The sequence below is a fragment of the Pseudobutyrivibrio sp. C4 genome, assembly GCF_900111635.1.
In the GTDB taxonomy this organism is placed as follows: Bacteria; Bacillota; Clostridia; order Lachnospirales; family Lachnospiraceae; genus Pseudobutyrivibrio; species Pseudobutyrivibrio ruminis.
Map to the genome: position 1 here is coordinate 346,030 of NZ_FOHF01000002.1, position 115,343 is coordinate 461,372.

Genomic DNA, 115,343 nt, shown 5'->3' on the forward strand with positions numbered 1-115,343 from the left:
TTTAGAGCATCTAATGTGGCGGGAGAGGAGCTTGCTGCCTTGTTTGCTATGTACATAGCAGCTCGTCTGGGATTGAAACAAATCCACATTTATCAGGATAACAATCTTCCAGCTAAATATTTCTCCGGAGCTTTCAAGAAAATCCATAAGATGGATGATTATATGCTTCAGATATTTATAAATGCCAGTCTTCAATACTTGAAGCAGGGCATGGAAATCAACTTCCTTTATGTGCCATCAGAGCATGCAGCCTATAAAGATAAGTCTAAGGCAACTAAAGGAAAAGCCGTATATGAATCTCAGAATATACCAAAAGTATCCTTAGAAATGGCAGAATTCCTAAATGGAGTTTCTGATAGATTGGCGGATTACAAGAATTAATGGTATTTATATAATACTTTTAAAGTTGGGTATTGATATTTATTCTTATATGGTATATTATAATTTCATCAAACAGATTTGAAGGACGATTTCAAATCTAAAATAAAAGAAAAGAGGGAAAATGATATGTTTTGTAGTTCATGCGGTACACAGTTAGAAGAGGGTACACTATTTTGTCCAAATTGCGGTAATCCTGTAGCACAGGCAAATGATACAGCTCAGGCACAGGCTAACAGCGCAGCACAGGCTAGTGCGCCAGTTAATCCAGCGCCACAGTTTGATGGTTCAACACAGTATTACACACCACAGCCAGTTCTTGGTTTGAAATGGGCAAACTTCCTTGGATATTTTGCTTTGTGGGCAGGCGCACTTGGTAACTTAGTTGTAGGTATTCAGTATATTACTGGTTTGATTTATGGCGGAGATGCAGATTTAATATATGATTACTTTTCAGGTTTACAAATTATAGATATAATATACGGAATTTGTGTGATAGCGACAGTTGCGTTAAGCGTAATGACAGCGTTATCTATTATCAAGCGCAAGAAGCAGGCTGGTATGCTTGTTTGTCTTAATTACATAGTACAAGCTGCTGTAGTATTTGTTCATACAATTGCAGAAGCAATTATTATCCACTCATTTGGCGGAGTATCTACAGCGATTACTGCCATTATTGTTTCTATCGTTATGATTTTTGTAAACCGTGTATACTTCAACAACAGACGCGATGTTTTTGTCAACTAAATAAAAGTCAAAAAATTGACATCACATAGTAAAGATTTAAAAGTCTCCAAAATGTTTTGTTTGATATCATTTGATTATCGAAAACGTTTTGGGGGCTTTATTTTTATGTAAAAGGAGCCGTGTTATTAAAGGAGGGTAATTACAATGAACAACATGCCAAATGTAAAAATTGGTGTAGTAGCAGTTTCTCGTGACTGCTTCCCAGAAAGCTTATCAGTAAACAGAAGAAAGGCACTTATTGAAGCTTATACAAAGAAGTACGGTGCAGAGCACATCTATGAGTGCCCAGTTTGTATAGTAGAGAGCGAAATCCACATGGTACAGGCTCTCGAGGATATTAAGAAAGCAGGATGTAACGCACTTTGCGTATATCTTGGAAACTTCGGTCCAGAAATTTCAGAGACACTTCTTGCTAAGCACTTCGATGGACCTAAGATGTTCTGTGCAGCAGCTGAAGAGTCAGGCAACAGCCTTCTTGATGGTAGAGGCGATGCTTACTGCGGTATGCTCAACGCTAGCTACAACTTACAGCTTCGTAACATCAAGGCTTATATCCCAGAGTATCCAGTAGGTGATGCTGAGGATTGCGCTGATATGATTCATGAGTTCGAGCCAATCGCCCGCGCTGTAATCGCACTTTCAGATCTTAAGATTATCAGCTTTGGACCACGTCCACTTAACTTCCTTGCTTGTAATGCACCAATCAAGCAGCTTTACAACCTTGGTGTTGAAATCGAGGAGAACTCAGAGCTTGATCTTTTCGAAGCATTCAATAAGCATGAAGGTGACAGCCGTATTCCAGAGGTTGTTGCAGATATGGAAAAAGAACTTGGCGCTGGAAACAAGAAGCCAGAGGTTCTTGCAAAGCTTGCTCAGTACGAGCTTACACTTAAGGATTGGGTAAGAGATCACAAGGGATATCGTAAATACGTAGCAATCGCTGGCAAGTGCTGGCCTGCATTCCAGACACAGTTTGGTTTCGTTCCTTGCTATGTAAACTCAAGATTAACAGGCGAAGGCATTCCTGTATCTTGCGAGGTTGATATCTATGGATGTCTTTCAGAGTTCATCGGTACAGTTGTTTCAGAAGACATTGTTACACTTCTTGATATCAACAACTCAGTACCAAAGGATATGTACAACGAGGAAATCAAGGGTAAGACAAACTACACACTTCAGGATACATTCATGGGATTCCACTGCGGAAATACATGCTCTAAGAAGCTTGCATTCTGCGAGATGAAGAACCAGAAGATTATGGCTCGTACACTTCCTGTAGAAGTTACAAACGGAACACTTGAAGGTGATATCGCTCCAGGTGAAATCACATTCTACAGACTTCAGTCTACAGCAGACAACATCCTTCGTGCTTACATCGCACAGGGCGAGGTTCTTGATGTACGTACTAAGTCATTCGGTTCAATCGGTGTATTTGCTATTCCAGAAATGGGACGCTTCTATCGTCACTGGTTAATCGAAAAGGGATTCCCACATCACGGAGCAGTTGCATTCGGTCACTATGGAAAGGCTCTCTACGAAGTATTCAAGTATATCGGAGTAGAGGTAGATGAAATCGGATACAACCAGCCTGCAGGTGTACGTTACCCAACAGAGAATCCATGGAGATAATATTATGTATTATATAGGAGTAGACCTTGGTACATCGGCAGTTAAGCTTTTGCTTATGGCTGCCGATGGCACCATAGAAAAAATAGTTTCAAAGGAATATGACCTTAGCTTCCCACATCCAGGTTGGTCTGAGCAGAAGCCTGAGGATTGGTGGGCTCAGTCTATGGCTGGCTTGAAGGAACTTACAGCAGAGGTTGATAAATCCTTAGTAGCTGGTATTTCTTTTGGTGGTCAGATGCATGGCCTTGTAACACTTGATGCAGATGACAATGTTATTCGTCCTGCAATTCTTTGGAATGATGGACGTACAGGAAAAGAGACGGAATATCTTAACAATGTGATTGGAAAGGATAAGCTTTCTGATTACACAGCAAATATTGCTTTTGCTGGATTTACAGCTCCAAAGATTCTTTGGATGCAGGAAAATGAGCCAGACCTTTGGGCTAAGGTAGCAAAGATTATGCTTCCAAAGGATTACTTGGCATACAAGCTTTCTGGAAGCTTCTGCACAGATTATTCTGATGCTAGTGGTATGCTTTTACTCGATGTTAAGAACAGATGCTGGAGCAAGGAAATGATGGATATCTGCCATGTTTCTGAGTCTCAGCTTCCTAAGCTTTACGAGAGCTATGAAGTAGTTGGCACTATCAAGCCAGATGTTGCAGCAGAGCTTGGCTTTACAAATGATGTAAAGATTATCGCAGGTGCTGGTGACAACGCTGCTGCTGCTGTTGGTACAGGTACAGTTGGAGAGGGCAAGTGTAATCTTTCAATTGGTACTTCTGGAACAATCTTTATCTCAAGCAAGAACTTTACAGTAGACCCTGCCAATGCACTTCACTCATTTGATCATGCAGATGGTGGATATCATCTTATGGGTTGCATGCTTTCAGCAGCATCTTGCAATAAGTGGTGGATGGATGAAATCCTCAAGACAAAGGATTATCCAGCAGAGCAGGCTGGTATCAAGAATCTTGGTGAGAATCGTGTATTCTATCTTCCATACCTTATGGGAGAGCGTAGCCCTCACAACAATCCGGATGCACGTGCTATGTTCATCGGCATGTCTATGGATACAACACGTGAGGATATGACACAGGCTGTTCTTGAAGGAGTAGCATTTGGTCTTCGTGATTCGCTTGAGGTTGCACGCAGTCAGGGTATTGTTATTGAGCGAAGCAAGATTTGTGGCGGCGGTGCAAAGTCTCCATTATGGCAGCAGATTATTGCATCAGTTATGAATCTGAAGCTTGATATTTTGGAGAATGAGGAAGGCCCAGGACTTGGTGGCGCAATCCTTGCAGCAGTAGGATGTGGTGAGTACGCTTCAGTTGAAGAGGCTTGTGATAAGCTTGTAAAGGTAAAGACAACAGTAGAGCCTGATCCAGAATTAATTCGTAAATACGAAGAGAGATATCAGGAATTCAAGAAGCTTTATCCTACAGTAAAGAGTTTATTCTAATAAATAAGGCGCTAGCTTTGGAGCTGGCGCCTTATTTATTTATATTGACATATAACAAAAAAGAGCATCGCTTTTGCGATGCTCTTAGCAGTTCCTAGCGGAATCGAACCGCTGTTTTCGCCGTGAGAGGGCGACGTCTTAACCGCTTGACCAAGGAACCATATGTCCTAACGACAAGACATATAATACTATGGCCCAGCCCCTAAGTCAAGAGAAAACCCACAATTTTTTTGAATTCAGAATTATTCGAAAATTAAGACAATATAGAACAATATTTTGATTATGTTGTGCTCAACAAATGTAAGAAAAATGCATAAAAAAATGATCAAAACATTGCCTTGTTTGTGCAAAACTATTAAAATATTATCTATAAAACGTGTGTTGTTTGTTTACTGAAGGAGATAAAAGAAGAAAGTTAGGGGGGATAATATGGCTCAGACAAGTATGCTAGCTATGATTCTAGCAGGTGGTCGTGGTAGCCGTCTGCATGAGTTAACAAACAAAGTTGCTAAACCAGCCGTTGCTTATGGTGGAAAATATCGTATTATCGATTTCCCACTCAGTAACTGTGCTAATAGTGGAATAGATATCGTAGGTGTTTTGACACAGTACGAATCGGTTTTGCTAAACAGTTATGTTGCGGCAGGTGGAAGATGGGGATTGGACACAAAGGATAGTGGTGTCTTCGTCCTTACACCTAGAGAGAAGGCAGACTGTGGCCTTGATGTATATCGAGGTACTGCAGATGCTATTTCTCAGAATATCGATTTTATCGACGCTTATGATCCTGAGTACATTTTGGTACTGTCAGGTGATCATATTTACAAAATGAACTATGACAAAATGCTTACCTTCCATAAGGAAATGGGGGCAGATGCTACAATAGCTGTTCGTGGTGTGCCAATGAAAGAGGCAAGTCGATTTGGCATCATGAACACAGATGACAGCCGAAGAATCATCGAGTTTGAGGAAAAGCCAGAGAAACCAAAGAGCAACCTGGCGTCTATGGGTATTTATATCTTCACATGGAAAACTATGAGAAAGCTTCTGATAGAGGATATGAAGAATCCTGACTCAAGCCATGATTTTGGTAAGGACATCATTCCGGTAATGTTAAATGGAGATAAAAAGCTTTATGCCTATGAGTTCTCAGGTTATTGGAAGGATGTTGGAACTATTGATTCCCTTTGGGAAGCCAATATGGATCTTCTGGATAGCGATAATGAGCTTAATTTGGACGATACATCATGGAAGATTTACACAGAAGACACAGGAATCATTCCACAGTATATTGCATCCTCTGCAAAGATTGATGGTGCATATATCAACCAGGGTGCTCATGTAGGTGGAGAGGTTTCCAGGTCGGTTATCTTTTCAAATGTGAAGATTGCACCTGGTGCAAAGGTAATAGATTCAGTGCTTATGCCGGGGGCTATTGTTGAAGAAGGAGCTACTGTAACAAGAGCTCTTGTGGCTGAAAACATTAGAATAGGAAAGAACGCCAAAGTAGGAAATAAGAAGAGCGAGGAAATCCTTCTTGTTGCAAAAAATGTAAAGGGGGAGGATTAATATGGCAAACAAAGCATTTGGCGTGATTAATTCCGCCGCAAACTATATCAGAGTAGAAGGTCTTCATGACTACAGACCAATTGGCGCTTTCTCATTCCTGGGAAGATTTCGAGTTATCGATTTTCCTATCTCAAATATGAGTAATAGCGGTATAAATCGTATACACGTATATTTGAACAGTAGACCACGTTCTATTGTTGAACATATCGGTGATGGACGCCACTACAATATCAATTCAAAACGAGGCAACATCCAGCTGTTATTTACACAGAATAATGGTCACAGTTCTATCTACAACACAGATATTAATGCCTATCTGGAAAACCTGGAGCAGATAGAGCGCATGCCTCAGGACTATGTAATCGTGGCTCCTAGCTACATGATTTACAAACAAGATTATCAAAAGCTTTTAGACGAGCACGTGGCATCTGGAACAGATATTACCTTGCTTTATCATAAGGTAGACCAGGCAAAGGAATACTACAGAGCATGTAATGTGGTTACCTTGAATAAGCAAAAGGGCGTACAGTCTTTGGAACGCAACATGGGTACAGCTAAGGAAAAACTTATCAGCATGGACACCTATGTAATGTCGAAAGAAATATTTGTTGATTTGATTAAAAAGGCCAAGAAAGAATCATCTGCATATTCTCTTGCGGACATGATTGCATTGGCTTGCGATACATTGGATGTTAGAGGCTATCAGCACAAAGGTTTCTTTGCAGCAATAACAAGCTTGGATGACTACTACAGGGCGAACATGGAGATGCTTGAGTATGCAACTGCAATGGACTTTTTCACAAACGATTGGCCATTCTACACCAAGACAACAGACGCTTGCCCAACACAATATTTCCATGGCGCAAGTGTTACCAATTCAATGGTATGTAATGCCGGCTTGATAGAAGGTACAGTTGAAAATTCCATTATCGGACGAAATGTTCATATTGGAAAAGGGGCAGTAGTTAGAAACTCAATTATTCTTTCCTACGCTGATATTGGAGATGGAGTTTATATCGAAAATGCGGTAGTAGATAAATGGGTTGAGGCGAAGAAAATCAAGAAGATTGTTTCAGAATCTGTCACCCCTACATATGTAAAACGTAATGATAAACTTTAATTAAAAGCGAGTCAGTCTAAACTAACAGACTGACTCGCCTTTTTTTTATAGATGTGGTAAAGTAAGTCTGTAGTTTTTCGAAAAGAAAATATTGGAGGAAATAAATATGTTACCAGAACAGACAATTGAATTTAGATATGACACACAGCTTCTTATCGAGGGCGAGGATCTTGATGAGGATGCAATCAACGATTACATCACAGAGAATTTTGTTGGCGACAGCTTACTTGCAGTAGGTGATGAGGAGCTTATCAAGATTCACTATCATACAAATGAGCCATGGAAGGTTCTTGAGTACTGCAGAACACTTGGCGAGATTTACGATATCGTAGTCGAGGATATGGATAGACAGGCTAGAGGTTTACAGGGCTAGGTTGCATCTTCCTGTTAGGTATTTATATGAACGAAAGTTTTGTACTACGAGGAGGCATTGCTTTCTCGGAATCAGAAAAGAGAATAACTACATATTATAGAGGTTATCTTGTTTGTGTGGATGGCATTTGCAAAGGTGCCTTCACAGAGCTCCCTGAGCAGTACAGGGGATTGCAGCTGTATGATTACGGCGAGCGTTTAATCATTCCAGGCATGACTGATTTGCATGTTCATGCACCTCAGTACACATTCCGAGGAATTGGTATGGATGAGGAGCTTCTGGAGTGGCTTACCACCTACACTTTCCCAGAGGAAGCAAAGTACTCAGATATGGAATATGCTAAAAAGGCATATGGGTATTTTGCAGAGGATTTAAGACGTTGCTTTACAACTCGTGCTGTTGTTTTTGGAACAATGCATAATGAAGCAACTATCAACCTCATGGATCAGCTAGAGGATACTGGTGTGATCACATACGTTGGTAAGGTAAATATGGATAGAAATGGTGGCGAAGGTCTTCAGGAGGAAAGCGCCGAAGCATCCCTCCAGGCAACTTTAGATTGGCTTCAGGCCATCGAAGGCCGCTATAAGAACACAAAGCCTATCCTGACACCTCGATTCATCCCATCATGTTCAGATGATTTAATGAGAGGCTTGGGAAAGCTTTCTGCTGAAAGAGATTTGAGAATCCAGTCTCATCTTTCTGAAAATCAGTCAGAGGTCGCTTGGGTAAAGGAATTGGTTCCTGAATCAACTTCCTATGCAAATGCATACGAGCTATTCGATACTATGGGTTCGGCTGAATTACCTACCATCATGGCACACTGTGTATACTCAGGCGAGGAGGAAATGAGCATCCTTAAAAAGCATGGTGCTTACATTGCTCATTGCGCCGATTCCAATATGAACCTTACAAGCGGTATCGCTCCAATCCGAAAGTTTATGGATGCTGGTATAAAGGTCGGTCTTGGTACAGACGTGGCTGCCGGTTCATCTATGAATATGCTCAAGACAATGCTTATTACATTGCAGGCATCTAAAATGTACTATCGCCTGGTTGATACAGATGTTAAGCCACTTTCTTTTGAGGAGGTTTTCTATCTTGCTACAGCAGGTGGCGGAGAGTACTTTGGCAAGGTTGGAACATTCAAGGATGGATACGAATTCGATGCAGTTGTTATCGATGATAGCAAGATGTATTCAATGAGAGATATGTCCATCAGAGAGCGTATTGAGAGAATGTGTTACAACGATGCCGATGCCATTATTAAGGATAAATTTGTCAAGGGCAAAAAGGTATATTGTTAATTGCTAAAAAGTCTTGAAAAAAGTGTTAAATAAAAGTGTCCAGCATTGACTGGACACTTTTTTTAGGTGTATGGTGAAAACATACGGAGTAAATATCCGGTAAATTGCGTGTCAAACATTTTCTTTATACACATTGCTCAATTTGTATCTTATATTTTTGTGCGAAAGGTATAAAATGGGTGGCATGAGAAAAAATGAATAGGAGGTGTTTTCTTGACTTTAGCAGAAAAGCTTGTAGAAGAGCTAAATTGCGAAGAGGTATTCAGGCTCCATATCGGAGGATTTGATATTCCGATTTATGAATCAGTCGTAGTTACCTGGATCGTAATGGCCGTGCTTATTCTCATAGCCATATTCTTGACTACGGGACTAAAGACACAAAACATCAGTAAAAAGCAGGCATTTGCCGAGCTTATTTACGAGAAACTAAATGCCATTGTTGGTGCAACCTTAGGTGAAGAGGGAAAGGCATATACCGGTTACCTTGTCACAGTACTTTTGTACATTGGTTTATCTAACATCATTGGTTTGTTTGGTTTCAAGTCACCTACTAAGGATGTAAATGTTACAGCAGCACTTGCTCTTATGAGTATTATTTTGGTAGAAGCTGCAGGTATTTATCACAAAGGCGTAAAGAAATGGTTGCATTCATTTGTTGAGCCGGTTGCTATAGTAACACCATTTAACATTCTTGATGTATTCACAAGACCATTGTCGTTATGTATGCGACTTTTTGGTAATGTACTTGGTGCGTTTGTTATCATGGAACTTCTCAAAATCGTCGTTCCACCAGTTATCCCTGCTGTATTCTCATTATACTTTGATTTGTTCGATGGATTACTTCAGGCATATGTATTCGTATTCTTAACTTCTTTATATTTAAAGGAAGCTATTGAGTAACCGTATAAGCGGTATGAATACCGAATTTTATTTTATTTATTTTTTACTATTAAATGAGCCTTGTTCAAAGAGAAAAGATAGCCAGTAGCTATCTAGCTCTGAGTGTTGTCTAAGGAGACATGTTGGTCGACGAAGACAATATCTCAGGCTTGAGAGCGTAACTGGCGAGATGTAGATGAAAAACAAGGCGGATTCTTAGGAGGAAAAATTTTATGAACACTTTAATCGCAGTTGGAGCAGGTATTGCAGTAGTAACAGGTCTTGGTGCTGGTATTGGTATCGGTATCGCAACAGGTAAGGCTTGCGAAGGTATTGCACGTCAGCCAGAAGCAGAGAGCAAGATTCAGAAGAACCTTATCTTAGGTTGTGCCCTTGCAGAGGCAACAGCTATTTACGGTTTCGTTATCGCTCTTATGATAATGTTCGTATTGTAATAACAAGTTCTATTAATAATAAAGGATAGGTAATAGATATGATTAACATTCAATTTTGGAGTATTCTTTGGACAGTAGTCAATCTTCTTATCCTGGTTGTAGCTTTCAGAATCTTCTTCTTTAAGCCAATTGGCAAAATTATTGCTAAGCGTCAGGAAGAGGCAGATGAGGTTTATGCAAAGGCTACAGCAAAGGAAAACGAGGCTAATGAACTTGCTGCACAGTACGAGCAGAAGGTTGCAGAGGCTGAGACAGAGAAGAAACAGATTATTGCTGAAGCAAGAAAGAGCGCTGATGGTCAGTATCAGAAGATATTAGAAGATGCTAAGACTGATGCAAAGAGCATTCATGATGCAGCAGTTGCAGAAGCTAATCATGAGAAGAGCCAGATCATTGCAAGTGCAAAGAAAGAAATTGCAGATATAGTAGTTGATGCAACTACAAAAGTTGTTGGTAGCAAAACAGGAGCTGATATCGATAGCAAACTGTTTGATGAATTTTTAGGTAAAGCAGGTGAATAAAAGTGACAGAGAAATCTTTAAACTATGCCCGTGACCTACATAGCATAGATAATGCAGAAGCACATTTGCAGTCTGCCGCTTCTATACTAGAGGCTGTACCTGCAATTGGAGAGGAATTATCAGATCCTACAGTAGCAATCGCTAAGAAACATGTTGTTATTGATAGCATCTTCCCTCACGAAATCCGCAATTTCTTCAAATTGCTATGTGATAACGGAGATTTTGATTTATTTAATGATATTAGAGCTGCATACAAGGAATCTCTTCAGACTAAGACTGAAAAGGTTGACAGAGCGAAGCTTCGCTATGTTACAGCACCTTCTGATGAGCAGCTTGCAGGTATCAAGAAGTTCCTTGCTAAGGAAACAGGCAATGGAGACATTGAGCTTGAATTAGTACAGGACGATACACTAAAGAGTGGTTTCATTCTTTCAGTGGGGACAAAAGAATATGACTGGAGCGAGCAGGGCCGTATTGAGCAGTTCGCTACAAAGATTAATAAGGCAGTTGGTGTTTCAGCTGTTGATGAGAGCATTCTTTCAATCCTCAGAACTAACGTAGAAGACTTCAAGCTTGAAGCAGAGCAGAAGGAAGTCGGTATCGTTAACTGGGTAGGTGATGGAATTGCCAACGTAGACGGTATTGATCATGCATTCTACGGCGAAATCGTTATTTTCGATTGCGGCGTTAGAGGTATGGTTCAGGATGTTCGCCGCGATGAAGTAGGCGTTATCCTTTTCGGCCGTGATACAGAAATCAAAGAAGGTTCTAAGGTTGTTCGTACAGGTAAGATGGCAGGTCTTCCAGTAGGTAACGGCTTCCTTGGACGTATTGTTGATGCACTTGGTTCTCCACTTGATGGAAATGGAGAAATCCAGGCAGATGGATTTAGACCAGTTGAGTGTCCAGCTCCAAGTATCGTTGACAGACAGTCTGTTAGCCAGCCAATGGAGACAGGTCTTCTTTCAATCGATTCAATGTTCCCAATTGGTAGAGGACAGCGTGAGCTTATCATTGGTGATAGACAGACAGGTAAGACATCTATCGCTACTGATACAATCATCAACCAGAAGGGCAAGGATGTTATCTGCGTATACGTAGCTATTGGTCAGAAGGCATCTACAATTGCAAAGCTTGTTAACACATTAAAAGAAAACGGTGCAATGGATTACACAATTATCGTCAGTGCAACAGCATCTGATCCAGCACCACTTCAGTATATTGCACCATATTCTGGTACAGCACTTGCAGAGTACTTTATGTATTCAGGCAAGGACGTACTTATCGTTTATGATGATTTATCAAAGCATGCGGTTGCATACCGTGCAATCTCATTGTTGTTAGAGCGTTCACCTGGACGTGAAGCTTATCCTGGTGATGTTTTCTACTTACATTCAAGATTATTGGAGCGTTCTGCAAGAATCACACCAGAAGCAGGTGGCGGTTCAATTACAGCTCTTCCAATTATTGAGACTCAGGCTGGTGACCTTTCAGCTTACATTCCTACAAACGTAATTTCTATTACTGATGGTCAGATATTCCTTGAGTCAGAGCTTTTCAACGCAGGTCAGAGACCAGCCGTAAACGTAGGTCTTTCTGTATCCCGTGTTGGTGGTGCTGCCCAGACAAAGGCTATGAAGAAAGCCGCTGGTTCAATTCGTATCGATTTGGCTCAGTACCGTGAGATGGAAGTCTTCACACAGTTCTCATCAGATCTTGATGATGCAACAAAGAAGCAGTTGGCTCATGGTCGTGCCCTTATGGAATTATTGAAGCAGCCTCTTAACAGACCATTCTCAATGGCAGAGCAGGTTATCATTCTTGTAGCTGCAAACGCTCATATCTTTAGTGATGTTGAGCTTTCAAAGCTTAAGAAGTTTAGAGCAGATATGCTTGAGTTCTTTGCAACAGAGCATAGTGCAATTATCAGCCAGCTCGAGTCAACAAAGGATTTGTCAGAGGATATTAAGGCTTCTATTGTTGACGCAGCAGAGGAGTTCAAAAAGAATCAGGAGTAAACCATGGCAAGTACAAAGGAAATCCTAAATAGAATAAATAGTATTCAGGATACAATGAAGATTACAAGAGCCATGTACATGATGTCTTCAATGAAATTGCGTAAGGCAAAGTCAAAGCTTGAAGAGACATTGCCGTTCTTTGAAGGAACCCAGAAAGGTATTGCAGAAAATCTTGTTAGAATGCCTAACATCCGACACATCTATTTTGATAACCGTGTTGAGGATGATCAGGAGACCATTAAAAAGCGTGGATTCGTTGTATTTACAGGTGACAAGGGTATGGCTGGTGCGTACAATCACAACGCCATCAAATTTGCACTTCAACGAATCGGAGGCTTATCTAAGGACGAATACAAGCTATTCGTTGTAGGTGAGACAGGTAGAGCGTTTTTTATAAACAATGGATATAACGTAGACGAGAATTTCAGATATTCTGCAAACAATCCTTCAATGCATAGAGCGCGTGTTATTTCCGAGTATCTTATCGATTTATACAACAGAGAAGAGCTTGATAGAATCGATATTATTTACACAAAGATGCTCAATTCTGTTACAGAAGAGACTTGCGTAGAACGTTTGCTTCCTTTAAAAACACACAAGTTTATTAAGGAGCAGGTTCAGGAAATCGAATCTGATACAGAGGGAACAAGTAAAGTAGCTACTGAGATGAAGGAAGGAACAAAACACGTTCACTCAATCAATAACTACGAGCTTGAAGCTTTCAAAGAAGGCGGAGATTCATGGTATCCATTCTATCCATCTCTTTCATCGGTTTTGGAACATTTGGTACACAACCACTTTACAGCTTTCATCTATGGAGCTTTGGTTGAGTGTTCAGCCAGTGAAGAGAATGCGAGAATGATGGCTATGCAGTCAGCTACTGACAATGCGGAAGCGATTCTTCGAGAGTTATCTATCGAATACAATAGAGTGCGTCAGGCACAGATTACACAGGAAATTACTGAGGTAATCGGTGGTGCGAAGGCGCTTAAAAAGAAAAAAGCTAAAAGGTAAGAGAGGTTAAACATGTCAGAGTTAAAAGGAAAAATCGTCCAGGTTTCAGGACCTGTTGTCGATGTAGAATTTAAAGATAATGACCTACCTGCCATTAGAGATGCCCTATACGTTATGGTAGGGGATGAGAAAAGAGTAATGGAGGTCTCTCAGCACATCGGATTAGGCGTGGTTAGATGTATCATGCTTGCTCCTTCTGAGGGACTATGTAGAGATATGGAAGTAACTGCTACAGGTACTGGTATTTCTGTACCAGTTGGTGAGCAGACACTTGGTAGACTTTTCAACGTATTAGGTGACACACTTGATAATGGTGAGAAGCTTGATAATGGAGAGCATTGGTGCATCCATAGAGAGCCACCTACATTCGAGGACCAGAGCCCAGTTGTTGAAATGCTTGAGACAGGTATCAAGGTTATCGACTTACTTGCTCCTTATGCTAAGGGTGGTAAGGTCGGACTTTTCGGTGGTGCCGGTGTAGGTAAGACAGTACTTATCCAGGAGCTTATCCATAATATCGCTACAGAGAGCGGCGGTTACTCAATCTTTACTGGTGTAGGAGAGCGTTCTCGTGAAGGTAATGACCTTTGGACAGAAATGGCTGAGTCAGGAGTTCTTGATAAAACAGCCTTAGTGTTTGGTCAGATGAACGAGCCACCTGGAGCACGTATGCGTGTTGCTGAAACAGGACTTACAATGGCTGAGTATTTCCGTGATGTTAAAAATCAGGATGTGCTTTTATTCATTGATAACATTTTCCGTTTCGTACAGGCAGGTTCAGAGGTTTCAGCTCTTCTTGGTCGTATGCCATCAGCCGTTGGTTACCAGCCAACACTTGCAAACGACTTAGGTGAGCTTCAGGAGAGAATCGCTTCTACAAAGAACGGTTCTATCACATCAGTTCAGGCTGTATACGTTCCTGCTGATGACTTAACTGACCCAGCTCCAGCAACAACATTCTCACACTTGGATGCTACAACAGTTCTTTCTCGTAAGATTGTTGAGATGGGTATTTACCCAGCTGTAGATCCACTTGAGTCTACATCACGTATCCTTGAGCCAGACGTAGTTGGTGAGGAGCATTATCAGGTTGCACGTGGAGTACAGGAGATTCTCCAGAAGTACAAAGAGTTACAGGATATTATCGCTATCCTTGGTATGGAAGAGCTTTCTGACGAGGATAAGATTACTGTATATCGTGCAAGAAAGGTACAGCGTTTCCTTTCACAGCCATTCTCAGTTGCTGAGAACTTTACAGGTGTTAAGGGACAGTTCGTAACTGTAAAGGATACTATCCGCGGATTTAAGGCTATCCTTAATGGTGAGATGGATGATTATCCAGAAGCAGCATTCTTTAACGTTGGTACAATTGAGGATGTCAAGAAAAAGGCTGCAGATCTTGTAAAGGAGTAGTATATGGCATCATTATTTAATCTTAAAATAATCGCTTGTGATGGCGTGTTTTATGATGGTGACTGCGAAATAATTATTATTCCTAGTCCTGATGGAGAGTCTGCAATCATGAATCATCATGAGATGATGACTGGTGTAGTTTCTGTCGGTGAAATACGCTTTAAAACAGGCGATGGAACATGGCGAAGTGCCATTGTATCTGATGGATTAGTATCTGTTTACAAAGACGGATCAGTAAAGATGATTGCATATTCTTGCGAGCGTCCAGAAGATATTGATACATACAGAGCTCAGGAAGCTTTAGAGCGTGCTCAGGAGCAGCTTCAGCAGAAACAGAGTATGGTTGAATACCAAATCTCTACTGCTAATATGGCTCGTGCTATGGCTCGATTAAAGGGAGCTAGCAGACACTCATAGCTTTAATATGATTTATAAACACCTCTTTACTAATGTGTTCGCTGTTTTGGACACATTTGATAAAGAGGTGTTTTTTTACTTTACTTCGAAAATACGATATGGTAAAATCCACATTGTTAACATCAAAGTTTTAAAGAAAGGAGGGCGTAGTATGACTTGGAAAACAATTAATATGCATCTTACAAAAGGTTCTATTTTTGCAGTTTACGGGGATAGTGCGCCCTTTTTTAAGCGATAGAAATTAATTGCTTATAACATCGTGCCGCACTATCTCCTTATTCTAAAAAATAGATAAGGAGATTTTTTTATGGAGATTTATAATAAAGAATTAGAAATTCAAGGAAATAATGAGCTTCGTGCAAGAAGCAAAAAGATAAATATAAAAGCACAGCTTGGGAAGATTTATGCTATAGACAGCTTTGGCGCATTTATGATTGCAGGCGCTTCTTGGGTTGCGCTGCTGGCAGCTCGCGGTTTCTCAACACTGGAGATAGGCTGGTTTGAAAGTATTTTTCATGTGGTAAGCATGATATGTGAAGTGCCATCTGGCGCGGTGTCTGATGTGTTCGGCCGCAAGAAATCCATGGTGCTTGCGCAGATAATGTCTATGTTATCTGCAATGATAATGATATTCACTGATTCCTTCATTTCAATTGCTTTCGCTATGGGAGTGAGTGCATTGAGCTATAACTTAGCGTCAGGAACTCGCGAAGCATTGGCATACGACAGTATGAAAAAGGCTGGCGTCGAAAAGAATTACGAAGACTTCTTTTCAAAAGATATGATTATCTATGAGATATTCAGTTCATTAGCTACACTTCTTGCGGGAGTAGCGTTGATGCTAGGGTACCGTAGAGCATATTTGGTTGATATCATCATCGGAAGCGTGGCATTGGTGTTTGCATTATCGCTGACAGAGGTTCATGCTGAATGCCATGAATCAATGGACGTGGCTGGCAGATTCAAAGAAGTTGCCATAGGCTCAATCAGGTTCTTAAAGGAGAATCGCAAAGCGAGACTGATAATTCTATTTAATGCTGCAATCGGGGCGGTGGCGGTTTTGATAGCATTCTTCATGCAAGCAAAGCTTCCTGAAGTTGGCTTGAGACCTGTGTTACTTGGTCCAGCACTGTTTGTTATTGGTCTTTCTGGAGCTCTAGGTTCAAAGACTGTCACATTTTTCAACAAGTTAGGGTATAGGACTATTGGTCTTATTTCCTTTTTGGGAGTTGTCCTTGCCTTTGCCTCAGTATTAGTTGGCAATCCATATGTAATGATTGTGGGAGCGTGCATTGGTTCTTTTGCAGACAGCTTCATTGAAATCAGATCAGATGTAGTGCTGAACGACATGATTCCATCAGGCCAGAGAGCCACTTTGATGTCAGTAAATTCATTTACATATTCGGTTATAATGATTCTGTTATCACCGGTGTTTGGATGGATTTTCGGATAGAGTTTCAGGTAGAACTTTAGGTAGTGCTTTAGTCATGGGAAATGATAAAATCTGGTTGAATATTTAGATAATTGGTAGGTCTTTCAGATGTATTCTGAAAGGCCTATTTTTTGTTGCATTGGGAGTAGCAGTGTGATATATTATTGGAGTCGATGAGCCGACATCGAGGTCGTAGACTTAGTCACTACCTTGATTCACGCGGGTGTGGCGGAATTGGCAGACGCGCTAGATTTAGGTTCTAGTGGGAGACCGTGCAGGTTCAAGTCCTGTCACCCGCAGTAATCTCACATACTTCTGTATGTGAGATTTTCTTTTTTTCATTTGCTATCATTTCGATAGCGATTTTCACGAAACAGGTCATACAATTGCTAGTTTTTGGTGTATGTAATAGATTGGCAATTGCGGGGAAAATGAGTGTTATTGTGATTTGGTATTAGGAAGTGTGGTGAGTTAAGTAATTTTGGAGTAGTACGGATTAGGAAAGCATTAATTGGGGCTGATGGGCCCGGTTTTACCACTAGCGGGTAATCAGATGTTGTCTGCTAGAGGTACAAAATATGTACATTACCACTAGCGGGAGATGGAATACTGAGAGCTAGAGGTACGAAATCGTAGGTTTACCACTAGCATAATCAAAACTGAATTCTGCTAGTGGTAAAAAATGAGAGACATACCACTAGCGTAAGTGTGATTGCTTCATGCTAGTGGTATAGGTGCAAAAGAATACCTCTAGCTGTCACAGAAATACTATTTGCTAGAGGTAAAGTGACGAAAAGATACCACTAGCAAGTTGAAATAGCTGGAATGCTAGTGGTAAATGCAGGTTTGAGAGCTATGATTAAGGAGGTAGAGTTATTGAAAAGCTTCATAGATGCAATAAATCAAGAGATAGATAATATCAAGGGAGAAATAGAATCACTAGAAAGGAGGTATCCAAAGGATGATGGATATTTCCTTGAAATAAAGAAAAATCGGGGGAAATATACTCAATTCTACAAATGTAAAATGATTCCTGGACAAGGAAGATTTAAGGTAGAGAGAACTTTTATAAAACGAGATGATATTGATGTGGCTAGGAGATTAGCGCAAAAGGATTTTGATTTTCAGTTGCTAAAGATATTGAATGAGCAATTGATAGCATTAAATGGGACGATACAAGAGTTCCCTAAACTAGACGGGATGATGCTATATAATGAATTGTCAGATGCGCGCAAGGCTCTAATTGACAGCAAATATATAGATGACCAAACTTATATAGAATGTTGGCTAGCCCAATACAATGAACAGGATGCAGCAGATTCTTTCCAAAACAAATATCCAATTGAAACATCCTATTACACAGATAACGGGGAGCATGTTAGATCTAAATCAGAGAAGATTATTGCAGATAAGTTTGCAAAAGAAGGAATTCCATATGTATATGAACCGGCTTGTGAGCTAAACCGAAAGGGGCTTCATCCGGACTTTGTGTTATTAAATCAAGAGACCAGACAGACATATTTCTATGAGCATTTTGGAATGATGGACAAGCCAGAATACGCTATAGCTGCAGTGAAGAAAATTGCGAAATATAGAGAATTAGGGTATGAGTATGGCAAGAACTTGCTTTATTCTTTTGAGACTGGCGTTGATGGATTAAACATAAATGATTTGTATAGGATAATTTTAGAGAATTGTAAATAAAAAAGAGTAGGTATTTGTTCTCCGTGATTAGATACCTACTCGATATATACAGTCAAAAAGGCTATTGCACAATGCAATAGCCTTTTACTTATTTTACACTTCTTTTTATAGCTTCACACATTACGTGGTTTGCAAGGGTTCCTACAACATCAAGGGAAGCTTCTACATTTCCTAAAGACATGGCGTAGATGCTGTCGCCGTCCATTGATGTGTGGATAGGGCGTATGCATCGAGCGTAGCCATCGTGAGCCATGCCTGCAACTTTGCAGAGCTGTGTTTTGTTGAGCTTTGCATTCGTAAATACGATACCAATGGTAGTGTTAGTTGGTGCGCCGGCAGGGGCTTTATCGGCAGAGTCGGAAGGCTTTCCAGCCATAGCCATGGCGTACATTAATTCTTCGCAGGAAACATCATTAAGTGATTTACCGTCTTCTGCTAAAACACCAGCTATTCTTTTCCCATCAACATAATCATAAACATCGCCAACAGCGTTAGTGCAGACGATTGCTCCAACTTTTAATTCACCAAGTTCAACAGCGTAGCTGCCAATTCCTGACTTTGTGCATCTGTCAGGACCAAGCATTTTTCCGACAGTTGCGCCACATCCTGCACCATGACTACCATTTTCAAAGTTGCCATGTTCTCCTTCAAAAGCTTTAGTACAAGCTGCATATCCCATTTCTTTATCCGGATATACGTTAGAAGCTTTGTAGCCTAAATCAAAGATATCTGACTGGCAAACAAGTGGTACAACAACATCCCCCACAGGGAAGCCAATTCCTTTTTCAGCTAAACATTTCATAACGCCACCGGCTGCATCCAAACCGAAGGCTGAGCCCCCGCCTAAAACAACAGAGTGAATAACCTCTGCAGCGGCAAGAGGATCCATTAATCCTGATTCACGGCTGGCTGGGCCGCCGCCGCGAATATCGAGACCGCATGGTGCTCCCTCTGGAGCAACGATAACAGTGACACCAGTTCCAGCGTCCTGATTTTCAGCCTGTCCTATCTTAAAATTCCCAATCTGGAAAATATCAATTTCTTTCATAAAAACCTCCTAAAAAATAATTAAGTAGGGGCAGTAAACAAAGCCCTAGAAAACATTTTACAACAAAAAATAAAAATGTGGAAAAAAACTGTTGACAGTAACAACACACTAGTGTACTATTCAGATAGCACAGTAGTACATGACACAGGAGGAGTGTGAATATGCAGTTTGATTCAAAGACACCCATTTACTTACAAGTAATTAACTCTATCAAAATGGATATTGTTAATGAACGTATTAAATGCGGAGAAAAGCTTCCATCAAGCCGAGAGCTGGCTGTTAAATATACAATCAATCCAAACACGGCCGCTAGGGTTTATCAGGAGCTGGAAAGGGAGGGTGTATGTTACACCAAAAGAGGCATGGGTACGTTTGTGACAGATGATGTAAATATCATCAAAGCATGTCGACAGGAAATGGCGCAGGATGCTTTAAATCTATTTTTGAAAAGCATAATGGAGCTTGGTATTTCCGATGAAGAAGCAATAGAAATGATTAGAAGTAGAAAGGACGAAATGTGATGTTAAAAAGTGTTGATGTTACTAAAAAATTTGTTGGCAAAACCGCGGTAGATGGCATAACAATGAGCCTCGAACCAGGACACATTTATGCAATGCTAGGTCCTAATGGAAGCGGTAAGACTACTTGGATGAAGATGGCAGCAGGCCTTATAAAGCCTACATCTGGCGAGGTGCTTTACAAAGATTCTCCAATCGGTATTGAAAGCCGTAAGGAAATCGCCTATATGTCTACTGAGCCATATTTCTATGATTGGATGACAGTTGGGGATGTAGGAAAGTATTATCAGGATTTCTTCGCAGATTTCTCGATGGAGAAATACACAGATATGGTTATTAGCATGGATCTTGATACGAAACAGAAGGTAAAATCTCTTTCTTCAGGTATGATGGCAAAGCTTAAAGTTGCAGTAACAATGGCTAGGGATGCAAAGGTGTACATGCTTGATGAGCCATTAAACGGTATTGATTTGCTTGCAAGAGATGATGTTATGAACATGATTCTTGATGCAGCATCAGAGGATAAAATTCTTCTTATTTCAAGTCACTTGGTTGAAGAGCTGGAATCAGTTGTTGATAAAGCAATCTTTATTAAGCAGGCACAGCTTGTAGGTGTATTTGATGTAGAAGGTTTACGTATGACAGAAGGCGTATCTTTGGCTGATAAATATCGCCAGGTATTTTCAAATATTACATGTATGGAGGGGATTGCATAATGGGAAACTTAATTAAATACGAATTCAGAAAATCATGGGCAATGAAGGGAATAATCCTTGTTATAACAGCTATATTTGAGGTGATGTTTTTAATTGGTGTTTTCATGCAGAAGGAAGGATTTTTAGCAATAGGTGTAACCCTTCTTTCTATGATAGCTGTTTGTTCAGTGTTTATTATTGGTATTTTTGGAATATTTACATTGAGCAGAGATTTGAACACAAAGCGAAGCTACATGCTTTTTATGACTCCAAATAATAGCTTCAAGATTTTAGGCGCAAAGCTTATTGAAAATGCAAGCTCAATCATAGTAGTAAGCGTATGTTTTGTAGCACTTGCAATTGCTGATGTTTCTATTTTGGCTGCTTCTTACGGTGAGTTTAAAGAGTTATTTGAGTTTATAAATGCCCTTTTAGGCGAAAGCTATTATGTTGATTCATACAGATTTGCCATGATTAGTGCAGCATCTGTTGTAAATTGGATTTCCACAGTATGCTTAGGTTTCTTTGCTGTAATCATCTGCGCGACATTATTAAACGGCAAGAAATACAATGGATTCCTCAGCTTCTGCATCTTCATCGCAATCTCAATCTGCCTTAGCAAGTTACTTGGCGTGTTTATCGACGATGGATTGGATTTTAATACAACACGTGTAATCATCCAGATTGTTTATTATGCAGTTGTTTCAGTAATTCTTTATGTTGCATCAGCATGGTTAATGGACAATAAGCTTTCAGTGTAAATCTAAAAAGATTCTTAAATAAAAATTAAAAGTATTTACATTACAGTGGATTATATTACACTAAACAAGATATGAAAAAGTTATACGAACATACCTTACCCAGGATATGTTCAAAAGGAGGATGAAATTGGGCGTTATAAAGAAAATAGGTGGCTTCTGCAAAAAGCACTTGAAGCTAATCATTATTCTGGTTGTTATTATTGGCGTGGTGTTGTTTATAAGACATAAGGCTCAGGTTGCGGCTCAGGCTATGCTTGATGAACAGAATGAACCGGTCACATCTACGGTTGAAAAGATGGACTTAAAGAAGTCTGTTGGTGTTACTGGAACACTTACAGCAAATGAGACACTTACTGTTACATCAACACTTGGCGGCACTGGGGTTACAGGCGTAAAGGTTTCTACTGTAAATTATGAAGTAGGAGATTACGTTGAAAAAGGCCAGACAGTAGTTGAGTTTGATGGCGATGATTATGAGCGTAAGCTTACAGAACTCAATCTTCAGAACGATATTACAAACACTGAAGCTAGCATGAGCATCGAGGATATGCAAAAATCCATCGAAGACACTCAGAAGAAGATTGATGAGAAGCAGAAGTGGCTTGATGATAACAAGGCAATCTATGAAAACCTTAAGGATGCCTTTAATCAGTACGAGAAATATAAGGATTCTGACCCATCTGTAGTAGAGCGTTGGAACAGAGAATCAGCAGCTGCAGCCGGCAGAAGCGAGCCAGTTACTGTTTCAGGATACGAAGCTGTTGAGGATGAGGTTGATGCTCTTAAGGAGCAAATCCGCACAACTCAGAACAAGATTGAGCTTGCACAGATGCAGCAGAACTATGCTCAGAATTACACACAGGTAGATGCTAAAAATGATCTATACGAGAGCATGGATAAGACAAAGGTAGAGGCACCTATTTCAGGATATATCCTTACAATGAACGTTGAAGAGGGGAACAACTATACACAGGGTAATACCGTATTTACGATAGCTGATACAAGCGGATTTATTGTAGAGGCAACTGTTAATGAATACGATGTAGCAAACATCCAGAAGGATTTGCCAGCTACAGTTAAGTTTGAAGCCACAGGTGACGAGGAATTCACAGGTACAGTTTCATTCGTATCAATTGCATCTGAATCTACTACATCTGCAGCAACAGCTTCAGCTAACTATGGGGCAGCAACAGGTACATCAACTGGAAGTGCTGCATCTTACAAGTTAAAGATTAAGATGGATGGAACAGACGATAGATTCCGTGTTGGTATGACAGCAAAGGCAAGCATCGTTCTTGATTCTGCTTCAGATGTACTTGCAGTACCTTATGACTGTGTTCAGCAGAAGGATGACGGAAGCTTCTTCGTAACATCTATCGCTGATGATGGAACAAAGAAGGACATCCCAGTTACAAAGGGACTTGAAAGCGATTATTATGTAGAGATTTCTGGTGATGGAATCAAAGAAGGCATGACTGTAGAGGCAATCGTTAGCGATGCGCCTAGCACAGATATTATGGATTATGTGACTTTTGAATAGGAGGTCGTTATGGCAGCAGGAGATTTAATGCTAGACCTTCGTGATATTCATAAGAGCTTTTTCATCGGTACACCAAATGAATTTGAGGTTCTTCATGGAATTAATCTTACCGTCAATCAGGGTGAGTTTGTTTCCATTGTAGGACAGTCAGGTTCCGGCAAATCTACATTGATGAACATAATCGGTGCCTTAGATAGACCTACACTTGGAGAGTACACTCTTGATGGAGTAGATATTGAAAAAGCAAAAGATCATGAATTGTCTGCGCTTAGAAATAAAAAGATAGGTTTTGTATTTCAGACCTACAATCTTATTGCGAGAACCAACGCACTTAAAAACGTTGAGCTCCCAATGATGTACGCGGGAATGGGACGTGGTGAGCGTACAGACAGAGCAAAGATGCTACTTGAAGAAGTTGGCATGACAGATAGAATGCACCACAACCCAGATGAGCTTTCCGGTGGTCAGAAGCAGCGTGTAGCCATTGCAAGAGCTATGGCTAACGACCCAGCTATCATCCTTGCAGATGAGCCTACTGGTGCGCTGGATTCAGCTACTGGACGAATGATAATGGATATTTTCCACAAGCTCCACGAGGAGCAGGGAAAGACAATTCTTCTCATTACCCACTCGCCTGAGCTTTCTCAGGAGACTGACAGAATTATCACTATTAAGGATGGAACAATCCTCGGTGAGTCAAAGGGCAATTGGAAGGGACTTTCTTCTGATGAACGCGCTGGCGTAAAGAAGGAGGTGGAGTAATGTTATTTACAGAAAACATACTGGTTGCCTTAGCAGGACTTAAGGCTAATATAATGCGCTCCCTTCTGACTATGCTTGGTATCATCATTGGTATTGCATCCGTTATTGCAATTATGACAGTTGGTAATTCCATCACATTGATTGTAAACAGCACTATGCAGGACCTTGGAGCAAACAACCTTGAAATGGGTGTTATGCAAAAATCCACAGACCAAACTAATGAAGATGGAACAAGTTACGGTGATGGCTATGTCAGAGAAATGACCGACAGCGATATGATTACCGACGAAATGATTCAGGCATATAAGGATGAATTCCCTGATGACGTTCAATATATCCTTAAAATGGAAAATGTTGGTGACAAGGGTAAGGTTGTTGAAGGTAATAAAAATGCCAATGTTCAAATTGTTGGATATAACAAAGATACCTTTGAATTTAAGGATTACAAAATGGTTGCAGGACGTCAGTTCCTCAACCAGGACTTTGAAAATGCAAAGAAGGTTTGTCTTGTAACAGACAAATTTGTTGAGCGAATTTATGATGGTGATAGCGAAGCAGCTCTTGGCCAGGAGGTTGAGGTTAATGTAGCTGGCACATACTATAATTACTACATAGTAGGTGTTTATGAATACGTTGAGGATAAGTTCTCATTTGGTGTTTCAGACAATCCAACAACAGAGCTTGTAATTCCTTACGAGACAGCTAGAACAGCTAATCACAATCAAAATAAAGGCGATTACTACTTCACAATCGTTACATCAGTAAATACAAACAACGATGATTTTGCTATCAAGACACGTGATTTCTTTAATATAAATTATTATTCAAGAAATGACACTTATGAGGTAATGGTTGTAAGTATGACATCTATGATGGATTCCATGAATTCCATGATAGGTATGATTCAGCTAGCACTTTCAGTAATTGCCGGTATATCACTGGTAGTTGGTGGTATCGGCGTTATGAATATTATGCTGGTATCAATCACAGAGCGAACCAAGGAAATCGGTACACGAAAAGCCCTTGGTGCTACAAATAGTTCTATCCGAATGCAGTTTATAACCGAATCAGTTGTTATCTGTGTAATCGGTGGAATCATCGGAATTATACTTGGTGTAGTTCTTGGTACAGTTGCAGTTAAGCTGATGGGATACGAAGCTGCAGTATCTGCACAGAGCATCATAGTTGCCGTAGCCTTCTCAATGGCTATCGGAATCTTCTTCGGATACTATCCAGCCAACAAGGCGGCGAAACTAAATCCAATCGATGCTTTGCGTTACGAATAGTCTATCCTTAGCTTGTTGTCTACTAGCTCATTTAAAGCCGACAGGTATTATGCCTGTTGGCTTTTTTTGTTACGTTTTCCGGAGTAACAGGATGTTTTTTTATTGAATTTGTACGTTTTGAAACGGCCATGTGACGACCATCTGAATTATTCTGAAAGGTATGTGGAATCCGTTTACTTGCGGGAAAAATCCTAGTAAAGTGTGTGAAGTTAATCAAAAACATATTTTACCAGGAGGGACAAAATGCCGAAGGATTCTCAAAAGTTTTCTATCCTTTCTAAATTGGGTAGTTTTGTAAAGCGCTTTGGGCGTTTTATTAAAAAACATTTATTACTATTTATCATTCTTATTATTTTAATCGTAGTTGGAATTATATTTGGAAGAAAGTATCTGATGAAGACAAACTCACACGAAGTTGAGGAAACACAGACACTTACAACTTCTGTAGAAGTAATGGATTTACAGTCTTCAATTAGTGTAACTGGTACACTTGCAGCAGGCCAGACACAGTCAGTGACATCGACAGTTGCAACAGGTACTGAGGTTGCAGCAGTTTACTATGAAGTAGGTGACTATGTAGAGGCTGGCACAGTTATCGTTGAGTTTGATGCAGATGATTACGCAACAAAGCTTGCTGAGTTAAATGCAAAATACAATATCTCTGATATCGAGGACGCACATACTCTTCAGGATTATTTAGATCAGATTGAAGAAAAGCAGGAAGAGATGGCAGAGATTCAGGAATACTTAGATGAGTGGGCTGATGTTTATAACAACCTCGTTGATGCCTACAACGATTATCTTGAGTACGGCGATTCAGATTCTTCAGTTGCTAGCCGTTGGACAACAGAGTCAAACGCAGCAAAGACCCTTGATGATGGTAACGGAGTTACAATCTCAGGATACGAGTCAAAGCAGGATGAGCTCGAAACACTTCAGGATGAAATCGAAGAGCTTCAGTACAAGTATGAGCTTGAGCAGTTAAACCAGGAATACGACAACACATACACAAAGACAGAGGAGTATGAGTCAGTAACAGAAAGCCAGTCAGGTACGCAGGTTGTTGCTCCATTTTCTGGATACATTACAGCAATCAATGTAGAAGAGGGAAATAACTATACACAGGGTAATACCGTATTTACGATATCAAATACAGATTCATTTGTTGTAGAAGCAACAGTTGATGAGTATGACATTGCATCTCTTAGCGAAGGACTTTCAGCAGTAGTTAAGTTTGATGCTACAGATGATGATGAGTTTACAGGAACAGTTTCATATGTTGCAGTTACATCTGATTCTACAACATCAAGCTCATCTTCAAGCACAGGCAGCACATCTGCAAGCTACGAAGTAAAGATTACACTTGATGATACAGACGATAGACTTCGTGTTGGTATGACAGCGAAGGCTTCAGTAATTCTTGAATCAGTAACAGATGCTTACGCAGTAGCATATGATTGTGTTGAGACAGATGCAGATGGAAATAGCTATGTAACAGTAGTTGATGACGATGGAAATGAGACAAAACTTGAAGTAACACTTGGTCTTGAGAGTGATTACTATGTACAGATTATCAGTGATGAATTGTCAGAAGGCCTTCAGGTAAAGGCAACAGCATCAAGCACATCTTCTAATTCATCTGACCAGTCACAGGATGAAAACAACTCACTACTTAACATGGGCGGCGGCCAAGGTGGCGGCGACATGGGAGGCGGTGCTCCAAGTGGTGGCGGCGGCCAGGGTGGCGGCCCAGGCGGAATGTAGGAGGTGAATTATGGCAGCAGGAGATATCATGTTAGATCTTCGTGACATCCATAAGAGCTTCTTCATCGGCACACCAAACGAATTTGAAGTACTTCACGGCGTTAATTTTAGCGTCCGTGAAGGCGAATTCGTATCAATAGTTGGACAGTCTGGTTCAGGAAAGTCTACACTTATGAATATAATTGGTGCCTTGGATAGACCAACAAGTGGTGAATATACACTTGATGGTGTAGATATTGAAAAAGCAAAGGACCACGAGTTATCTATTTTAAGAAACAAGAAAATTGGATTTGTATTTCAGACATACAATCTGATAGCCAGAACAAATGCTATCAAAAATGTGGAACTTCCAATGATGTATGCTGGCATTGGAAGAGCAGAGAGAAATGAAAGAGCAAAAATGCTTTTGGAGCAGGTGGGCATGACCAACAGAATGATGCACAATCCTGACGAGCTCTCTGGTGGACAGAAACAGCGTGTAGCCATTGCAAGAGCTATGGCAAATGACCCGGCAATCATTCTTGCAGATGAGCCTACAGGTGCCCTTGATTCTGCAACAGGACGCTTGATTATGGATATATTCCACAAGCTTCATGAGGAGCAGGGCAAGACCATCGTTTTGATTACTCACTCAAATGAGCTTTCTTTAGAGACAGAGCGTATTATCACACTTCGCGATGGTGATATAAGAGGTGAGTCGAAAGGTCAGTGGGAAACAATAAAGGAGGATTTAGCATGCTAATAATGGAAAATGTCCTCCTCGCACTGGCAGGACTAAAGTCCAATATAATGCGTTCCCTACTTACAATGCTTGGTATCATCATCGGTATTGCATCCGTTATTGCAATCATGACGGTTGGTAATTCTATCACTGTTATGGTTAACACACAGATGCAGGAGATGGGAGCAAATAACTTAACAGTTGGTGTATCAGCAAAGAGCACTTCCGAGGAGACTACTTCTTCAGGATTACACTTTGGCGCCGGAAATCGCAGATCTATGGACACAGAGGATTACATTACCGACGATATGATAGATTCATTCCTTGAGGAATACAGCGATAATATAAAATATACACTTCTTTCATCAACTGTTGGTTCAGGTACAGCCATCGACGGTGATTTATATGCATATGTAAATGTTGTAGGTTACAACGAGGATTATATGGAATACAACGACCCAGAGATACTTGCAGGTCGTACATTCATAGAAAAGGATTATGAAAATGCTCAGAAGGTTTGTATTGTTTCAGACTACTTTGTTAATAACATGTTTGATGGGGATACTTCCGCTGCTTTGGGGTCTGCTGTAGAAATCAGCATCAATGGAAAGTATTACACATACTACATCGTAGGTGTTTATGAATACGATGATAGTACATGGTCTAGCGATTCTACTGAGGATACAACAACAGATTTGTACATCCCTTACGATACAGCTAGAACTCAGCTTCATACAATCAATGATGGATATGAAAGCTTTACACTTGTAACAACAATCGATACAGATTCAGAGGAGTTTGCAGACACTGTTGAAACTTATTTCAACACTATGTATTACTCAAACAATGATGATTATGAGGTTTCAGTTACAAGCATGGCCAGCATGATTGAATCAATGACCACAATGATTGGAACAATTGAGCTTGCCCTTGCGATTATCGCAGGTATATCTCTTGTTGTTGGTGGTATTGGTGTTATGAATATCATGCTTGTATCAATCACAGAGCGTACTAAAGAAATTGGTACTAGAAAAGCTTTGGGAGCAACAAATGGTTCCATCAGGCTTCAGTTCATTACAGAATCAGTTGTTATCTGTATAATGGGTGGACTTATCGGAATCATACTTGGTGTTGTTCTTGGATCCGTAGCAGCCACATACATGGGCTACTCAGCATCCGTATCAATCAGCGCCATCATAATTGCCGTAGCCTTCTCTATGGCCATCGGAATCTTCTTCGGATACTATCCAGCTAACAAAGCTGCGAAACTTAATCCAATTGAGGCTTTACGATATGAATAAAAAAATGCCAGCCCTCTAGGCTGGCATTTTTTTATTAATCATCAAGTTCATCAGAAGATAACTCAAGTACTGTACGCTTACGAGCCATTTCGTCTGACTCAAGGTATTCATCGTATGTAGTCATCTTGTCAATCATGCTTCCGTTTGGAAGAATTTCAATGATACGGTTTGCTGTAGTCTGTACGATTTCGTGGTCACGAGAAGAGAAGAGGATAACACCTGAGAACTTCTGGAGACCAGTGTTAAGTGCTGTGATTGATTCCATATCAAGGTGGTCAGTAGGCTCATCGAGCATGAGTACGTTTGAGTTTTCAATCATCATACGTGAAAGAAGTACACGTACCTTTTCACCACCGGATAATACCTTCATTTTCTTTGCGCCGTCGTCGCCAGCGAAAAGCATACGGCCAAGGAATCCACGAACATAAGTAGCATCCTTAATCTCAGAGAACTGAGTAAGCCAATCTACAATGAGAAGGTCTGTGCTGAAAATCTCTGTGTTGTCCTTAGGGAAGTATGACTGAGATGTTGTAACACCCCACTTGTAGCTTCCTTCGTCTGGCTCCATCTCACCAGCAAGGATCTGGAAGAGAACTGTCTTAGCCTTTTCGTTTGATCCAACAAGAGCAATTTTGTCCTCGCGGCCAACATTAAATGTAAGGTGATCAAGGATAAGCTCACCATCAATTGTCTTTGTAAGGTTTTCTACTGAAAGAACCTCGTTTCCGATTTCACGAGCTGGTCTGAAATCGATGTAAGGATACTTACGGCTAGATGGACGGATGTCATCAAGCTGAATCTTCTCTAATGCACGCTTACGTGATGTAGCCTGCTTAGACTTAGAAGCGTTAGCGGAGAATCTCTGGATGAACTCCTGTAATTCTTTAATCTGCTCTTCCTTTTTCTTATTAGCTTCCTTACGCTGCTGAATGATAAGCTGTGAAGACTGATACCAGAAATCATAGTTACCAGCGTAAAGCTGAATCTTGCCGTAGTCGATATCTGCAGTATGTGTACATACCTTATTTAAGAAGTAACGGTCGTGGGATACAACGATGACTGTGTTCTCAAAGTTGATAAGGAACTCCTCAAGCCATGCGATAGCATCCAAATCAAGGTGGTTAGTAGGCTCATCGAGAAGAAGTACATCTGGTGAACCGAAAAGTGCTCTTGCAAGAAGAATCTTGACCTTTAATGCACCAGGAAGCTCTGACATCTGTGTATAGTGGAACTCTGTATCAACACCAAGGCCGTTAAGAAGAGTAGCAGCATCTGCTTCTGCATTCCAACCATCCATCTCAGCAAACTCAGACTCAAGCTCAGCTGCGCGGATACCGTCCTCATCAGAAAAGTCTTCCTTCATATAGATAGCGTCCTTTTCTTTCATAATGTCGTAAAGACGCTGATTACCCATAATTACTGTATCAAGAGCTGTGAACTCATCGTACTTGAAGTGATCCTGCTCTAAGAATGAAAGTCTGTTACCAGGGCTCATTGTGATTTCGCCGCTAGTAGGCTCTAACTGACCAGATAAAATTCTAAGGAAAGTAGACTTACCAGCACCGTTAGCACCGATGATACCGTAGCAGTTACCCTCTGTAAATTTGATATTAACCTCTTCGAAAAGGGCTTTCTTGCCGAAACGAAGAGTAACGTTATTAGCTTGAATCATTTACATATCCTTTCTCTATACAAAAAAAACAAGTTGGAAAACAAGGCAAGCCAGTGAAGTCCAACTAATAATCAAAACAGGTTAATATTATCAAAAAATAACGAATTTGTACAGATGGGGCAAGTGATTATGAATAGATGATATGCTTCAGACTAAAATTAATCTCAAATTTGCACTAGACCATCTGAGGGATGTGCATTTTTATGCACATCCCTCTTTGTATTATTTGGGTATAAAGACAAAAGTGAATCTTATTTGGTGGTCAAAAGAATTTCAGGAGGGAACATATGCAGTTTTATAAGATTGAAATGACAATCAATAAAAAAGATGGAGAATTAATAGATTCTGGCAAGGAAGGGGTAGGAAGAAGATCGGCTGACAGAGACTTAGGTAAGGCGATTTCAGTCTTATGTGAACGATTAAATGACAATATTATCGATAAAGGATTTTTCTTTATTAGTAATGCCTCATACGGAGAATGTGTATTTGGACTGGTTTTGCGTGATTACTTGAATATTGACAATCTCGTGGAGACTTTTATAAAAAAAGGAAAGTTTGAAGCTGAGGACATAGAGATTAAAGAAACGACGCTTCATGACTTTGCCAAGATGTTAAGTGTTGGAGATAGAAACGGATTTGTCGAGGATGAATATGATATTTTGAGGGAATTCGGGCTAGAAGAGCTAGTAAGCAATGGCCGCAGTTGTATGGATTTCGATTATGAGGAAAGAATTATTCGTCAAAGTTCTAAGGATGCTATTTATCTTGCAGCTAAAAATTATTTCATCAAGGAGACGTTCATTCCCGAGTTGGATCGTATATACTTTGGAACGCCAAAGAAAAAGGTATATGGACATCCAGTGGATTATATAATTGAAAGTGATGATACAAGAACACAAGTAGGTGTTACACAGTTACTTGTTCAAGCATTATATAGTGTGGGAAGAATAGAGAATAGGCGATACTGCGAATTGGAAATATATCTTAGAGAAACATTTCATCAAAAACTAATAGAATCGTTGTATAAAACTTGTTGCGGAGGGACAATAATATTAAGCTTTGATGAATCTATAAACGAGGATGATGATAGGGCAGATGGTAGCTTCTATGCTATCGAAGAAGTATGTAAAATTATTAGACGTCATTGTTGTGATGTATTAACTATAATACAGCTACCTAGGGAGTGCTCGAAACTGAAGGAGAAGATATTTGAAAATGTAGGTAATTGTACGTTCGTGGAGATAAAAGAGGAATTGGCTACTGATAAATCTGCTATTGCGTATCTTAAAAAATGTTCCAAACAACATGGATTAAGGACAGATAACAAGCTTTTATCTAGCGTGGAAGCAGGGCATGGATATCTAGTTCCAGAACTGAACGCAATTTTTGATGAGTGGTATAGTCAAAAACTGAAAACAACAGTATACAGTCAGTATAAAGATATTGCTAAAGCTAAAACAGAGATTATAAATAAGAAGCCTAAGGGAAGTGCTTATGAGGATTTAGAGTCTATGATTGGTCTGGGCGCTGCCAAAAAGATGATTAACCAAGCTCTTGATAGTTATAAAGCTCAGAAGTTGTTTAAGGATAGAGGATTATCAATAGACAATATATGTAATCACATGATTTTTACAGGAAATCCAGGAACTGCAAAAACTTCAGTAGCTAGGTTGTTCGCACGAATACTAAAAGATAACGATGTGATTAAAAGAGGGCAAATTGTTGAAGTAGGACGTGCAGATTTAGTTGGTAAATATGTTGGATGGACGGCCCCTTTAGTAAAACAAAAGGTTAATGAGGCTTTAGGAGGAATTCTATTTATTGATGAGGCATATTCATTAGTAGATGACCGAGATGGAATGTACGGAGATGAAGCAATCAATACTATTGTGCAAGAAATGGAAAACCATAGGGAGGAACTAATTGTAATTTTTGCAGGTTACCCTGATAAGATGGAAAGGTTCCTTGATAAAAACCCTGGATTAAGATCTAGAATTGCTCATTATATTCATTTTGAAGACTATAATGTAGATGAACTTTGCGAAATTGCCAAACACATTGCTTCTCAAAAAGATATGATCATCGATGATAAGGCAACGAAAAAAATCAAAGAAGTGATGAAAATTGCAAAAATGCAGCCTGATTTTGGTAATGGTAGATATGTGAGAACTGTGATTGAAAAGGCTAGAATGGCTCAAAGTAGTAGGCTTATTCATATGGATTTTGACGCAATTACCAATGACGATATAAGGACTATACGTGAAGAGGATATTGAAATACCAAAATACTCAACAAAATTAACACATCAAATAGGATTTGCTGTATGAAAAGACACTTAAGCGTCATATCTGTTGAAAACCACTTATTTAAGAATTATGATTTAAACATAGGTCTTAATCGATTAACGGGAGAAAATCCGATGCCTGATGCAGTACTATCTAGACTATCGGTGAAGAATGTATTATGGGAAAACAAATAGAATTAAGTAAATCAAAATATTGTAAAGGTGTTCAATGTCCAAAGATTCTTTGGATGGATGAACATATGAGTGAAAAGGCTAAAATCAGTGATTCTTCAGCAATGGACGTTGGGTCAAAGGTTGGAGAGTTAGCTCGCAATTATTTTGGAGCATATAACCTTGTTGAATTTAATATTGACAAAACAATCATGGCTTCAGATACAAAAAAACTTCTTGAAGCAGAAATCGCCAATCAAACTATAGCCGAAGCTTCTTTTTACCTAGATGGATTATTCTGTTCAGTTGACTTATTGAAAATACAAGGTGATGAGTGCAGTATTGTTGAAGTAAAAAGTGCAACCAGTGTAAAAGATATTTACATTGATGATGTGGCATTTCAATATTATGTGCTTATTAAGTGTGGACTAAAGGTTAAAAATGCTTTCATTATGCATATAGATTCGTCTTATTGTCGTCACGGTGATTTAGAACTAGATAAGCTTTTTAAAGTTGAAGATTACACTGATGTTGTAAAGGAGAAATATCAGGAGGTTGAAGACAATATAAGAAGTATTCGTCTTTTTCAAGAAAGTACAGAAGAACCAGTAAAGGATATTGATCTCTGTTGTGAGGTCCCTTATGAATGTGCTTACTATGAGTATTGCAGGAGAAATATTCCAAAAGCCTCGGTGTTTGATATAAGGGGGCTATATGCATCTAAGAAGTATGAGTATTATCATCAAAGTATTATAACTTTTGAAGATATTATTCGATTAAAACCTAAGCTAAGCGCCAAACAGCTTCAACAGGTTGAAACTGAGTATTATAAAAAAACAGATGTAATATTACCAAATGATATAAAGGTATTTCTAGATACATTACAGTATCCACTGTATCATTTGGATTTTGAAACATTTCAGCAAGCCATTCCAGAATATGAGGGGCTTCATCCCTATGAACAGATACCTTTCCAATACTCACTTCACATTGAACATGAAGATGGAACATTGGAGCATAAGGAATTTTTAGCTAAAGAAGGCAGTGATCCAAGAAGAGCAATTGCCGAAAGCTTATGTAAAGATTTTCCGGTTGACGTATGTGTTTTGGCTTACAATATGTCATTTGAACGACGCGTCTTAGCTCATTTAGCAGATACATTTCCAGATCTTGCGGACCATTTGCTAGCAATTCGTGACAATATTCATGACCTTATGATTCCGTTCCAAAAGCAGCATTATTATACAAGAGCAATGCAGGGTTCATACTCCATTAAATATGTTTTACCGGCTCTTTTTCCAGATGATCCCGAGTTGGACTATCATTCTCTCGATGGGGTTCATAATGGTAGCGAGGCATCTGCAGCTTTTGCTGATTTGCAAAATAAAACACCAGAAGAGATTAAAGTTGTAAGAAAAAATCTTTTGAAATATTGTGGCTTGGATACATATGCAATGGTTAAAGTTCTAAGCAAATTAAAAGAAGTTTGTGAATAATAGGTGTAACAGAAAGGAATAATGACATTGGGTAGACAGTCTAAGAAATTAAGTCTTTTTAACACATTAGAGATATTGAAAAAGTACACTGACGAGAATCATCGTTTAACGCAAGCCGAACTTTTGGACTTGTTAAAGCAAGATTACGATATGGAAATAGATCGTCGTACAATCAAAAGTAATCTAATGGATTTAATAGAACTTGGTTATGAAATTGAATCTCAGGAAACAACTAGGATGATACGAAATGAAAAAACTGGAGAAGTAGAAGAAAGTACTATCATGTCTAGCTTCTATCTGGTAAGAGATTTTTCCAAACCCGAGCTTAGATTGTTAATTGATTCACTTTTGTTTTCAAAGCATCTGCCTTATAGCCAATGTAAAGAATTGGTAACAAAACTAGAATCACTCTCTAACAAGTATTTTCGTTCAAATATGAGTTATATCTCTACAATGCCCGAAGATAAAACTAATAATAAACAGATCTTTTACAACATAGATGTACTTGATGAAGCAATTAGTAAAGGGCGAAAGGTTTCATTTAAATATCTTGAGTATGGGACTGATAAGGAACAACATGTAAAGCTAAACCAAGAAGGTGACGAACGCGTTTATGTTGTAAGCCCCTATCAGATGGTGGCTAAAGAAGGAAAGTACTATTTGATTTGCAATTATGACGCCTATGACGATATATCTAACTACAGAGTTGATCGTATTGCAAAAATACAAATATTAGATGCAAAGGCAAAGCCATTCGAAAATTTGAAATGGTCAAAAGGCCAACGATTAAATCTTGCCGAATACATGAAAAATCATGTTTACATGTATGCTAGTGATGATTCTACAGTTTGCTTCCGCATTATCAAATCTATGATTAGTGATGTTATTGATATGTTTGGTAAAGATGTTCAGTTTTACGATGAAACAGAAGATAGTGTATGCGTCAGGGTCAATGTAAATGAATCTGCAATGATTCAGTTTGCGCAGAGCTATGCACCTGATGTCGAAATATTAGAACCTTTATCGCTTCGCGAAGAAGTAAAGAAAAAACTAAGGGAAGGATACAGGGTGTATGAATGAATTATGTGATTAGTGACATCCATGGCTATTATAATCAGTTTGTAGAAATATTAGATTTAATAAAACTAAAGGATACAGATACACTTTATGTGCTCGGCGATGTAGTAGATCGTGGCCCGAATCCTATTAAGACGCTTTTAAAATTGATGGAAATGTCTAACGTGGTTTGCATAGTAGGTAACCATGAACTTATGGCGTTAGATGGCCTTAGATTTTTTAATACTGAAATAACTACTACGTCTGTTGATTCTATAGACGTAGAATTATTGGGCAATCTCATCGATTGGCAAAGAAATGGAAGTGCTTCAACAATCGAAGAATTCAAATCTTTAGATCAAGAACTACGTAATGAGATATTAAACTTTATTGTGGATTTTTCAATGTATGAAGAACTCATTATAAACGGGCAGAAATATTTATTAGTTCATGCAGGGCTTGGAGAATATAGTCCTCAAAAAACAATTGAAGACTATTCGTTGAAAAATCTTGTTTGGGACAGGGCAAATTATAATATTCAATATTTTGAAGATACTATTGTAGTTACAGGACATACTCCAACACAATTTATAGAAGGTAATCAAAATCCAGGTAGAATTTATAAGAATCTAAATCATATAGCAATAGATTGTGGATGTGGCATGCCAGATGGTAGGCTTGCCGCTATTTGTCTTGAAACTGGAGAAGAATTTTATTCATCTAAATATATTTAAAGGAGTGTGTAAAAAATGAGTTTTACAGAATGGATGAAATACGAGTCAGAGGAAAATGATGGTTTTCCAAGCAACTTACAAATTGATGTTTGTAAAAATTTAGGTGTTAGTGTCAAGTTTGATAAGAAGTATAGTGAATTCTATTTTATTTCTGAGGATAAAAATGAACAAACTTCTATTATAGATACTAACAAGCAAAAGATTGCCCCTCCTAAAGGCATAAAAGGTTCATGCAAATGGGTAGAAGATAAGATATATGATGTTTGGAATAAAGAAGATTGGGATCCGGTGGATATTTTTAGAATCCTCGCCTGGAAAACTGGAAAAATCAACCATTCAAAGAGTATTGAAACTAAGCCCAAAATCTCATATGATGCAAATTGGATAGAGAATGGGGATAAGTTTGTATCCTTACAAATTCCTTATCAAGCTGTAGTCACAATGACAGAATTAACACCAGCAATTACTGACTTGATAAGAATAAGAAAAGAGTATTGTAAAAATAAAGATGCTCAATCTGCTTGGAAAGCCATCTTGAGTTTGGCAAATAATAATAAAAAGAGTATGCGGGGTATAGGTACGGTCTACCTTATAACTCTTCTTCATTTCATAACAGGTGGCGATTTTCCTATCTATGATCGTTTTGCCATGGCATCACTTGCTATATGGAAGTTGAAAAAGAGTTATAAAAAACTAAAAATAACGAATGCATCAGTTGTTCGGGGATGCAAGTTACCTTCAAAGGAAACAACAGCAGCACAAAATATTTTAGAAGACGGAATATATTGTGATTATATAAAACTCCTGAATGAATTTTGCAAAGATAATTATGGAAACGAAGATGAATGGAAAACAAATCGAGATGTCGATAGGGCTTTGTGGGTATTTGGCCATTTTTTCGAAGTAAATGAATAGTTTATTAAATATAGAAATTAAGTATTCAGGGATGTGTTCAATTCACATCCCTTCTTTTGAGCCTATGAAATTTTTTCTGTAAATATGGAACTTCTATGATAATTTAGATTTATGAAGGGTGTAGTCATATCAAAAAAAGGCGGTCCTTTTTCCTATACTGATTTACATTAAGCGCTTTTTTATGGTTAAAATAGCAATTAAAGATCTCAAATTTGTGTCGGATGAGATTATTTATGGACATATGCCTTGGTATAATTCTTTATATTAGTTAATCAGTTAATTGATTAATGAACGCATTGATGCTATCATGATTAATAAGGAAACGAGGATATTTTATGTTTCAAATTGACTTTTATCGCACTGTAAGAGGAGAGTGCGATATAGAGGAGTTTCTAGAAGGTCTTTCACAAAAAGCTGAGAATAACAAAGACGCAAGGATTCAATACAAACAAGCAATACAGTACATTCAGTTTCTAGAAGATTATGGAACTAAACTAGGAGAAAATGTTACTAAGCATCTGGAAGAAGATATATGGGAGTTGAGACCTGGGAATAACAGAGTGTTATTTTTCTTTTTTAAAGATGATACTTATGTTTTATTGCATCATTTTAGAAAAAAGACACAGAAAACTCCTCGTCGAGAGATAGAAAGAGCAAAAACGGAACGCGATGACTGGATTTCAAGAAAGGGGTAATCATGATGAGTGATTGGACTAAGTACAAAGAAAAAGTTAGAAAAACAAATTCTAAATTGAGCAGGGATATTGATGAGGCAGAAGAAATTTCTGCCATTGTTGGGGCAATGATTCAGCAACGTCATAATCTTCATTTATCACAAAGAGAATTGGCGACCTTATGTGGAATTCCCCATTCTTCAGTTGCAAGAATAGAATCAGGAGTTAGTATACCTAATTTAGCTACTATGCTAAAGATTTTTAAACAGTTAGAACTATCATTTACTGTACAACCAGTTAGAAAATAATATGATATATGCATATTACACATTAAGCAAAATAAGATTTTAGGCTAAACTAATATTTCACCACAGATATACGCCTAGAATTATTGATTTTTAAGGTGTTAAATTATATAATATTTAATAATTTTTTCATGGAAGGTGGTGATATCATGGCAGTTCAAAACAGGGACGAATTAGAAAAGCTAGAAAATAAGATTGCCTTTGAAAGCCAGGGTGTCATCGCTACTGCGGACTTTGTTGATCCAGACGAGCTCTACAAGGAGCTCATTGATAGAGTGCGCAAATATCATCCTAATACAGACATTTCTATGATTGAAAAGGGCTACAACCTTGCACACAAAGCCCACGAGGGACAGGTGCGTAAATCTGGTGAGCCATATATCATTCATCCACTTTGCGTTGCAATTATCCTTGCTGATTTGGAACTTGATAAAGAAACAATCGTGGCTGGTCTTCTTCACGACGTTGTTGAGGATACCATCTATACAAAGGAAGAGATAGCAGCAGAGTTCTCTGACGAAGTTGCAGAGCTTGTGGATGGTGTCACAAAGTTAGGTCAGTTAAATTATGATGCGGATAAGGTGGAAATCCAGGCGGAAAACCTTCGAAAGATGTTCCTTGCAATGGCAAAGGATATCCGTGTCATCCTTATCAAGCTTGCAGATAGACTTCACAACATGCGTACTCTAAAGTACATGCGTCCTGAAAAGCAAAAGGAAAAAGCGCGTGAGACCATGGAAATCTATGCTCCACTTGCTCAGCGTCTTGGTATCAGTAAGGTTAAAATCGAGCTTGATGACCTTTCACTTAAGTATCTGGAGCCAGATGCTTACTACGACTTAGTTGAAAAAATCGCACTCAGAAAGAGTCAGCGTACAGAATACATTAATTCTCTTGTAGAGGATGTTTCAAAGCATATAAAGGATGCGGAAATCGATGCAGAGGTATATGGCCGTGCAAAGCATTTCTTTAGCATCTACAAAAAGATGGTTAATCAGCACAAGACCATCGATCAAATATACGATTTATTTGCAGTTCGAATCATTGTAGATTCTATCAAGGACTGTTATGCAGCACTTGGCGTTATCCATGAAATGTACACACCTATTCCAGGTCGTTTCAAGGATTACATCGCTATGCCAAAGCCAAACATGTATCAGTCTTTGCATACTACAGTTATCGGACCTAATGGTGCGCCATTCGAAATCCAGATTCGTACATACGAAATGCATCGTACTAGCGAATACGGTATTGCAGCTCACTGGAAATACAAGGAAAGCGGTGAAGGCTCTACTGTTATGGGCGAGGAAGAAAAGCTTTCATGGCTTCGTGAAATCCTCGAGTGGCAGCAGGAAATCTCAGATAATAAAGAGTTTTCTTCCTTATTAAAATCAGATTTGAACCTGTTTTCTGATACAGTATTTTGTTTCACCCCATCAGGTGATGTTAAGAATCTGCCAAACGGTTCAACACCTATCGATTTTGCCTATGCCATCCATTCGGCAGTAGGAAATAAAATGATTGGTGCCAAAGTCAACGGCAAGCTTGTGCCAATCGACTACGTCATCCAAAACGGAGACCGTATCGAGATTGTCACATCTCAGAATACAAACGGCCCAAGCCGTGACTGGTTGAGTATTGTCAAAAGTTCACAGGCAAAGAACAAAATCAATCAGTGGTTCCGCAGTCAGTCAAAGGACGAAAATATCGCTAAAGGTAAGGAACTTCTCATTGGTTCTGCAAAGCAAAAAGGTGTGGATCTTGGCGATATAAACAAGCCTAAATACCAGGAAATCATCATTAATAAATACGGATTCCACAGCTGGGAGGATTGCCTCGCAGCAGTTGGTCAGGGAGCCATAAAAGAAGGCGCTGTTATTAACAGAATGTTCTCTGCATGGCAGAAGGATCACCCAGTTAAGGTTACCGACGAAGAAATTTTGGCAGAGCATTCTGGTTCAGGCAAGGAAGCTAAGCCAAAGTCTAAAAATGGTATTACAGTTAGCGGACTTTACGATGTTTCAGTTCGTTTCTCAAAGTGTTGTAATCCAGTTCCAGGTGATGAAATCGTAGGTTTTGTTACCAGAGGAAGAGGTGTATCAATTCACCGTACCGATTGTATCAATATGATTAATCTTCCAGAATTCGAAAAGGAACGTCTCATCGAGGCCGAGTGGGCTCGTGACGCAGAGGAAGATGGCAAGAAGGGCGGAGTATACCTCACAGAAATCAATATTTACGGAAACAACCGTACAGGACTTTTGGTAGATATCACACGTATATTCACCGAAAGAGAGATAGATATCGACTCAATCCATTCCAAGACAAGCAAACAGGGCGTTGCTACCATCACTATCAAGTTTGGTACACAAAGCCGCGAGCAGCTTCGTTCTTTGGTTGAAAAGATTAAGCAGGTTGAGTCTATCATCGACGTAGAAAGACCTAGAGGATAAGATGAAAGTAGGAAAAGTACTTCTGCCAGCAGCGGCAGAAAACTGCTATATAGCCATAAATGAAGATACAAATGAATCAATCATAATTGATCCAGGCTCAGCTTTTGAGCGTATCAAGTCTGCAGTGGAAAGCACTGGCACAAAGCCTGTTGCGATCCTTCTGACTCATGGTCATTTTGATCATGCAGGAGAGGCTGCTTCCACAGCAAAGGAATATGGAATAAAGGTTTACACACACGAGGCTACAGCAGAGGAGCTTAAAAATCCAAGCATCAACCTTTCCGGAGATATGTTTGGAGAATCCAAAAGCTATAGCGCGGATGTTTTTTTGAAGGACGATGAGGAAATAGATTTAGCAGGACTTCATATCAAGTGCCTTTTCACACCAGGTCACACACCAGGTGGATGCTGCTTCTATTTCCCTAATGAAGATATAGTTTTTACCGGAGATACATTGTTTAGTGGTTCCGTGGGACGTACAGATTTTCCAGGCGGTTCCATGAGTCAGTTGGTAGGTTCAATCAAGTCAAAGCTTATGACTCTTTCAGATGATACTATCTGTTACCCTGGTCACAACGAGCCAACCACTATCGGTACAGAAAGGATATACAATCCATTTTTATGATTTACATACAATTAAACGAAGATAATTTTGAATATGATATTTATTCACTAGTTAAAGCCTTTTATCCAAAGGAAGAGGTCAAAATCTCTACAGAGCCCACACCTGAGGATGCAGGGCTTCTTTTTTCGATGCAGGTTAATTACTCAGACAATGTTCTCACCCTGGATGGCAGAGAAATCGAAATCGATTATTCTGACAGACCAGACACAAAGAATCGTCTGAAGCTTGCCATCTATGAAAGTCTTAGCAAGCGTACCGGCAAGGAATTGCCATGGGGTACTCTTACAGGCATCCGCCCAACTAAAATCAGCCTTGGCATGATAGAAGATGGCACAGATGATGAGGCTATTGCTTCATACATGAAGGATACCTATCGTACTTCCGATGCAAAAATCGACCTTAGCTTACAGGTTTCACACAAGGAGCATGAGCTTTTATCAAAGATAGATTATGACAATGGCTATTCCGTTTATATTGGAATTCCATTCTGTCCAAGTACTTGTCTGTACTGCTCGTTTACTTCCTACCCAATTGGGCTGTGGAAGAAAAAGCTAGATGACTATCTGGATGCAGTTGAAAAGGAAATGGCTTTTACAGCAGAGTCCTGCAAGGAAAAGAGCCTTACCACCATCTACATTGGTGGGGGTACACCAACATCCTTGGATGAGGAGCATTTGGAAAAGCTGCTTACACTTGTAGATAAGTACTTTGACACAAAATCCCTTTTGGAATACACAATCGAGGCAGGCAGACCAGATTCAATCACATACGAAAAGCTTCAGATTATGAAGAATCATCCAGTCAGCCGTATATCAATCAACCCACAGACAATGAATCAAAAGACACTGGATTTGATTGGTCGATTCCACAAGGTAGAGGATATTCACCGTGTATACGGATGGGCTAGAGAGCTTGGCTTTGACAACATCAACATGGATTTGATTCTTGGCCTTCCTGGCGAGACAATTGAGGATGTAAAGTACACTTTAGATGAAGTTGAGAAGATGGCACCAGACAATCTTACAGTTCATTCACTTGCTCTTAAGCATTCGGCTCGTCTTAATATTGACAGAGAGTCTTATGACGATTATTTAATAGAGAACTCACAGACTCATATGGATATTTGCCTGGATTGTGCAAATCATATGGGAATGAATGCATATTACCTTTATCGTCAGAAAAACATGGCTGCAAATCTTGAGAATATTGGTTATGCAATGCCAGGTAAAGAGGGGCTTTACAATATCTTGATAATGGAAGAGAAACAAACTATAATGGCACTTGGTGCTGGCTGCTCATGCAAGTTTGTTGCTGACCATGGCAAGACAGTTACTAGATGTGAAAATGTCAAGGACGTTCAATTATACATTGACAGAATTGATGAAATGATAGATAGAAAAAGAGAAAGACTTAGAGAGGATTTAAAATGGCTTTAAACAAGAAACCAGTTAATGGAATGAAAGACATCCTTCCATACGAAATGGAAGTTAGAGACTACGTTACTTCTATAATCAAGGACACATATCGTTCTTTCGGATTCACTCCAATCGAAACACCTGCAATGGAGTCAATCGGCAACCTTTCTAACAAGCAGGGTGGCGAAAACGAAAAGCTTATCTTCAAGGTAATGAAGCGTGGAGAAAAGCTTAACATACCTGAGGCACAGACTGAGGATGATGTAGTAGATTTTGGTATGAGATACGACCTTACAGTACCTCTTTGCCGTTTCTATTCAAATCATGCAAATGAGCTTACATCACCATTCAAGTCACTTCAGATTGGTTCTGTTTGGAGAGCAGACAGACCTCAGCGTGGCCGTTATCGCCAGTTTACACAGTGTGATATCGATATTCTTGGTGAGCCTAGCAACCTTGCAGAGATAGAGCTTATCCTTGCTACAACTACAACACTTGGACGTATCGGTTTCAAGAACTTCGAAATCCGAATCAACGAGCGTCGTATCCTTAAGGCAATGGCAGCTTATGCAGGTTTTGCAGAGGAAGATTACGATTCAATCTTCATCACACTTGATAAGATGGACAAGATTGGTCTTGATGGAGTTTCTAAGGAGCTTCTTGAGTCAGGATATTCACAGGAGTCAATCGACAAGTATGTTGGTCTTTTTGCAGCACTTGAAAATGTTAAAGATGTTGCAGAAGGCATGAACATTCTTCTTGATAAGCTTGGTGATTTCCTTGATGTGGAAGTTGCAGATTGGATGAGAGAAATTGCTGCAGCAGTTAACGCTACAAAGGAAGCTGATTTTGAGCTTGTATTTGATCCTACACTTGTACGTGGTATGAGCTACTACACAGGTACTATTTTTGAAATCGCTATCCCTGAGTTCGGCGGAAGCTGCGGTGGTGGCGGACGTTACGACAAGATGATTGGTAACTTCACAGGCCAGAACACACCAGCTTGTGGTTTCTCAATCGGATTTGAGCGTATCATCCTTCTTCTTATGGAGCAGGGCTTTAAGGTTCCAGGAGCAAGCAAGAAGATTGCTTACCTTGTTGAAAAGGGCTATCCAGCAGAGAAGCTTGCTGAGGTTATGGCTCAGGCAAAGGCTTCACGTGCAGAGGGCAATACAGTTCTCGTTGTTCGTATGAACAAAAATAAAAAGTTCCAGAAGGAACAGCTTTCAGGTGAAGGCTACGAGGAATTTGTAGAGTTCTTTAATCGATAAAAGGTAGATTATGAATCAGGAATTGATGAGCAAGTATGAAAGCTTAAAAGCATACTTTAAGGATTTAGGAAAAGTTGCAGTAGCATTTTCCAGTGGAGTTGATTCCACATTTCTCCTTTATGCAGCACACGATGCTATAGGGGACAATGCTATTGCAGTGACTGCTTCTTCCTGTTCTTTCCCAAAGAGAGAACTGAACGAAGCAATCGACTATGCTAAATCGCTTGGAGTTAGACATTTTATCGTTGAATCAGAAGAATTAGAAATAGATGGATTTGCACAGAATCCACCAAATAGATGTTATCTTTGCAAGAAGGAGCTTTTTGAAAAGATGTTTGCACTTGCAAAGGAGCAGGGCATAGATTATGTGGCCGAGGGTTCCAACCTTGATGATAATGGTGACTATCGCCCAGGTTTACAGGCTGTTGCAGAGCTTGGGGCAAAAAGCCCACTGAGAGATATCGGATTTACGAAGTCAGAAATTCGTCAGCTTTCAAAGGAGCTTGGACTTCCAACAGCAGAGAAGCAGTCATTTGCTTGTCTTGCAAGCCGTTTCCCATATGGTGAGACAATCTCAGAAAAGAAGCTTTCAATGGTTGATAAAGCAGAGCAGTTTTTATTGGATGAGGGCTTCAAACAATTTAGAGTACGTATTCATGGAGACAATGTAGCGAGAATAGAGCTTAGTCCTTCTGATTTTCCTAGAATGTATGATGAAGCATTCAGATTAAAGGTTTATGACAAGCTCAAGGAATACGGTTTTGCATACGTAGCACTTGATTTAAAAGGCTATCGTACAGGTAGTATGAACGAAACATTGGGCTTGTAATATTGACAAATAGCATTATAAAAAATATTATATGAATACCTACTGATTTGGTAGGTATTCATTTTTGTTATAGAGGTATTTATGTTAAATCAGTTTTCAAGAACAGAACTTCTTCTTGGCAAGGAAGCCATGGAGGGGCTGGAGAATAAAAGAGTAGCCATTTTCGGAATTGGCGGTGTAGGAGGATATGTATGTGAAGCCCTGGTGAGAAGCGGGGTAGGACATTTTGATTTGGTTGATAATGATACTGTTTCTCTTACAAACATAAATCGTCAAATTATTGCTACTCATTCCACTGTCGGAAGACAAAAGGTGGAGGTAATGAAGGAAAGAATGCTAGACATTAATCCTAATGCAGACATTAGTATTCATCAGTGCTTTTTTCTTCCAGAAAATGCTCACGAGTTTCCATTCGAAACCTATGACTATGTAGTTGATGCAGTAGATACAGTTACTGCTAAAATTGAAATAATTATGCGCTGTAAGGAGCTTGGAGTTCCTGTTATAAGTGCCATGGGAGCAGGTAACAAGCTTGATCCAAGTAGATTTAGAGTTGCTGATATTTATAAAACAACAATGTGCCCATTAGCCAAGGTAATGCGTAAAGAAATGAAAAAGCGGGGGATTAAGGATTTGAAAGTGGTATTTTCTGATGAAATGCCAGTCAGTCCAATAGAGACACAGGATATGGAACCATTAAATCCTGGAAAAAGAGCAACTCCAGGGTCTATAGCTTTTGCACCATCAGCTGCAGGACTTGTATTGGCAAGCGAGGTACTAAAGGATTTAACTAACGGATTTAGCAGAGACAAAATAGGGGAATAAAACTATGACATTACAACAAGTATTGTACGCGTTAACTATTGAAGAAATGGGGTCAATGAACAAGGCAGCGGAGAAGCTATACATTGTTCAGCCTACACTTACCAGTGCCATTCAAGAGCTGGAAAACGAGGTGGGACTGACCATTTTCATGAGAACCAATAAAGGTGTTATAGTAACACCTGAGGGGCAGGAATTCTTGGATGACATCAGAGGTTTCTATCGTCAATACGATATTGTAATGCAAAAATATAAGGATGAAGGTACTTACAAAAGAAAGTTTGGTGTGTCTACACAGCACTACACATTTGCAGTTCGTGCCTTTATCGACATGGCAAAAGAATACGATATGAATCAGTTCGATTTTGCCTTGAGAGAAACCACCACATATAACATTATTAAAGATGTCAGCTCCCTGAAAAGTGAAATCGGTGTTCTCTACATAAGCGAGCATAATCGCAAAGCTTTAAATAAGCTTTTCAATGAGCATTCTGTGGAGTTCCATCCACTAATCAAGTGCCGTGCTTTTGTTTATTTGTGGGGAGAGCATCCACTTGCTCAAAAAGAATATATTACGTTTGATGACTTGAAGGATTATCCTTGTCTTTCCTTTGAACAAGGAGAAAATAGTGAGTTTTTGGCAGAAGAGATTCTTAGCGAGAACATATATCCTCAGACTGTAAGAGTTACAGATAGATCAACAATGCTTAACCTGGTTCGCGCAATGAACGGTTATACACTGTGCTCTGGAATTGTTTGGGGAGATTTGAACAGTGACGGATACGTTGTTGTCCCTTACAAAGGTGATGAGGAAAACCCAAACAGCGTTATGGAAATAGGTTATATCACCAAGAAAAACTCAGTAATGAGTAAGATTGGTGAGCAATATCTGGAGGAGATAGATATTGCTTTATCTCAAATTGATAAAAGTGTTATTTATGAAGAATAGTTTTTTCACATATTTTTGCTATAGTGTATACACTGATGGTGAGAAAACATATCAAGGAGGCAGATATGGCATATTTTCCAATGTTTGTAGATATAACTGATACTAACTGCCTGGTAGTTGGTGGCGGTGAAGTAGCCCTTAGAAAGGTAAATGTACTTCTTGATTTTGGAGCAAAGGTACATGTAATTGCCAAGGAGATTTCTATGGAGCTTGCAGCTTTATCGGAGGAGACAGATCATCTTCTTTTAGAACAGCGCGAGTTTACGCCACTTGACCTTCAGGATAGGAAGTTGGTTGTTGTTGCAACTAGCGATAATGAGCTGAATACTCAAATTTCTATGATGTGCAATGAAGGCGGTATCCCTGTTAATGTGGTGGATGACAAGGATAAATGCTCATTTATTTTCCCATCATATCTGAAGGAGCAGAATTTAGTAGGAGCATTTTCTAGTAGTGGCAATAGTCCAGCCCTTACTCAGTTCCTTAGAAATAAAGAAAAAGAAGTGCTTACTCCAAAGCTTGGAGAGCTTAATGAAATGCTTGGCAGATGGAGACAACCGATTACAGAACTCTTTCCACTGGAAGCATCTAGAAAGAGTGCATTTGAACAGCTTATCGACTATGCACTTTGCTATGATGGAATTCCAACAGATGAAGAGGTTGAAGAGCTCCTTGGAGCAATCAGCATGACCCTTTAAAATGTATACAAAATGAGACCTATAACAACGGTCTCATTTTTTTGTGTATATTTTGTAAAAAAACACACATTTTTGCAAAAGTTGAGTAAAATAGAAGTGTTATCGTATGTAACATGGGGGACAGAGTGATGAAAAAAAAGGTTGAACGAAGTGTAATCTTAAATTATGTGGCGATGTTTGGAGGAGTATTCCTGAACTTCGCCCTGTCATTTCTTTTATACAAGGTAGAATTGCCTATGTACTTTGATAGCATAGGTACTATTGGTGTTGCCGCTGTTTGCGGTATGCTACCGGGATTTTTGGTTGCAGTTTTTACAAATCTTATCTGCAGCCTGTACAATCCTTTTGCCATCTATTACGCAATCTTAAGCGTCCTTATGGCTGGAGTCACAGCTGTTTTCGTGCACAGAAAATATTTTAAAAAGAAATACATGTACTTAGTATTCATATTGATATTGGCTTTAATAGCAGGCGGACTAGGTTCTATCATTCAGCTTTTGTTATTGGGCCAGCCTCAGTATGTAGAAGTGAGCCATTTATCAGAGTATATGGCTACCCATTTTGGTCTGAATTTCTATGTTTGGTTTTTCATTGTAAATACATGTTTGAATATTGTTGATAAAGGCATCTCTGTTTGGATTGTATTTCTGGTATTGAAGTTCATACCAGAAAAGAATCTGGATGGAATATGGGATATTGGCTGGCAACAGCGCCCACTTACTCCTGTAGAGCTGAAGCGTATTAAGCTTTCTTCCAAGAAAAATGGTGGAAAGCTTCAAAAGCGTGTTTCAAGAATGCTTGTAATGGCAGCATTTACAATGACAATCATTATGGGTGTAATAAGCATGCACTTGTTCTATACAAATGCAAAGGATAGATATATTGCCAATGCTACAGGTGCTGCAAAAATGGCATCCAATGTAATAAATACTGATAGACTAGATGCCTATGCAAAAAAAGGCCACGAACTGGGAGATTATATTGAAATCGAAAATGCTCTTTATGACATAAGATCAAACTTTGAAGGCGTAGAGTATCTTTATGTGGTACGTATTCGTGAGGATGGTTGTCAGTTCATATTTGATTTGGCAACAGAAACAGAGGAGCCTTACGCACCAGGTGAAATAGTTCCTTTTGAGGGAGCTTTTGAAGAGTATTTACCAGCTCTGTTTGCTGGAGAAGAAATAGCCCCAATAGAATCGAATGAAAAATCTGGTTGGGTTGTGACGAAGTATTATCCAGTTAAGGATAATAGTGGAAACACAGTTTGCTATGCCTGCGCCGATGTAAAGATGGACTATGTTTCTGACTATTTCAAAGGCTATGTAATAAAGGTTGTATTGATTTTCTCAGGATTCTTCCTTTTGATATTAGCTTATGGTATGTGGCTATCCAGATATTTCTTGGTATACCCAATAAATAGTATGGCTGCATGTACCAATGATTTCATGTCTGATGATGACAATCAGACAGCACTTGAAGAAAACGTACGAAAGATAAAAGCCCTTGATATTCATACAGGGGATGAAATAGAAAACCTTTATAGAACCCTTTGCACTATGACAGAGAGCACATCTGAAAAGATGAAGGATGTTAGACAACAGGCAAAGGCTATTAACCAGATGCAGACAGGTTTGATTATAACCATGGCAGATTTGGTGGAAAACCGCGACTCTGATACTGGTTATCACATTCAAAAAACTGCTGATTATGTAAAGATAATTTTGGCAGGATTGAAGAAGAAGGGATACTATTCAAAGAAACTTACACCAAAATTTATCGCTGATGTAGAAATGTCAGCACCTTTGCACGATATAGGAAAAATCAATATTCCAGATGCTGTATTGAACAAGCCTGGAAAGCTTACAGACGAAGAATATGAAATTATGAAGACCCATACAACAGCTGGAAAAGCCATTATGGAAAAGGCTATCAGTACAGTTAAGGGTGAAAGTTATTTGAAGGAAGCCAGAAACATGGCTGCATATCACCATGAGAAGTGGGATGGTTCAGGCTATCCTGAGGGATTGAAGGGAGAAGTAATCCCACTGTCTGCAAGAATAATGGCAGTGGCAGATGTGTTTGATGCTCTGACAGCAAGGAGAGTTTACAAGGACCCAATGCCTTTTGAAAAGGCCATGGATATTATAGTGAAGGATTCAGGAACACATTTTGATCCAAAATGTGTTGAAGTATTTGTAGATGCTGAAAAAGAAGTTCGAAGAGTACTGAAGAAGTACCAGGAATAGTTTTTTGGTTTGCAGCTTTAGGGGGCAGAGTAAATGAAAAAAGAAAATGCAGTGAAGATGCTGGCATTAGTTATGGCATCGGCAACGCTTTTATCAGTCACAGCTTTATATCAAACATCATATAGCTATGCGAAAGATTCAAATGTAGATGGATCTTCTTCAGCTACGGAAAATTTGGAGAGAAATGGCGGAGGTTATGCGGTTTCACATCAGTTAAGGGATGTAGGTTATGCTACAAAACTATACGATGCAACTAATGGCCTTCCTACTTCTGATGCAAACTGCATTTTGTCAGCAAGTGATGGATATATATGGATTGGAAGCTATGGTGGAATTATAAAATATGATGGCACCACATTTGAAAGACTCGATTCTTCAGATGGTCTGACAAATGGAAAAGCACTTTTTGAAGATAGCAAGGGAAGGATTTGGGTAGGTACAAACGATAATGGCATTGTAGTTATCGACGGCGAGGACCATATCCAAATTACATATAAAGAAGGTCTTCCTTCATCATCTATCAGGAGCTTTGCAGAAGATTCTTATGGTGATATTTTTGTGGGAACCACGGGAGGAATATGCTCAATTGATGAAGATTTTAATGTGGTTGCTTTGGAGGACGACCGATTAAAAGACGAATACATTACTCGACTCTACACTGATTCCAAGGACAGAATAGTTGGAAATACAAGGGATGGCGATGTATTTGTAATAAATAACGATTCCGTCACTAATTATTTTGCAAGTACAGATATAATCGAAGGCACAGTTTCTACAATATATCCAGATAGTGAAGCAGAAGATGAATTTTACATAGGAAGTGATACTGGAGTTCTTTATCATGGAAGTCTTTCTGATGATTTCTCTGATTTACAGTCTATCGATTTATCCGATTATCTAACACGGATAGCTAATGTTACTTATGTCTGTAAAAGGTTGTGGGTAATAAGCGATGACCAGGTGGGATATTTAGATGCAAAAAACAATTTCCATGTTCCACAAAACATTCCTATAAGTAGTGGAATAGAAATGGTTACCTCTGATTATCAAGGAAACTTGTGGATTGCATCTACAAGACAGGGCGTTGCAAAAATTGTCACAACAAACTTCCAAAACATTACTGATTTAGCCGGTTTGGAAAATCAGGTAGTGAATTCCACATGTTTGTATGGCGAGGATATTTACATAGGTACAGACAAAGGGCTAAATATTGTTAATAAAAAGTACAAGGCTAGAGAGAATGAGCTTACAGAACTATTAGCAGATACCCGTATAAGATGTCTTACAGTTGATGATAAAAACAATTTGTGGATATCAACATATAACAATGACTTTGGTCTTATCTGTTATTCAGAAAATGGGCAGATGACATTCTACAATCAGGAAAATGGATTTATTAGTGATGGAATTAGATGTACGACTATTGCTAAAGATGGAACAATCCTGGTTGGTACAAACGATGGAGCAGCATTTATCAAGAATGGTCAGGTGGTAAAAACTATTACCGCAGCTGACGGTCTTGAGAATGAGGTGTGTCTTACAGTGGAAGAAAGTGCTGATGGAACAATCTACATTGGCACAGATGGTGGTGGACTGTTTTATTATTCAAATGGACAGCTTGGCAAGCTGGACAGAGATGATGGTCTTACATCAGATGTTATTCTTCGTGTAAAGAATGATGAAGCTCATGGAGTTGATTGGATAATTACATCCAATTCTATTCAGTATATCCAAGATGGGGAGATTTATAACGTAAAGACCTTCCCATATAACAACAATTTCGATATTGTTGCTGATGATAATGAGAATTACTGGGTATTATCTTCGTACGGCATTTTCTGCGTAGACACCAAATCCATGCTGGAAGATAACATTGTAGAGTATGCTTTGTATAATTCATCAACTGGGCTTACAAGTATACCTACTGCAAATGCTTTCAATGCAATTGATGAAAATGGAAATCTGTATATAGCCGGACGTTCAGGTGTGAATTCTGTAAATATAAACAAATTCTTTAGACAGACCAGTGAGATTAAAATCAGCCTGAAAGAAATTGAGTACGATGGCATAGAGGTAGAGCCAGATAAAAACGGAGTATACACTATTCCTGCAGATGCCGGCCGAATTTATATGAAGCCAGCTATCTTGAACTACACCTTGTCAGACCCACTTGTACGAATCTACCTGGAGGGGGATTCAAAATCAGGTATCACTGATTACCAAAGCGAACTTGGAGCGCTGGAATACACAAGTCTTAGCTATGGAACATACACCCTTCATCTACAGATTATTGATGATAACACACAAAGAGTATATCAGGATTCCGTATATACGATAGAAAAGAAACCACATGTATTTGAACTTGCGATAGTGCGAGTTTTAATAGGCGCAGTAATAGCTTTGTTGGTTGCACTTTTGGTATGGCGAATCATGACAAATACTGTTATTCGCAAGCAGTATAAGGAAATCCAGGCAGCCAAGGAAGAAGCTGAAAGAGCAAACAGTGCAAAATCTAGATTCTTGGCAAATATGTCTCATGAAATAAGAACACCTATTAATACTATTATAGGTATGGATGAGATGATTCTTCGTGAAAATGGAGATGAGGCTCCAAAGAATTACTATACGTCCATAGTTAATTATGCGTTGGATATTCGTTCTGCAGCTGAGACATTGCTTAGTCTTATCAATGATATTTTGGATCTGTCAAAGATAGAGTCTGGAAAGATGCATCTTGTTGAACAGGAATATCGCACAGAAGAACAAATCCGCGGCATGGTCAAAATGATTCGTATTAGAAGTGACCAAAAGGGATTAAGCTTTGATTTGGATATTGATGAAAATTTACCTGCTAAGCTTTATGGTGACCTTGGAAAGATTAAGCAGGTAGTATTAAATCTTCTTACTAATGCTGTTAAGTATACAGAGGAAGGTGGATTTACATTAAAGATTGCAGTTCTGGAACAGGCAATGGGCAAGTGTAAGATTCTGTTTTCTGTTAAAGATACTGGAATTGGTGTAAAAGCAGAAGATATCGACAAGCTATTTTCTGCCTTTGAGCGCCTGGATGAGGAAAGAAACACAGAAATTCAGGGAACAGGTCTGGGCCTGGATATATCAAAACAATTTGCAGAGTTGATGAATGGCTCACTTACCTGTGAAAGCGTCTACGGTGAAGGTTCTGAGTTCAAATTTATTATTGAACAGGAAATCGTTGATTCTACTCCTATTGGCGAATTTAACGAAGAAGTTGCCGAGGCTATGAGAGGCCCTTATGCACCACTTTTTGTAGCACCAGACGCATCTGTTTTGGTTGTAGATGATAACAAAATGAACCTTACAATTGTAAAAGGTTTATTGAAGGAAACAAAAGTATTTGTGACAACAGCCGTATCAGGTGAGGAGTGCTTAGAGAAGCTTAAATATGGTGAATACGATGTAGTATTTCTTGACCATTTAATGCCTGGTATGGATGGAATTGAAACAGTTGCAAAGATTAGAGAAAAGTATCCTGATTTACCAGTTTACGCCTTTACAGCTAATTCAATGCCTGAAGGTGATGATTACTATACATCAAGGGGCTTCAATGGATATGTTACAAAGCCGGTGGATGGCATAGCATTAGAAAAAATTATTAGAAAACATCTTAGCGACAATGTGGTAATGGAAAATTTATTGTAGATTTGTTAAGGGTTAGCCCAGCGGCTAACCCTTTAATTTGCTGAAAAAAGGGTATATAATCTTACTTGGGTATAAATATAAAGGGGGATAATTGAATAATGAAACAACTCAAACCTATTACTAACAAACTCTTATGGATTTTTGCCTTGGGGCAGTTTGGTTGGAGCCTTTTATCAGGTGTGGTATCTAACTGGATGGTTTACTACTACACAGGCACACCAAGTGAGCAGAATCCTAACACAGGTCTTTTTGCATCTGGAATCACTCAAAACCCAATTCTTTTCAAATTAACATTGTTTGGTCTTGTGCTTGCCTGCGGTCGTATTTTTGACGCCATCACAGATCCACTTATTGCTGGCTGGTCAGATGGAGCTGACTATAAGGGCGGCAGACGTATTCCATTTATGAGAGCCATGGCAGTCCCATTTGCTCTATGTACTATTGGTCTTTTTGTGCTTCCACAAACAAGTAACGTAGTTGTAAATGACGTAGTACTGTTTGCTCTTTTGATGGTATTCTATCTTTTTATGACAATGTTCTGCACACCTTACAACGCTCTTATTGCAGAGCTAGGTGATACACAGCAGCATCGTATAAACGTATCAACATACATTTCATTTACATTTATTGTAGGTCAGTCTATTTCGTTCTTACTTCCAAACGTTGCGGGAGCTTTGGAGGGAAGCTTTGGACAGGCTGGTTCCATCAGAATGTCAGTTGCAATCATGGCAGCTATAGCGTGTATTGCAATGCTCATTCCAGCATTTTACATTAACGAGCGTGATTACACCGAAAGCAAACCAAGTGAGACAAAGCCATTTTCATCACTTGTTAAGACATTCTCTAATGTACAGTTTAGACATTTCGTATACAGTGATGTTATTTATTTCTTTGCACTTACATTATTCCAGACAGGCCTTGCATTCTACGAGACACAGCTTATGGAAATCGAAGATACATGGACATTTGTTCTTACTGCAACAATGACATTCATCAGCGTTTGCCTCTATCCAGCAGTAAACATCTTAGCTAAGAAAATTGGAAAGAAGCAGCTTATTATCATTGGATTCTTTGCATACGCATGTGTATTCCTTGTAACAACATTCTGTGGCAAGGGATTACAGTGGGGCTTCATTATTGCTGTTGCAGCATCTATCCCAATGGCAATCCTTGGAATTCTTCCACAGGCATGTGTTGCCGATGTTGCTGAGCTTACACGTCTTGAAACTGGAGAGGACAGAAGCGGTATGTTCTTTGCAGCTCGTACATTTGCATTCAAGATGGGACAGGCTATTGCCATGGTTGTATTCACATCGGTAACAGTTTCCCAGACAACGGGAAGCTACCGTATGACAGCAGCCATCGCATTTGTTACTTGCTTCATTGGAGCTTGTATCTTCTTCACATTCAATGAAAAGCAGATACTTGGTCGCATCAAGGAGCTGAAGGGTAGCGAGGAAATCTAGAAAAATGAAATGATTGTGAAAAACAATTTTTTCCCAGGGAAATATGCCATAATATATTAAAGAAAAACAAGATTTAATATTTTATGGGGATGGGGAGTATGTTTAATTTAGCTTTACGCATGATAACAGGATGTGTTATCGCATTTACGTTGGCGGTGTGTTTAATACCGCTAGAAGTCTTTGCAAAGTAAATAGTATTATGTAGAATAAATATGAGGGAAGTTTTGCTCCCTCATATTTATTTTTGCAGTAATATCAGATTGGAGAGAATGAAATGAGATATCCTGAGTTTCTAAAAAAGAATGGCACAATCGGGCTTGTTGCACCATCCTTTGGATGTACATTTGAACCATATAAAAGCTGTATGGATGCAGCTATAGAAAGATTTAAAGGCATGGGCTACTCCATAGTTGAAGGGCCTAACTGCCGAAAGGATGATGGAATAGGAATCAGCTCATCACCTGAGAACTGTGGACGAGAGCTGACAGAGTATTACTGCTCAAATAACAACGACATGCTTATTAGCTGTGGCGGTGGAGAGTTGATGTGTGAGACTTTGGATTATGTTGATTTCGATGCAGTTGAAAATGCTGCTCCAAAGTGGTACATGGGATACTCAGACAATACCAACTTCACTTTTCTTCTTAATACTATCTGCGATGTGGCTTCTATCTATGGGCCAAGCATAGGTGCTTTTGGAGCAGAGTATCTTCACCAGGCTTTGCTTGATTCAATCAAAGTATTCACTGGTGAGCTTGATAAAGTGTCTGGATACGACATGTTTGAACTGGAGTCCTTGAAGGACGAGGAACATCCTTTAGTTTCATATAATCTTACAGAGAAAAAAGAATTAAAGCTTTATAGTGGAGATGCAGCGGTAAATCGATTGCCACAGTTTACAGGCAGAATCACAGGAGGATGCCTGGACTGTCTTGCAAATCTTGTTGGCACAAAATACGATAAGGTGGCTGAGTTCAATAAGCGATACAGCGATGAAGGTGTGATTTGGTTTTTAGAGGCCTGCGATTTAAATGTCATGTCTATACGCAGAGCACTGTGGAATCTGGATAGAGCAGGATGGTTTGAGAATGCCAAAGGCTTTATAATTGGTCGTCCGCTAGCGGCATGGCAGGAGAAAATGATGGGACTTGATCAGTATAATGCAGTCACTGGAATTCTTGGAAAGTACAATGTGCCTATAGTAATGGATGCGGACGTAGGACATATTGCACCTGCAATGCCAATTATATCTGGAGCTATGGCCACAGTAGGCACAGACATGGGAAATATAACAATAGAATATAATTTGAAGTAGTTTCAACTAAAGAAAAGGCTGACCAGTTATGGTCAGCCTTATTTTATCTTGCGCGAATATCTAATATTTCGCCGATGTACATGGTGTGGAAATCGTCTAAGTGACGCTCGGTGTACTGTTTATTCAGGATAGCATCGTCCAAAACGGTGTTCTCTGTCATTGGAACGGCAGCAATCTTACGGCAGAGGATAATGAAATTCGCATCATCGATGTAAGGTGCTTTCATAGCGTGTTCGATACTTACGTGGCAGAGGCGAAGCTTATCCTCGTTGCGGCCACTAAGCTGATCAAGTACCTTCATCAGCTGCACGTTGTTTTTGTCGCTCATGTCGAAGAAACATGCTGAAAAATACTCAGATTTATCCAGTAATTCTTTTGTGTATCGTGTGTTGCGAAGAAAAGCGTAGACTACATGTTTACCCCAAATATGGCCTACACCTCCGTTGTGGGATGAGGTGGCATTGACTTTTCCGTCTGCCTCAGCAACGATTGCAATACCGTCATCCGCAAGCTTTTGGATTGGATTCCATTCCAACATATTAATTGGATAAGGTTGAAAAGTATGCATATGATTCTCCTTCTCTCTATTATTATTTGATGGTTAGTTAAGGTTATTGCTTTGAAGAAACTTTAAAAACTCATGCTCAGGTAATGGCTTTGTGAAATAGTATCCCTGAATGTAATCAACCCCCAGAGTTTTCATAGTTTCAAGTGCTTCTTTGGTCTCAATTCCTTCGGCAATTATCTTAATATCCATTGAATGAGCCATATCTATAACAGTTTTTACGATAGCCCGGGCTTTGTTATTCTTAAAATATTCATCAGTCAAATGCTTATCCAGTTTTACAATGCTTACAGGCATATCAATTATATAATTCAGATTGGATGTGCCAGAACCAAAATCATCTAGTGAGAAGGAAATACCTTTTTCCTCTAGCTTTTTCATATTGTTAAGGATATTTTCCTTACTGATTAAGGAACTGGTTTCTGTGATTTCCATATTTATAAGCAATGGTGAAACTGCGTAGTGCTCCAACAACTCTGTAAATCTTGATACAAATACAGGACTTTCACCTTGCTTAACAGAAAGATTAATCTCTATTTTTTCAATTCCCAGTTTTTCAACTCGGTATGATTTCATAAAGGAAAGGACTTTTCTGTAAATGCTGTCCGATAGTGGAATGATTCGTCCGGTTTCTTCCATAACAGGGATGAAATCATTTGGGTAAACTAAAGTACCATCCTTTAATCTAATTCGAACAAGTGCTTCAGCACCTGTGAATAAGCCAGTTGAAATGTTGTATATAGGTTGATAATGCATTTCAATTCTGTCTTCTTCCATGGCAGAAACAACCATTTTTTCAACAAGCTTATGCTTCCTAAGCTCTGCCATAGTTTCTGAGTTAACCACAACTTCATTTTTGTTAGTCATGTTGTGGCTACTAGGAATGAAGTTTGTTAGCAGCATTTGAAGCTCATCTGCATCCTCAGCTACATTGCAGTTTGGAATGATAGTGTAGAAAGGATTTAGTAGAGTAATGGCATCAGCAATGTCTGGATTGTCCTCTATGGATTGAAAATAGGTGGCAATCTTAAACTTTGTGCTTTCCATAAAATCGGTGCTGTCGAATACCAAAAGGAAATAGCCTTCGGCGGTATCGAAAACTTTGGCTGTATCAATGCTAAATAGAAACTCAGAAAGCTTTTCTATTGTTTGTCTAAGCAATTTATTTTCATTAACTGCGTCTCCAACAGTTTTGAAGGAAATCATCATTAACGAAAAAGTCTTTTTATTCTGATATAGGAAATCAAAATAGTCATGTATTACAGCGGAACTGAAGTGACCGGTTTTTCTGGAGATAGCTCCCTGCGGATTTTCCAATTCAAAATACATTATTAATGCGCCAATACATGCGGCAAAGCTGACAATCAAATATTGTGGTCTTACAAACTGAATGATTGCAGCCAAGCTCCAAATAACCATCCATATAAGAAGGGCATGAATCTTTTGGCGTTTGATGTGATGTCGTAATAGGAAAGCAGATAAAGCAACGCTCAAAATGTAAATGGTTGCCAAAATATATGTCAGTATGGCAGCTGGACCATATGAATATAGCTTGATTCCGTCGTAATAAAAATTGAGAGGCAAATACAGAGTTAATAGAACTCCGCCAACAAAGCAAAACTTGATGATTCTATCTAAAAGTATCTCAGCCTGACTTCCTTTTGTTTCCACAATGTCTGAAACGGTGTACTTAAAGGCAAAAAAGGAAACGATTTGTAGGGACTGTAGATAGAATTTGCCTACTATTGTTGTAATCATTGGATTGTATCGATATCCATAAACTATGAAATAACAAGAAGCAATATCTAGGATGACGCAAGCCAAGATAGCATATAAGGTTTCGATAAAACGGCGCTCTGAAACAAGCCCCATAGTCGGTTGACGTTTATAAAAGAACAGGAGCATGGATACAATAATCAGGCCGCATACTTGAGTATATATATTCATAAAATCATCCCTATGTGTAGTATTTAAACTGATTATAGCATTCATTTTACGTGGAATTGCCTAAAACTCAGAAAGTTCAAAGAATGTTCAAAAAGTGACAAAAAACAATCGAAAAAATTTAATAATTTAGTGCGTTAAAGTGTTGACTCGTACTAGATGAAAGGGGTAAAATTTCTATTAATATTTAATAAGATCAGAGCATAGATTTCATGGAGGCGGAAAATGGAAATCAGATTTGAAAAGCGTGAACAATTAAAAGAAAAACCAGACTGGAACAACCTTGGATTTGGAAAGTATATGACAGACTACATGTTTGTCTGCGATTGGGATAGGGAAATCGGTTGGCACGATGCTAGAATTGTCCCAGAGGGACCAATTGAATTGGATCCAGCATGCATGACTCTCCATTATGCACAGGAGACATTTGAAGGTATGAAGGCATATCGTCGTGAGGATGGTAAAATCCAGCTTTTCAGACCTGAAATGAATGCAAAGAGAATGATTAATTCTAATGAAAGACTTTGCATGCCAGCATTCCCAGTTGAGGACTTTGTTGCAGCTGTTAAGGCTCTTGTTAAGACAGAGCAGGATTGGGTTCCATCTCAGAAAGATACATCACTTTACATCAGACCATTTATGTTTGCTACAGAGGCTGCGCTTGGCGTTCATATGGCAAAATCATACAAATTTATGATTCTTTGTTGTCCAGTTGGCGCATATTATGCAACAGGACTTGACCCAGTAAAGATTTTAGTAGAAAATGAACTAGTACGAGCAGTTGCAGGCGGTACTGGCTTTACAAAATGTGGTGGAAATTATGCGGGTTCTATCGCAGGTCAGGTAAAGGCAGAGAAGCTTGGCTATTCTCAGGTTCTTTGGCTGGATGGTAACGAGCGTAAGTACGTTGAGGAAGTTGGTACAATGAACATCATGTTCAAGATTGATGGAGAGATTTGGACAGCTCCAACAGTTGGTACTGTACTTCCAGGTGTTACTAGAGATTCTATGATCCATTTATTAAGAGATTGGGGATATAATGTTAGAGAGGAGCGCCTCGCAATTGATGATCTTATGAAGGCTGGCCACGAAGGCAAGCTTGAGGAGGTCTTTGGTACAGGAACAGCAGCAGTTATTTCTCCAGTAGGTGAGCTCCGTTTTAAGGATGATGTTGTTGTAATAAATGGAGGTAAAACCGGAGAGCTTACACAGAAGCTTTACGATACTCTTACAGGTATCCAGTGGGGTAGGCTCGAGGACAAATATGGATGGACAACTCTAGTAGATTAAATTTTGAATTGGAAATCAATAATGATGATATGCAGTCATTACAGGACGTATTCTGCAAATCTAATGATATGTATATCATGTGTATTGGGAAAAACTTAGGACAAATTACATCCTTCTCAGGTTCAAAGCCTGAGGAGGATTTTGTTGACTCTAATTTCTCGCCTGAACTCAGAAGAGAAATTGTTGATTCTTTTGTGGATGGTTCCGCGGAAAACATCGTGGAAAGATATGGCACAAATGATTATCTCATGTACAGGGGCGTAGCTATCAGAGGCTCCGAAGGAGAGCTTATGGGGGCATGGCTTTGCTTTGGCGTTGATAGAACTCAGCTTCCTATCGAAGTCAGATTGGATTCCTCGATTCGTCTTACGACAAAGGATTCTTTCGACAAATCAATTTCACTTATTGAAACTCTTACAAAGTATTATTTCGCAGAAAAATTCAAATCACATCTTTTACACCAGAAATTATTGGAGGAAAAAGGTGTCGAGGATGAAATTAAATATAAGCTAAAGAAAAATGAAATCATGACAGACATCCTTCGATTGATGGAGTCTGAGAATTCATTTTCAAAGATAGCTGAGGATATTCTTAAGGAATCAGGCAGATACCTAGACTGCACTCACACAGCTTTGCTTCAGATTGATTCCAGCGGAATAGGTGTGGATATGATTTCTGAATGGTGTGCAGAAAGTGGCAAGCCTTTGATTTCAAATTTCCAGGAGGTTCCTTTGGTGGAACTGCCATTTATGAATGGAAAGCCATACACCATTTCATCGGATGCTTCGCTTCCTGAAGCCTTCGAGATTTTCTTCATTAAATATGGAATTAAAGCAGCTATCTTCCTACCAATCAATGTGAATGATTCGGCTGCAATGTATTTGTGCTTCTTCTCTATTGGAGAGGAGCGAAAGTGGAGTGTGGATGATTTGCGTTTTGCAAATGACATCAAGCGTATCATTCATACCGTTTTAGTGAAAAAGATTACTACCAATTCCCTGGCAAGCTCTTATAATGCACTTGAAGCAATATTACAGAATGCTGGCTATGGAGTTGTTGTTGCAGATTTGGCTCACAACCAAATCCTTTATACAAACGATACCTTCAAAATCATGTTTGAAAATGAAGTTGATAGGTTGGCAATCGAAGAAATTATTTTCGATGAGAGATACACACTTCCTGAGCTAAATGGTTATTCAGCAAATGGTTCTGGAAAGTGGTTCGACATTTCAATCGACTCTCTCAAGTGGGTGGATGGAAGAGATGTTAGAATGATTACTTTCTACGACATCACAGATCTTCGCATCTATCAAAAGAAGGTTGAAAAACAGGCTCAGGAGGATATCCTGACAGGTCTTTACAATAGACAGGCCTGCGAAAAGGATATTTCCTTAGAGTTCCATGTGGCTAAAAAGCTTGATACCAAGTTTGCGGTACTTATGATTGACCTGGATGATTTTGCTAGCGTCAACGAAGGACTTGGCTACAAGATTGGTGATGACTTGCTTGAGTATGTTGCTCATAGCATTAATGATATTTCTTATATCCACGGCAAATGCTACCGTGTAGGTGGGGATGAATTTGCGGTTCTCATTGACCATGAAAATTATGAAAATCTTGATTTAATTATCAAGAGAATCATGAATCTTTTCGATAATCCATGGCGACTTAATGACCAGGATTACTATTGCACAATGAGTATGGGATGCGTAAAAGCTCCTGCTGATTTGGAAGATTCCACAGATATTCTAACAAGACTTAATATCGCAGTTCACGGCGCTAAAAATAAGGGCAAGAACCGATTTGAGTATTACAGTCCAAAATCTGAAGCAGTTATGGCAGAAAAGGTCAAAATGGATCAGGCCATGAGAAAAGCTGTAGAAGATGACTGTAAGGAATTCGAGGTTTATTTCCAGCCAATTATGGAATTTATCAATGGCTTGCCACAGTGTTGTGGTTCCGAAGCCTTGGTTAGATGGAATTCATCTGAATATGGCATGGTTATGCCAGACAAATTTATTAGTCAGGCGGAGCAGATGAGGCTTATTAATGCCATAGGAGAGCATGTTCTTTTGGAAGCTGCCAAGGCATGCAAGCACTGGAATGATTTCGGTCATCCTGAATACAAGGTTAATGTTAACCTGTCGGTTGTTCAGTTAACACAGAATGATTTCATTGAAAAACTTAAAAATGTACTGGAAGTTACATCAATTAATCCTAGAAACTTGACTCTAGAAGTAACAGAGTCTTTGGCTATAAATGATATGGAATGGATGGTTAAGATATTAAAGGCCATCCGAGAATTGGGATGCAGAGTTGCGCTGGATGATTTCGGCACAGGCTATTCTTCTCTCAATCATATTAGGAGCATGCCTATCGATACTATCAAAATCGATAAAGCATTCGTCTCAGAAATGGATTCAGATCATTTCTCTGAAGCATTTGTAAAGACTATCTCCGAACTTGCTGATTCCTTAGACGTAGATGTTTGCGTTGAGGGAGTGGAAATGGACAAGCAGGTAGATATGATTGGAAAATTCTCCGTTAATTTAGCTCAGGGATTCTTCTTTGACAAACCACTATCTAGAGGCGAGTTTGAAAAGAAATATTTATAAAAGAAAGGGATTATAATGTACACACTACAGGACATCAAAAACACAGATCCAGAAGTTGCAGAGGCAATTGTTAAGGAGTTCAATCGTCAGTCAGAGCACATCGAGCTTATCGCTTCAGAAAACTGGGTATCACCAGCAGTAATGTCTGCAATGGGCTCAGTACTTACAAACAAGTATGCTGAAGGCTATCCAGGAAAGCGCTACTACGGCGGTTGCGCAGAAGTAGATGTAATCGAAGAGCTTGCCCGTGAGCGTGCAAAAGAGTTATTCGGTTGCGAATATGTAAACGTTCAGCCTCATTCTGGTGCACAGGCCAACATGGCAGTGCAGTTTGCAGTGCTTAAGCCAGGGGACACAGTTATGGGAATGAATTTGGATCACGGCGGACACCTTACACACGGTTCACCTGCCAACTTCTCTGGTACCTATTTCAACATTGTTCCTTATGGAGTAAACGATGATGGTTTCATCGATTACGATGAAGTAGAGCGTATAGCACTTGAGTGCAAGCCAAAGATGATTATTGCAGGAGCATCTGCATATTGTCGTAAGATTGATTTCAAGCGCTTCAGAGAAATCTGTGACAAAGTTGATGCAGTTCTGTTTGTGGACATGGCTCACATTGCTGGTCTTGTAGCAGCAGGTGTTCATGAGAGCCCAATCCCATATGCAGATATAGTTACTACCACTACACACAAGACTCTTCGCGGTCCTAGAGGTGGTATGATTATGGCAACAGCCGAAGCCAATGAAAAGTACAATTTCAACAAGGCTGTTTTCCCAGGAATTCAGGGTGGCCCACTTATGCATGTTATTGCAGGTAAGGCTGTATGCTTCAAGGAAGCATTGGACCCTTCATTCAAGGAATACGGCCAGCAGATTGTAAAGAATGCTCAGGCACTTTGCAAAGGCCTCCAGGATAGAGGTATTAAAATTGTTTCTGGTGGTACAGACAATCACTTGATGCTTATCGACCTTACACCATTTGAGCTTACAGGTAAGGTTGTTGAGACGCTTCTTGATGATGCACATATCACTGCAAACAAAAACACAATCCCAAATGATCCAAAGTCACCATTCGTAACATCTGGTATTCGTCTTGGTACACCAGCTGCTACAACACGTGGACTTAAGGAGGATGATTTCGACAAGGTTGCTGAGGCAATTGCAGTTGTTATCAAGGAGCAGGAAGCTGGAGTAGAAAAAGCTCGCGCAATTATAAAAGAAATCACAGATAAATATCCTCTTTCTGGCGAAATGTGTTAAAGTAAAAGAAACAATAATTAATTTAGGGGAGTGATTTATGAGGAGAGTTTCTTTTATAGGAAACCATTTGAAGAATTTGACATATCTGATAGTTATGGGCCTTGTTATATCTTTACTGCAAGGTCCTCTTTTTGTGTCTGCTTCAAATGTTCAACCTAAGACAGTTAAAATTGGCTACTATGAGAATGAAATATTCCAGGAAGGAGCCTCCGAAGATGCTATAAAATCAGGCTATGCCTACGAGTACTATATGAAGCTGTCTGAGTACACAGGATGGCGCTACGAGTATGTGTATGGCAGTTTTAATGATCTCTATCATATGTTACTGGATGGCGATATCGATATGCTTGCCGGTCTTGCTTATAAAGAAGAAAGAGCTGATTTGATTGGCTATCCGGATATGGCAATGGGTACCGAATCCTACAATCTGGTTAAATACGAAAGTAATCATGAAATAACTAGTGATGTGGAGACGTTAGCGGGACATTCTATTGGTGTGCTTGATAGTGCCATGGCAGATGCATTAGATGAATTTCTTGATAAATATAATGTAGATGCCGATGTGGTACGTTATGAATATACTGACGAGCTCACAGAAGATTTTGAAGCAGGAGTAGTAGATGTTCTTGCTGTTGAAGGTGAAGGTACAAATAAGAGAAGTGGTTACGAGGTTCTTTTGACCTTCGGAATGACTGATTACTATATTTGTGTCAGCAACAGCAGAGGTGACCTTCTAAAAGAATTGAATGCTGCGCAGACTGATTTATTTAATGATGAGCCATATTATACAAGCTCACTTAGTTCAAAGTATCGTGGCTCCAGCGTATCGGCACAGGCATTGTCATCAGTTGAAAGAGCCTGGCTGGAAAATAATGATTCGTTGACGGTTGGCTATTTAAACAATTATCTTCCATACAGTTCTACAGATGTGTATGGAAATGTAACAGGTGTTATTAGAGAACTGATGCCTGCCATTTTCAATGCTATTGATGTGAACAATATCAGCGTGTCCTATGTGGGATATGATACATACGAAGATATGATTACTGCCATCAATAACGAAGAAATCGATGTGGCGTTTCCTGTAGGTGGTGGCATATATCATTCCGAACAAAATGGTATTTACCAAACTGAGCCAGTGGTTTCTATCAGTACAGAGTTGGTATTCGATCATGTTGTGGTTAATCCTAGTGCTGCTACATTTGCTGTGAATAGCAGTAATAGCATGCAGTACTATTACATAAAGACATATTATCCAGAGGCAGAGATAGTTTATTACGATAATATCGAACAGTGTTTGGAAGCTGTTATGAAGCATGAAGTCGATTGTACTACTCTCAATGGTTTGCGTGCAGGTGAGATTCTTAAGAATTACAAGTACAACCGATTATCCGTTAGACAGCTTTCTGAGAAAGATGCTAGATGTATTGGTGTAAAAATTGGTAATGATGGTTTGCTTCGCCTTTTAAATCGAGGCATTAACATTCTTGCAGATGATTATTCTGAAAGTATTGCATACAAATATACAAAAGACTTATATAACTATTCATTTATAGACTGGCTGGATGATTATTTGATGGGCGTGCTGATTGTCATTGTATTGATTGTTGTTGTTTCAGTGATAATCCTTCATGTGAGAACCATTCGTAAGAACAGGGTGATACTTGCCCTTCGCAATTCCAATAAAAACCAATTAGTTCTTATTGAAAACATTGCTCGAAGTATCAAGGAGCCTATTACAGAAATTCATGACATTTCAACTACAGCTAGTCAGGTGATGGACGATGAAAAACTAGTAAGTGATAGCTTGAAAAAGATTGCTGATGACAGCGAAGGTATCAAGACTACTGCAGACAAAATTATCGATGCAAGTATTCTTGATAAGGGCAAGCTGATTCTTAATAAAGGAAAGGTTAATGTGGCGGCCTTTGCAAAAGATATTGAAAGTTATATTCAGCCACGGGCTGATGCGAAAGGTATTAATTATTCTGTAAAGACAAAGAAGATTAAGACCAAAGATATTATGGTTGATCGAGAACGATTGACTCAGGCAATAACAGCGGTTGTTGATAATTCACTTAAGTTTACAGGTGCAGGTGGTACTATAAAGGTAACAGTGGAAGAGCAGCCTTGTAGCAACATGAGTATGGCAAGGATGGTATTCACAATCAAAGATGACGGTATTGGCATGAGCGATGAGTTTAAAGACATTGCCTTTGATGCTTTCACAAAAGAGGAAAATGCGTTGGAAGCAAACCTTACAGGTGTCGGCCTGGGACTTACCATCACCAAAAAGCTTGTGGAGCTTATGGGCGGTTATGTCACTCTTATGTCCAAGAAGAATTTGGGAACGGAAGTTACAATCACCTTGGATTGCAAAATAAGTTACAATTAACAGATAGAGACTGGTTTAGGCCAGTCTCTATTTTTGTTGTCAAAGTGTCTGAAAATACAATTTTAGAACAATGATTGTATTGACTTTAAAACATTACATTTTATAATAATAAACTGGTTTGGAATAATTTAGTTTCCAGGTGGGGAGGCAAGAGTTTTGTGGCATAAGAAGGGAACTATAGATAATGAAAAAAAGGATTATGGCGGCAGTGCTGGGCTTTGCTATTATATTTAGCACCTTCAGCTCAGATCTAGTGTCGCAGGCAGAGGGAGTCGCAGAAACCCAACAGGTGGAGGAGCAGACGCAGCTCGAGACACCAGAAACAGAAATAATAACTGAGGAACAAAAGAAAGAAGAAGTTCCTATTAACAAAGAGGAAGAGAAAGAAGCAGAGGAGCCAGTTGTAACAGAAGACGTTGAACAGCCAGAAACTTCAGTTTCTACAGTGCCAGAAGAAACAACTCCGGAGGAAGTGGTTTCTGAAGAGACTGAGGCAGAAGAGGTAGCTTTTTCTCAATCAAGGGACATAGATGGAGTTAGAATCTCCATGTCTGCAGCAGCAGGGGTTCTTCCAAAGGACAGCCACTTTGAAGCAGTTGCCATCACTGGAAAAAGCAACATCTCAAAAATCGAGGATGCAGTAGAAAAGAACCTTGCTGATACAAAGTCAGTAGTAGAGGTGAAGGCATTTGACATCACTATCTATGATGTAAATGGAAATGAGGTTCAGCCAGATACATCAAAGGGAAATGTCCAGGTAACTTTCAACAATATTGACACAGCAGAGGTAAAAGCTGATGCTAACAAAGATATGGAAGTATTCCATATAGCCGATTCCATGCAGTCGGCCGAGTCTGTAGATACAAGTGTTGGAGATGGCCAGGTTAGCTTTGAGGCAGAGCATTTTTCTACATATGCAATGGTAACTGTTGTGAACGATGCCAAGGAGTCTGTTGAATCGGATGATCCATATGCACTTGTTGATAAATTTGAAATAACAGGACTTGATTTATCAACAGATTCTACAAATCCAACAAAACTAAATAAGTCACAAGAGATTAGTGTTCAGTACACCTTTAAGAAGGGCATAAAGCTTAATGCTGAACCTAAGACTAAAACTGGTATATATATAAAAACAGGAGAACAATATCAGCTTCCATCTATACCATCAGGATGTGTGCCTACAAAGAAGACTATTGCTGTACCATTTGGAACTGAAACATTAGGAACAATACATTTTAATGACGATGGTACAGCTTATATTGAGATAACATACAATCCATCAGAACCACAGGAAGTAACAATTGATCCTGCAGGATTTGTATTGGAATTCAAATTTAAAAATGAAGCAAGCTCAACTCAGCAGGAATATGAACTAGCATTTGGTAACACAACATATTATGTAAAGATTGCTGATTTTATGGCTCAAAAGCCAACGTTTACAAAAACAGGTTCAGATATAGATAGCGATGGTAATATTACATGGACTGTCACAGTAAAAAATAATGCTAAACCGATTGAATATGATGGTGGTTATACATTCACAGATACAATCGGAACAGGTCATACATATGTGGATGGTTCATTTACAGGTGGAACATTAGAATCTTCAGGCAAATCAAATTTGGTTTGGAGCTGTGAGGATAATAATGCTAATGCCACTCATACATTTACATATAAGACTCATGTAGATTTCCTTGCCCTTACAAAGGATGCGAATGAAGATAAGACTGTAAATAAAGACGTTGAGAATGCCATTGTAGTTACAGCAACACCAAAGGATACAGCTGATTATGATAAGCTTAATGAAAAAATAACAGCATCGTCATCAGTAAGCAAAGCTGTTACAAAATGGATTAATAAAACTGGTGGAGAAATTGTTGCACAAGAGAATAATACTGGTGTAGCAACATGGGAAATTACAATTAAGAATAATGGTTACACATTATCGAATGTTGTTTTACATGATGTTATTACTGTTGATACAGGGGTAGACGTAACAATATCAGATTTAAGCATTGATGGAATGACAAAGAATACGGATTATACAGTAAGTGCTCCTTCCACAGGCGTTGGTCAGGAGATAGCATTTAAGAATTCTATGAAGGGTGACGCTACCTATACGATTTCTTATAAGACTACAATTGCTAATTATAAAGAGTACCTTAAGGCAAATCATTCTATTCCAACAAATAAAGCTTGGGTTACATATACCTATGATTCAAATGGCGATGGAACAGGTGATACAGACGTAGTTGGACCTGACGTTATAAAGAACTTTACTGGCGCAGGTATTAGTGCAAATGCGGCATTAAAGAAGACATTTAAGTCATATGATGCAAAGAACCATACTATGACATGGGAAGTTACTGTCAATGATAATGCACAGACACTTTATAATGTGGTTGTAACAGATACACTTCCAGAAGGTCATATATATGACGATAGTTGTTCTGTGACAGGTGCAGACGATGTGTCTGTATCTGCTGATAAAAAGACTGTAACAGTAAAGCTTGGAGATTTAACAGCTTCAAAATCATTTACTATTGTTACTAAGCTAGAGGATAGTGAAAGTGCATTTTGGGCATCAAATCAAAAGACGAAGACTTACACAAATAAAGTAGCGGTTAATTCATTTGAGGATGCTGAAAAAACTACGGCTAATGCAGAAGTTACGGCAAGTGCGACTGGCAAATATGAAAGTACAGTATTAACAAAGGCTGCAGATTCTTATGATTATAATAGCCACAGAATTAGATATGAATTAACAATTAACAACAATAATACAGAATTAAATAATGTAGATGTTAATGATTCGTTGAATTCAAAGGTAAAGCTTGTTGATGGTTCGGTAAAGATTATCTCTGGAGAAGATAGTATTACTAATTTTAGTTATACCGAGACTGATAACAATTTGAAGCTAAGTTTTGACCAACTTACAAAAGAGGTCAAAGTTGAGTTTTATGTAGAAGTAGTAGACGATAGCGTATTTTCAGGTAATGAAACAACAACTATTACTAACGCAGCCACTATTATTTCTGACGAATATAAAGAGGAAGTGTCATCCGGAACACCTGTAGAGACTCAGATTGATAATATAAAGTTTAATAAGACTAGTGGTACGATCACAAACGATATAGTTCCATATTCTATTAAAATCAATCAGGCACAGAAGCCATTATATGAAGATGGAGTGGATGAGGTTTATGTATTTGATACATTAGGTGCCAGTCTCACTTTAGATAAAGATTCTGTTAAGCTGTACGAGGCAACAGTTTCTTCAGATGGAACGATGACAAAAAGTAACGATGTTACTAATCTCGATGACATAACATTTGGAAAAGATGGAAGAAAGACTACGCTAAAGGTTGTTCTTCCAAAAACTAGCAATGCTTACATATTGGAGTATTCTGCAGCTATGACAAATGAGTCTGCGAAGGATTTTAATAATAGCGCTGTATTAAAAGCTGGACAGAATACCTCGCAACTAACTGGTTCGGTGGATTTGAAAGAGTACTCTTGGGCAGGAGCTCAGATGTCTAATATGGTTTACTGTATTGTTGAACTTACCGATGAGCAAACACATGAACCAATAGAAGGTGCTGAGTTCGATTTGTATGATGGCGAAGAGAAGATTGATTCAGGTATAACAGATGAAAACGGAGATATATATTTCGTTGGTGGCCTTGAGGAAAATCATAACTATCAAATAAAAGAAACTAAGTCGATTGGAATATATGTTGTCCCAGACGAGTTAAAGGATGGAACCGTAGAAGTCACTGGAGTAAAAGGTTTGTATAATGCCAGTGATTCAAAGACTGAGGTTACAAATTCAAAACCTAAAAAGACAATTACAGTTGAATTATTTGATCAAGATGACAATACAGTTGATTTAACATCCATCGGCACAACACCAGGTATTATATCCATCACTAATGGCGGTATCGAAGTTTGGAATTCATCAACATTTACAACTCCTTTTGAGGCTGTTTATGGTCAGGAATACGAAGTCAAGGAGTCACAAGTACCATTTGGATATGTGGGTGATTCAACTGATGGCTTGAAATTTAGAGTAGAGGATGATACAACATCTGACAATTATGGAAAAATAGTTATTGTAGAAAATACTATTGGTGCTACAAATACTGAGTCATCGATAACAATGTATGATCATAAGCTTAAATCGGTTGAAGTAAGCATTAATGATGTGTCTGACCAAGGTAGATACTTATCAGGAGCTAAATTTACACTGGCATATAAAACTACAGATAATGTAGTAAAAGAGTGGGTATCGGATGGTTCATTTGAAACACTCACATTGCCAGAGGGAGATTATTGGCTGACAAGAACAGATGCACCACTAGGCTTCCTTAACGAGAGCAAAGCAATAAAGTTTACAGTTAGTTCAAGCCTTTTTGGCAACACAGTCACATTTAAAGACTCTTCCAACGTAGGTGATATTCAAATAATAGCTAATGAAAATAAGGTGGTTGTTCCGGAAACACCTGATTCTTCAAGTGCAGTCACATTGACAGATTTTGCACCAACAAAAGATGGTGAACCATCAGATGAGATTAAGACAAAAATATATACTGTCACATACGAAGATGGAATACCTAGTGGTTTATCAGACGCACCGGTTTGGGATAGTGATACAGCGACAGGAGATCCTGTGCTAAATCCAGAAACAGAATATGTAATTGTATCAACAGATAGTGATGGAAACATGACTTCAAAAGTTGTTATGGTTCAGGTATATGAAGACGAGGATGGAACTATAAAGACAAAGCTTATAGAAAAGCCAACCCTTAGAGGCAGTGACTATGTTGATGTGCCTGTAGAGTATGATGAGGAGGGCAACCCACTTCCAATTACAATAAAAATGGATGTAAAGAGTCCGGTAGCACCTACTCCAGCACCATCAGAATCATCAGCATCAGAAAACACTGGATTTACGCTTCAATCAGGCATAGCAAACACTGCTAGCAACAATGGAAGCTACACAGCAAAAAAAGACAATCAGGAATTAGCTCTCAAAGAAAAGGATATTATAGTGGGTGCTGATCTTGATGAAAATAATCAGGATGTTAATGCTGATAGCCTTGCAAAAACTGGTGGCTTTGTAGGTACATTGTTTGGATATCTCACAGCAGTGGCGCTTATTCTTGCTGGTTTGTATTTAACACTTGGAAAGAAAAAGGAACATGACAAATAAACAATCTATTAAAAAGATAATAGGTTTAACGTTAATCGCATTGGGACTGGGCTTATTGCTCAGTTCTATTGCATTAAACCTAAAGCAATACTATTCGAAAAAGAAGACGGTGCAGGAGTTCAAGGAATATATTGAAAGTGGCGACGCATTTCTTGATACAGATGGCAATGAAGCTGTCACAGGAGATATGCTTTACATCCTCAGAATTCCATCTATCGATTCAGAAAATCCTGTGAGAGAGGGTACTGAAAGAGATGTGTTATCAGATTCTCTTGGACACGAATCGGGAACTGCTTTTGCAGGAGAGGAAGGCAACTGCATAATAGCAGGCCATCGAAACTACAACTTTGGTAAATATTTTAATCGTCTTGATGAGGTTGAGATAGATGATTTGATTTATCTGGATTCAGCCACAGAAACATACACATATGTGGTTACAGACATTCAGGTGGTGGACCCTACAGATGTAGAAATCCTAGAACCTATCGAAGGAAAAGAAACACTTACTCTCTATACCTGCACACCAATATACATAGCAACACATCGCTTAGTAATTATTGCTGAGCGTGTGATATAACAAAAGCCAGCCTGGTTTTTCAGGCTGGCTTTTTAGTTACAAGCCACGATTCTTCCGGACAGGCTCGAGCGGCTGTGGTCTGAAGCAAATGCGGCATCGCTTTTATTGAAATAATCATAGGATGTTACTCCGATGCATTCAGATATTGAATCGTCCCAAGTCAAATCTACGTTGTAAAACTTTCCATCAATCTTAACTACGTTCCAGGCGTGGGTGCTTCCCATAGAAATTCCAGTTACATAATAGCATGTGATGCCAAGGCGCTGGCAGGCTGCCTGAAATGCTCTGGCGTATCCGGCGCATACGGAGGTGCCTGTTGTAAGAGCGGAGTAAGCGCTTTGATTCATATGATTGTCAGGATCATAGGTGTTCATTTGACAGATAGCGTCATGCAAATATTTCTCCTGGTCCACCTGGCTGGTGAATTGCTTTGCACCAGAAACCAGCGAATTCAAAACACCATTGAAATTTGCTTGAGCTTGTGGCAATTCATCCTTTGTAATGCAGAATTTCAGTCGAACTTTATGAACGATATTAGATGAATCTACGGCATATTGATAAGATGTGTACACCCAGAAAAGCTCGGGATGATCATTGAATAGAGAATTCATTGTATCTTCCAGGCTTTTTTCAGATATAGGAGTATCCAACAAAAAAAGCTCGTCATTGAAGTTCATGATATTTTGGTAAATCTGATTATATACGGAGAGCTGGTCCGAATTAAGAAGTTGTAAATATGGGTATAAAGGCTCATTTGAAGTGAGCGCAGTGCTGGTAAATGTGGTAGAATGTATGCTAAATATTAATGTAATTAAAAGACAAATCGAACATACTCTTTTTTTCATATCTCATCACCTGAAATAGTAGTTTTCAAAGGAAAATCATCCTATTATCAGATTATAATTTTAAATGGTGAATAAAATTTGTACAAAGCCCGTGTTCACAAAGAATTCACAGTGATAATACACACCCTGTGTAATAAAGTAGCTTTGTCCTAGAATTTATACCGGTTTGTGGCGAAAAAACTTATTGACAATTTTTTATCAATTAGAGTATATTATATATACAGGAAACTGAAAAAATGAGTTAGAGTTTACTAACAGAATTTGGTTAGGAGAGCTTATGCTAGATTACAAAATCATCGAAGTTAAGCAGAGCATTTTTGAAGACAATGATGCAGATGCTGATAAGCTCAGACAGGAGATAAAAGAACAGAAGACATTTCTTGTTAATCTGATGTCAGCTCCTGGTTCTGGCAAAACAACCACATTATGCCAAACAATCGCACGTCTTAAGGACGAAATGCAAATCGGTGTAATGGAGGCAGATATTGATTCTGATGTGGACGCTGCCACAATTACTGCGGCAGGAGCACGTGCAATTCAGATACATACAGGAGGAATGTGCCATCTTGATGCAGATATGACCCGTCAGGGCTTGCATGAGTTTGGAACAGAAGACTTAGATCTTGTCTTCCTGGAAAACGTTGGTAATTTAGTTTGTCCAGCGGAATTTGATACCGGTTCATCAAAGAACGCCATGATTCTTTCTGTTCCCGAGGGAGACGACAAACCACTTAAGTACCCACTGATGTTTTCAGTGTGTGATGTAGTGCTTATCAACAAATGCGACACACTTCCAGTGTTTAGCGAATTCTCAAAGGAGGCTGTTGTGGAACGAATCCACAGTCTTAATCCTAATGCAAAGGTTATCTTTGTTTCAGCAAAAACTGGCGAAGGATTTGACGAGTGGGTTGACTGGTTGAGGGGCCAGGTTCAGCAGTGGCAGGCATAATGCTTGGAATTGAGACTTTTTGAGGGAAGTATAAATATTATTTTTTTTAGGGCAATTAAAGGAGGAAATTAATATGGGTATCGGACCAGACAATTTGGGCGATTTTTATCCTGATTGGGTAAATGATTTAAAGGATGAAGATTTACGTCCAGAAATTCTTCAGCTTGGAAAGGTAATCACAGATAGAGCAAAGATTAAGCTTGGTCTTCAGAAGATTACAAAGTACGATCCAGAGTACTGGGCTGTAGCAAATCTTGCACCTACAAAGGAAATTGCAGAGCTTGCACTTTCTATGGGTGGCATTAGAAAGCCAAAGACTTTCAAGGAACTTCTTGAAATCACTGGCCTTGATGAAAAGACACTTGAGGAAAGACTTGAGAAAGCTAGCTGGACAGGTCTTTTAGAGTGGAACTATGAGAACGAAGCTCACGAAAAGCAGTGGGTACTTCCTATGTTCGTTCCAGGTTCTGCAGAGTTCTCAAATATGAATCAGGATTTCTTGGCTGAGCATCCTGAGATGGGACGTTTCTTTGAGAGAATGAGCCGTCTTCCACTTGAGGGACTTACACACATGGTACCACCAGGAGGCGCTGGTATTGGTATGCACGTTATCCCTGTAGAGGACGCTATTTCAATGGAGCAGGAAGCAATCGGACTTGAGAAGATTTCTTACTGGCTCGATAAATACGAAGGAAAGTATGCTAAGTCACCATGTTCTTGCCGTCTTTCTAGAAAGACATATGACGAGGGCTGCGCTGATGATCCAGAAGGATGGTGTATCGCAGTTGGTGATATGGCAGACTACGTTGTTGAGACAAACAAGGGTGGTGTTTACATCACTAAGGAAGAGGCGCTTGATATTTTCAAGCAGGCTGAGGACAACGGCTTCGTTCACCAGATCACAAATATCGATGGCGAGAACAAGATCTTCGCTATCTGTAACTGTAATGTAAATGTATGTTATGCACTTCGTACATCACAGCTTTTCAATACTCCAAACATGTCACGTTCAGCATATGTTGCTCACGTTACAGCAGAGGACTGTGTTGCTTGTGGTAAGTGTGTTGAGAACTGCCCAGCTGGTGCTGTTAAGCTTGGTCAGAAGCTTTGCAAGGCTGATGGCTCACAGGTTGAGTATCCAAAGCAGGTTCTTCCAACAGAGCGCAAGTGGTCAACAGACGAGTGGAACGACAACTATCGTGACACAAACAGAATCAACTGCTACGACACAGGTACAGCTCCATGTAAGACAGCTTGTCCTGCACATATCGCTATCCAGGGTTACCTTCGTATGGCAGCTCAGGGACGTTACAAAGAAGCTCTTGCTCTTATTAAGCAGGACAATCCACTTCCAGCAATATGCGGTCGAGTATGTAACAGACGTTGCGAGGCAGCTTGTACACGTGGAACAATCGATGAGGCAATTGCAATCGATGAAGTTAAGCGTTTCTTAGCAGAGATGGATCTTAAGTCAGAGACACGCTACATCCCTAAGAAAATCGTTCCTTCACAGAAGGGTGAGTTCACAGAGAAGGTAGCTATTATTGGTGCAGGTCCTGCAGGTCTTTCTTGTGCTTACTTCTTAGCACTTAAGGGCTACAAGCCTACAATCTTTGAAAAGAGCAAGTATCCAGGTGGTATGCTTCGTTACGGTATTCCATCATTCGTACTTGAGAACAATGTTATCGACGCTGAAATCGAAATCATCAAGGAGCTTGGTGTAGAGATTAAGTGTGGCGTTGAAGTTGGTAAGGATATTTCACTTGATGAGTTACGTAGCCAGGGATACAAGGCATTCTACGTAGCTATTGGTTGCCAGGGTGGTAACAAGCCAGGCGTACCAGGTGATGATGCTATCGGTACAGCAACAGCTGTTGATTTCCTTCACGAGTGCTCAGAGAACGAGAAATACGATATCAAGGGTGACCTTGTTGTTATCGGTGGTGGTAACGTTGCTATCGACGTTGCTCGTTCTGCTAGACGTGTTGGAAACGAAAAGGTTTCTATGTTCTGTCTTGAGAGCAGAGATATCATGCCTGCATCTCCAGAGGAAATCGAAATCGTTGAAGCAGAGGGCGTTGAGCTTAACTGCGGATGGGGACCAAAGGAGGTTCTCGTTGATGAGGCAGGTGCTGTTAAGGGAATCGTTCTTAAGAAGTGTACTCGTGTTAAGGACGAGACAGGTAGATTCTCTCCACAGTATGATGAGAATGACACAATCACTGTAGAGTGTAAGCACGTTATCTTCTCAGTAGGACAGCGTAGCGTATACGGAGATCTCTTCAAGGGTTCTAAGGTTGTTATCGAGAGAGGCCCTAAGGCTGATGCTCTTACATACCAAACAGATGAGCCAGATATCTTCGTTGGTGGTGATATGTACACAGGCCCACGTTTTGCTATCGATGCTATCGCAGCAGGTCGTGAGGGAGCTATCTCAATCCACAGATTTGTACAGCCACACAGCTCACTTACAATCGGACGTAACCGTCGTGACTTCATCGAGCTTGATAAGGAAAACATCAAGATTGGTGATTATGATCATAGCGCACGTCAGATTCCAGGCGTTTCAAAGACAACTGTTGATGGAGAGCTTACATTCCGCGACAAGACAGTAGAGCTTACAGAGGAGCAGATTAAGAAAGAGACAGCTAGATGTCTCAAGTGTGGTGCTTCAGTAGTAGATGAGAATAAGTGTATTGGTTGTGGTGTATGTACAACTAAGTGCGAATTCGATGCTATCAAGCTTTACAGAGAGCATCCAGAGTGTTCAAAGATGACTCCATCTGAGGACAAGCTTAAGTATGTTCTTCCTAACGGATTAAAGCAGCGTATTAAGGTTGCTTTCAAGCACAGATAATTAAACAAACTATAGGTTGATAAACAACCCGTTACGGCTACAAGCCTGATGAATTCTTCGCTCGGCAACACGCCTCGCTTAAGAATTATCAGAGCTTGATGCCTACGGGTTGTTTTTTAATAGTATGTATTATTGGAGCTTGATAGTTAACCATGGCTTTTTTATATCTAAGTATTATCATGGCTTGATAGTTACCCAAAATACTTGGGGGTTGAGAAAATGATTATTTAGTTAAGTTTAAAAGTGATAATGGTATATTTCACTTAAAAAGTGGAAGAGTGGTTAAGTGTATATGAGAAAAAAAGAAATAAACTTAAAATAAGTTAAAAATATTTAGGTTATTTTAAGTTTATTTTCAAGATTAGAATATTCACTTAACTATTTTAGGTGTTAGTTAAGTTTATTCATGTTTATGAATAATAAACTTAACAAACTAAAAAATTAGAAACAAAAAGTTAAGTTTATTTTTGGTGAAAAGCAAATTCACTTAAGTGGATTTCTCAGTTTTAAGTGAAAGTTATTGAATAATGAAATTCACTTAAATGTTAGTAGATTTATATATAAGTGAATTTGAGAAATTCATAGATGAAACTTAACTGTAAATAAATTGCTAATATCATAAGTAAATAAAGATAATTCAATTTATTTTGTGGCAGAGAATAGGTATATATTATGCTATTATATAGGCATAGGAGGGATATATGCGAAATATTTATTTATTTGCAAACGGATTTGGCGAGACGGTGAGAACACTGATTATCGCGTATCTTATTCTTACATTCGTATTTACGGTATATTCTGTAGCCAGGATGTACTATATTGAGCATAAATCAAATAATGTGAAGGGCGGTAGAGCCAGAGTAAAAGAGCTGCAGGCATCCGGTAGATTTAGGCAAATTCCGGTGTATTCAATGGAGGAAATGGCCAAGAATAAGCATAAGCGCGATGTGAGACTGATGTATTTTCCAGCTGACAATCCAAAGAGCAAGCGCTTTATGGTGATTCTTCCCGGTGGAGGATACGCACATCTTTGTACAAAGCAAGAGGGATATCCCGTTGCGGCAGCCTTAAATAAAATGGGGATTAATGCATTTGTTTTGGAATATCGTGCTGGAAGAGATTGCGAAGCCTTTGCTCCAATGGAGGATTTAGGAGTGGCTCTTCGCCTTATCTCAGAAAATGCTGATAAATATAATGTTCAGATGGATGGATATGGGCTTATTGGTTTTTCTGCTGGAGGAAACTTAGCGGGAATCTTCTCTAGCCATAAATATGGATATATGGATTTTGGTTTACCAAAGCCAGGAGCTGTCATATTAGGATATCCTTGGACCTGCGTAAACGATTGGTTACATCATCCTTACTGGAACATTTGGATTGGTTTGATGGGCATTTGGCTTAGCAACAGAGGCAGCTTCCATATGTTTGGATTACGTCACATCAGAAGAGGTCGTGTGCTTCTAGATGTGCAAAAATATATTGAAGATGATTACCCACCAACCTTCATGTATTCAGGCTCTTGGGATGTTCTTGTTCCTGCAAGTCGTCATGCTGATGTTTTTGAAAGCGCCCTCAAGGCACATGGCGTTAATCATATCTATGAGAAGTACTTTGGTGTACCTCATGGCATTGGCCTTGGCATTCGCACAAAGGCTGAAGGCTGGCTTGATAGGGCAGTAGAGTTCTGGGAGTCAGTAATCTAGGGAGTTCTAGTTTTCGTGGAGTTTGATTCTAGGCGGATTCTAGCATACATAGGTTTATTCTAGGCGTCTTTTCTTATAGCCTAAAGGTGTAACAAAGGAAGCGGCAGGAGGTCACATGTTAGATTTAATAAAGACAGGTTCATTTATTTCTGAGATGAGAAAGGAAAAAGGACTTACACAAAAACAATTGGCAGATCAGGTGGGAGTCAGTGATAAGGCGGTTTCCAGATGGGAGACTGGCAAAGGATTGCCTGACACCAGCATCATGCCAGAACTGTGCAAGGCACTTGATATTAATGTAAATGAGCTGTTATCCGGTGAGCGCCTGAACGCTGAGGCATATAGTGGAAAGGCGGAAGAAATAATGGTTAGTTTAGTTAAAGATGTTCAGGAGAATAAGAATGACAAAAAATCAGTAGTGCTAGGTTTGGCATTAGGCTTTGTATTGTTGATGTTAGGGCTGATTGGTATAGTGACAGTCAGCGGAAGCAGAGTAGTATATTTCCTTGATATTCCATCAGCAGTTTTTGTACTGGCGATACAGCTTATTGTTTTAGGAGCTGGTGGGCAGATGAAAAGCTTTCTGGGAGCGTTTAAGCTGCTTTTTGGAAAGAAAGCAGAGATAGAGGACGATGTTGCATTGGAAGCCGCAAAATGCGAATTTGCTATGAAATACGCCCAAAGAGGGGCAATTCTTGGCGGAATACTTTCCAGCATAATGGGATTTGTAGCAGTGCTTGCTATAGTGTGGAGTGAGTCACCAGATACAATTGGGCCAAACTTGGCGGTAGCGGTGTTATCGTTGTTTTATGGAGTGTTATTCGCATTAATACTAATGCCTATCCAGGGCCGTTTGCACAGAATGCAATAAAAAAAGCTAAATGTAATAGGCAAACTCTTAGGTTTCTCAAGCGAAGCATTCTACGCTAAGCGGAGAAACACTAAGGTTTGTCTATGTAACATTTAGCTTTTTTGATTGCTTTTTTATTTCTATTTATTCTGGGAATGCTGCAGCTAAATCGCAGATTGTCTTTACACACATTCCTTCACCAAGAGTGCCGCTATCAAGGATTACATCATATTCACGGAAGTCACCCCAATTTTTATCAGTGTAGTACTTGTAATATGTTTTACGCTGTTTGTCTTTCTTTGCAAGTCTCTTTTCAATGCTGACATTCTCGATATTTTCATAGCGCTCTAAAACACGTTTCTTTCTATGCTCCATATCTGCGTGAATCATAACATTCATGCAACGAACTCCCTCTTTTCTAAGGATATAATCAGCACAACGTCCAACAATTACACATGGTCCTTTGCTTGCGCAGTCAAGGATGACTTTTTTCTGTGCAATAAAGATTTCGTCCTGTGGGCTCTGGAAGTACATTGTTCCTGCCGCAGAGATATCAAACCACATTGCTGTGGATGAAGTGTACTCACCCTGAGTCTCTATAAGTTCTTTTGCATAACCGCTTTCAACTGCTACGCGATTAACAATTTCTCCGTCATAAAATGGGATGTTCAACTGTTTTGCCACAGCCTCGCCTATGCTATGACCGCCGCTGCCAAATTCTCTTGAGATGGTAATTACTGGATACATAGTTGTTCCCTCCAATCACATTTGATTTGATACTTTTCTTACTTCTATTTTATTTTTTTTGTGACAAAAAGTCAAAAAGAGTTGTATTTGTCTGATTATTGATTGAAGCCCCATTTTCTGCCATTTCTCCGGAATCTCCACAGATATCTACACCATATATTTCATGTGTGGAAAAAATCTTTTCCAGAATATCTGTCATTTCAGGCAATGTCATTGTTCCCTGGTCCCAATCTGTGATGGCATAATCGGTGGATAGTACATCCTTGTCGATAGAAATGTACAGTGGCAAATCAGCGGGAATATCAGAAATATCAGGTATATCACCAACACCAAAGGTGTAAACGTTCTTTAGGTGAGGCAATGTCTCCTTTGCCTCCAACACCCAGCCGCCGCAAGAGGTTATCATTCCAAAACTTGGTGGCTGATCATCGGGGTGATGATCGAATAAAACCAGATTGAAATCTACGTCTATTTTGCTCAACCAAAGAAGGGTGAGATAGTGGTAGTTGCCGGAATCGATAAAGTGAATACCATCGGCGGGTTCGCTGCTTATTCGTTTTATAAGCTCTGCCTTGGCCGCATCGTCAAGATAGCATCTGGTGCCTTCAATATCTCGACAGTCTATAATATTAAGTTTTTCGTTAGATTGATAAAATGACTGATGCAAATAGGCATCAGTCATTTCTAAAATAGTTGTATTTAATTTCATTTTTTAAGTACTTTTCCTGCGTGTTTCAATTCTTTACAGCGACGTTTCTTAAATAAATCAGTCCATATATTAGGATGGAAGAGCATGAGAATTGGGAACAATTCAAGTCGACCGGCAAGCATATCAAAGATAAGGATGATCTTTGAAAAATCGCTAAAGAATGCGAAGTTTGCTGCAGGACCAACCATGCTAAGTCCAGGTCCAATATTACTCATTGTAGCGATAACAGCTGTAAATATAGTTGAAAAATCTAAATCTTCGAATGAAAGTGCAAATACACTTACAAAGAAGATGAGCATGAATGTTCCAAAAAATACGTTGTTGGAACGGATTGTATCGTGGTTAACCGGCTTGCCATCCATGCGAGTTTTTCTGACGCTTCTAGGATGGATGTAACTGATTAACTCTTTGTGGACAGCCTTTCCCATAAGTACGAATCGGGATACCTTGATACCACCACCAGTTGAACCGGCGCAGGCACCAATAAACATCAGAAGTACAAGTACACATCGGCTAGTCTGTGGCCACTGGGCAAAATCCGCAGTAGAGAAACCAGTAGATGACTGAATTGATGTTACCTGGAATGCTGCCTTGGTTACAGCGTCAAAAAGGTTTGCACTGCTGTTTAAAATGTTTATAGTGATGATTCCGATGGAACCAACTGTAAGTGCGGTGTACATTTTAACTTCTTCCATTCTGAAAGCATCTCTTGCGTGATGGAAGAGTAGGTAGTAGTAAAAGTTGAAGTTTACACCAAATATAAACATGAATATTGCAACAATCCACTGACATGCAACGTTGAAACCAGCAATACTATTGGCATAGATACCAAATCCACCAGTACCAGCTGTGGCGATAGAGGTGTTGATTGCTTCAAATGGTGTCATGCCTGCAATAAGTAGTAGTATGAACTCTAAAAGTGTAAGTCCAATGTAGATAAGATAAAGCATCTGGGCAGTGTTTTTCAGCTTAGGAACAAGCTTTCCAACAGAAGGTCCAGGGGATTCTGCTTTCATCAGATTGAACTGAGAGCCCTCACCACCGGCAAGTGGAATGACTGTAAGCAAGAATACTAAAACTCCCATACCACCAACAAAGTGAGTGAAACTTCGCCAAAATAGTGAGGCGTGAGTAAGCAACTCTACGTTATCAAGAATGGATGCACCAGTGGTGGTGAATCCGGAAACTGCCTCAAATAAAGCATCTACATAATGTGGAATCTCTCCGCTAAGGCGAAGTGGAAGGGCACCGATTACAGAAAGGGCAACCCAAGATGCGCCTGTGCAGAAGAATCCTTCTTTTAAATAGAAAACAAATTTCTTTGGACGGAAATAGCTGTTTAGGATTCCAATGATTAGGCAAGGGAACGCAACAACTGCGTAGTAAATCCATACATCCTCGTGATATATGAGAGCTACCATGATAGGAAGCATAAGGAACAAGCCTAAGAATCCAACAACATATCCTAAAATAAAACGAATAACGGAAGTATTCATATCCGATTACCTCAATGTATCAAGTATAGAGCCGAAGCCAGTATGGGTTGTGACAACCATTACAGTATCACCAACTTCAATAGTGTCAGAACCGCTAGGGATGATGATTGTACCGTTGCGGTTGATAAAGGCGATAAGCACATTGTCCTTAAACTGGAGAACAGAGAATGGAACGCCAGTTGCCTTTGACTGCTCACTAATATTGAACTCAATGGCCTCTACCTTTTGATCGAACAGGTGGTAGAGTGTAAGAATATCATCACCATCGCCAGATGCACTCTTTGCACGTACATAAGCGATAATTGATTCGGCTGTGATATGTCGTGGATAAACCACTGAACCTAAATTGAGCTGAGACAGTACGTTATCAAAACTGATTCTATTAACCTTTGTAACAACCTTTGCATTGCTAACCTGATTAGCATAAAGAGTTAAAAGGATGTTTTCTTCATCAATTCCAGTGAGAGGAACGAAGCTTTCTACGTATTCAATGCCTTCTTCTCTAAGTAGGGCTTCATCACCACCATCTCCATTAATGATAGTAGCTTTTGGAAGCATAACAGAAAGCTCCTCGCAGCGCTCCTTATCACGCTCAATGATTCGTACATTGATTCTGGCCTGGAGCAATAGTTTTGCCAGGTAGAAAGAAGATTTTCCACCGCCAACAATTAAGCAATCACGAACCTGGCGTGTTTTGAATCCGATTTCATTAAGGAAGGTACGTGCAAATCGTCTAGCACCTACGGCACAAACAATATCACCAGCCTTGAGAGTGTAATCACCGGATGGGATTACAACATCACTGCCGCGTTTTACAGCAGTAATCAGAACCTTGCTGGAAATATTTGAGCTCAAATCTTTGATAGTGAGACCATCCAAAACATTTCCCTCTTCAATGGCAAACTCAACAAGCTCAGCCTGGCCGTGAGCAAATGAAGATACTTCAAGAGTAGATGGCAATGAGAGGATAGATGAAATCTCTCTAGCAGCTTCAAACTCTGGGTTGATAATCATAACGAGACCCAGCTTCTCCTGAAGATATGAAATTTCCTTTGAATAGTCTGGATTTCTAACTCTGGCGATAGAAGCGCAGTCACCTACCTGCTTTGCAATTGTACAGCATAGTAGATTCAGCTCATCAGAGTTTGTAACGGCAATAATGAGGTCTGCATCTTTAATGCCAGCCTCAACCTGAATGCTGTAGCTGGCACCATTTCCTTGAATTCCCATTATGTCGTATAGATTTGTAAGATTATCGATTCGATCCTGTTTTTGATCGATTACAACAATATCGTGACCTTCTTTAGAAAGTCTATCAACAAGGGTACGGCCAACTTTACCGCATCCTACGATGATTATTTTAAGTCCTCGTTTTGAGGATTTGCCAAAAGCCATTTTATTGCCTCCGAATAAACAAAATATTACATATTAAATGTAGTCGAATAGAGGCAAAAATTCAAGTTAAATTCGCACATCGACTCTTCTAGTAATACGCTTTGCAGCGTTATATAAATCAGACAAGTATTGGGAGTCTTTATCAAAGAAGTCTGAGAACTTGCTGACAGAGTAGTTTTTTGAAGCATTTTCATATAGTGACATACTGCCATCTTTATTTACAGTAATACCAATTTTGGCCAAATCAGAAGCATATTGAGTATTAAGGTTTTTAATAGTAGATGCTGCATTTTTTACAGAAGTGCTTCCCTTACCATATTTAACTGCAGATTCAAGGGTATTGTTCATGGTGTCAGTGAAGGCTTTTAGCTTCTCCTGAATCTGGTCTTTGGTCACATCTTCGAATTTATAATCCTGGAGATTTCTTATGGCATTGCGCAGAGCAGTAGCGTCAGCAAAAGAAAGGGTACCAGTGGAAGAATTCTTTCTTGTAGAGCCACTTGCTACCGAAGAATAGTGATTGTAGAACAATCTTATGCTTAATGAATTGGTTACGCTTACACTCATAGAAACTCCTTTTTCTTCATATCTAAATATTGTATCGAATGAAATCCTGTTAATATTAAGTTTTTTTGTTGAAGATTTTGAAAATTTAATCTATACTTTAGAAAAATTTATCTAGTAAGGAGCTGCTATGAATCAAGAAAAAGTCATTGTTATTGATTTCGGCGGACAATACAATCAGCTTGTGGCACGTCGTGTCAGAGAATGTAATGTCTATTGTGAGATTTATTCTTATCGTACCCCTATCGACCAAATTAAAGAGATGAATCCTAAAGGAATTATCCTGACAGGAGGTCCTAATTCATGTTATGAGGAAGGGGCACCTACCTATACTAAGGAACTTTTTGAACTTGGTATACCAGTACTTGGTCTTTGCTATGGTGCACAGCTTATGATGCATGTCCTTGGCGGTAAGGTTGAGAAAGCGCCAGTTCGTGAATATGGCAAAACTGAGACATTTATTGACGGATCAAAGGATACTCTTTTTGCAGGTGTTGAGGACTCAACAGTTGTTTGGATGAGCCACTTTGACTATATTTCTTCAGTGGCACCTGGGTTTGATATCATTGCGCATACAAATGATTGCCCAGTTGCAGCAGCAGCTTGTGAAGATAAAAAGCTTTATGCTATCCAGTTCCATCCAGAGGTACTCCACACTGTTCGTGGAAAGGAAATCCTTCATAACTTTGTAAGAAACATCTGTCAGACAGCTGGCACATGGCGTATGGATTCCTTTGTTGAGCAGACAATCGGAGAAATTAGAGAGCGCGTAGGTTCAGGAAAAGTGCTTCTTGCTCTTTCTGGTGGTGTTGATTCATCTGTTCTAGCAGCGCTTCTTGCAAAGGCAATTGGAAAGCAGCTTACATGTGTTTTCGTTGATCATGGCCTTCTTCGTAAAAATGAGGGTGATGAGGTAGAATCAGTATTTGGTCCAGAAGGCTCATTTGATATTAATTTTGTTCGTGTCAACGCAGCAGAGCGTTATTACGCAAAGCTTGCTGGTGTTGAAGAGCCAGAACGCAAGCGTAAAATCATTGGCGAGGAATTTATTCGAGTATTCGAGGAAGAAGCTAAGAAAATTGGCACTGTTGATTTCCTTGCACAGGGAACTATCTATCCAGACGTTGTTGAATCAGGACTTGGCGGTGAGTCAGTAGTTATCAAGTCTCACCACAATGTAGGTGGACTTCCTGACTATGTTGATTTCAAAGAAATCATCGAGCCACTTCGCAATCTTTTCAAGGACGAAGTACGTAAGGTCGGTTTAGAGCTTGGCTTGCCAGAATACCTTGTATTCCGTCAGCCATTCCCAGGCCCAGGCCTTGGTATTCGTATCATCGGAGAGGTTACAGCAGAAAAGGTTCGCATCGTTCAGGATGCTGATTATATTTATCGTACAGAGCTTGCAGAGGCAGGCCTTGCAAAGCTCCCAGATCAGTACTTCGCAGCACTTTCAAACATGCGCTCAGTAGGCGTTATGGGCGACGAGCGTACATACGACTACGCAGTAGTACTTCGCGCCGTTGAAACAGTAGACTTCATGACAGCAGAAGCTTCTGAGATTCCATTCGAAGTTCTTCAGCGTGTCATGAGCCGCATCATCAACGAGGTTAAGGGCGTCAACCGCGTAATGTACGATCTTACTTCTAAACCACCAGGAACTGTGGAACTTGAGTAGAGTTTATTGCTCTGAGAACATTGAGAATTCAATGTCCTCAGAGCTTTTTTATTGTCTCGTGACAATAAAATGACAATATCTGGTATTTGATTTGTAGATAGATTGGTTTATCATTCAGATTTTCAGGATTGGGTATTGACAAAGTTGCTTTTGGACGTTATATTATCGTTCGAGTTATGAAAAGTGTTCTATTTTTATCACTTATTTGGCAATTCGCCACAGTTTTCACGGTTGGAAAGAGAATGAAATAGCAGAAGTACAGTGATTATACGGTTTTTTTATGAAAATAACTGTACGCTAATAAAAGCGAAAAGAGCTTAGATTATGATGATACAGTTTTTTTGATGCTGTCATCTAAAAACACTGTCATGGTTTATTTATATCGACAGTGATTTTTATACTATAGCCAGAAAACACTGTTTAAGTTTAAAATGAGCGGTTTGTTGTACAGTTATTTATCACAAGAGATAAAAAATAACTGTACATTTATGTAAACAGAAAATTTCTATACAGTTTTTTTGGAGGGGATTTCTAAAAAAACTGTATAGGGCAACAACTTATTTGAAATGAGGAGCTTTAGAATAGGCAAGGATGTATTAACAAAATAATTGACGTGGAGGAGTAATGGAAAATCATAAAAAGAAGTTAGAAGAACAGATACAAGAGCTAAATATTCTTATAAAGCGCTCTAACAGAAATGTATCTAAGTACAAGGATTTAGGCAATGGGCAGATTCATGTATCTCGATGCCGTGGAAATTTTCAATATTATTATGTTGATAAGATGAATGGCATAAGAAAGTATATGGGGGCTGAGGATGAGAAAGCTATTAGAAAATATATTCAAAAAGATTATGAACTTGCATTAAATGAGAAATTAAAGATATTGCATAAACGTATAGACAAGTTTATCAGTCTATATGATATAAAAGAATTAACGGATGTATATGACAATTTGAATGAAGGACGGAAAAGATATGTAACCCCACTAATAGAGCCTGATGATATATATATTCAAAACTGGTTAGAAAAACATCCGGGGCAGCAGAATCCATTCCCAGAAGAAGGTCTATTTCAGACAAATCGAGGAGAGATGGTACGATCAAAGTCGGAAAAGATTATTGCTGATGCTTTGGATAAGTATAATATTCCTTATCAATATGAGTCGATGTTAGAACTGGGCTATAGTACGGTATATCCTGACTTTGTCGCATTGAATACAATTACAAGAAAGACTATTTATTGGGAACATCTAGGGATTCTTTCGGATATGGATTATGCTACAAAGAATTTTAAGAAGATACATAGTTATGAGAAAAATGGTTACCTTCAAGGGAGGGATTTGATTACAACTATGGAGTCATCAGATGCACCAATTGATGTTAGGCTTGTAGAAGAGAAAATACGGGAGTTTTTGTTGTAGATATGGACGGCAATACACAATATTGTTATAATGCGGATTAATAACAAGATAGGAAGGAAGAATTATATTTATGAAAACAGTTGTATTATTATATGAGACTTGTTGCATTTATGAAATCGTAATTACGAATTATTTTCTTCAGTGCACTGGACATGAAATAGTATTTGCTACAGTAGATGGAAAGCCAGTTACGGCACAGGAAAAGTTTTCTTTGAATGCAACTTGTGCATTAAACGATATTAATCCAAAAGATGTTGAACTCCTTTTGGTACCAGGTGGTGACATTTCGACTATTGATAATGAAGAAGTATATTCTTTTATTCGTTCAGTTGTGGACAATAGGGGGATTGTTGCAGGAATATGCAACGGTGTAGATGAATTAGACAAGGCAGGAGTATTAAAAGAAATAGAATCAACGCATTCAGTTAAGGATGATTTGGTTGTTGGCGAGAATGTTATTACTGCAAGAGCAAATATGTATGTTGATATGGCCATAGCTATAGGAAAAAAGATGAACCTTTTTGTAGATGAGGCAGATTTACAGGAGACTATTGATTTTTGGAAATTGCATAAGAGTTTTTAACACGAGAGCCGTAAAGGTGGCAGGAGGTAACAAATGCATTTCGTAAATGCGAAGGGGATATTAACTGCAAATAATGGCCGATGCGGTATGAACATATATCGTGGTTGCACTCACGGCTGTGTTTATTGCGATAGCAGAAGCAAATGCTATCAGTTTACCCATGCCTTTGAGGATATTGAGGTGAAGCAGAATGCCCCAGAGCTTTTAGAGGCTGCGCTTAAATCAAAAAGAAAAAAATGTATGATTGGCACAGGTTCTATGTCAGATCCATATATGCACTGCGAAGAGCAGTTAAAGCTCACAAGACAATGCCTAGAAATCATTTCTAAATATGAATTTGGCATAGCGATTCAGACAAAGTCAGACAGGATTCTTAGGGATATTGATCTTTTGGATGAAATTAATCAGAAGGCAAAGGCTGTTGTGCAGATGACACTGACCACTTACGACGATGACCTGTGTTCTGTCATAGAACCAAACGTATGTAACACAAAGCGAAGGATACAAGTGTTAGAGGAGATGCAAAAGCGTGGCATTCCAACAGTGGTTTGGCTCACGCCAATACTGCCTTTTATAAACGATACAGAAGAAAATGTAAATGCGATAATAGAAGAATGTATTCGCGTAGGTGTGAAGGGCATTATTTGCTTTGATATGGGCGTGACCTTGAGGGAAGGTGACAGGGAATATTTTTATGAGGCATTGGATAAAAATTTTCCAGGATTGAAAGAAAAATACATTAAAACTTATGGCAATTCATATAATGTACCAAGCCCTAACGACAAAAAACTAATGCAACTATTTGAGGATACTTGTAAAGCGCATAACATCCTTTATAAACCTGATGATTGCTTTAGCTACTTGAATGATTTACCCGAGAGATATGAACAGCTGACGCTAGATTTGATATAATCAATTGCAAGGCAGGCTCAAGAGTTTGCATATGGAAGAGGAGATTATACTGAATGAAACTGACACCAAGTTGTGCAAAATGCATGTATGATAGACAGCAGCTAAAGACTGATGACAATGAATATTTGAAAGAGGTTAAAAATATACTTGATAATCGTGATGAAAATGCATGTAGTGCAGAGATGAATTTTGCATTTAATGAGGCATATGAAAAATACATTGGACCAATGCCTAGTTTTAGAGACATCAATAAAAAATATAATGATTTGGTACTTTCCATGGAACGGGGCTTAGAAGAGAAAATAGAAGCAAGCGATAATCCGCTTGCTACTGCTCTTGTGATGGCTCGAATTGGAAACTACATCGATTTTGGTGTGATGCAGGATGTAGATGAAAATACATTTTTTGAGCTATTCAAAGACACTGACATGAGAGCTGATGAGCAGGCGACATTTGAATCTTTTTGCAAGCAGTGCAGCAGTGCGAAAACATTTTTACTTCTCACAGATAATTGTGGAGAGATTGTGCTGGATAAACTTTTCCTTCGCCAGCTTAAAAAGCAGTTCCCAAATCTTGAAATAACTGTAATGGTTCGTGGCGGTGAAGCATATAATGATGCTACTATAGAAGATGCAAAATATGTTGGTTTGACAGACGAGTTTACCGTAATTACGAATGGAGAAAAAATCGCAGGTACAGTTTATAGAAGATTGCAGGGTTTAGCTAAAGATGCAGTTGATAATGCTGATGTTATTCTATCTAAAGGGCAGGCCAATTATGAATCCTTCGCAGGTGATGGGCACCATGCTTTTTTCACTTTTTTATGCAAATGCGATTTGTTTGTAAGCCGATTTAATGTACCAAGACTTACCGGAATGTTTGTTGAGGAAGCATAAGCACGTCGGAAAAATATGACTAGTAAGGAGATTTTTAATGATATACATAGGCTGTCATTTATCAGTGACAAACGGATATGAAGCAATGGGACGTCAGATGGTGGATTTTGGAGGAAACACATTTGCATGGTTTACAAGAAATCCACGTGGTGGAAAAGCAAAGGATATAGAGCCAGAAGATGTTGAAAAGCTTCAGCAAATATTGCAGGAGAAGAAATTTGGTACACTTGTAGCTCATGCCAGCTACACTATGAATCTTTGCTCTGCTAAGCCAGAGACCAGAGCGAATGCTCTCGATATGCTTAAGCAGGATTTGCAAAGGATGGAGCAGGTTCCAAATCAGTACTACAATTTCCATCCAGGTTCTCATACGGGCCAAGGCCCAGAAACCGGAATTCAGCAGATTGCTGAAGGACTTAATGAGGCATTATTTGAAGATATGCATACTACAGTACTTCTTGAAACAATGGCTGGCAAAGGCTCAGAGGTGGGCAAAACTTTTGAGGAATTAAGAGAAATTATTGACCGCACTACGCTTAGTGACAAACTGGGAGTTTGTCTTGATACATGCCATGTTTGGGATGGTGGCTATGATGTCGTAAATGACCTTGATGGTGTGCTTACACAGTTTGATAAAATCATTGGTTTGGATAGGCTAAAAGCGATACATTTTAATGATAGTAAAAATGAATGCGGAGCAGCAAAGGACCGCCATGAGAAGTTAGGACAGGGCTGCATTGGAATGGAAGCCATGAAACGAATTGCAACACATCCTACTCTCCAAAATCTTCCATTTATTTTGGAAACACCAAATGATGATGCAGGATATATCGAGGAAATAGCAATTGTAAACGGCTGGATGTAAGCTGATTATTGGGGGAGCAAGCTATGACAAATAAATTACTGATTTCTGCACTAATTAAATTTTTTGCTGGAGTAATATTAGTGGGATTGCTGCTATTTCCAGCGGCAGGAAGCTTTGCCTTTTGGCAGGCCTGGTTGCTTATGGGAGTGCTTTTTATTCCTATGTTTGTAGCGGGATTGATTCTGATGAAGAAAAATCCAGAGCTTTTGCGGAAGCGATTAAATGCAAAGGAAGAACAGATGGAGCAAAAGGAAGTGGTCTTGTTCAGCGGACTAATGTTTTTGTCATCCTTCATAATTGCTGGTTTGAATTTCAGATTTTCATGGCTAGTGCTACCAGCGTGGGTGACGATTGCAGGCACAGTACTTTTTCTGTTAGCCTATGCGCTGTATGCCGAAGTGCTTAGGGAAAATGAATATCTTTCAAGAACCATAGAAGTGCAGGAAGGCCAGAAGGTGGTTGATACAGGCCTATATGGAATCGTCCGCCATCCAATGTATATGGCAACAGTTCTGCTATTTTTAGCTATGCCAATTATCCTAGGCTCTATTTTTTCATTTGTAATAATGCTTGTATATCTTCCAATCATTGCAAAGCGTATTAGAAATGAGGAGAAGGTTCTAGAAGAAGGGCTTGCTGGATACAAGCAGTACAAAGAACGGGTAAAATATAGGATTATTCCATTTGTTTGGTAAAAGGGGGAATATAATGAAAACCAGAGAGGAAGCATTAAGCTACGGGCTTACATTTCCTTATACATATCAGGAGGCGCCATTTCACGATCCTAACTGGCAACTCATTAGGGTGAAGCAAAGTAAAAAGGCGTTCCTTTGGTCCTATGAAAAAGACGGGCAGATTTGTTTGAATTTGAAATGTGACCCTGAATGGAGAGATTTCTGGAGGCGCACCTATGATGCGGTAATACCGGGGTATCATCAGAATAAGGAGCATTGGAATACTGTAATTCTAGATGGAAGCATTCCAGATGATGATGTTAAGAGAATGATTGCAGAAAGCTATGATCTTGTGACTGATTCTCCTACAAAACGTATATACGAAGCTGTGAAACGTATCCCACAGGGCAAGGTTGCTACATACGGCCAGGTGGCTGCTATGGCAGGCAATCCTAAAATGAGCAGAGCAGTGGGGAATGCCTTACACAAAAATCCAGATTTTGAAAACATTCCTTGCTATCGAGTAGTAAACTCCAAAGGTGAGCTGGCGGATGAGTACGTATTTGGAGGGGCTGGCGTTCAGCAGAATCTTTTAGAGGCTGATGGAATCGTCGTCCAAAACGGAAAGGTAGATCTTGGTAAATTCGGAATGGATATTAATAATATTTAAAATACGAGGAGGACTAGGATTATGATTAAAGTGTATTGTTATGAAAGATGTACTACTTGTAAAAAGGCTTTGAAGTGGCTTGATGATAACAAAATCAAGTACGATTTAATTGATATCAAAGGCAACAATCCAGACAAAGCTACTCTCAAAGCTGCATATGAAAAAAGTAATCAGCCTCTTAAGAAATTCTTCAACACAAGCGGCCAGCTTTACAGAGGGATGGAGCTTTCCAAGAAGCTTCCAGATATGAGTGAGGAAGAACAGCTTAATCTTTTGGCAACAGATGGAATGCTTGTAAAACGCCCGCTTGTTATTACTGATGATACAGTTCTTCTGGGCTTCAAAGAGGCCGAGTGGACACAGGCGCTTAAGTAACGAAACAACTAATAAAAGGAGAATAGACATGGTAAAACACATTATTTTATGGACACTTAAGGATGAGCTTTCAGCTGAGGAAAAGGAGCAAGTAAAGCTTGGTATTAAAGAAGGTTTAGAAGGTTTGGCCGGAAAAATCCCAGGAATGATTGATATCAAAGTGAATATCAATGGCCTTGCAAGCTCAAATGCAGATTTAATGCTTGATTCTACATTTGAAAGTGAGGAGGCTCTTAAAGGCTATGCAGTACATCCAGAGCATGTTGCTGTGGCAGATGGAAAGGTGAGACCTTACACTAAAATCAGAAGCTGTCTGGACTTTGAAATTTAGAAATTTGTATTAATTAAAGATTTGTTAACAAATTCCCTGCATGTTAAATGTTATAATTAACCTGTACATTATAAGTTACTTGTGAACTAAGTACAGGGGACGCGAGTTGAAGAAAAGATATATTGTTATCATTAATATTTTGATAGTAGGTTTGATTCTTTTCATTATCGTGAAGTATGCTAACGATAGAGCGGTAGAATCAAATCAGTCTTCGATTGCGTCTTTTGAGAAAATGACAACCACAACAGAGCAGATTGTCGCCAATTATTTGGAGGATGAGCAGCATCTGTGTGATATTTGGGCTAATTACATCAACGGGTCTGCGGAGGCAGGGACTCCTATGACAGTTGATGAGGCCATTTCTTATATTCGAAAAGCAAAAATTTCTCCTGAGATTTCAGGACATCTTATCTATATAGACGATGGCTCTATGGCGGGCATTTCCACTAACGCCAGGTCTACAGATCCATCGGATTACTCAGTAAATTATTCCCATATTAATATTTTTGAAAACTTGGAAATCAGTAATGTGGATGGTGCAGTCAATTTGACTAGGGCGTACACCAATCCGCTGAATGGTGTCCAGTCTATCGCCTTTTTAAACAACATTAAGGTCTTGGATGGTGAGACAGAAGAGATGCGAGACGCCCTTATAATTCGAGTGGTTCCTGTAAGCCGTCTGGAGCAGAAGTTGGTATTTTTGAAGGGTGAGTATGAAAATGTGGAGATATCCCTAATAGATTGGGATGGGGACTACATGATTCATGGAAAGTCCCTGAAAAATAGCAATTTCTTTGAGTATTTCAAGTCCTATAATCCGATGTCGGCTCAGGAATATAACCAGGTGGTAGAGACGATTCGCACTGACATTGGTTCCATGCATATCCACAATTCTAAGGACGAGGATTGCGTGATAGCGTATACTCCTTTAAGCGGTCTGGATTCATGGTTTTTGGTTGCTTACATTCCAGCTTACGAGCTAACCCTTAACAGGTCCATTGACTGGCTAATCCTGGGAATCGTTGTTGCAGGACTTTTGATTCTTCTTCACTTTAACCTGATGATACTTCTTAATTTCAACCGCAAGCTAACGGTGGCGGCTGAGGCTGCAAACCAGGCAAATGAAGCAAAATCCTATTTCCTGTCTACCATGTCACATGATATTAGGACTCCAATGAATGCCATAATCGGCATGAATGAAATGATTTTAAGAGACAGCCACGATGACGAAATCCTAATGTATTCAGAAAATATCAGGGCCGCAGGAAATACGCTTCTTGGAATTATCAATGATATCCTCGATTTCTCAAAGATTGAAGCAGGAAAAATGGAAATCATTAATGTGGATTATAATTGCGCATCACTTTTGAATGATGTTGTAAATATGGTTCAGAGGAAGGCTGATGAAAAGAATCTTATTTTCAAGCTAGATGTGGACCCAAATATTCCAAGATGTTTGCACGGTGATGAAATAAGGATTAAGCAGGTAATTACCAATATTCTTTCAAACGCTGTGAAATATACAAAGGAGGGTGGCGTAACCTTTTCAATCAACAGCACTAAATGTGAAGACAATCCTGATTATGTAATGCTTCACGTGAGTGTGGAGGATACAGGAATTGGCATTAGAAAGGAGGATTTGGACAAATTATTTGCAGCCTTTGAGCGAATTGATGAAAAGAAGAATCGCAACATAGAAGGAACTGGCCTGGGAATGGCCATTGCCCAAAGCTTCTTGGATATGATGGGAAGCTCAATCCAGGTAGAAAGTGAGTATGGTCGGGGTTCCGTTTTTTCCTTTGATTTAAAACAAAGGGTTGTGAAATGGGAGCCGCTAGGGGAATTTGACTCGGCTTACAAGAGTTTTCTTAAAGAAAGAGAGCAGTACAAAGTACGTTTTGTGGCGCCAGATGCGAGAATCCTTGTAGTTGACGATAATGAAATCAACCTTAAGGTTTTTGGAAATCTACTTAGGGAAACTAAGATACAGATAGATACGGCGGAAAGCGGAGATGCATGCCTGACTTTATTTAAACGAAATTTCTATGATGTGATTTTCCTGGATCATATGATGCCTGATAAGGATGGTATTGAAACTATAAGGGAAATGAAGGAGTGCACTGACACGCCGAACGCTAAAACACCTGTCATTTGCCTTACCGCAAATGCGGTATCTGGAATGAGAGAAATGTATATAAATGCAGGCTTTGATGATTACCTCACTAAGCCTATTGATACAAGCCGGCTTGAGAATATGCTTTGCACATACATATCTTCGGATTTGATAAAGCAGGTGGATAGAGAGCTTGAGCAGAAGCATAAAATCCTGTTAGTGGACGAAGATATCCAATTATTACGCAGGCTCATGGAATTGCTATCGAATAAATACGAGGTGGCAGTGTCAAAATCTACGGCCCAGGCTACAGACTATTTAAAGTCTCATGAGGCGGACCTGATTATCATGGACGACAAGCTTGATAATTTGGCTGAAGGGGAACCGGACAGGATTATTCGAGATAGTTTTAAGGAGAAGAGTGAAACTGAAATCACGTCTTTAATAGATGATTTCTTTGCAAAGATTGCTGATAAAGAAAGGAGAGAACATGAATAAACAGATTAAAACAATATTAGCTATGACTTTCATATCAATGCTGGCGATTACATCGGCAGGCTGTGGACAGACTCAAAATCAGAGTTTGGAACAAAGTGAGACTCAGGTTGATCAGCAAGAAAATTCAACGAACCAGTTCTCTCCAAAATATGAAGCAGACACTGAGTATAAGCTGTCTGTGGTGGGAACCTATTCAAACTTTGAATCTCTGGAGAGCACCATCGACAGATTTTACGAGCTCTATCCAAATGGTGAGATTGAGTACACATATCTGGATGATTACAGAAATACAATCGGTCCTGCACTTGCTGGGCAGGAGCCACCAGATGTCTACGTCGTGCAGCCATGGATGTACGGGGATGAGCAATTTGCACCACTGTTTGATGGGGCAGAGATTTTGTCTGACCCTGAGCTTGAAATCAATTTAGATTGTATTCGTCCTAGCGTTAAATGGGAGATGGATGATGGAGAAATCCGCGCATTGCCTGTATTTGCCACATCCTATGGAATGCTTGTAAATATGGACATTTTTGAAAAGGAAGGCCTTGAGGTTCCTACCACATTTGAGGAATTGAAGGATGTATGCCAACAGCTCAAAGAAGCTGGCTATGAATCACCTCTTATGGGAGCAAACACAACAACTACGCCAGGTATCGGCTATGCATTTAGCTATCCTATGTTTGCAAAGACTGTAAAGGATGATAGAAGTATCGAGGAGGGCCTTAATAATTTGGAACCATCAGCAGGTGAGGCAATGAGGCCATCTTTAGAGCGACTACAAGAGCTTGTAGACTCAGGATGTATAGATGTTGCTAAATGTTCAGCGGAAATCGAAGATGACTACAATTCAGTAATCTTGAGATTTTTCGAAGGAGATGTTCCTATGATGCTTTGCTCAGGCGATGTTGTTTCTGGAACAAAAAAGAGAGAAGGACAGTCCGAAGCTTTTTCGGCTAACCCTTTCAACTATGATTTTTACGTAGCACCTTCTGGAGATGAAGGTGGATATTATATGGATTCAGTTTCCATATTATTCTGCGTTAATAAAAATAGTGCAAACCTGGACATGACAAATGAGTTTATCAGATTCCTTACAAGCGAAAAAGAACTTGGACTCATGGCAGCAGAGAAAAGACTTATTACACCTACCACAGATTATTCCCTTGATGAAGTGTACGCTTCCCTGGCAGACTTTCCAGAGGATAGAACTGTAAACTTCAGGGATACAGAGCTGCTCGATACAGCTGTAAAGCAATATAGAGCAGCAGCCTACGCAATTGTAAATGGAGAAATGACAGTGGATGAAGCCGTTGCAAACTATGGTTCAATACCGACGGAGTAGGTCTATAAGCTACTAAGGATTTGCAGTGCAAGCTCTTTTGCTTCATCGAAATCCAGATTAGAAACGAGCTTATCCAAGTCTTTGATTTGGGTTGAAAGAGCTTCATCACATTTATAGGAAAGAAGCTGTTTTGCAGCATCTTCTGCACTTCCTAAATCAAAGTCGTTCACAGCATTGATGAGCATATTTAGATTATTTGACAGGGCCTCTTTATCAAAGCTTTTTTGAGGCCCAAGGCTATTTAAAGCAAATGGCTCAAGATAAGGCTTTAGACCTTTAAATGTATCTAAAACACCTGGTGTAAGCATCTTGATTTGCTCCACGTCATTGTCCTTGCCGAGTTTTTCTAGAGTAAAGAAATCCTCGCCAAGCTCCATGGCTCCAATCATGCGGCAGGTGGTTTTTAGTGAATGTACTTCGACGGTATAGTTGGATATATTCCCAGATGCAAGATTGGATTCTACTGAAGCGACCTTGTCATCCATTAATTTGTATACATCACCTAGGAGCTCTAAAAAGAGTTCCTCTGAACCAGCGTTTTTGATAGCTTTTTCTACATCAATACCAGGTATATTAATATTCATAAATCGTACTCCTCCATAAGTTGAGTATACCACTATTAAAATCCGGTATAAACTAGCAGGAGGAATGCATTGGGGAGGCAAAAAATGATTCCACAGATTGTAGTTGTAGACGATGATCCTATTATTTTAAAAAAGGCTTGGAATACTCTTACAAGCTCTGGGCTCAAAGCAGTAGTTTTGAAATCCGGAAAGGCACTTTTGGAGTACACCAGGGAAAATCCTGCATCAGACCTTATTCTTATGGATATAAGTATGCCCGAAATGGATGGATTTGAAGTAGTTAAAGAGCTTAAAAAGTGTGAGGCCGGCTGGCGGGATACACCTGTGATTTTCCTGACAGGCAACGAAGATGAGGATACAGAGACAAAGGGGCTTTCACTTGGTGCAATGGACTTTATTAGAAAGCCTTTTGTGGCAAGTGTGCTGGTGCTTAGAGTGAAGCATGCTGTGGAACTTATCAGGCTCCAGAGAAATCTTGAAGGCATGGTGGAGGAGAAAACAAGGGAGAACGAGAACCTTTTTTTGCACGTAGTTGAAAGCCTTGCAGATGCCATCGATGCCAAAGACAACTACACAAAGGGCCATTCAGGACGAGTAGCGATTTATTCAAAAGAGATAGCAAAGAGATATGGCTATGATGAGAAGCACCAGGAGCAGATTTTCATGATGGGGCTTTTGCATGATGTTGGAAAAATAGGAGTTCCTGATGAAGTTATTAACAAGCCAGGAAGACTTACAGACGAAGAGTTTGCCAAGATTAAGAAGCATCCGGGCATTGGTGGCAAGATTCTAGGCAATATAAAGGAAATGCCTTCCCTTGCAGCAGGCGCTAAATGGCATCATGAAAGATACGATGGAAAAGGCTATCCAGAGGGCCTTGCTGGCGACGACATTCCTGAGGAAGCCAGAATCATCGCTGTGGCAGATGCCTATGACGCTATGACCAGCAACCGTAGCTATAGGGGAGCTCTGCCTGTTGAAGTGGTCCGCGGAGAGATAGAAAAGGGCAAAGGCTCCCAGTTTGACCCTAAGTTTGCGGATATCATGATAGAAATGATTGATGAAGGGGCGTTCCCAGATGTATAAGCGAATTAGGCTTGTATAGGGTAGTTGATACGGGAATATAGGAGCTAGTTGTTGACAAATCCGAATTCTGACGTTATATTATATGAAAATCTTTTTCATTAACTTATATTTATAACATTTTAAAAAGTCTTATTTTATTTTCAGAGAAATAATCCCAATCATACGAAAATATTACGGTTCAAATTAGTATTTCATTTTTTCGACCGTAGTAATCAAGAGCAGCAGTAGCGATTATAAGTTTTACCTACGGCTATTATTGCGTTTATGTGATTACAACCGTAGTGTCAGTTGGTGACCTACGGGTAAGATTTGCGAGTTCAAAGAATAGCCGTAGGTATTTTGATGATTTGAAGAAATCGCTACGGTTGAGATTACAAAAAACTAATCTCAACCGTAGGAAATCAAAAAAATCCAATATTTTTCATAGAAAAAAGAGGTTTTGAAAGATTACAAGGAATTATTAATAGAAAAACAGACGGCAATAAATGAGTTATTACAGAAATCTCAGAAGAATCTTGCCAAGTATAGGGGGCTGCCTAATAAGAGAATTAGGTCATCCACAAGCAATAACTGCGTTCAGTATTATTTTGTAGATCCTGAAACAGGTGAAAGCAAATATGCGAAGAACGATGAATATACACTTGTAAAGAAAATAATACAGCGTGACTACGAGGTGGCAGTAAATAGTAAGCTTAAGAAAATGGAAAAGGAAATCGAAAAGACTATTAAAAGGTGTGACTTTGAGGATATTCATTCTATTTATAATAAGCTTCCCTTAAGTAAGCGAAATATAGTTGTGCCAATTATAGAAACAGATGAAATGTATATAGAGCGCTGGAAGCAGGAACATGCTGGAAATCAAAACACATTTTTTGAGGATGGTAAAATCCAAACAAATAATGGGGAAAGAGTTAGATCAAAGTCAGAAAAGATAATAGCTGATTTGTTTGAAAAATATAACGTGCCTTACATATATGAACCGTATTTAGAACTTTCTATCGGACATATTGTATACCCGGATTTTGCAGTTCTTAATGTAAGAGAAAGAAAGACTATTTACTGGGAACATCTAGGGTTAATTGACAACGAAGATTATGCCAAAAAGAACATGCTAAAAATCTATGATTACAGCAGAAGTGGATATCATTTGGGGGATAATTTGATTTTGTCTATGGAAACATTTGATACTCCGCTTAATAGTAAGGATGTTATACGAGAAATAATGAAATATTGCATATGATAATTGTTGATTTATAGAACGACAAATGACATAATGTGTGCAATAAAAGCTTGGAATGGGAATAGTGGAGAATACTAATATGGTCATAGGCGTTAGTGCATGTTTACTAGGCGAGAATTGCAAATATAACGGGGGCAATAACTATAGTGAAAAGACACTTGAATATGTAAAGGGACATGAGGTTGTACCTGTTTGTCCTGAAGTTTTAGGAGGGCTTCCTACACCAAGGGAATCAGCAGAAATAGTTGATGGTGTTGTAAAGCACAAGGATGGATATTCTGTGGATGCTGAATTTAGAGATGGTGCAAAGAAAGCGTTGCAAATTCTTCTAAATAAGAAAACAGAGCTTGTGATACTACAATCAAGAAGTCCATCCTGTGGCGTTAATTCTATTTATGATGGGACTTTTTCAGGAAATCTAATACCTGGAAATGGCGTGTTTGTTGAGCTTCTCAAGCAAAATGGAATAAAAGTAGTTGATGTGGCTGACTTATAGAAATGGGGGCAATAATGGTTTTACTTGTTATCGATATACAAAAAGGAATTACAGACGAGAGATTATACAATTATCAGGAGTTTATAGATAACACAGCAAGGCTGATACAGACAGCGCGAGAGAATGATGTGGAGGTCATTTATGTACAGCATGATGACGGCCCAGGTTCAGGATTTTCTGTAGGAGATAAGGATTATGAAATTGCAGATCAGGTTGCGCCAATAGGAAAAGAGCGTATTTTTACCAAGACAGTGAATAGCTGCTTTGGTAATCCAGACTTTGTATCTTATTTACAGCAGACTGGCACAAGGGAACTCATGATAGTGGGTCTCCAGACAAACTTCTGCATAGATGCCACAGTAAAGTCTGCTTTTGATAGAGGCTATAAGGTTATTGTCCCAGCTGGATGCAATTCTACATTTGATAATAACTACATGAATGCTGAGACTACCTATAGATATTATAACGAGATGATGTGGCCTGAGAGGTTTGCGAAATGTGTATCTACTGAGGAAGCAGAGCGACTGTTGAAGACTATTTCTTGCTTGAACAGACACAAAATGCCATAATGTGTCTAGCAAGAAAGGGAGGACAACATGCGAGTAATAGAAAAAGCTACAGCAAAAGATAAAGACGAAATTTTAAAACTCTATAAGGCACAGCTTGGTAGGGAATATTGCCCTTGGAATGAATACTATCCTACAATGGAAGAGATAGATTTTGATTTATCCAGGGATGCTTTGCTTGTAATGAGAGAAGAGGGCAAGATAATTGCGGCTATTTCAATAGATGACGATGATTCTGTTAACAATTTAGAATGTTGGACAGCTGAATTGCAGCCAGGCGGTGAGCTTTCAAGGCTTGCGGTTAGCCCAGATTGCCAGGGCAAAGGCTTAGCTAAAGAGATGATTGAAAAAGGCCTGGAAGAGCTAAAAAATAGAAGCTATAAGAGCCTTCATTTCCTAGTAAATAGGCATAATCTAAAAGCGCTTAAATGCTATTCAGCATTCCAATTTAACAAGGTTGGGGAATGTGAGTTGTATGAGCAGCCAATGCTTTGCTATGAAATGGAACTATAATCGGAAGGACGCGTTATTATGAACTACACATTAGAAAATGACAAAATAAAGCTTACAGTTGCTGAACATGGAGCTGAGATTAAATCACTTATTAGAAAAGCTGATGGGAAGGAGATTATGTGGCAGGCAGATGCTGCATACTGGGGACGTACAGCGCCAGTGCTTTTCCCACTTGTAGGAAACTACTATCAGAAAAAGTCAGTATACAAGGGCCAGACATATGAAATGGGGCAGCATGGGTTTGCCAGAGATATGGATTTTATGCTTGGCAGACAGACTGAAAATGAGCTTGTTTTTTTACTTAAAGATAACGAAGAATCAAGAAAGAAATATCCATTTTCATTCCTCCTTGTAATCACTTACAGATTGGTAAATGATACTGTAAATGTTGAATGGAAGGTTGAAAATCCAAACGAAGAAACTATGTACTTCTCGATTGGCGGACATCCAGCATTCAATTGCGATTTAGACACTTATACACTCCGATTCGAAAAAGACAATCAGCCTAATTCAAAGATTACCGCAAATATCATTGCAGATGATGGCAGCGGTTGCTTAGGAGATGAGCAGAAGCAGTTTGAGCTTGAAAATGGAGTACTTGCAATGTCAGATGAGCTTTTCAGCCGTGATGCTCTTATCATTGAGGACAGACAGTCAGACAAAGTGACACTTATTGATGACAAAGGTCAGGATGTAATAGCAGTTAAGTTTGATGCACCACTTTTTGGTGTATGGTCTCCAGTAGGAAAGCACGCACCATTTGTATGTATCGAGCCATGGTATGGACGATGCGATAGAGTTGGCTTCAATCAAAAATTAGAGGAACGTGAATACGGAAATACGTTAAGTATCACAGACATATTCCAGGTAAGCTTTGATATTCAGGTATTTTAAATAGATGAACCTGTCTCAATGGAAATCTTACTTCTAAAGTAGGTAAGATATCTAATCCATGCAGTCACACCACTAATAAGCCATACGACACCAGATGAAATCCAAATTCCGGTTTCACCAAAGCCTAGGTAGCTACAGAATAATGCTGGAATGGTAAAACGGCAGATAATTTCGACAATTCCATTGAACAATGAAAAGAAGGCATCGCCGATTCCGGTTAGGACACCACGAATGACGTAAATCATTCCAAGTGCAAGGTAGAATAGGCTAGTGATTCGAAGGCCCATGGCGCCAAGAGAGATGATGGCTTCATCCTCTACAAAAAGCCCGGTGATGGCCCGGCCAAAGAACTGCATAATAAAAACTAAAAATATAGTCAGTATAATCATGATGCGTATTCCCGAATAGTATCCTGATAGTACACGATCATTTTTCTTGGCACCGAAATTCTGCCCGCTAAAGGTAGAAATTGAGGTGCCAAGTGTTGTATATGGCTGATGTATTAATTGTTCAATTCTGTTTGTAGCAGTGAAAGCGGCAACCACGATAGTGCCGTAGGAGTTTACAATTCGCTGAACAGCCATTGATGATATAGCAATCAATCCAAACTGAATAGACATTGGTACACCAAGGCGAATAACCTTATAACACATCTGACGAGAAAGCTGAATATCATTACATGTAAAACGGAAATACGGATTAGTTCTATATGCATGAAGGCTGCAAAGAATAACTGATGTTAACTGGGAAAGGATAGTAGCAAGTGCTGCACCCTGAATTCCTTTATGAAGAACACACACCATAATGATATCCAGTGTGATATTCAAAACGATTGAGAAAATCAAGAAGTATAAAGGTGTTTTTGAATCCCCCAAAGCTCTAAGCATAGAGGATAGAAAATTGTATAAAGAAACAAAAAGCAAACCTACGCACATATATCGAGTGTAGGAAATGGCATCAAAAAGAATATTTTCAGGTGTGCTTAGAATTCGTAAAAATTGAGGAACAAAAATAAAGCCCAAAGTACCTATTACAAGTGGCACGATAAGCATAATCAATGCAGTATTAACAATACATTTTTTTACATTGGCATCTTCGTGTGCACCGTAAAATTGGGAAACAACAATTCCGCCGCCTCCGCCTATTCCGTTGCACAAGGCAAAAAATAGAAATGTGATAGAACTGGTGGCACCGATAGCAGCGAAAGCGTTTGCACCTACAAATCGGCCAACGATGATAGAATCTGCAAGGTTGTATATTTGCTGAAAGATATTGCCAATAAGGGTTGGAAGGGCGAATAACAGAAGATGTTTAGTTGGGTTTCCTTGAGTCATATCTGTAATATTCTTGCTTGTCATATGTCGTTCTCCTTATGGCACTTTTCCCACATTATATCTGCATTTTTAGGGTATGTCTTAGCAATAATTGCTAACAAAATAATAAGAATAAAAAAATACTTTACTTTAGCTTGGTGAAGCGTTAGAATATATCTAAAATTGTCTTGCGTGGAAGGACAAATGTCCGCGCAAGACGCAACTAGCCAAATAAGATGTAAAGGGAGATATGCCTGTGGAAAGAGTTTTATCAATCGTAGAAAAGGTTAATAGTGCAGTAAATGGATTCGTATGGGGCTTGCCAATGCTCATTCTTTTAGTGGGTACTGGTATTCTGATGACTTGCCTGACCAAGTTTTTCCAGATTACTCACATCAAGCATTGGATAAAGAATACTATCGGTGGTATTTTCAAGGACTCACATGTCACAGCACACACAGATAAAGAGGATACTCAGATTTCTCAGTTCCAAAGTCTTTGTACAGCACTTGCGGCTACAATTGGAACAGGTAATATTGCCGGTGTTGCAGCGGCTATCGCATCTGGTGGTCCTGGTGCAATCTTCTGGATGTGGATTGTTGCATTCTTTGGAATGATGACAAACTTCTCAGAAAATGTGTTGGGTATTTATTATCGAAGAAGAAATGAGAGAAATGAGTGGTGCGGTGGCGCCATGTATTATCTGAGAGATGGTCTTGGTTCTAAGAAGGGAATGAGACATGTAGGTTCTGGGCTTGCAGTATTGTTTAGTGTTTTCTGCATCGGCGCATCATTTGGTATTGGAAACATGGGCCAGGTAAATTCAATTGCAGTAAACATCAAATCAGCCTTTGGAATCCCAGCTATTGCAACTGGTATCTTCCTTATGATTCTTGGCGGTCTTGTTATTGTTGGCGGTCTTAAGAGAATCGCATCAGTTACAGAAAAACTAGTGCCTTTCATGGCAGTTATATATTTGATTTGTGCGTTAATCGTTTGTATTGTCCATATTGATCAGGCAGGAGCAGTTTTCACTTCTATTATAAAGGGAGCCTTTGGTATGCGAGCTGTTGGCGGCGGTATTGTAGGTAGTGGCGTTGCCATGGCTGTTCAGTGGGGTATGAAGAGAGGTGTATTCTCAAACGAAGCAGGTCTTGGTTCATCTGTAATGGTTCATTCAAGCTCAAATGTTAGAGAGCCTGTAGTTCAGGGTATGTGGGGAATCTTCGAAGTATTTGCAGATACAATTATCGTATGTACGATTACCGCATTTACGGTTCTTTCAAGTGGACTTGTAGATTTGGAAACAGGAGCAGTTATTTCAGAACAGGTATCCACAGCCCTTGTTGCAGAGGCGTTCTCTACTGTATTTGGTAAGTTTGGATACGGCTTTATCGCAATTGCGATTTTGCTTTTTGCTTTCTCAACAACACTTGGCTGGAGCCAGTATGGTAGCAAGGGATTTGAATACCTATTTGGTAGAAAAAATGTAAAGATTTATCAGGTGATTTTCGTAGCTTTTATCGTAGTAGGAGCTACTATGGATTTGAGCCTTGCCTGGGATATTTCAGATACTCTCAATGGTATGATGGCTATTCCAAACCTTATCGGTGTGCTTGCACTTAGTGGAACAGTTATGAAGATTACTCAAAACTATGTTCAAAGAAAGATTCTTCATAAGGATGTAAAGCCTATGCTTTCTGCATTGGATCATATTCAGACAGTCCATGAAGAAGAGATAAAAAAAATGGCGGTTTAAACCGCCATTTTTTTGTTTCATTATTTAATATCATTCACAATGTCGATGTTTTCGCCTGTAATTCCTACCCATGCGCCATCCTTTGCTTCAGAGCTTTCAGCGTGAGCAAGAAGCCATTTGTTTGTAGCTGTCAAAAGAGTATCTTCCTTATTGTCAGCAGTAAACTCTGGCTTGCCAACATTTGTGCCCTTTGGAAGGCAAACTAAAACCTGGAAACCAGAATCCTTGTGAGCCTGGCATGGAGCGTAGTGAAGAGCAGTAGCATAAACTTCAATCATTACTCCCTTTGGACATAAGAAAGCCTTTACCTTGCTAGAATCAAGCTTGTAATCTACGATTTCTTCTCTCTTTGCAAGAAGAAGGATGAAATCTGTAGCCCCCATATTGATTTCGCTTGAGCGGTGATACTCGAGGCAGTTGAGCTTTGTGTTGTGACCATTGCACCAACCAAACTGCATTGGAGAGCCACCAAAGAGTGAGTTAGAAATCTTGTCTGCAGCAGCTAAGCTCTGGAGAGCTGGTTCCTCGGCAACATACTCTGTGCCCTCTGGAATAGGAGTGTTGTCTCTTAAAGCCTCCATGATGGCTTTCTTTTCTGCGTCATATCCTTCGATGATTCGACCATAATTGGTAAACTCTGGATCTGTTACTTTTAAAATTTCCATAATTATCCTCCTAGTACATTATTTACCTTAAATCCTAATAAAATACTATAACGAGCAGAGTTATTTGTCGTAGCAATTATTTAACTATTAGTGGTTAAAAATTGATTTGTTTTTATACTAAAATTATTGGATTAAAAGCCCATCCATGATAAACTTATAGCCATTAAAAGATATATTTCAATCATTTGATTTTATTTAGAAGAAGGAAAACATGAGAAAAATAGGATTCAGTAACGAAAAGTACACAGAGATGCAATCTAAAAGAATTAGAGAGCGCATCGATCAATTTGGTGGAAAGCTTTATCTTGAGTTTGGTGGAAAGCTTTTTGATGATTACCATGCATCAAGAGTTTTGCCAGGATTTAAGCCAGACGCAAAAATCACTATGCTCAAAGAGCTTGCAGACAAAACAGAAATAGTAATCGCTATCAAGGCTGGCGATATCGAGAAAAACAAGGTTCGTGGAGATATCGGTATCACATACGATATGGACCTTCTCAGACTTATCGATGCTTTTACAAGCTATGGCCTTTACGTAGGTTCTGTTGTTCTTACTCAGTTTGCAGAGCAGCCATCAGCAGTAGCATACGAGAAAAAGCTTAAAGCTCTCGGTCTTAAGGTATTCAGACATTACATCATTCCAGGTTACCCATCAAACATTCCATTTATCGTATCTGATGAGGGATTTGGAAAGAATGATTACATCGAAACAACTCGTCCACTTGTAGTTGTTACTGCACCTGGTCCAGGAAGTGGAAAGATGGCAACATGCCTTTCTCAGCTTTACCATGAGTCAAAGCGCGGCGTAAAGGCAGGATATGCTAAGTTCGAAACATTCCCAATCTGGAATTTACCACTTAATCATCCTGTAAACCTTGCATACGAGGCAGCAACAGCAGATTTGAATGATGTCAACATGATTGACCCATTCCATCTTGAGGCATACGGCGAGACTGTTGTTAACTACAACCGTGATGTTGAAGTTTTCCCTGTACTTAAGGCAATGTTCGAGAAGATTTCTGGGGAATCTCCATACAAGTCACCTACAGACATGGGTGTAAACATGGCAGGAAACGCAATTGTTGATGATGATGTTTGTAGAAATGCATCAAATCAGGAAATCATCCGTCGTTACTATGAGGCCGTAGTTGCTAAGCGCAAGGGCGATGGAAGTGATTCAGCTATTCAGAAGCTTGAGCTTTTAATGGAAAAGGCAGGCATTTCTGTATCAGACAGACCAGTTGTATCTGCTGCAAACATCAAGGCAGAGCAGACTGGAGTACCATGTGCAGCTATGGAGCTTCCAGATGGTCAGATTATCACAGGTAAGACTTCTCAGATGCTTGGTGCTTCATCAGCTATGATGCTTAATTCACTAAAGCATTTAGCAGGCATCCCTGATGAGATTAAGCTTATTTCACCTGAGATTCTTACACCTATTATGAATCTTAAGACAAAGCATTTAGGTGACCACAATCCACACCTTCATTTGAATGAGCTTCTTATTGCTCTTTCAATGGAATCAATCAGCAACGAAAATGCAAAGAAGGCATATGATTGCATTCCAATGATGGAAGGTGCAGAGGTACATTCATCAGTTATTCTTTCTTCTGTAGACGTAGGTGTATTTAAGCAGCTTGGGGTTCACCTTACATGTGAGCCACGTTACGAAGGTAACAAGCTTTATCACAGCTAATTTAATAGAAAAAAATAGAAGCTCTTTTATTGCAAAAGAGCTTCTAATTCTTTAAGGGCAATTTCGTGATTCTTGTCCTTTGCCCATACGGCATTCAAACCACATTCTCTGGCAGCGATTACGTTTGGTTCGCTGTCATCAATAAATACGCATTCCTCAGGAACTAAATTATATTTTTCGATTATACGATTATAGATGGCATGATCTGGCTTGATAAGCTTTTCTTCATATGAGAACACGCCGCCATCAAGCATTGGCAGAAAATCAAGTTGCTTTAGTGCGCCTTCCCTCATGTGAGAAGACCAGTTTGAAAGGTAAAGCAGCTGATAGCCACGACTCTTTAAATCGCGAATCCAATCCTTTGCAAAGTCGTACTGCCAAAGAGCATCACCAGCAGTCTCCCAAAAGTGAATGATTTCATCCTTTATATCAGGAGCATCCTTGATAAAAGAGGCTACTAATTCGTCATTTGTAAGAACGCCTCTGTCAACCTCAGCCCATTTCTCACCAAAGACATTAGCCTTGATTCGCCCAACTAGCTCAGCATCGTTATTAAATTCCTTCATCATATATGCAGTCCAATCATATCCAATAAGGACTCCGCCAATATCAAAAATAATAGTTTTTATCATGATAATCCCCTTTACATGTAAGCCTAAATTTAAACGTCAGCTAATAGTTTAGCAAAACTGTTGTAGAACTTTCAATCCTATTGATACTGTTTGAGGCCTTATATTATAATTTAATAGATCTGTTAAATAAGAAAAAATTAGAAATATGGAGAAATATGGAAGAGAAAAAGCATAAACGTCGAGTTCATTACTCAGGAAAATATCCAAAGAAATTTGAGGAAAAATATAAAGAGCATAATCCTGAAAAATATGCAGATACAATTGAGCATGTAATCAGCAAGGGCTCAACACCTGCTGGCATGCATATTTCCATTATGGTGCAGGAGATTCTGGATTTCTTGCAGATACAGCCAGGGCAGCAGGGGTTGGATTGCACCCTTGGATATGGTGGACACACCCGAAAGATGCTAGAGCAGCTTCAGGGGCAGGGCATTATGTACGGTTTGGATGTTGATCCAATCGAATCTGCTAAAACAGTAGAACGCTTGCGCACCGCCGGTTTCGGAGAGAATAATTTTCAGTTTAGACTTATCAATTTTGCAAACATAGATAAAGTTGCCGAAGAGGCAGGCAAGTTTGATTTCGTTCTTGCGGATTTAGGTGTATCCTCAATGCAGATTGATAATCCTGAGCGTGGCTTTTCATATAAGATAGATGGCCCATTGGATTTAAGACTAGATCCAGACCATGGTGAAAGTGCAGCAGAACGTCTTCACAATATCACAGAGGAAGAATTTGTTGGAATGATGATAGAAAATTCTGATGAGCCATACGCTGAGGAAATCGCACACAAGGTGTTTACACTTATGGCAAAAGGAAATCCTATGGACACCACCACAGCCCTTCGAGAGGCAATTGCAGAGGCACTTTGGAAGGTGCCAAAGGATGAGAAGGACCAGGCTATTAAAAAGAGCTGTGCCAGAGTATTCCAGGCACTTCGTATAGACGTTAATAGCGAGTTTGAAGTGTTATACTCATTCCTTGAAAAGCTACCAGGGATTTTAAAGCCAGGTGGCAGAGTTGCCATCCTTACCTTCCATTCAGGAGAGGACAGGCTCGTAAAGAAATCATTTAAGGAATTGAAGAAAGCAGGAGTATATGCTGATGTTTCTTCAGATGTGATACGTCCATCGGCGGAGGAATGCAGAATCAATCCTAGAAGTAAATCTACCAAGATGAGATGGGCAATAAAGCAGTAAGAAAGCGAGGAGAATAATGGTTTTAGGAATAGCAGGAAACGGTGTTATTGTTGGGGAAGTGCTTTCGTTTATTGACGAGATTGAGTTTGAAAAGATTTATATCTGTGGCAGAGAGAAAAGCAAAGATAAGCTGGATGCCATGGCAGCAAAATATCATTTAGATACCGTATTTACGGACTATGATGAAATGCTTAAGTCTGACGTTGACGTAGTATACGTAGGTGTACTTAACGATTTGCATTATGAATACTCAAAGAGAGCTATTTTGGCAAAGAAGCATGTTATTTGCGAGAAGCCTGTTACAAAGAGTCTTGCTGAATTTCAGGAGCTTGTGGAGTTAGCAAAAGCCAATAACGTTATGTATTTTGAGGCTATGAGTATTTACCATATGCCAGCCTACAAGCAGTTACAGCAGGATGTTAAGCTTGTTGGAGATTTAAAGCTATGCGTATTCAACTACAGCCAGATGTCCAGCAGATACAGCAAGTTCCATAGCGGTGAAATGGTGCCAGCGGTATTTGATCCGGCCCATAACGGAGGTGCTCTTCGTGATTTAAATGTTTACAATATATCTGCAATGGTTGGTCTATTCGGCGCGCCTGATTCTGTAAGATATGATGCAAACATGGAAAAGGGCATAGATACAAGCGGCGTACTTACTGCCGACTATGGCAATTTCAAGGTTCTTTGCATTGGAGCAAAGGATTGTGTGGCACCTGGTCCATCTACAATCCAGGGTGTTGATGCAACAATCTGCATTTACCCTCATGTAAATGGCATGACAGAATACGACGTCCTTTTCAATGATGCTGATACAGAAACAAAAGAGGTTTCGTTGTCTGATGGAAGTCATAGACTTTACTTTGAATTTGCAGAGTTCAAGCGTATCATTCAGGAAAAGGATTTTGAAGCTAATGAAAAATTGCTTAAATACAGTGCTCAGGTAATGAGCATTATCGACAAAACGAATTAATAATTCACAGTTTTACACAATTAATATGCTAAAATAAACGGAGTGTTTGTTTTAGCATATTTTATCTTTAAAAATTAATTATGAAAGGCTTTTTATGGTAGAGGCTGAGAGCTGGGTTATACTTAATTTTTTTACATCATTTTTATTAATATTATTGCTGATATTTCAAAATCAGATTTCCAGGTTGCAGAAAGGGCGCAAGTATTCGGCAATCCTTGTATGCACGCTGATTTTGTTACTATCTGAAACTATTGGTCGTATAGGTGAGATGTATCCAGACAAGTATTTATTCTTGGGATACATTGGGTACTTTTTAATCTTCCTATTAGATCCATTTGATATATTGTATGCTCTGTATTATCTGGATTGCTGGATGGATGATGAGGATTTAAAGCATAGACGTCCAATTAGATACTGCTTCGAACTGTTTGCAGTTTTGAATATGGTATTTGTTTCAATATCAGCGTTGTTCGGGTTGAAATGGTTTTTCTATTTTGAAAATGGTATTTACTATCGTGGCCCATTCTTCTTGATAAGAGCAGGATTCATGCTGTTGTTTATTTTCATGCTACTTGTTTATGCACTTGTATTTAATAAACACATCATGAGTGAATACAAGGCAGCAGTATTGTTTTTGCCGGCATTATCATTAATTGGGGCACTGCTACAAATATTTATTGCCAATATTGACTGCACATACGCAGGTATATCTTTGGGATGTTTGATTGTATTTTTCTATTATCAAAGTAGAGACGTAAATATCGACTATCTAACCGGTGTACTAAACCGAAGAGGGCTGGATATCAAAATGCAGGACATGGTTAAAAGTTCCATTTCCAGTGGAAAAGACTTTACTGCTATCATGATGGATGTTGATAATTTCAAAGATATTAATGACAGTATGGGGCATGAGGAAGGGGATAAGGCAATCAAAATTATTGCTGACATTCTTGTAGATACCTTTGGAAGGGCAGCAACTATCGGTCGTTTTGGCGGAGATGAGTTCTGTGTCATTACTGATGAATTGGACATGAAGCAGATAAACGAAAAGATAGATGAGGTGAGAGATTACGTTGCAAAGCAGAGTGCTCGCAATAATTGGCCTCAAGGAGTTGACATAAGCTGTGGATTCCAGAGCTATAGTCACAACAGCAGCCTTACTGCTGAACAGTTTCAGGAACTTATAGATAAGCTGATGTATGTGGAAAAACAGGCACATCACCAGTTGTCTTGAGGATAAAGTTATATTGTGTTATCGTATATACAATAGAGTTATTAACGCGGGATTTTACAGTTATGGAGGGGTATTAGGATGATTATTAGTGAACGTATCTTTAAGTTGATGGATGAAAAAGGTGTTTCTCAGCTTCAGTTAGCTGAAAAGACTGGTATTGCACAAAGTACTATCAGTGATTGGAAGAGAAAGAAAACAAATCCATCGTCAGACAAGATTATGGCAATCTGCGACGTACTTGATGTTTCACCTTTTGAGTTACTTCAGGACACAATTCCTTCGAAAGGGGCAGGAGAGGTAGATTTCCTCATCGCCAGCGAAGGAACTGCTGAATATGCTGTACTCAAAAAGATGGAAAAGCTCAACAAGAAAACAAAAGAAGAGCTTACAAATTATGTTAAGGGATTAAGGAATAAGAAATAAAATGGACAGAAATAAAAAGATCATTCAAACCAGTTTGATTGGTATTGTTGCCAATTGCTTTTTGGCAGGATTTAAAGCGTTTGTTGGTCTTGTTACAGGATCGATTGCAATTGTCCTTGATGCAGTAAACAACTTAAGTGATGCCTTATCATCGGTAATTACCATTGTCGGTACAAGAATTGCCAATAAGGCACCAGATAAAAAGCATCCACTGGGACATGGCAGAGTTGAATATATCTCTGCTGCCATCATCGCAATTATCATTTCATATGCAGGTATTACATCACTGGTTGAATCAATTAAAAAGATAATTGAGCCACAGTACCCAGAATACAATACAGCAAGCCTTGTTATTGTGGCTGTTGCTGTAGTTGTAAAGATTGTACTTGGAACATATGTTAAAAAAGTGGGGGAGAGTGTTAATTCAGGTTCACTTATCGCATCTGGTGAGGATGCAAAGCTGGATTCGGTTATCTCTGCAACAACACTTGTAGCTGCAATCATTTTTATTGTATTTGGTATAAGTCTTGAGGCTTGGCTTGGTGCCATCATCTCAGTCATCATCATCAAATCAGGCTACGATATGATTTCAGAAACAATCTCACAGATTCTGGGAGAGCGTGTTGAAATGCAGCTTTCTCATGATGTAAAGAGAGCTGTTGTCAGCTTTGATGAAGTTTTAGGGGCATATGATCTTAGCTTACACAATTATGGACCAAACCGTTACGTTGGTTCGATACATATAGAGGTTGATGAGGATATGGGAATGGCTCATCTTGATCAGCTTCAAAGACAAATCTTTCATAAGGTATATCAGGAGACAGGCGTAGGCCTTGAAGGAATCGGCATCTACTGCAAAAACAAAAAGGATTCTCCAGCTGATATACTTAGAAAGGAGCTTTCAAAGTTTGTGAAGACATTCGATTATGTTAAGCAGATTCATGGATTCTACTATGATGAAGCAAATCAGAATGTTAACTTCGATGTGGTTATCAGCTTCGATGACCCAAATAGAAAAAAGACTTTTGAAAGTATTAATAATGCACTTAAGGAAAAATATCCACAATATACATTTAATCTTAGCTTGGACATCGACTTAAGTGATTAATTTAGTTTTAGGAGGAATTATGGATTATAAAGCACGTTACAATGAATGGCTTGAAAAGCTTTCAGATACAGATCCATTAAAATCAGAGCTTCAGGGAATCGCTGGAGATGAAAAGGAAATAGAGGATAGATTCTACCAGGATCTTTCTTTTGGTACAGCTGGACTTCGTGGTAAGGTTGGCGCAGGTACTAATAGAATGAACTTCTTTACTGTTGGTAAGGCTACACAGGGTGTTGCTGATTTTATCATTTCAAAGGGTAAAGAAGCCTGCGAAAAGGGTGTTGTTATTGCACACGACCCACGTCATTTTTCAAAGGAGTTTTCTCAGCTTGCAGCTGGTATTTTTGCAGCAAATGGAATCAAGGTTTATGTATTCCCAGATCTTAGACCTACACCAGAGCTTGCATTTATGATTAGACGTCTTGGTACAGTTTCAGGTATCAACATCACAGCAAGCCACAACCCTAGAGAATACAATGGTTACAAGGCATATTGGGATGATGGATGTCAGGTTTCATCTGAAATTGCAGATGGTATGACAGAGTGCATCAATGCTGTAGATATTTGGACAGGCATCAAGAAATCAGATTTTGAGCAGGGTGTTAAGGATGGCAAAATCATCGTTTTAGGTGCTGAATATGACAGAGAGTATCTTGATAAGATTGAAGCTTTAGCTATTCATGAAGGTGATGAGCTTGATCTTTCTATCCCTCTTGTTTACACACCACTTAACGGATGTGGTTCAATTCCATTCAGACAGATGCTTAACGATAGAGGCTTCTCAAACTGGACAATCGTTCCAGAGCAGGAGAACCCAGATCCTAACTTTACAACAGTTGGATATCCAAACCCAGAGGATCCAAAGGCATTTAAGCTTTCTGAGGAGTATGGACGTAAGTTTGGAGCAGAGCTTCTTATGGCTACTGATCCTGATGCAGATAGATTTGCTATTGAGATTCGTGATAGCGAGGGCAACTATGTACCTCTTAACGGTAACCAGACAGGATACCTTCTTGTAAATTATGTTCTTGAGGGACACAAGGATGCCGGCACACTTCCAGCAAAGGGAGCTATGGTTAAGTCTATCGTTACATCAACACTTTCTACTATCATGGCAAAGGCTTATGGCGTAGAAATGTTTGAAACACTTACAGGTTTCAAGAATATTTGTGGAAAGATTCCATATCTTCACGAGAATGGATACAAATATCTCTTTGGTTATGAGGAGTCCGTTGGATACGCTATCTGCGAAGATATTCGTGACAAGGACGGCATCTCGGCTGGTATGATGGTTGCAGAGGCAGCTGCATACTATCGCAAGCAGGGCAAGACTCTTTGGGATGTTCTTCAGGAAATCTACGCTAAGTATGGTTACTTCGCGGAGGATGAACCAAACATCATCCTTGAGGGAATTCCTGGTGCACAGCGTATTCAGCGTATGATGAAGTGGTTCCGCGAGAACCTTCCTACAGAAGTAGCTGGTGCAAAGGTTGAAAAGGTTATTGATTACATCAATGGATACGAGGATATCCCACCACAGAATGCAATCCGCCTTTTCTTAGACAATGGCTCATGGTTTGCAATTCGCCCATCAGGTACAGAACCAAAGATTAAGTTCTACTTCTATTCAAACCAGGATAGCAGAGAGAACGCACTTAAAGTAAACGGACAAATAAAGGACGAAATCTTCGCGCTTATTAATTCCGTAGAATAACAGCAAGGTTAATATGGATTTATTGAAGGAACTTAGCGTATGGCTGAGTTCCTTTTTTGTATGCGGCCTGTTTAAAATGTAGGCTAGCCTAAGGTTTTTGTTTCAACCTGCTGGCTACAGTTTATCTGGGAAGCCAGTAGTATCAATAGCAAGCCCTTCGGGTGCTTCGCACTATTGACACTCCAGCCTTCCTCAGATAAAGGGTAGTCAAGCAGGTTTGAAACTAGGATTGTGGCGAAGCCACCAGCACTAAGGGGGGAGGACACGAAAAATTGGCGATGGGATGAATCTTCGTGTCAGGTTTTAGGGGAAAAGACACGAAGATACTGGGAAAACAGAAATTTACGTGTCTGTAAAAGTGCTCATAGACACGAAGACTTTGAGAAAGTTGAAATCTTCGTGTCTATGAGAGAGTGAAAAAACACGAAGATTGAGCGAATGTTTTAATTTACGTGTCAGAAGAAGAGATTTTCGACACGAAGAATAAGAGGATTGTAGAATTTACGTGTTTGAGAGGCGAACTGGCGACACGAAGAAATAAGGATATCTCAAATCTTCGTGTCCTAAGGAAGTATAGCAGACACGCGGAATTGAAGGTATGGTCAAAGCGCGTGTCTGAGACCTACAAAACAGACACGCCAAATTAAATAGAGGTCCAATCTGCGTGTCGCCATCTACTGAATAGACTGGTGGCTTTGCCACAGTCCCATTTTCAAACCTGCTTGACTAACATTTATCTGCCAAAAGTTATGAAGTCAAGGGAGCGTAGCTCCAGAGGCATGCCCTTGACTGAAATAACTTGGCAGATATGATGTGTCTAGCAGGTTGAAACAAAGTGTATTTTATATAGCATCCATATTTGAGTTTTCGCTATTGCGTCACACTTATGTGATACTATTAAATCGCTAGCCACCATTTTGTGTTATAGGCGGAGGTATTTTCATGAGTTTTGTAGAGTTTAAGAATGTTGGAAAAATATATAAGACTGGAGAG

The 115,343-nt window shown here is 39.3% G+C and carries 96 protein-coding genes and 2 tRNA genes (2 of these 98 only partly in view); 83 read left to right on the forward strand and 15 right to left on the reverse strand.

The genetic code is table 11. The features are described 5' to 3' along the window. The 4 genes from BMY66_RS05560 to xylB all read left to right on the forward strand — a co-directional run. Positions 1-381, forward strand: partial view of a ribonuclease H family protein gene (locus tag BMY66_RS05560; RefSeq protein ID WP_090394458.1) — the 3' end only. 594 nt of this gene lie to the left of the window's left edge; only the last 381 of its 975 coding nucleotides appear in the window; the start codon falls outside the window, past its left edge; it ends in the stop codon at positions 379-381. Positions 382-507: 126 nt separating this feature from the next. Then, on the forward strand, positions 508-1,125 hold the full coding sequence (locus tag BMY66_RS05565; protein WP_090394459.1) for a zinc ribbon domain-containing protein: 618 nt from the start codon (positions 508-510) through the stop codon (positions 1,123-1,125). A gap of 144 nt (positions 1,126-1,269) precedes the next feature. After that, positions 1,270-2,754 carry an L-fucose/L-arabinose isomerase family protein gene (locus BMY66_RS05570; RefSeq protein WP_090394460.1) on the forward strand — a complete coding sequence of 495 codons (1,485 nt, stop codon included), beginning with the start codon at positions 1,270-1,272 and terminating at the stop codon, positions 2,752-2,754. 4 nt (positions 2,755-2,758) lie between these two features. After that, a complete protein-coding gene (xylB, locus tag BMY66_RS05575; RefSeq protein WP_090394461.1) occupies positions 2,759-4,216 on the forward strand; it encodes a xylulokinase in 1,458 nt (485 codons plus the stop codon). A gap of 88 nt (positions 4,217-4,304) precedes the next feature. Here the strand turns inward: xylB and BMY66_RS05580 are convergent. After that, positions 4,305-4,376 (reverse strand) — tRNA-Glu (locus BMY66_RS05580). Between the two features lie 269 nt (positions 4,377-4,645). Here BMY66_RS05580 and BMY66_RS05585 point away from each other — a divergent pair. From BMY66_RS05585 to BMY66_RS05650, 14 genes are all read left to right on the forward strand, one after another. Next, positions 4,646-5,785: a glucose-1-phosphate adenylyltransferase gene (locus BMY66_RS05585; protein WP_044937247.1), complete on the forward strand. Its 1,140-nt coding sequence runs from the start codon at positions 4,646-4,648 to the stop codon at positions 5,783-5,785. A gap of 1 nt (position 5,786) precedes the next feature. Beyond that, positions 5,787-6,905 carry a glucose-1-phosphate adenylyltransferase subunit GlgD gene (glgD, locus tag BMY66_RS05590; protein ID WP_074788728.1) on the forward strand — a complete coding sequence of 373 codons (1,119 nt, stop codon included), beginning with the start codon at positions 5,787-5,789 and terminating at the stop codon, positions 6,903-6,905. A 106-nt stretch (positions 6,906-7,011) separates the two neighbouring features. Further along, a complete protein-coding gene (locus tag BMY66_RS05595; RefSeq protein ID WP_044937250.1) occupies positions 7,012-7,278 on the forward strand; it encodes a dihydroxyacetone kinase in 267 nt (88 codons plus the stop codon). 26 nt (positions 7,279-7,304) lie between these two features. Next, the gene (locus BMY66_RS05600) at positions 7,305-8,585 is read left to right on the forward strand and encodes an amidohydrolase family protein (protein WP_044937253.1); all 1,281 of its coding nucleotides are present in this window, start codon (positions 7,305-7,307) and stop codon (positions 8,583-8,585) included. A gap of 213 nt (positions 8,586-8,798) precedes the next feature. Then, positions 8,799-9,485, forward strand: a complete 687-nt coding sequence (locus BMY66_RS05605) for a F0F1 ATP synthase subunit A (protein ID WP_044937255.1) — start codon at positions 8,799-8,801, stop codon at positions 9,483-9,485. Between the two features lie 212 nt (positions 9,486-9,697). Beyond that, complete coding sequence (gene atpE, locus BMY66_RS05610; protein WP_015548814.1) at positions 9,698-9,919, forward strand: ATP synthase F0 subunit C; 222 nt, start codon at positions 9,698-9,700, stop codon at positions 9,917-9,919. 38 nt (positions 9,920-9,957) lie between these two features. Next, positions 9,958-10,440, forward strand: a complete 483-nt coding sequence (gene atpF, locus BMY66_RS05615) for a F0F1 ATP synthase subunit B (RefSeq protein WP_090394462.1) — start codon at positions 9,958-9,960, stop codon at positions 10,438-10,440. Between the two features lie 2 nt (positions 10,441-10,442). Continuing rightward, positions 10,443-12,458 carry a F0F1 ATP synthase subunit alpha gene (atpA, locus tag BMY66_RS05620; RefSeq protein ID WP_090394463.1) on the forward strand — a complete coding sequence of 672 codons (2,016 nt, stop codon included), beginning with the start codon at positions 10,443-10,445 and terminating at the stop codon, positions 12,456-12,458. A 3-nt stretch (positions 12,459-12,461) separates the two neighbouring features. Next, positions 12,462-13,472, forward strand: coding sequence for an ATP synthase F1 subunit gamma (gene atpG, locus BMY66_RS05625; RefSeq protein WP_044937265.1), 1,011 nt, complete (start codon positions 12,462-12,464; stop codon positions 13,470-13,472). A gap of 12 nt (positions 13,473-13,484) precedes the next feature. Next, on the forward strand, positions 13,485-14,885 hold the full coding sequence (gene atpD, locus BMY66_RS05630; protein WP_044937268.1) for a F0F1 ATP synthase subunit beta: 1,401 nt from the start codon (positions 13,485-13,487) through the stop codon (positions 14,883-14,885). Positions 14,886-14,888: 3 nt separating this feature from the next. Continuing rightward, the gene (gene atpC, locus BMY66_RS05635; protein ID WP_044937271.1) at positions 14,889-15,302 is read left to right on the forward strand and encodes an ATP synthase F1 subunit epsilon; all 414 of its coding nucleotides are present in this window, start codon (positions 14,889-14,891) and stop codon (positions 15,300-15,302) included. Positions 15,303-15,609: 307 nt separating this feature from the next. Further along, positions 15,610-16,755, forward strand: a complete 1,146-nt coding sequence (locus BMY66_RS05640; RefSeq protein WP_090394464.1) for an MFS transporter — start codon at positions 15,610-15,612, stop codon at positions 16,753-16,755. 198 nt (positions 16,756-16,953) lie between these two features. Then, positions 16,954-17,033: transfer RNA gene (locus tag BMY66_RS05645), tRNA-Leu, on the forward strand. Between the two features lie 556 nt (positions 17,034-17,589). After that, a complete protein-coding gene (locus BMY66_RS05650) occupies positions 17,590-18,438 on the forward strand; it encodes a hypothetical protein (protein ID WP_143064509.1) in 849 nt (282 codons plus the stop codon). An 88-nt stretch (positions 18,439-18,526) separates the two neighbouring features. Here BMY66_RS05650 and BMY66_RS05655 read toward each other — a convergent pair whose 3' ends face one another. Further along, the gene (locus BMY66_RS05655) at positions 18,527-19,486 is read right to left on the reverse strand and encodes a P1 family peptidase (RefSeq protein WP_090394466.1); all 960 of its coding nucleotides are present in this window, start codon (positions 19,484-19,486) and stop codon (positions 18,527-18,529) included. A gap of 161 nt (positions 19,487-19,647) precedes the next feature. Between BMY66_RS05655 and BMY66_RS05660 the strand changes: the two genes are divergently transcribed. The 9 genes from BMY66_RS05660 (at position 19,648) to BMY66_RS05700 (ending at position 28,834) form a co-directional block, all read left to right on the forward strand. Then, positions 19,648-20,007, forward strand: a complete 360-nt coding sequence (locus BMY66_RS05660) for a GntR family transcriptional regulator (RefSeq protein ID WP_090394467.1) — start codon at positions 19,648-19,650, stop codon at positions 20,005-20,007. Further along, entirely contained in the window at positions 20,007-20,720 is a 714-nt protein-coding gene (locus tag BMY66_RS05665; protein ID WP_090394468.1) for an ABC transporter ATP-binding protein, read from the forward strand. Before BMY66_RS05660 ends, BMY66_RS05665 begins: the two co-directional genes overlap by 1 nt. Next, on the forward strand, positions 20,720-21,460 hold the full coding sequence (locus tag BMY66_RS05670) for a hypothetical protein (RefSeq protein WP_044937291.1): 741 nt from the start codon (positions 20,720-20,722) through the stop codon (positions 21,458-21,460). The genes BMY66_RS05665 and BMY66_RS05670 overlap by 1 nt, the downstream gene beginning before the upstream one ends. Before the next feature lie 121 nt (positions 21,461-21,581). After that, positions 21,582-23,000 (forward strand): efflux RND transporter periplasmic adaptor subunit, encoded by a 1,419-nt coding sequence (locus BMY66_RS05675; protein WP_177175588.1) that lies wholly within the window; start codon positions 21,582-21,584, stop codon positions 22,998-23,000. Between the two features lie 9 nt (positions 23,001-23,009). Beyond that, complete coding sequence (locus tag BMY66_RS05680) at positions 23,010-23,762, forward strand: ABC transporter ATP-binding protein (protein ID WP_033153562.1); 753 nt, start codon at positions 23,010-23,012, stop codon at positions 23,760-23,762. Beyond that, the gene (locus BMY66_RS05685; protein WP_090394470.1) at positions 23,762-25,048 is read left to right on the forward strand and encodes an ABC transporter permease; all 1,287 of its coding nucleotides are present in this window, start codon (positions 23,762-23,764) and stop codon (positions 25,046-25,048) included. The genes BMY66_RS05680 and BMY66_RS05685 overlap by 1 nt, the downstream gene beginning before the upstream one ends. Positions 25,049-25,291: 243 nt before the next feature. Continuing rightward, positions 25,292-26,812, forward strand: coding sequence for an efflux RND transporter periplasmic adaptor subunit (locus tag BMY66_RS13730; protein WP_177175589.1), 1,521 nt, complete (start codon positions 25,292-25,294; stop codon positions 26,810-26,812). A gap of 10 nt (positions 26,813-26,822) precedes the next feature. After that, the gene (locus BMY66_RS05695; protein ID WP_044937303.1) at positions 26,823-27,554 is read left to right on the forward strand and encodes an ABC transporter ATP-binding protein; all 732 of its coding nucleotides are present in this window, start codon (positions 26,823-26,825) and stop codon (positions 27,552-27,554) included. After that, a complete protein-coding gene (locus BMY66_RS05700) occupies positions 27,548-28,834 on the forward strand; it encodes an ABC transporter permease (protein WP_044937305.1) in 1,287 nt (428 codons plus the stop codon). The genes BMY66_RS05695 and BMY66_RS05700 overlap by 7 nt, the downstream gene beginning before the upstream one ends. A 34-nt stretch (positions 28,835-28,868) precedes the next feature. Here BMY66_RS05700 and BMY66_RS05705 read toward each other — a convergent pair whose 3' ends face one another. Further along, positions 28,869-30,506, reverse strand: a complete 1,638-nt coding sequence (locus tag BMY66_RS05705; RefSeq protein ID WP_090394471.1) for an ABC-F family ATP-binding cassette domain-containing protein — start codon at positions 30,504-30,506, stop codon at positions 28,869-28,871. 287 nt (positions 30,507-30,793) lie between these two features. Between BMY66_RS05705 and BMY66_RS05710 the strand changes: the two genes are divergently transcribed. The 19 genes from BMY66_RS05710 (at position 30,794) to BMY66_RS05800 (ending at position 55,914) form a co-directional block, all read left to right on the forward strand. Further along, positions 30,794-32,833, forward strand: a complete 2,040-nt coding sequence (locus tag BMY66_RS05710) for an AAA family ATPase (RefSeq protein WP_090394472.1) — start codon at positions 30,794-30,796, stop codon at positions 32,831-32,833. A 136-nt stretch (positions 32,834-32,969) separates the two neighbouring features. Beyond that, complete coding sequence (locus tag BMY66_RS05715; protein ID WP_090394473.1) at positions 32,970-34,457, forward strand: DUF2779 domain-containing protein; 1,488 nt, start codon at positions 32,970-32,972, stop codon at positions 34,455-34,457. 21 nt (positions 34,458-34,478) lie between these two features. Next, complete coding sequence (locus BMY66_RS05720; RefSeq protein ID WP_090394474.1) at positions 34,479-35,537, forward strand: helix-turn-helix transcriptional regulator; 1,059 nt, start codon at positions 34,479-34,481, stop codon at positions 35,535-35,537. Then, positions 35,534-36,247, forward strand: a complete 714-nt coding sequence (locus tag BMY66_RS05725) for a metallophosphoesterase (RefSeq protein WP_090394475.1) — start codon at positions 35,534-35,536, stop codon at positions 36,245-36,247. Before BMY66_RS05720 ends, BMY66_RS05725 begins: the two co-directional genes overlap by 4 nt. A gap of 15 nt (positions 36,248-36,262) precedes the next feature. Next, complete coding sequence (locus BMY66_RS05730; protein WP_090394476.1) at positions 36,263-37,162, forward strand: hypothetical protein; 900 nt, start codon at positions 36,263-36,265, stop codon at positions 37,160-37,162. A 335-nt stretch (positions 37,163-37,497) separates the two neighbouring features. Beyond that, entirely contained in the window at positions 37,498-37,857 is a 360-nt protein-coding gene (locus BMY66_RS05735; protein WP_090394477.1) for a type II toxin-antitoxin system RelE/ParE family toxin, read from the forward strand. Positions 37,858-37,859: 2 nt separating this feature from the next. Beyond that, entirely contained in the window at positions 37,860-38,144 is a 285-nt protein-coding gene (locus BMY66_RS05740) for a helix-turn-helix domain-containing protein (protein ID WP_330387061.1), read from the forward strand. 146 nt (positions 38,145-38,290) lie between these two features. Further along, positions 38,291-40,594: a RelA/SpoT family protein gene (locus tag BMY66_RS05745; protein ID WP_090394478.1), complete on the forward strand. Its 2,304-nt coding sequence runs from the start codon at positions 38,291-38,293 to the stop codon at positions 40,592-40,594. A gap of 1 nt (position 40,595) precedes the next feature. After that, positions 40,596-41,219 carry an MBL fold metallo-hydrolase gene (locus tag BMY66_RS05750; RefSeq protein WP_090394479.1) on the forward strand — a complete coding sequence of 208 codons (624 nt, stop codon included), beginning with the start codon at positions 40,596-40,598 and terminating at the stop codon, positions 41,217-41,219. After that, positions 41,216-42,655 carry a coproporphyrinogen dehydrogenase HemZ gene (gene hemZ, locus BMY66_RS05755; RefSeq protein WP_090394480.1) on the forward strand — a complete coding sequence of 480 codons (1,440 nt, stop codon included), beginning with the start codon at positions 41,216-41,218 and terminating at the stop codon, positions 42,653-42,655. The genes BMY66_RS05750 and hemZ overlap by 4 nt, the downstream gene beginning before the upstream one ends. Beyond that, positions 42,646-43,905: a histidine--tRNA ligase gene (gene hisS, locus BMY66_RS05760; RefSeq protein WP_090394481.1), complete on the forward strand. Its 1,260-nt coding sequence runs from the start codon at positions 42,646-42,648 to the stop codon at positions 43,903-43,905. Before hemZ ends, hisS begins: the two co-directional genes overlap by 10 nt. 10 nt (positions 43,906-43,915) lie before the next feature. Then, positions 43,916-44,734: an ATP-dependent sacrificial sulfur transferase LarE gene (gene larE / locus BMY66_RS05765; protein ID WP_090394482.1), complete on the forward strand. Its 819-nt coding sequence runs from the start codon at positions 43,916-43,918 to the stop codon at positions 44,732-44,734. Positions 44,735-44,815: 81 nt separating this feature from the next. Beyond that, positions 44,816-45,559, forward strand: coding sequence for a tRNA threonylcarbamoyladenosine dehydratase (locus BMY66_RS05770; protein WP_090394483.1), 744 nt, complete (start codon positions 44,816-44,818; stop codon positions 45,557-45,559). A 4-nt stretch (positions 45,560-45,563) separates the two neighbouring features. Next, entirely contained in the window at positions 45,564-46,505 is a 942-nt protein-coding gene (locus BMY66_RS05775; protein ID WP_044937330.1) for a LysR family transcriptional regulator, read from the forward strand. Between the two features lie 65 nt (positions 46,506-46,570). Beyond that, positions 46,571-47,203, forward strand: a complete 633-nt coding sequence (locus tag BMY66_RS05780) for a precorrin-2 dehydrogenase/sirohydrochlorin ferrochelatase family protein (RefSeq protein ID WP_090394484.1) — start codon at positions 46,571-46,573, stop codon at positions 47,201-47,203. A 128-nt stretch (positions 47,204-47,331) separates the two neighbouring features. Then, complete coding sequence (locus BMY66_RS05785; protein WP_177175590.1) at positions 47,332-49,452, forward strand: HD domain-containing phosphohydrolase; 2,121 nt, start codon at positions 47,332-47,334, stop codon at positions 49,450-49,452. A gap of 33 nt (positions 49,453-49,485) precedes the next feature. Further along, the gene (locus BMY66_RS05790; RefSeq protein ID WP_090394486.1) at positions 49,486-53,133 is read left to right on the forward strand and encodes a hybrid sensor histidine kinase/response regulator; all 3,648 of its coding nucleotides are present in this window, start codon (positions 49,486-49,488) and stop codon (positions 53,131-53,133) included. Between the two features lie 98 nt (positions 53,134-53,231). Then, positions 53,232-54,599, forward strand: coding sequence for an MFS transporter (locus BMY66_RS05795; protein WP_090394487.1), 1,368 nt, complete (start codon positions 53,232-53,234; stop codon positions 54,597-54,599). 274 nt (positions 54,600-54,873) lie between these two features. After that, complete coding sequence (locus tag BMY66_RS05800) at positions 54,874-55,914, forward strand: S66 family peptidase (protein WP_090394488.1); 1,041 nt, start codon at positions 54,874-54,876, stop codon at positions 55,912-55,914. Between the two features lie 43 nt (positions 55,915-55,957). On the opposite strand, the gene BMY66_RS05805 is transcribed toward BMY66_RS05800, so the two are convergent. Beyond that, a complete protein-coding gene (locus BMY66_RS05805) occupies positions 55,958-56,482 on the reverse strand; it encodes a flavin reductase (RefSeq protein ID WP_044937367.1) in 525 nt (174 codons plus the stop codon). Between the two features lie 33 nt (positions 56,483-56,515). Continuing rightward, on the reverse strand, positions 56,516-58,426 hold the full coding sequence (locus BMY66_RS05810; RefSeq protein ID WP_177175591.1) for an EAL domain-containing protein: 1,911 nt from the start codon (positions 58,424-58,426) through the stop codon (positions 56,516-56,518). Between the two features lie 222 nt (positions 58,427-58,648). Here BMY66_RS05810 and BMY66_RS05815 point away from each other — a divergent pair, with 222 nt between their 5' ends. From BMY66_RS05815 to BMY66_RS05840, 6 genes are all read left to right on the forward strand, one after another. After that, complete coding sequence (locus BMY66_RS05815; RefSeq protein WP_044937557.1) at positions 58,649-59,713, forward strand: branched-chain amino acid aminotransferase; 1,065 nt, start codon at positions 58,649-58,651, stop codon at positions 59,711-59,713. Continuing rightward, positions 59,692-62,328, forward strand: a complete 2,637-nt coding sequence (locus tag BMY66_RS05820; RefSeq protein ID WP_090394490.1) for a sensor domain-containing phosphodiesterase — start codon at positions 59,692-59,694, stop codon at positions 62,326-62,328. The genes BMY66_RS05815 and BMY66_RS05820 overlap by 22 nt, the downstream gene beginning before the upstream one ends. A 15-nt stretch (positions 62,329-62,343) precedes the next feature. Beyond that, positions 62,344-63,594: a serine hydroxymethyltransferase gene (glyA, locus tag BMY66_RS05825; protein WP_090394491.1), complete on the forward strand. Its 1,251-nt coding sequence runs from the start codon at positions 62,344-62,346 to the stop codon at positions 63,592-63,594. Positions 63,595-63,631: 37 nt separating this feature from the next. Next, positions 63,632-65,989 (forward strand): transporter substrate-binding domain-containing protein, encoded by a 2,358-nt coding sequence (locus BMY66_RS05830; RefSeq protein WP_090394492.1) that lies wholly within the window; start codon positions 63,632-63,634, stop codon positions 65,987-65,989. A 184-nt stretch (positions 65,990-66,173) separates the two neighbouring features. Further along, positions 66,174-71,204 carry a collagen binding domain-containing protein gene (locus tag BMY66_RS05835; protein WP_090394493.1) on the forward strand — a complete coding sequence of 1,677 codons (5,031 nt, stop codon included), beginning with the start codon at positions 66,174-66,176 and terminating at the stop codon, positions 71,202-71,204. Continuing rightward, positions 71,194-71,781, forward strand: coding sequence for a class D sortase (locus tag BMY66_RS05840; RefSeq protein ID WP_090394494.1), 588 nt, complete (start codon positions 71,194-71,196; stop codon positions 71,779-71,781). Before BMY66_RS05835 ends, BMY66_RS05840 begins: the two co-directional genes overlap by 11 nt. Before the next feature lie 32 nt (positions 71,782-71,813). Here the strand turns inward: BMY66_RS05840 and BMY66_RS05845 are convergent, their stop codons facing one another. Beyond that, positions 71,814-72,626, reverse strand: a complete 813-nt coding sequence (locus tag BMY66_RS05845; protein ID WP_090394495.1) for a transglutaminase domain-containing protein — start codon at positions 72,624-72,626, stop codon at positions 71,814-71,816. Positions 72,627-72,903: 277 nt separating this feature from the next. Between BMY66_RS05845 and hypB the strand changes: the two genes are divergently transcribed. From hypB to BMY66_RS05865, 4 genes are all read left to right on the forward strand, one after another. Continuing rightward, complete coding sequence (hypB, locus tag BMY66_RS05850) at positions 72,904-73,575, forward strand: hydrogenase nickel incorporation protein HypB (protein WP_074788759.1); 672 nt, start codon at positions 72,904-72,906, stop codon at positions 73,573-73,575. A gap of 73 nt (positions 73,576-73,648) precedes the next feature. Continuing rightward, on the forward strand, positions 73,649-76,432 hold the full coding sequence (locus BMY66_RS05855) for an FAD-dependent oxidoreductase (RefSeq protein WP_177175592.1): 2,784 nt from the start codon (positions 73,649-73,651) through the stop codon (positions 76,430-76,432). 701 nt (positions 76,433-77,133) lie between these two features. Then, positions 77,134-78,135 (forward strand): alpha/beta hydrolase, encoded by a 1,002-nt coding sequence (locus tag BMY66_RS05860; RefSeq protein ID WP_090394496.1) that lies wholly within the window; start codon positions 77,134-77,136, stop codon positions 78,133-78,135. 115 nt (positions 78,136-78,250) lie between these two features. Beyond that, the gene (locus tag BMY66_RS05865) at positions 78,251-79,006 is read left to right on the forward strand and encodes a helix-turn-helix domain-containing protein (protein WP_090394497.1); all 756 of its coding nucleotides are present in this window, start codon (positions 78,251-78,253) and stop codon (positions 79,004-79,006) included. A 123-nt stretch (positions 79,007-79,129) separates the two neighbouring features. Here the strand turns inward: BMY66_RS05865 and BMY66_RS05870 are convergent, their stop codons facing one another. From BMY66_RS05870 to BMY66_RS05890, 5 genes are all read right to left on the reverse strand, one after another. Beyond that, positions 79,130-79,732, reverse strand: a complete 603-nt coding sequence (locus tag BMY66_RS05870) for a cytidylate kinase-like family protein (RefSeq protein ID WP_044937393.1) — start codon at positions 79,730-79,732, stop codon at positions 79,130-79,132. Positions 79,733-79,781: 49 nt separating this feature from the next. Continuing rightward, on the reverse strand, positions 79,782-80,414 hold the full coding sequence (locus BMY66_RS05875; RefSeq protein WP_143064510.1) for a hypothetical protein: 633 nt from the start codon (positions 80,412-80,414) through the stop codon (positions 79,782-79,784). Positions 80,415-80,437: 23 nt separating this feature from the next. Then, on the reverse strand, positions 80,438-81,937 hold the full coding sequence (locus BMY66_RS05880; RefSeq protein ID WP_090394499.1) for a TrkH family potassium uptake protein: 1,500 nt from the start codon (positions 81,935-81,937) through the stop codon (positions 80,438-80,440). A 6-nt stretch (positions 81,938-81,943) separates the two neighbouring features. After that, complete coding sequence (gene trkA, locus BMY66_RS05885) at positions 81,944-83,332, reverse strand: Trk system potassium transporter TrkA (protein WP_044937399.1); 1,389 nt, start codon at positions 83,330-83,332, stop codon at positions 81,944-81,946. A 66-nt stretch (positions 83,333-83,398) separates the two neighbouring features. Then, positions 83,399-83,899, reverse strand: a complete 501-nt coding sequence (locus tag BMY66_RS05890; protein WP_090394500.1) for a hypothetical protein — start codon at positions 83,897-83,899, stop codon at positions 83,399-83,401. A 127-nt stretch (positions 83,900-84,026) separates the two neighbouring features. On the opposite strand from BMY66_RS05890, the gene guaA reads away from it, so the two are divergent. From guaA to BMY66_RS05950, 12 genes are all read left to right on the forward strand, one after another. Continuing rightward, the gene (gene guaA / locus BMY66_RS05895) at positions 84,027-85,574 is read left to right on the forward strand and encodes a glutamine-hydrolyzing GMP synthase (protein ID WP_074788767.1); all 1,548 of its coding nucleotides are present in this window, start codon (positions 84,027-84,029) and stop codon (positions 85,572-85,574) included. Positions 85,575-86,198: 624 nt separating this feature from the next. After that, complete coding sequence (locus BMY66_RS05900) at positions 86,199-86,996, forward strand: hypothetical protein (protein ID WP_090394501.1); 798 nt, start codon at positions 86,199-86,201, stop codon at positions 86,994-86,996. 70 nt (positions 86,997-87,066) lie between these two features. Next, positions 87,067-87,579, forward strand: coding sequence for a DJ-1/PfpI family protein (locus tag BMY66_RS05905; protein ID WP_090394502.1), 513 nt, complete (start codon positions 87,067-87,069; stop codon positions 87,577-87,579). Between the two features lie 33 nt (positions 87,580-87,612). Then, positions 87,613-88,491, forward strand: coding sequence for an SPL family radical SAM protein (locus BMY66_RS05910; protein ID WP_090394503.1), 879 nt, complete (start codon positions 87,613-87,615; stop codon positions 88,489-88,491). 53 nt (positions 88,492-88,544) lie between these two features. Continuing rightward, positions 88,545-89,387 carry a damage-control phosphatase ARMT1 family protein gene (locus tag BMY66_RS05915; RefSeq protein WP_090394504.1) on the forward strand — a complete coding sequence of 281 codons (843 nt, stop codon included), beginning with the start codon at positions 88,545-88,547 and terminating at the stop codon, positions 89,385-89,387. Between the two features lie 37 nt (positions 89,388-89,424). After that, positions 89,425-90,252, forward strand: coding sequence for a deoxyribonuclease IV (locus BMY66_RS05920; protein ID WP_090394505.1), 828 nt, complete (start codon positions 89,425-89,427; stop codon positions 90,250-90,252). A 23-nt stretch (positions 90,253-90,275) separates the two neighbouring features. Then, on the forward strand, positions 90,276-90,947 hold the full coding sequence (locus BMY66_RS05925; protein ID WP_090394506.1) for a methyltransferase family protein: 672 nt from the start codon (positions 90,276-90,278) through the stop codon (positions 90,945-90,947). A 13-nt stretch (positions 90,948-90,960) separates the two neighbouring features. Next, positions 90,961-91,596, forward strand: coding sequence for a methylated-DNA--[protein]-cysteine S-methyltransferase (locus BMY66_RS05930; RefSeq protein WP_044937414.1), 636 nt, complete (start codon positions 90,961-90,963; stop codon positions 91,594-91,596). A 21-nt stretch (positions 91,597-91,617) separates the two neighbouring features. Next, a complete protein-coding gene (locus BMY66_RS05935) occupies positions 91,618-91,971 on the forward strand; it encodes an arsenate reductase family protein (protein WP_044937417.1) in 354 nt (117 codons plus the stop codon). A gap of 28 nt (positions 91,972-91,999) precedes the next feature. Next, positions 92,000-92,302 (forward strand): Dabb family protein, encoded by a 303-nt coding sequence (locus BMY66_RS05940; RefSeq protein ID WP_044937419.1) that lies wholly within the window; start codon positions 92,000-92,002, stop codon positions 92,300-92,302. 106 nt (positions 92,303-92,408) lie between these two features. After that, entirely contained in the window at positions 92,409-94,913 is a 2,505-nt protein-coding gene (locus BMY66_RS05945) for a response regulator (RefSeq protein WP_090394507.1), read from the forward strand. Further along, entirely contained in the window at positions 94,906-96,255 is a 1,350-nt protein-coding gene (locus BMY66_RS05950; protein WP_177175593.1) for an ABC transporter substrate-binding protein, read from the forward strand. Before BMY66_RS05945 ends, BMY66_RS05950 begins: the two co-directional genes overlap by 8 nt. Before the next feature lie 2 nt (positions 96,256-96,257). Here the strand turns inward: BMY66_RS05950 and BMY66_RS05955 are convergent, their stop codons facing one another. Next, positions 96,258-96,839: an Hpt domain-containing protein gene (locus BMY66_RS05955; protein ID WP_090394508.1), complete on the reverse strand. Its 582-nt coding sequence runs from the start codon at positions 96,837-96,839 to the stop codon at positions 96,258-96,260. A gap of 84 nt (positions 96,840-96,923) precedes the next feature. On the opposite strand from BMY66_RS05955, the gene BMY66_RS05960 reads away from it, so the two are divergent. The 6 genes from BMY66_RS05960 (at position 96,924) to BMY66_RS05985 (ending at position 101,634) form a co-directional block, all read left to right on the forward strand. Then, positions 96,924-97,925 carry an HD domain-containing phosphohydrolase gene (locus tag BMY66_RS05960; protein ID WP_090394509.1) on the forward strand — a complete coding sequence of 334 codons (1,002 nt, stop codon included), beginning with the start codon at positions 96,924-96,926 and terminating at the stop codon, positions 97,923-97,925. Positions 97,926-98,364: 439 nt separating this feature from the next. Then, positions 98,365-99,165, forward strand: a complete 801-nt coding sequence (locus BMY66_RS05965) for a hypothetical protein (RefSeq protein WP_090394510.1) — start codon at positions 98,365-98,367, stop codon at positions 99,163-99,165. A gap of 79 nt (positions 99,166-99,244) precedes the next feature. Next, a complete protein-coding gene (locus tag BMY66_RS05970) occupies positions 99,245-99,661 on the forward strand; it encodes a 2-thiouracil desulfurase family protein (protein WP_090394511.1) in 417 nt (138 codons plus the stop codon). Positions 99,662-99,675: 14 nt separating this feature from the next. Then, positions 99,676-100,230 (forward strand): cysteine hydrolase family protein, encoded by a 555-nt coding sequence (locus BMY66_RS05975; protein WP_090394512.1) that lies wholly within the window; start codon positions 99,676-99,678, stop codon positions 100,228-100,230. 27 nt (positions 100,231-100,257) lie between these two features. Continuing rightward, on the forward strand, positions 100,258-100,740 hold the full coding sequence (locus BMY66_RS05980) for a GNAT family N-acetyltransferase (RefSeq protein WP_090394513.1): 483 nt from the start codon (positions 100,258-100,260) through the stop codon (positions 100,738-100,740). An 18-nt stretch (positions 100,741-100,758) separates the two neighbouring features. Further along, positions 100,759-101,634: an aldose 1-epimerase family protein gene (locus tag BMY66_RS05985; protein ID WP_242942682.1), complete on the forward strand. Its 876-nt coding sequence runs from the start codon at positions 100,759-100,761 to the stop codon at positions 101,632-101,634. Here BMY66_RS05985 and BMY66_RS05990 read toward each other — a convergent pair. After that, a complete protein-coding gene (locus BMY66_RS05990) occupies positions 101,631-102,992 on the reverse strand; it encodes an MATE family efflux transporter (protein WP_090394515.1) in 1,362 nt (453 codons plus the stop codon). The genes BMY66_RS05985 and BMY66_RS05990 overlap by 4 nt on opposite strands. Before the next feature lie 211 nt (positions 102,993-103,203). Here BMY66_RS05990 and BMY66_RS05995 point away from each other — a divergent pair, with 211 nt between their 5' ends. Further along, positions 103,204-104,706, forward strand: a complete 1,503-nt coding sequence (locus BMY66_RS05995) for an alanine/glycine:cation symporter family protein (protein ID WP_330387072.1) — start codon at positions 103,204-103,206, stop codon at positions 104,704-104,706. A gap of 20 nt (positions 104,707-104,726) precedes the next feature. Here BMY66_RS05995 and BMY66_RS06000 read toward each other — a convergent pair whose 3' ends face one another. Next, positions 104,727-105,371: a DUF4867 family protein gene (locus tag BMY66_RS06000; protein ID WP_090394517.1), complete on the reverse strand. Its 645-nt coding sequence runs from the start codon at positions 105,369-105,371 to the stop codon at positions 104,727-104,729. Between the two features lie 211 nt (positions 105,372-105,582). On the opposite strand from BMY66_RS06000, the gene BMY66_RS06005 reads away from it, so the two are divergent. Then, positions 105,583-107,067 carry a DUF1846 domain-containing protein gene (locus tag BMY66_RS06005; RefSeq protein ID WP_074788786.1) on the forward strand — a complete coding sequence of 495 codons (1,485 nt, stop codon included), beginning with the start codon at positions 105,583-105,585 and terminating at the stop codon, positions 107,065-107,067. A gap of 26 nt (positions 107,068-107,093) precedes the next feature. On the opposite strand, the gene BMY66_RS06010 is transcribed toward BMY66_RS06005, so the two are convergent. Next, complete coding sequence (locus tag BMY66_RS06010; protein WP_090394518.1) at positions 107,094-107,699, reverse strand: HAD family hydrolase; 606 nt, start codon at positions 107,697-107,699, stop codon at positions 107,094-107,096. A 155-nt stretch (positions 107,700-107,854) separates the two neighbouring features. Here BMY66_RS06010 and rsmH point away from each other — a divergent pair, with 155 nt between their 5' ends. The 7 genes from rsmH to BMY66_RS06045 all read left to right on the forward strand — a co-directional run. After that, entirely contained in the window at positions 107,855-108,898 is a 1,044-nt protein-coding gene (gene rsmH, locus BMY66_RS06015) for a 16S rRNA (cytosine(1402)-N(4))-methyltransferase RsmH (protein ID WP_090394519.1), read from the forward strand. A gap of 16 nt (positions 108,899-108,914) precedes the next feature. After that, positions 108,915-109,871, forward strand: a complete 957-nt coding sequence (locus BMY66_RS06020) for a Gfo/Idh/MocA family protein (RefSeq protein ID WP_090394520.1) — start codon at positions 108,915-108,917, stop codon at positions 109,869-109,871. Positions 109,872-110,103: 232 nt separating this feature from the next. Further along, positions 110,104-111,105 (forward strand): GGDEF domain-containing protein, encoded by a 1,002-nt coding sequence (locus BMY66_RS06025; protein ID WP_177175594.1) that lies wholly within the window; start codon positions 110,104-110,106, stop codon positions 111,103-111,105. Positions 111,106-111,183: 78 nt separating this feature from the next. After that, positions 111,184-111,528: a helix-turn-helix domain-containing protein gene (locus tag BMY66_RS06030; RefSeq protein ID WP_033153681.1), complete on the forward strand. Its 345-nt coding sequence runs from the start codon at positions 111,184-111,186 to the stop codon at positions 111,526-111,528. Position 111,529: 1 nt separating this feature from the next. Then, a complete protein-coding gene (locus BMY66_RS06035; RefSeq protein WP_090394522.1) occupies positions 111,530-112,636 on the forward strand; it encodes a cation diffusion facilitator family transporter in 1,107 nt (368 codons plus the stop codon). Positions 112,637-112,655: 19 nt separating this feature from the next. Next, positions 112,656-114,350 (forward strand): phospho-sugar mutase, encoded by a 1,695-nt coding sequence (locus BMY66_RS06040; RefSeq protein WP_044937465.1) that lies wholly within the window; start codon positions 112,656-112,658, stop codon positions 114,348-114,350. Positions 114,351-115,292: 942 nt separating this feature from the next. Continuing rightward, a protein-coding gene (locus BMY66_RS06045; RefSeq protein ID WP_033153693.1) for an ABC transporter ATP-binding protein crosses the window boundary here: on the forward strand, positions 115,293-115,343 show its start. Its footprint extends 651 nt past the window's final position; the window shows 51 of its 702 coding nt (coding positions 1-51); it begins with the start codon at positions 115,293-115,295; its stop codon lies off the right edge, out of view.

Excerpts from the sequence above, each read along its gene's own strand:
- BMY66_RS05565 (WP_090394459.1), top strand. The coding sequence starts at position 508 with ATGTTTTGTAGTTCATGCGGTACACAGTTAGAAGAGGGTACACTATTT.
- BMY66_RS05570 (WP_090394460.1), top strand. The coding sequence starts at position 1,270 with ATGAACAACATGCCAAATGTAAAAATTGGTGTAGTAGCAGTTTCTCGT.
- xylB (WP_090394461.1), top strand. The coding sequence starts at position 2,759 with ATGTATTATATAGGAGTAGACCTTGGTACATCGGCAGTTAAGCTTTTG.
- BMY66_RS05585 (WP_044937247.1), top strand. The coding sequence starts at position 4,646 with ATGGCTCAGACAAGTATGCTAGCTATGATTCTAGCAGGTGGTCGTGGT.
- glgD (WP_074788728.1), top strand. The coding sequence starts at position 5,787 with ATGGCAAACAAAGCATTTGGCGTGATTAATTCCGCCGCAAACTATATC.
- BMY66_RS05595 (WP_044937250.1), top strand. The coding sequence starts at position 7,012 with ATGTTACCAGAACAGACAATTGAATTTAGATATGACACACAGCTTCTT.
- BMY66_RS05600 (WP_044937253.1), top strand. The coding sequence starts at position 7,305 with ATGAACGAAAGTTTTGTACTACGAGGAGGCATTGCTTTCTCGGAATCA.
- atpE (WP_015548814.1), top strand. The coding sequence starts at position 9,698 with ATGAACACTTTAATCGCAGTTGGAGCAGGTATTGCAGTAGTAACAGGT.
- atpF (WP_090394462.1), top strand. The coding sequence starts at position 9,958 with ATGATTAACATTCAATTTTGGAGTATTCTTTGGACAGTAGTCAATCTT.
- atpG (WP_044937265.1), top strand. The coding sequence starts at position 12,462 with ATGGCAAGTACAAAGGAAATCCTAAATAGAATAAATAGTATTCAGGAT.
- atpD (WP_044937268.1), top strand. The coding sequence starts at position 13,485 with ATGTCAGAGTTAAAAGGAAAAATCGTCCAGGTTTCAGGACCTGTTGTC.
- atpC (WP_044937271.1), top strand. The coding sequence starts at position 14,889 with ATGGCATCATTATTTAATCTTAAAATAATCGCTTGTGATGGCGTGTTT.
- BMY66_RS05640 (WP_090394464.1), top strand. The coding sequence starts at position 15,610 with ATGGAGATTTATAATAAAGAATTAGAAATTCAAGGAAATAATGAGCTT.
- BMY66_RS05650 (WP_143064509.1), top strand. The coding sequence starts at position 17,590 with ATGATTAAGGAGGTAGAGTTATTGAAAAGCTTCATAGATGCAATAAAT.
- BMY66_RS05655 (WP_090394466.1), bottom strand. The coding sequence starts at position 19,486 with ATGAAAGAAATTGATATTTTCCAGATTGGGAATTTTAAGATAGGACAG.
- BMY66_RS05660 (WP_090394467.1), top strand. The coding sequence starts at position 19,648 with ATGCAGTTTGATTCAAAGACACCCATTTACTTACAAGTAATTAACTCT.
- BMY66_RS05665 (WP_090394468.1), top strand. The coding sequence starts at position 20,007 with ATGTTAAAAAGTGTTGATGTTACTAAAAAATTTGTTGGCAAAACCGCG.
- BMY66_RS05670 (WP_044937291.1), top strand. The coding sequence starts at position 20,720 with ATGGGAAACTTAATTAAATACGAATTCAGAAAATCATGGGCAATGAAG.
- BMY66_RS05675 (WP_177175588.1), top strand. The coding sequence starts at position 21,582 with ATGAAATTGGGCGTTATAAAGAAAATAGGTGGCTTCTGCAAAAAGCAC.
- BMY66_RS05680 (WP_033153562.1), top strand. The coding sequence starts at position 23,010 with ATGGCAGCAGGAGATTTAATGCTAGACCTTCGTGATATTCATAAGAGC.
- BMY66_RS05685 (WP_090394470.1), top strand. The coding sequence starts at position 23,762 with ATGTTATTTACAGAAAACATACTGGTTGCCTTAGCAGGACTTAAGGCT.
- BMY66_RS13730 (WP_177175589.1), top strand. The coding sequence starts at position 25,292 with ATGCCGAAGGATTCTCAAAAGTTTTCTATCCTTTCTAAATTGGGTAGT.
- BMY66_RS05695 (WP_044937303.1), top strand. The coding sequence starts at position 26,823 with ATGGCAGCAGGAGATATCATGTTAGATCTTCGTGACATCCATAAGAGC.
- BMY66_RS05700 (WP_044937305.1), top strand. The coding sequence starts at position 27,548 with ATGCTAATAATGGAAAATGTCCTCCTCGCACTGGCAGGACTAAAGTCC.
- BMY66_RS05705 (WP_090394471.1), bottom strand. The coding sequence starts at position 30,506 with ATGATTCAAGCTAATAACGTTACTCTTCGTTTCGGCAAGAAAGCCCTT.
- BMY66_RS05710 (WP_090394472.1), top strand. The coding sequence starts at position 30,794 with ATGCAGTTTTATAAGATTGAAATGACAATCAATAAAAAAGATGGAGAA.
- BMY66_RS05715 (WP_090394473.1), top strand. The coding sequence starts at position 32,970 with ATGGGAAAACAAATAGAATTAAGTAAATCAAAATATTGTAAAGGTGTT.
- BMY66_RS05720 (WP_090394474.1), top strand. The coding sequence starts at position 34,479 with ATGACATTGGGTAGACAGTCTAAGAAATTAAGTCTTTTTAACACATTA.
- BMY66_RS05725 (WP_090394475.1), top strand. The coding sequence starts at position 35,534 with ATGAATTATGTGATTAGTGACATCCATGGCTATTATAATCAGTTTGTA.
- BMY66_RS05730 (WP_090394476.1), top strand. The coding sequence starts at position 36,263 with ATGAGTTTTACAGAATGGATGAAATACGAGTCAGAGGAAAATGATGGT.
- BMY66_RS05735 (WP_090394477.1), top strand. The coding sequence starts at position 37,498 with ATGTTTCAAATTGACTTTTATCGCACTGTAAGAGGAGAGTGCGATATA.
- BMY66_RS05740 (WP_330387061.1), top strand. The coding sequence starts at position 37,860 with ATGATGAGTGATTGGACTAAGTACAAAGAAAAAGTTAGAAAAACAAAT.
- BMY66_RS05745 (WP_090394478.1), top strand. The coding sequence starts at position 38,291 with ATGGCAGTTCAAAACAGGGACGAATTAGAAAAGCTAGAAAATAAGATT.
- BMY66_RS05750 (WP_090394479.1), top strand. The coding sequence starts at position 40,596 with ATGAAAGTAGGAAAAGTACTTCTGCCAGCAGCGGCAGAAAACTGCTAT.
- hemZ (WP_090394480.1), top strand. The coding sequence starts at position 41,216 with ATGATTTACATACAATTAAACGAAGATAATTTTGAATATGATATTTAT.
- hisS (WP_090394481.1), top strand. The coding sequence starts at position 42,646 with ATGGCTTTAAACAAGAAACCAGTTAATGGAATGAAAGACATCCTTCCA.
- larE (WP_090394482.1), top strand. The coding sequence starts at position 43,916 with ATGAATCAGGAATTGATGAGCAAGTATGAAAGCTTAAAAGCATACTTT.
- BMY66_RS05770 (WP_090394483.1), top strand. The coding sequence starts at position 44,816 with ATGTTAAATCAGTTTTCAAGAACAGAACTTCTTCTTGGCAAGGAAGCC.
- BMY66_RS05775 (WP_044937330.1), top strand. The coding sequence starts at position 45,564 with ATGACATTACAACAAGTATTGTACGCGTTAACTATTGAAGAAATGGGG.
- BMY66_RS05780 (WP_090394484.1), top strand. The coding sequence starts at position 46,571 with ATGGCATATTTTCCAATGTTTGTAGATATAACTGATACTAACTGCCTG.
- BMY66_RS05785 (WP_177175590.1), top strand. The coding sequence starts at position 47,332 with ATGAAAAAAAAGGTTGAACGAAGTGTAATCTTAAATTATGTGGCGATG.
- BMY66_RS05790 (WP_090394486.1), top strand. The coding sequence starts at position 49,486 with ATGAAAAAAGAAAATGCAGTGAAGATGCTGGCATTAGTTATGGCATCG.
- BMY66_RS05795 (WP_090394487.1), top strand. The coding sequence starts at position 53,232 with ATGAAACAACTCAAACCTATTACTAACAAACTCTTATGGATTTTTGCC.
- BMY66_RS05800 (WP_090394488.1), top strand. The coding sequence starts at position 54,874 with ATGAGATATCCTGAGTTTCTAAAAAAGAATGGCACAATCGGGCTTGTT.
- BMY66_RS05805 (WP_044937367.1), bottom strand. The coding sequence starts at position 56,482 with ATGCATACTTTTCAACCTTATCCAATTAATATGTTGGAATGGAATCCA.
- BMY66_RS05810 (WP_177175591.1), bottom strand. The coding sequence starts at position 58,426 with ATGAATATATATACTCAAGTATGCGGCCTGATTATTGTATCCATGCTC.
- BMY66_RS05815 (WP_044937557.1), top strand. The coding sequence starts at position 58,649 with ATGGAAATCAGATTTGAAAAGCGTGAACAATTAAAAGAAAAACCAGAC.
- BMY66_RS05820 (WP_090394490.1), top strand. The coding sequence starts at position 59,692 with ATGGACAACTCTAGTAGATTAAATTTTGAATTGGAAATCAATAATGAT.
- glyA (WP_090394491.1), top strand. The coding sequence starts at position 62,344 with ATGTACACACTACAGGACATCAAAAACACAGATCCAGAAGTTGCAGAG.
- BMY66_RS05830 (WP_090394492.1), top strand. The coding sequence starts at position 63,632 with ATGAGGAGAGTTTCTTTTATAGGAAACCATTTGAAGAATTTGACATAT.
- BMY66_RS05835 (WP_090394493.1), top strand. The coding sequence starts at position 66,174 with ATGAAAAAAAGGATTATGGCGGCAGTGCTGGGCTTTGCTATTATATTT.
- BMY66_RS05840 (WP_090394494.1), top strand. The coding sequence starts at position 71,194 with ATGACAAATAAACAATCTATTAAAAAGATAATAGGTTTAACGTTAATC.
- BMY66_RS05845 (WP_090394495.1), bottom strand. The coding sequence starts at position 72,626 with ATGAAAAAAAGAGTATGTTCGATTTGTCTTTTAATTACATTAATATTT.
- hypB (WP_074788759.1), top strand. The coding sequence starts at position 72,904 with ATGCTAGATTACAAAATCATCGAAGTTAAGCAGAGCATTTTTGAAGAC.
- BMY66_RS05855 (WP_177175592.1), top strand. The coding sequence starts at position 73,649 with ATGGGTATCGGACCAGACAATTTGGGCGATTTTTATCCTGATTGGGTA.
- BMY66_RS05860 (WP_090394496.1), top strand. The coding sequence starts at position 77,134 with ATGCGAAATATTTATTTATTTGCAAACGGATTTGGCGAGACGGTGAGA.
- BMY66_RS05865 (WP_090394497.1), top strand. The coding sequence starts at position 78,251 with ATGTTAGATTTAATAAAGACAGGTTCATTTATTTCTGAGATGAGAAAG.
- BMY66_RS05870 (WP_044937393.1), bottom strand. The coding sequence starts at position 79,732 with ATGTATCCAGTAATTACCATCTCAAGAGAATTTGGCAGCGGCGGTCAT.
- BMY66_RS05875 (WP_143064510.1), bottom strand. The coding sequence starts at position 80,414 with ATGACTGATGCCTATTTGCATCAGTCATTTTATCAATCTAACGAAAAA.
- BMY66_RS05880 (WP_090394499.1), bottom strand. The coding sequence starts at position 81,937 with ATGAATACTTCCGTTATTCGTTTTATTTTAGGATATGTTGTTGGATTC.
- trkA (WP_044937399.1), bottom strand. The coding sequence starts at position 83,332 with ATGGCTTTTGGCAAATCCTCAAAACGAGGACTTAAAATAATCATCGTA.
- BMY66_RS05890 (WP_090394500.1), bottom strand. The coding sequence starts at position 83,899 with ATGAGTGTAAGCGTAACCAATTCATTAAGCATAAGATTGTTCTACAAT.
- guaA (WP_074788767.1), top strand. The coding sequence starts at position 84,027 with ATGAATCAAGAAAAAGTCATTGTTATTGATTTCGGCGGACAATACAAT.
- BMY66_RS05900 (WP_090394501.1), top strand. The coding sequence starts at position 86,199 with ATGGAAAATCATAAAAAGAAGTTAGAAGAACAGATACAAGAGCTAAAT.
- BMY66_RS05905 (WP_090394502.1), top strand. The coding sequence starts at position 87,067 with ATGAAAACAGTTGTATTATTATATGAGACTTGTTGCATTTATGAAATC.
- BMY66_RS05910 (WP_090394503.1), top strand. The coding sequence starts at position 87,613 with ATGCATTTCGTAAATGCGAAGGGGATATTAACTGCAAATAATGGCCGA.
- BMY66_RS05915 (WP_090394504.1), top strand. The coding sequence starts at position 88,545 with ATGAAACTGACACCAAGTTGTGCAAAATGCATGTATGATAGACAGCAG.
- BMY66_RS05920 (WP_090394505.1), top strand. The coding sequence starts at position 89,425 with ATGATATACATAGGCTGTCATTTATCAGTGACAAACGGATATGAAGCA.
- BMY66_RS05925 (WP_090394506.1), top strand. The coding sequence starts at position 90,276 with ATGACAAATAAATTACTGATTTCTGCACTAATTAAATTTTTTGCTGGA.
- BMY66_RS05930 (WP_044937414.1), top strand. The coding sequence starts at position 90,961 with ATGAAAACCAGAGAGGAAGCATTAAGCTACGGGCTTACATTTCCTTAT.
- BMY66_RS05935 (WP_044937417.1), top strand. The coding sequence starts at position 91,618 with ATGATTAAAGTGTATTGTTATGAAAGATGTACTACTTGTAAAAAGGCT.
- BMY66_RS05940 (WP_044937419.1), top strand. The coding sequence starts at position 92,000 with ATGGTAAAACACATTATTTTATGGACACTTAAGGATGAGCTTTCAGCT.
- BMY66_RS05950 (WP_177175593.1), top strand. The coding sequence starts at position 94,906 with ATGAATAAACAGATTAAAACAATATTAGCTATGACTTTCATATCAATG.
- BMY66_RS05955 (WP_090394508.1), bottom strand. The coding sequence starts at position 96,839 with ATGAATATTAATATACCTGGTATTGATGTAGAAAAAGCTATCAAAAAC.
- BMY66_RS05960 (WP_090394509.1), top strand. The coding sequence starts at position 96,924 with ATGATTCCACAGATTGTAGTTGTAGACGATGATCCTATTATTTTAAAA.
- BMY66_RS05970 (WP_090394511.1), top strand. The coding sequence starts at position 99,245 with ATGGTCATAGGCGTTAGTGCATGTTTACTAGGCGAGAATTGCAAATAT.
- BMY66_RS05975 (WP_090394512.1), top strand. The coding sequence starts at position 99,676 with ATGGTTTTACTTGTTATCGATATACAAAAAGGAATTACAGACGAGAGA.
- BMY66_RS05980 (WP_090394513.1), top strand. The coding sequence starts at position 100,258 with ATGCGAGTAATAGAAAAAGCTACAGCAAAAGATAAAGACGAAATTTTA.
- BMY66_RS05985 (WP_242942682.1), top strand. The coding sequence starts at position 100,759 with ATGAACTACACATTAGAAAATGACAAAATAAAGCTTACAGTTGCTGAA.
- BMY66_RS05990 (WP_090394515.1), bottom strand. The coding sequence starts at position 102,992 with ATGACAAGCAAGAATATTACAGATATGACTCAAGGAAACCCAACTAAA.
- BMY66_RS06000 (WP_090394517.1), bottom strand. The coding sequence starts at position 105,371 with ATGGAAATTTTAAAAGTAACAGATCCAGAGTTTACCAATTATGGTCGA.
- BMY66_RS06005 (WP_074788786.1), top strand. The coding sequence starts at position 105,583 with ATGAGAAAAATAGGATTCAGTAACGAAAAGTACACAGAGATGCAATCT.
- BMY66_RS06010 (WP_090394518.1), bottom strand. The coding sequence starts at position 107,699 with ATGATAAAAACTATTATTTTTGATATTGGCGGAGTCCTTATTGGATAT.
- rsmH (WP_090394519.1), top strand. The coding sequence starts at position 107,855 with ATGGAAGAGAAAAAGCATAAACGTCGAGTTCATTACTCAGGAAAATAT.
- BMY66_RS06020 (WP_090394520.1), top strand. The coding sequence starts at position 108,915 with ATGGTTTTAGGAATAGCAGGAAACGGTGTTATTGTTGGGGAAGTGCTT.
- BMY66_RS06030 (WP_033153681.1), top strand. The coding sequence starts at position 111,184 with ATGATTATTAGTGAACGTATCTTTAAGTTGATGGATGAAAAAGGTGTT.
- BMY66_RS06035 (WP_090394522.1), top strand. The coding sequence starts at position 111,530 with ATGGACAGAAATAAAAAGATCATTCAAACCAGTTTGATTGGTATTGTT.
- BMY66_RS06040 (WP_044937465.1), top strand. The coding sequence starts at position 112,656 with ATGGATTATAAAGCACGTTACAATGAATGGCTTGAAAAGCTTTCAGAT.